Raw genomic sequence first — 108,627 nt, 5'->3', positions numbered from 1 at the left:
GTTGAACACTATTCAAAATATGGACACCATCAGATATGGTTTTTTTTGTAAAGGCAGCAATGTAATACTGGAATGATCCGGCTGTTTTTGGTTGGATTCGGTATTGGTATGCATCAGTGCAAAGGTAAGGGAAATAAGTTGAGATATCATAACTACTGTCATTAATAATAGGATTGAACCATTCATCAATGCGAAATTGCAGATAGTCCGTAAGATTTACTGACACCAGGCTAACGCTCAGGCTTTTCTTTTTTCCACTGGCAGAAGGATCATCCTGTACCGATACGGTATAGAGATCGGCTTTATCGGACGTATAAAGCCAGGAACTTTCCCCTCCTGACTGGCGGCCAACAATCTGTGGTGCACTCCAGCTATTATCATATTTTCTATAGGCTACATATGCAGTGATGGTGGCACTGTATTTGATTTGCTCATTACTGCTGGTTGCCTGATCGCCTGTAATACTCCGCTCCCACCAGCTAAGATATAGACGGTTATTGAACATTACCGGACGAACGGTGCTAATCAACGTTTCATCTGCAAGATTAACATCCACTTTTAACCATTCTGACCAGGCACTGGCGGGGAGAATGCCATTTTCGCGCATACCCATATTTAGCGAACGCCAGTACCATACTGCGGGAGTATCTTTACTGCGGCCAATAAAATAATAAATATCCTGTTCTTCATCAAAGCCATCCAGATAACCGCTGACCACATCCAGATTAGCGATCTGTTCAAATTCATTAAGATAATTCAACACTGCTGCCTGAGCATTATCACTGTTAATTTGATTCTGGTTTAGGGTGGTTTCGAGATTTTTGAAAAAAGTCGTTTTTGAATTGCGTAGTGACGGGTCAATATAATTTTCCGGATAGGTATCCAGCTCCATTGCACCTGCCCAGATACTGTATTGATTCGCCCCTTGCTTCCAGGCGCTAAGTGTATCGGGGTCAATAATATCGCTGTCAAAACCCGGCTCCATATTCAGCGCCAGACTGTTCAGGTATTGCTGAATACTGGTCATGGCTGCCGAGGCTTTGGATGTCGTCACCTGTTCGGTGACTAACGGGTCAATCAACAAATACTCATAAACATCATTCGTATCGCGGATATATTCCTGTAGCGTTCCGGCCTGATAATTTGGCAGGTACTGCCCCATATAATAGGCCAGTAATGCATCACGATAACCTTCATTCAATTTTGCTACGGCTGACGTTGTCATAATAATGATTCCTGTATTTTGCCGATGGGATTATCGCGGACTTATTCTGTCAGCATCGTGGAAATTAAGGATTCCCCGGCCTGCAGCCATTGTTCGTAGGCGCTGCCGGTGTTCAGCATGGCGGTAGACAGTAAAAACGTCACTGACAGCCCGGTTTGCCRACTTAAGCGTTGTAAGTCCATCACCCTTGCTATCTCACTCAGATTGACAGCCCGCCTTGGCGTTGACGCGCTGCAAACATAATCGACGGCGCCCGTCGTTTCACTTGTTTCCCAGCCGAGTAATGCCGCCAGCGCCTGATTTGCGGCTTCCGGTAGTATGGCTTTACCACTGTTCACCCAATTGAGATAAGCAAGGAGCTCATCTTCACTGAGGGGAGTTTGCAGACTCAGGCTGTCATAGCGACTAAACGCATAAAGCTGCGGTAACGTCAGGCTGCTATCCGGTGTACCAAACCAGTCAGGATGGCTGAGATAAGTGCTCACTGCCGCAGCAGATAAATGAAAAATCCGCGTCAGTGCTGCCCGGCGGCCAACATCAAACAGCAGTGCCGTCCACGACGTCACCCCGTTATCATGCGCATCCGTGACATCACGTAATCCCCAACACTGGCTGAGGAAGTTATGACTGCCGGAATTCGCCCATGTCAGCAGGAAAGGAGAGAGAGACTGGTCGATACTTAGCGCTTTGGCAATGGCACTGTTAGCAATACCGTCCTGGGTTAGTTTCGTCTGGTAAATAAGATTAGCGAGTTGTGCGATAATTTGTTGACGGGTCAATGTCCCCTCAATGTCAAGAGTCGCAATATCAACCGTCACCATACGGGTTATGGCATCAAGCTCAGTCTCATCTTGCTGGCAAATAACAGGTAAAATAATGCCGTTGCCATCAATTAAATCATTCAGAAAATAGAGATATGAGGAATAACTTTCAGGATAAATCTTATATTTTGCATCAGTGGCCGGTAGATTCTCCTGTACAATAGTTCTGATTTCCTCAAGAGAAAGCACACGGTCCCATACTGCAATATCACTGTAACCACAATGACTCACGGAAGAAGCAGCAAAAGGAGTTAAGTTTCCATATCGTCCCATTACCACATGATTGCCAGGCGTAAACAGCCCCCCGCTGAGTGTTTCACCATGACTCATATTTAGTGCATCGGCAAAGCTACAGTAAAGTTGTAATTTTTTGGTATTCGCATTGAAAGCATAATTTATATATAACCACTCATCCTCAACATAACCGTTAAAACCAGATGATTGTCTATTTGAAGCACCATCCCTATAGAACAAACTGAAGTTCATCAATTCACTTGAAATAAACTCAATAGTGAACCCCGGACTTAGTTGTGAAGAGCAATTCGTCATTACAACAGTAGTATTAACACCACTATCGCCTGAGGGAATATATAGCCAGAAACCAATACTATAATCTTTATCGCCGTTAAGTCCGGCCATCACTTCATCTGTAAAATAAATATACTCTTTGTCTTCGGTATTTATTAAATAACTGGGCTCGAACTTACTGTCATCCTGGCTCATATAGGTGAATACTGAACCTTTCCCTATAGTTGCGGGCAATAAAAATTCAGACTCTGGCACGCCACTCATTTGTATTACGGCATCCGTCAGCAATGCGGTGCTTAAATGCTGATTAGTATCACTGATTAAGTTCATCTGCCCGGTGGTCGCACTCTCCTGAGGTTGTGCAGCGCCTTCAATATCCAGTAAAACCAGTGAGGTAGCGGCAGAAAGACCCGATGTTTTCAGCCACTGAACCGCAGAAGAGAGCGCCATCAGCACATCCAGAATATCTTCACTGCTGGCATTGACTGCTTTAATCGCAGGAACACCCGCCAGTTTTTCAATCACCCGTTGACCGCCCATTAACTGCATCAGCGACAGCCCTTCGGGCAGGCTCAGGCCAAAGAGCTTCGGCAGGGTCACCAGCCGGTACAATGCAGAGACCACCGGGAGTGAACACGGTAATGTACGATTTACCAGGCTTCCCTGCTGCGCCGCGACAAGCTCAGCCAGAACCGAAAACTGTACTTCGCTGATGCCTAACCCGGCACAAAGCTGCTTAATAATACGGCCACTTTGTTCGCTAAAATAGTCATAGGAAAAATTGGCATTTGTCAGTGTGAACGGTGTTTCAAACAGTGAAGGGGAATTAAATATTTGGTCAAAAAATGGCACTTCAGGGGAAATCGCATAAGGGGTTATTTCGTCGATCAGCGCAGAAAATTGCCAGGCATTGACAGCATAATATTGCTGATAGTGGCGGAACACGCCCAGCATACGCAGCGTATTGTTATTCATGGTAAGCGCAGTGTTGTTTTCGGCATGCATGGTGGCACTTACCAATAAATCCACACGGTCGTAAGGCAATGACAGCCAGCGTTGCAGACGGATTTGGCGATTGATTCGCTCCAGACGATCATGGTTGATATTAAAAATATCAGTTAAAATAAGCTGATCTAAAGGATAATAATGCGCCATATCCGTTCTGCCACCCGCGGGTAAACCCGTAGCAAGCATATGATCAAGATCGCTCCATCCAATAAATTTATTCCAAAGAGCAATATCATCATATTCAATGACCGACCGTCTGGCTGAATAAGAGTTATAATAACGTTCATCTTTGTTACCATTAAAGCCTAAATAACCCGTCCCCCGTATTGTGTCGTTCAAACTATTATAAAGCACCTCATTTGAATATACACACACATTACCGGTGCTAAAACGCAATAATAGTTTCTTACTTTCTGGTTGATATCTGACGACAATATTAGTCCAGTTACCCATTTCCGTAAAAGGAGCCGTTAAAAGCACAGGAGTATTGAAACCATCAGATATACCCAACTCCAGCGCATAAGCGCCATTGGTAATCCGCAAAAATAAAGTAATACCCGCTGCGGAACCTGCATAATTCGATGTTTTATTGGTAAAAATCAAAGCATCATCATGCGCATCAAGATGAATTTTACACCAAAAACTAAGCGTGAAATCAGTAGGTACTCCTCCCGGACTGCCGATTTCAACAGGTGCATAAAAATATTCATTCGCAACTGCATTAATAATGACACCACCGTCAAAAGGGGCATCACTCGTGTATTCCGGTGACCCATTGAAAACTAAATTTGCGGTTCCGGATTGATCTTCCGAGGGGTCAAGGATTGTCCCTTTACTCACCAGATCAATTACTATAGGTTCACCCTGTCCGCCATTAATAAACTTCGCGCCATAGTGTATCGGACTGGCAGAAAGACCTGGCACATTAGCAGAAGCGACCACCGTCGTTCCCCCTGCATTCCCGGCAATCAGCGACTCCAGATGCGTCTCATCCAGCGAGGTCTTGTGCAAAAAGGTGTCTATAACACTCATATCCTTCACAGCATTGGCAGCACTGGCAATGCCGTAATTCGCCTGATACCAGGCATCACTGCTGGCATTAACGGCTTCAGAAACTATTTGTTGCTGTTCAGGTGCCAGGTTACTGCCCAGTGATTTTGCGGTATCGGCGGCAGCACTGCTAAAAGTGTCGTTGGTGAAAAGCGGCCATGATTGATCTGCCTGCTGAAGGATATCCTGCAAAGAGAGCGGCTTATCTTCTAACGCGGTCAGAACCTGTTGATGCGGATAATGGTAGGGCAATGTATTGGGGTAGCGGGTGGTGGATAATGTTTTATCAACCGTTGTCGTCTGCGGAACGGACGGCGCGATGGCGGCTTCCAGCACATCATTGACAATATCCAGTGTCGGTATGACCTGATTAATCGCGTCCTCATCCAGTAAAAGATCCGGTAAATCAGGACGTCTCTGGCTTAAATGAAAGATGTTGTTAACGGCTGAGCCAGCAGCGCTTTCCCAGTCCATCGCCTGCTGATAAAGGAAGTTGAGGTAGGATACCGGTGAATCCAGCGCTTCGGGGGCGTTAGTCAGGCAGTATTGCGTCCAGGTCTCGTTAAATAGCGCAGCATAAGTAGGAATATTTTGCTCCAGGGCACCCAGCTGTGTTGTCTGTAAACCCTGTGTATTTTGCGTGCCTCTTAACAGAGCGGGTGAAGCAGCGGCTTCTGTGGTGTTTGCGAAACTATTTTTTTTAAACAGACGGCTGAGTTGCGTCGCATAACCAACAGCCAGATCATAGACTTTTTCCGTATTCTGGCCAAAATCCAATTGATGACGGGTAATAAAAACATTACGTGGCACACGTATAATATCAAATACGGAATGATAGCCATTTTCTTCAAGTTGGTTATTCATATCCAATATTCCGGATAATTGTGATATGGCGTTATTCTCAGACATATTTCACACCTTATGATTGACCCATCACTTAACGTTAATAAAGGTCTTTCGTCAGTGTGAAGCAAAGATATTTTTTCATTTCTGACTTAAGACACCTGTTGAGATAATTATTCATAAGGACAGGGAATATTCCATCTTTCTTAACATAATAAATATCACATATCCCCCGGCGGGATATAAACACAAACATAATGATATAAAAAACCCATCATTAAATTAAAAAATTATTTTTATATATTGTCAGGGTAGAAATATCGGTCCAGATAGGTATTTTTGAGCAAAACGTCACCTTTAAATCAGTGCCATACCGAATCTTCTTCGCAAAGCTCCACAACGCAGAGCGGGATTATGAGGTATATTAACGGGACAAAATGCCGATCTCTGACTCTCACTGGGGGATACCCTTGGCCCTAAACTGGTTAACCCGACGCTCTGTCCGAATATGCCTTTCACTACTCGCATTCCTTGTTGTTGCTGCTCTCGGCATACTGGCGATCTCGTGGCAAACTTCTCAGGGATTACGCCGTGATACCGCCGCAAACCTGCAACAGTCAGTGAGGCTGGTGGATATGACGCTGGATAATGCCGCCATTGCCACCAGTGCCGTTGAGAATCTGATTGGCGTCCCCTGTGATGCCAACACCGTGCAGGCGCTACGCTGGCAGGTAGCCAAAGTGCCCAATGTCCGCACGGTCAACCTCTACCGCCAGAATACGATTTACTGCGCCTCCTTATTCGGCCCGCGTGCTGACAATATCTCGACCGACAAATATATCGACGGACGGTTAATGCTGATGCGTGGCAACAGCATCACGCCCGATCATCCTCTTATTGCCTATCGTCATGACGTTAACGGCAGCGGCGTGCTGGTTGGTGTGGATGGCTATTTTCTGCACAACATCCTGTCGTTGCTCAGCACTCACGCTTATCTGGTATTGCAGGTAGGCGACCAGTGGATGGACAGCAATGGCAGCATTCACACCGGTGAAGGCTGGCCGGATGGTGAACGTATGGAGCTTGCTTCTCAGAACTACCCCTACGCGATTCGCTTAGTGATCCGGCCCAGTGACCACTGGGGTTATGTTTTTGATTACGCCACCGTCAGCCTGATATTGTTCCCGCTGCTCAGCTTATTTATCGCTTTCATGACCTACAGTCTGCTCGGTCGTGTCGGCAGCCCGACGGCGGCGCTGAGAGAAGCGCTGGAGAAAAAACAGTTCATTCCTTATTTACAGCCGGTGGTGGATGGCACCACGCATGAGGTGACCGGCGCTGAAGTGCTGATGCGCTGGCAGCATCCGCAATCAGGGCTGATCCCGCCTTATCAGTTTATCCCGCTGGCAGAAGAGAGCGGCCTGATTGTGCCCATGACGCGCCTCATCATGACGCAGGTACGTGAACAGTTCGGTCCGCTGGCAGCACAGTTGCCTAAAAATTTCCATTTCGGTTTCAATATCTGCGCCAGCCATTTCAAAGACCTCTCACTGGCTGAAGACTGCAAAGCATTTATTGATGCCTTCAGGGAGAACCCGATCAATCTGGTGCTTGAGCTGACTGAACGTGAATTAATCGAGCCGGGTGAAATCACCTCCAGCCTGTTTCACACACTTCGCCAGATGGGCGTGCTGATCGCGCTGGACGACTTTGGCACCGGGCATTCCAGCCTGGCGTACCTGCAAAAATTCCACATTGATATTCTGAAGATTGACCAGAGTTTCATAGGCCGGATTGGTACAGACGCGCTGGCCGGGCACATTGTTGATAACGTGATTGACCTGGCTAAACGTCTGCAAATGATCATCGTGGCCGAAGGCATTGAAACCCAGACACAGGTAAATTATCTTGCCCCGTACCGGCTGGAATTCCTGCAAGGTTACTTTTTCGGAAAGCCTGTACCGCCCGCCGATTTTATCCGGAAATGGCTCTGATTTTCATGCAGCCTGTGGCGGGCGCTATCTCTTCATACTGCGGGCACATTCGTGACTCAGTGACTAGACTAATAACGTGAGCTGCGTCTTATAAGATGTCTGTGCTTTTTGCTAAAAAACTGCCGGTGTGTAACATCCATACAGGATGAGCCCGATAACTAAGCTAACTTGTTGAAGTTACTTGTATTGGAGTACTCTGGCGGAGAACCCTGCTGACAATCAGAATGATCACTTTGCGAGCAAGATGATGATTAAGTGGCCGTGGAAAGCGAATGAACTGAAAATTGAGAAATCAGACGCCTGGAATGACGCGCTGAATATCCCACTTTTATCTTGCCTCAACGAAGATGAGAAACTGCGTCTGATTCAGGTCGCCAGCCAGTTGCTGCAACAAAAAAGGCTGGTTCCTCTGCAAGGCGTTGAGCTGACTGAACTGATGCAGGCGCGTATCGCGCTGCTTTTTGCGCTGCCGGTGATGGAACTGGGCGCTTCCTGGCTCGATGGCTTTCACGAAATCCTGCTCTACCCTTCCCCGTTCGTGGTTGATGCTCCCTGGCAGGATGAAAACGGGCTGGTGCATGCCGGTTCACAAATTCATGCCGGACAAAGCTGGGATCAGGGCCCGATTGTACTCAACTGGCAGGACATCGAGGACTCATTCGACAATTCTGGTTTTAACCTGATCATCCACGAAGCGGCGCATAAACTGGATATGCGCAACGGCGGCGAAGTCACGGGTATTCCACCTATTCCGCTGCGTGAGGTGGTGTCATGGGAACACGATTTACACGCCGCGATGCAAAATCTGCAGGATGAAATCGACACTGTCGGCGAAGAGGCTGCCAGCATGGACGCCTACGCGGCGACCGATGCGGCCGAATGTTTTGCGGTACTGTCAGAGTATTTCTTTAGTGCACCAGAATTACTTTCAGAGCGTTTTCCGCTGGTATACGGCCATTTCAGCCGTTTTTATCAACAGGACCCGCTGGCAAGGCAACTTCGCGGTCAGCGCTGCGATTGTTAAATTTCGTTTTGACGGACGTTTTTCCGCAGTAAAGTACCCTTTTATGGCGACATTGATTAGTTGCTGAGCAGTCGGACATTTTTGACGAATTTAGCGTTGACACTCCGCAGCCCTCTGGATATTATGCGCCCCGTTCCAACGATTCCTCTGTAGTTCAGTCGGTAGAACGGCGGACTGTTAATCCGTATGTCACTGGTTCGAGTCCAGTCAGAGGAGCCAAATTAGAAAGGCCCGCTTAAGGAAACTTAAGCGGGCCTTTTGCTTTTTATACGCCGGAGCCCCTGCCTGTATGGCGTTGAGGCGATCAGTGAACGTGAAAACCTTCCCGCTGCATTTTCAGTTTCCCCTCCGCATCGGGAGAATTTGGTGGTCAGATTTGGGGTCAGGTGAGTTCGATGACGCAGTGACCCCCAAATATCTCTTAACGATTCAAAAATCCGCAAATTAAACCATCCGCAAAAATCCTTTAAACACGTTGCCCCGGCATCCGTAATTTCTATAAACCAATGAGTGAAAATACGGTTAATAAGCCGCTGAGGCAGATTGAACTCACAAGTGAACCAGTCCGCCATCCACAGCGTACTGGCTTCCGGTTACGTAAGACGCATCATCTGAGAGCAGAAAAAGTGCGACGGCAGCCGCTTCATCAGCTGTACCGGCTCGTCTGAGAGGCACCTGGCTTACTACAAAATCTTCAAACTGTTGCCGAGACTCCTCGGGCATGAAGTGTCTAAAATTAGTCTCGACAGGCCCTGGCACCAGCGTGTTGGCGCGAATGTTGCGTGTAGCCAGCGAGGCGGCCCAGCTTTTTACCATGGCGACAACGGCACCTTTTGTTGCAGCATATAAGCTCGTCATTGGCGCACCTTCATAGACTGAAGACGATGCAGTGACCAACACTGATGCACCTGGGTTCAAAATGTTGGAAAGTGATGCAAGCTGGAGCATAGGCCCGCGAACATTGGCATTCATCATGCGATTAAAGGCGTCGGCCGTAACGGATTCCGGTGCACCAACCTCTGCGTAACCCGCATTCAGCCACAATCCGTCGAGGTGCCCCCAGCCGCAGACTGCCGTTGCGAGCGCATCAATATCTGCCTCACTTGCAGCATCACTTTTCAGGATCAGTGCAGTGTCCGGCAACAGCTTACGGGCCCGGGCCAGACGTTCTTCACTCAGCCCTGTGATGGCAACTTGTCCACCCTCTTTCACAATTCGCAGCGCTCCTGCCAGCCCCATACCGCTGGTGCCCCCCGTTATAAGTACACGTTTACCGTGAAATCTTCCCATAATGACTCCCCTTTAATCGTTATAACCGCCATTTACCTTACGAAAGAACTCCATTACTGCCCATCCCTTCTGAGGGCTTCACAACTACCGGCAGTTAAAGCCGGAGAAGTACTGTTTCCTTTGCTTAATGATCTGAAAGACTGAATTCCAAATACCCGGGCGATCCGCAAACCAGCAACATAACAATAACAGATGCGGACACCCGCAATCTGATTTCAGCTCCGCTCACTGCACTCGCAGAAATGAGCACGACAGGAATGAGGTCGAGGCCTTTCTCGGTCAGCGTGCAGAAATCTTTGCGCCTGTCGTCGGGGCCGGGCACTCTCGCAAGAATGCCCTGCTGCTCAAGAAAAGCCAGCCGGGACGGGAAAAACCACAGACCCTTGCCCTGTGACAAGGATCTGTGGTGAGACTGCACGACAAAAATACGCTTCAGCCATTCGTCCGGGACTGCTTACGCTAATTCCGTCCGTGCGTTCTGCTGCTGTTCATCAGGCCGTATCCTGAACCAGATGGCATACATTGCCGGCAGGAAGACCAGCGTGATGATGGTGCCGCCAAACGTCCCGCCAATCAGCGTATAAGCCAGCGTTCCCCAGAACACCGAGTGGGTCAGCGGGATAAACGCCAGAATGGCCGCCATCGCCGTCAGCAACACCGGTCTGGCCCGCTGCACTGTTGCCTCCACCACCGCATGGAATGGCGGCAGCCCTTCCTGTTCGTTGTGATGGATCTGCCCTATCAGGATCAGGGTGTTACGCATCAGGATGCCCGACAGCGCGATTAGGCCGACCAGCGCATTGATGCCAAATGGCTGGTTAAAGAGCAGCAGCGTGGGCACCACCCCAATCAGCCCCAGTGGCGCGGTGAGGAAGACCATCACCATCGCCGACATCGACCGCACCTGCAGGATAATAATCAACAGCGTCATGGCAATCATGATCGGGAACAGCGGTGCCATCGCCTCGGTGGCTTTTCCGGATTCTTCAATAGAACCCGCCTGCTCGATACGGTATCCGGCCGGGAGCGTATCAATGACCGGCTGTAACGCTTTGATCATTGCCGTGGAGACATCCGGCGGCTGCAGGTTTTCGGCAATGTCCCCCCGCACGGTAATGGTTGGCGTACGATCGCGACGGCGCAGAACAGGATCTTCCATTTGCACCTCAACCTCCCCGATCTGCGACAGCGGAATGCGCTGGCCGGAAGAACCCACTAAGGTAAAACCGGCGATTTTTTCCGGATCAAGCCGGATATCTCCTGCCGCCCGCCCCATCACCTGCACCGAACGGATATCTTCACGCACCGAGGTGATCGGAACCCCTGAAAGCAGGAACTGAAGCTGCTGCGCGACCGCATTCGATGTCAGCCCCACCGCCTGAAGACGGTCCTGATTGAGCGTGAAATGCAGCGCCGGTACACGCGGCCCCCAGTCGGTGTTGACGGTCCTCATCATCGGGCTGGCCTGCATCACCTTTTCGACCTTGTCTGCAATTTCGCGCAGTTTATCAGGATCCGGCCCCATCACCCGGTAGGCCACCGGATAAGGAGAATACGGACCGAACACCAGTTGGGTCACACGCACGCGCGCCTCAGGTGCCAGGCCGCTGGCCGCCGCTTCACGTAGCCTGAACTTGAGCGCCTCGCGCGCTTCCTGACTGTCCGTCAGCACGACAATTTTCGCAAACGACGGGTCAGGCAGCTCAGGTGCCATGGCCAGATAAAAACGCGGTGAACCCTGCCCGATGTAGGACGTGACGATTTTTGCCTCTTTCTGCTTTCTCAGCCAGGCTTCGATTTTCGCCGTGGTGGCGCTGGTCTGCTCAATAGAAGTGCCATAAGGCATCTGCACTTCAACCAGTACTTCCGGGCGGTCAGAGGTCGGGAAAAATTGTTTTTTCACCAGCCCCATGCCAAGTATAGCGACCGTAAAGACGGCAATAACGGTACCGGCGACTATCCACTTGCGCGCGATGACGCGGGTCAGCACCCGGCGAAAACGGTTGTAATGACGGGTGTCGTAAATCGCCGCATGCCCGCCCTCCACCGTTTTGATTTTCGGCAACATTTTCACGCCCAGATAAGGCGTAAACACCACCGCCACAATCCAGGAAGCAATCAGGGCGATACCGACAATCCAGAACATGTTGCTGGTGTATTCACCGGCAGTGGACTGGGCAAAACCGTTGGGCATGAATCCGACGGCGGTGACCAGCGTGCCTGCCAGCATCGGGGCTGCCGTGTGACTCCAGGCATAGGCCGAGGCTTTGATGCGGTCGTAGCCCTCTTCCATTTTCACCACCATCATTTCGATGGCGATGATGGCATCATCGACCAGCAACCCGAGCGCCAGGATCAGCGAGCCCAGGGTAATACGGTCAAAGTTTTTGCCGGAAGCCTCCATCACCACAAAGACAATCGCCAGCGTCAGCGGCACCGCGGCGGCCACCACCACGCCCACGCGCCAGCCCATACTGACGAAGCACACCACCATCACCACCAGCAGCGCGACGAAGAATTTGATCATGAACTCGTCAACGGCGGAGCTGATGTTGACTGACTGATCGGTGACCTTGGTCAGGGTCATGCCCAGCGGCATGCCCTCATTGATTTTGGCCGTTTCCGCATCCAGCGCCTTCCCCAAATCCAGACCGTTCCAGCCGTCGCGCATAACGATGCCCAGCAGCAGCGCCGGTTCACCCTGATTGCGGATCAGGAAGGTCGCAGGATCTTCGTAGCCCCGTTCAACGGTTGCCACGTCAGAAAGCTGCAAGGTTCTGCCCTGTACGACGATGGGCGTTTCGCGGATTTTCTCCAGTTTGTCGAAGGCGCCATCCAGGCGGATAAAGACCTGCGGCCCTTTGGTATCAATCGAACCGGCGGGCGTCAGGACGTTCTGGCTGTTGAGGGCGGAGAAAATATCCTGAGGCGAAATACCCAGCGTGGCCAGCCGGTCATGCGAGAACGACACAAAGATGCGTTCGGCCTGTTCGCCGATGATATTGACCTTCTTGACCCCCGGCACATGCAGAATTTGCTGGCGCAACGATTCCGCATCGCGCACCAGCAGTCGCTGTGGCTCACCTTTGGCCTTCAGCGCAAAAAGCGCAAAGGTCACGTCAGAGAATTCATCATTGACCATTGGCCCGATGACGCCTGCTGGCAGGTTTTTGGTCTCATCCCCCAGCTTCTTACGTGCCTGATAAAACTCTTCCTGCACCTGTGAAGGCGGTGTGCTGTCCTTCAGCGAAAGCATGGTAAAAGCCAGACCGGGACGCGTGTACGTCTCGCTGCGGTCATACCACTTCAGCTCCTGCATACGCTTTTCCAGCGGTTCAGCCACCTGATCCTGCATTTCCTGCGCGGTGGCACCCGGCCAGGCAGAAATAATGGTCATCTGCTTGACCGTAAACGGCGGATCTTCAGCCCGTCCCAGTTCAAAAAACGAAAGAATACCGGCCACGGTAATCAGGATAATCAGGAACAGCGTGATTGAGCGCTCACGCACGGCGAGCGCAGAAAGATTGAATCGCCCCGCGCTCATGGCTGGCTCCCGGCGACGCTGGCATCGCTTTGTTCGGCCAGGCGTACGGCCTCACCGTCATGCAGCAGATGCGCCCCGAGAGCGACCACCTGCTCTCCCGGCTTAAGGGAACCGGTCACCCTCGCCGCATCGTCACCCAATCCCTGCACCTGCACGGGCCGCCATGACACTTTGGCGGGCTTACCTGAAATCTCCCAGACCCCCGGCCCTTTGCCCGGATCATAGATGGCCGCTAAAGGCACCTGCATCACCTGGCCCGGTAATTTATCGTCTGCAATATGCAGCGTCACGGTGGATCCCAGCGGGGCATTCGCCAGTGCTCCCTCAAGTACATATCTCGCCTCGAAGGTGCGGGTTAGCGGATCTGCCGCATCGGAAAGAAGCCGCAGTTTCGCAGGGACAGCCTGTTTACCGGTACCGTACAACGTTGCTTCGGCCTCGCTTCCGGCAACCGGGCGTAACGTCTCAGGCAACTGCACGATGGCCTCGCGTTGCCCTGCTCTGGCCAGCCGGACCACCGGCTGCCCGGCACTGACAACCTGACCGGGTTCAGCCAGCGTATCCATGACCACGCCGTCGGCGTCAGCCAGCAGCACGGCGTAGCCCGTGGCGTTTTGCGCCACATTGGCCTGGGCCTGAGCCGCACTGAGTTCCGCTTTGGCCGTATCTGCGGCGGCCTTTATCTGATCGTAGGCCGATGCCGACACTGCGCCTGCAGCGACCAGACCGCGATAGCGCACCTCGTCATCAGTCGCTTGTCTTGCACGGGCCCGTGCCGCCGCGACGGTCTGTTGCTGAGCCTGTGCCTGCAGACTCAGGTCAACCGGATCCAGACGCATCAATGGCTGACCGCGTTTAACGGTCTGGCCGGTATCGACCAGGCGTTCAAGGATTTTGCCCTGCACTCTGAAACCGAGGTCGCTTTGAATCCGGGCGACAACAACGCCGGTAAATGCGCGGGAGGCATCGGCAGCACTCACCACGGTCGCAGACCTGACCAGAGGAGGCTGAGTACGGGGATCGTCGGTACCGGAAGAGTCGCCGCAGGCCACAAGGGCAAGCGGCAACAGGCAAACAGCAAAGGTGGCAGGATTAAGCCTGAGCATGGGTTCCCTTAATTGAATTAGCAGGACAGTAACCGCATTCTCAGACTAGTGACCAATAATGTCAATAGTCACCACTCAGGGTGACAGACTTCTCAGTATCAGTGAGGAGAGGAGTGCCGCAGCCGCCGGTGCCGTTTCCAGATTGTATTGCAACTGTACCGGACTGATGTAAGGCCGCATGACCAGATATATCGCGTGCGCCGCCTCATCCAGCGGCGTTTTTCGTTCAAACTCGCCCGCCTGCCGCCCTTCAACAATGATTTGTTCAATCAGTGTTCTCAGACGCTCTTCATGAGCCTCTGCCGACGGCCACTTATCCCGCGCCGCCACGGCAGCAATGTCATAAAGCTTGCGATCGTGAAAAAACAAATCACTGCCGGCTTCAGTCAGTGCCCTGAATAAACGCCGCAATTTTTCGGAGGCCGACGGGGCATCTGCAATCGCTGAATTGACAATCGCCATGATCATCGCCAGCCGGTTAGTGCAGATCACCTCGCCGATCGCCTGCTTGGAATCGAAAAATTTATAGATGTAGGATTTTGAAAACCCTATTGATTTAGCCAGTTCTGACACCGTGGTTTTCTCGTAACCAAAATGCCCGAAATGCTCTGTGGCAGCGTCAACGACCTGATCACGCACACTGTGATCTGATGGCCCCCTTGGGGGATGTACATTTATGTGTTTAGTCATTTTTCCAGCTTAGCTCAATGAGCCCTGATTGACAACGAGTGACCATTTGGTAATGTAGTCACACTTCAAAACTGACTCAAGGAATATCAATGTTCCCCCTCCGTACTCTTGCACTGGTGGTGAGCAGCGCCTTACTGGCGGGTTGCGCCGTCGGGCCGGATTATCATCGCCCGGATGCCCCCCTTCCTGAACGCTATCAGGCACAGTCTGCCGTCCAGCAGAGAAGCTCCTCCAGACCCACCAGTTTTGCCGTCTGGTGGGACGGCTTCGGCGATCCCCTGTTAAGTCAGTACGTTACCGACGCCCTCGCGCAGAATCTCGATCTCGCACAGGCCACCGCCCGCATGGCCCAGTCACGCGCCGGACTGGGCGCGGCCACAGCAGCGCTGTTACCTTCAGGGAACGTCAGCGGGCAAGCGGCACGCGCGTATCAGTCGGCCGAAACCCCGCTGGGTCAGGTTCTCAGCGCAACGCCGGATTATAATCGCTACGGCAATAGCTATGAAACCGATCTCAACGCAAGCTGGGAGATTGACGTATTTGGGGGGCTGCGACGCGGGCGTCAGGCTGCACTGGCTGACTATCAGGCTTCCGAAGCGGGCGTCGCCGCAACCCGTCTTGCCGTCGCGGCTCAGACTGCCGATACCTATATCACCCTGCGCGGATTACAGACCCGGCTGTCCATCGCGGAGAAACAGGTCAGTACGCAGCAGGAACTGCTGGAAAAGGTACAACTCCTGAACGCTAAAGGACTGGCTCCGGCGTATCAGGTTCGCCAGACCGAAGGGGAACTGGCGCAGGTTCAGGCAACCGTACCGGTTCTCCGTACCGGGCTTGATGCGGCGATGAATGCATTAGATGTCATGCTCGGCACGCCTCCCGGCACCCATCGCAGTCAGTTAGCGTTGCCGGGTGCCATACCTCAGGCTCCGCAGATAACCTCAACGGGCACACCTGCCGACCTGTTGCGCCGCAGGCCCGATATTATCGTGGCGGAGCGCCATCTCGCGGCGTCGAGTGCACGTATCGGCGTGGCGGTCAGTGAGTATTATCCGAAGTTTTCACTCAGTGCCCTGCTCGGCAGCGCGACGGCTGTGTCGGGCGACAACCTGTTCTCCGGCGGTGCCAGCCAGTCGGCAGCCGTGCTGGGACTGCGCTGGCGGCTCTTCGATTTTGGTCGCATCAACGCCCAGATAGATCAGGCGAAAGGCCAGGAAGCCGAAGCGCTCGCGGCCTATCGCCTGTCGGTATTACGCGCCACCGAAGACGTCGAAAATGCTTTCTCTGCTCTGGTCAATCGTGAAACACAGGCCGCCACGCTGACCCGCGGTGAAACCGCCCTGGCCAGCGCCCGCCAGTCATCTTTTATCGCTTACCGGCAGGGAACGGCCAGCCTGATGGACGTCCTGCACAACGATGAAACCCTGTTACAGGCTTCCGACGCCAGGGCGCAGGCGCAGACAGAATCTGCGCGCGCGGCTGTTGCAACGTTCAGGGCGCTCGGCGGAGGCTGGCAGCCACCGGAAACGGCCACACCATAAGATGCCGCAGATCTTCCCTTACTTGTGTCACAGACGAGACGACCCTTTTAACGTTGATAACACGACAGTGCCGTACTGATAACCGGGGGACTGATGAAAAGGATAGGTATTCTGGAGGTAGACGCGTTAACTGAAAAACTGGTACGAGGATTGTTTCTTGCCGCGCCTGATGCACAGGTATTTCTGGTTTCGGGAAACAACGAACGCGTGCGCAAGCTGGGAAGAGAGTTCCCCTGCTGGACGCTGGACAGTTACCAGGATGTCGTCAATGAGACTGATGTCATTATTACCGGCGTGGATCGCCATGCTCTGAATGAAATGGCAAATCAGGTGCAGTTGCGAAGCGCGCAAACGCTGGTTTCACTGGTGCCGGGGCTGCCATCACAGAGCTTGCGAAAGCTATTCAGACACACTGATTGTGTCAGACTGATGTTTTCCTTCGCCGCTGAAATCAATAAATCGAGCGTGATCCTGACTGGTGCTGATCAAGAGGTTCAGTGTTTATTTTCCCTGCTGGGTCCACTGACCGTCTTGCCCGACGAGCCGGACTTTGACTTAGCCACGGTCAGTCTTTGTATGAGTCATGGCTTTTATTTTCTGGCGGAGGGCTTAGCGTGCTGGCTGACCGGGAAAGGTATGGCGGATGACACTGCCCGCCAGCTTGTCCTTAACGGTCTGAAAGACTGTGCTGAATATGCGGGTTATCACCCGTCCATCAACCTCGGGGAACTGGGGCAGGATATGTCATCTGCTGCACCCGGTATGTCGCAGGGGGTTGAGGTTCTTGCACGAATGGCGGCGCTTACCCCCTGGCATGTGGCTTCTGATACGGTTTTATCGGAAATTCAGGAAAACCCCGCTGCGCAAATAACCCGCTGAAATGAAATACTCTTTTTTCCAATGTCGAATGACACTCCGCACTCAGAGTGTCGTTTTTGACCGCTAAAATCCTCAGGATTAACCAGCGCATCCGCCCGCGCCAAACAGGCGTCAGTGTCAAAGATATCTTATTAGTGTACGGCTCAGGGGATTTACCGTAGCGTTTAAACGTAAATGCTTTCATCATCTTATTCTTCATTTATTTTTTCGCATCAAGCTGAAGACTTTTGCGCACCACCTTATCCAGGAATGACGCAGGGGCGAATCTGAGAATAAAATTCAACTGACCTGCCAGCTTTCCCGCCGTATAGCGAATCTTCGGACGTGAAGTCTGAGCCGCTTTAACCACCACGTCAGCCACCACCTCCGGACTTTCCGCCTCAGCCATTGCCTTGCTCACCACTTTCGTCAGCTTAGCCCGGATCTGGTCATACTCTTCAAGCCTGGCATCCGGCTCGATATTATTGGCTTCAAACTGTGTTTTCATGTAAGCAGGTTCGATGACAGAAACTCTGATGCCCTGCGTGCGCAGTTCATGATCCAGTGCACCCGAATACCCTTCCACCGCATGCTTACTGGCCGCATAAAGTGCCACATACGGCAACGGAACGATGCCGAGTATCGAACCGATATTGATGATGCGCCCGCTGCCCTGACGGCGCATATGAGGGATCACTGCCCGGCTCAACCTGACGATGCCCAGAAAGTTGGTGTCGAAAATGTGTTTGGCCTGATCGACAGAACTTTCTTCCGCCGCCGCCGGAGCGACCCCAAAGCCCGCATTGTTCACCAGAACATCGATCTGCCCCTCCAGACGCAGCAACTCCTCAATGGCGGCTCCGACAGAAGCGTCGTCGGTCACATCCAGCGTCAGTAACGGAAACGGATGTTTTCCCGCCTGTGAACCACGCCGGCTCGTGCCATATACAGTAAATCCAGCGGCTAAAAGTTTACGGGCAGACGCTTCGCCAATACCTGAGGACGCACCGGTAACCAGTGCTACACGTTTTTTTGTCATGCTGAATAAGGCCTTCATGATGTGTTTAAGGTTTCTCATCGCTGATGAGACGACAGGCTGTAAGGGATTTATGTCGGATTTACCGCTGTGCAGAACAGCCGGCAGACCGTTCTGCACAGTGCACCTCATTGATTACCGTGTTTTATATCGTTCAGCGGCTTCATCTTGTTTGATGTCTGAGAGCAGCGCCTGACGTGAAGCATCGAGGGTGTCCCAGCGGGCAGCATTATGTAAAGGCGGGATGGTGACCAGTTCACGGCGGTCAAAGCCCACCAGTGCGGCATCCACTAACTCGCCCACTTCCATGAATTTTGCCGAGTTACTGATGTCGATACCCGCACGGTCCCAGATTTCCGTATAAGTGCCCGCAGGGAGCACCGCCTGGATATAAATGCCTTTAGATGACAGCTCGACATTCATTCCCTGAGACAGGAAAAGCACAAAGGCTTTGGTTGCACCGTAAACCGTCATGGCAAATTCCGGGGCGAGTCCGACGATGGAACTGATGTTGACGATCGATCCTTCCCCCGCTTGCACAAAGCGTGGTGCCACGGCACTGGCCAGTCTGGTCAGGGCGGTGACGTTAAGCGCGATAAGGCTTTCTATCGAATCAGGCGTCTGCTCGGTAAAACTGCCGGACTGCGCGATACCCGCGTTATTGATAAGAATGCCAATCCGTGTGTCTTCACGCAGACGGGCTTCGACCGCGGCTAAATCACGCGTTTGCGTGAGGTCGGCAGGCAGAACGTCGACAGAAATGCCATTTTCCTGTCGCAGACGCGCGGCCAGTGTTTCTAACTTCGCTTTGTCGCGCGCGACCAGAACCAGGTCGTGGCCCCGGCGGGCAAACCGTTCCGCGTAAACAGCACCAATACCCGTGGATGCGCCTGTGATGAGAACTGAAGCTTTAGTCATAAGTTGATCTTCTTTCTTAATGTGTAAACAAAATCCGCAATGTGCGATGTAGGTAGGGCTTTACTTGCTGGTCTCCGTCAGCGACGGGTAATCGGTATATCCCGCTGCGCCACCGCCATAAAGAGTTTCAGGATTGAGCGAGGCCAGAGGCGCGCCCGTCTTCAGCCTTTCAACCAGATCCGGGTTGGAGATGAACGGACGACCGAACGCGAACAGATCGGCTTTGCCTTGCGCAAGCTGAGCGGACGCCAGTTCCAGGTCATAGCCATTGTTACCGATGTAGGTGTTTTTAAAACGGCGGCGCAGGGAGTCGTAATCGAACGGTGATACATCACGCGGGCCGCCCGTCGCGCCTTCAACCACATGGAGGTACACGATGCCCAATGCATCGAGTTGTTCAGCGAGGTAATCATATTGTGGCTGCGGATCACTGCATGAAATCGCATTAGCAGGTGACACTGGTGAAATGCGTACGCCAGTGCGTTCTGCGCCGATCTCATCTTTTACGGCCGCCGTGACTTCCAGCAGCAGGCGCGCACGATTCCCGACAGAGCCGCCGTACTCATCGGTACGCTGGTTTGCGCCGTCTTTCAGGAACTGTTCCAGCAGATAGCCATTCGCGCCGTGGATCTCCACGCCGTCAAATCCGGCGGCAATGGCATTGGCTGCTGCCTTTCTGAAATCGTCGATAATCCCCGGTATTTCCTGCAACGCCAGCGCACGTGGTTCAGAGACATCAGCAAAACCGTTGTTCACAAAGGTCTTGGTCTCAGCACGGATGGCGGACGGCGCAACCGGCGCAGCGCCACCGGGCTGTAAATCGACATGCGAAATTCGTCCCACGTGCCATAACTGTACAAATATGCGCCCGCCTTTGGCATGCACGGCGTCAGTCACTTTGCGCCAGCCATCGATCTGAGCTTGTGTATAGATCCCCGGTGTATCCTGATAACCCTGCGCCTGTGCGGAGATCTGCGTCGCTTCGGTAATCAGCAATCCTGCGGTGGCACGCTGGGCGTAGTAGGTCGCTGCCAGTTCGCCCGGCACCAGCCCCACTCCGGCCCGGTTACGTGTCAGCGGTGCCATCACGATGTGGTTGGCCAGTGTTATTGAGCCAAGATCATAGGGTTGAAATAGTGGTCGGTTGGTCATGTTTATTCGCCTGCTAAGTGGTGGGTCAAAGGTTAATGTAATGATGATGATCATCATCTATAAAGTCAACCGGTTTGATTATGGTCATCATCAATGTATACTTAAACCCTATTTTTGAGAGGGGCAGGAAAGCATGAAAGTGTCAAAAGAGCAGGTTCGGGAAAACCGGATGCGCATTGTAGAAACGGCCTCAGAACTTTTTCGTGAGCGCGGTTACGATGGCGTGGGCGTGGCGGAACTGATGTCTGCGGCAGGCTTAACCCACGGCGGGTTCTACAAACACTTTGGTTCCAAGGCTGATCTGATGTCGGAGGCGATGAGCTGCGGTTTCAGGCGATCCGCAGAAAGCACGGCAGGTGTGGACCGGGAAAAATTTATTGAATACTACCTCTCCCGACAACATCGGGCTGATATGGGAAAAGGTTGTGTGATGTCGGCACTGGGCGCCGATACAGCCCGTCAGTCTGCGTCAATCAGGGCGGCATTTGCCGCCGGAATTGAACGTCAGCTGGCAGTTTTAGGAAACGAAAAAAATGGGGAAGGCAGCACGCGTGCCGACCTGATTGACACGATTGCCCATCTTGTCGGTGCGCTGGTGTTATCCCGCGCCTGCCCTGATGATTCGTCTCTTGCGGATGAGATTCTGGAGGTTTGCCGCAGCCGGATTTTGAGCACCGGGATGTCTGGTGATTCATGAGCCTGAACTGAAACCTATTTCCCGTGGCTTATGCGAAATGTCACCCGCTGGGGATGGTTTACTGACACTAAATATTCAACCGGTTGATTCAAGCGGTCAGTAATCACCCCCCGATACACCAGAGCAGGACTATGGGGTTGTGCATTTAATAACGTCTGTTCTTCTTCATTCATTAGGGTCACGCGGAGCGTGCCTTCGTCTGAAACGCCTAAAACACCGTAGTTTTCTGCCAGAAGACGATACAGCGAACCGCTCTGCTCAAGCATCTCAGCGGTCAGGTCCGGAATAATCGCCCTTGGCAGGTAGCTGGTTTCCAGACAAAAAGGCTCACCGTCAGCGAGACGCAGGCGTTTAATCATCACCAAAGGGTCGCCAGCCTGAATTTTTAGTAATGCGGCAATACGCGGGCTGGCTTGGGCCTCCTGAAAATAAATCAACCGGCTGCCCGCTACCGCACCATTTAACTCCGTGATTTTGCTGATGCCGTGCTCGATTGTCTGCGTCAGTGGCCGCTGTATCGTGGTCTCAGTCAGCCATGTCCCCTGGTTTCCCCGCCTTTCCAGCATTCCGCTGCTCACAAGCTCATCTGTAATTTTTCGTAATGTCATCCTGCTGATACCCAACAGGCCCGACAGATCACGTTCTGCCGGAATTTGATCACCTTCGTTGAATTCCGTGTTTAACAAATTCAGCAGCACCTGCCTGGCCGCCAGATAGGCTTTCCGCGGGCGGCGTTTACTTTCACTTAACTCAGTCATGGTCTGTTTTATAGCCCAATAAAATTAAAAAACAGGGGTTATTCTAGCCAATGAGTCGTTGATCTGTCACCGGAAATATCCTTCACAGAACGGTGATTACCGATAAAAAAACAGACCATGACATCATAACTTATTATTATACCTGATTAAAATCATTAAATTGATTGCGTATTCTTACCTGCTGGCGTATATCTCTCATGGTACATTTTACGGTATATTTAACGGGAGTGAATGATGAAAAAAACGCTTGCCCTATTTTCCCTTGGCCTTGCGATGATCGGGCTTTCCGGTCACGCATCAGCGCAGCAACAAATCCGGTTTGGTACTGACGCGACATTTCCGCCCTTTGAGTTTAAAGCTGCCGATGGCAGCCTGCAGGGGTTTGATATTGATCTGGGTAATGCGATTTGCGCTCAGCTCAAGGCGAAATGTGTTTGGGTTGAAAACGGATTTGATGGTCTGATCCCCGCGCTCCAGGCGCGTAAATTCGATGCCATTATTTCTTCGTTGTCGATTACAGATGAGCGTAAAAAAGCGATCAACTTCTCCGATAAATTATTCAACACACCGGCGTATCTGGTGGCTTCAAAAGACAGCGGCCTCAAACCTCTGGCCGAATCTCTGCGTGGTAAGCGTGTGGGCGTGCAGCAAGGCTCAGTGTTCGAAGCCTACGCGAAGAAACACTGGCAATCACAAGGCGTCGAACTGGTTTCCTATCCCGCAGCAGAGGCAGTTTACGCCGATTTAGTCGTCGGCCGTCTGGACGCGACGCTGGACGATGCGACGGTGGTGACCACCGCGTTGCTGGACAAACCCCAGGGAAAGAATTTCAGCCTGATTGAACCGCAGGTAAAAGACGATGCCATTTTTGGCCCGGGTACCGGTATTGGCATTTCGAAGCAAAATAGCGAACTGCTGGAACAACTCAACGGGGCGATTAAGGCGATACGCAATGACGGTACTTATGACCGGCTGGCTAAAAAATATTTCAATTTCAATGTGTACGGTGACTGATTTATGAATACTTCAGCAATTATCTCCTCTCTTATCGAACAGCGCTTCCTCCCGCAGGGGGGACTGAGCCAGGTGTTTCTTGTGGCCTGCGGTGGGTCGCTGGTGGATATGTATCCGGCAAATTATTTTCTTAACAGTGAGTCGACGGCTTTACACAGTTACATGATGACCGCAAACGAGTTTGTTCATGCCGCGCCAAAGACATTAGGCCCTCAATCCCTGACGATTGTTTGCTCACATGGCGGGAATACCACAGAGTCTGTCGCAGCGGCCAAACTGGCCCAAAGCCGGGGCAGCGTTACGGTGACACTGACGCACAATGAAAATGCAGACCTTATCGGCTTTTCTGACAGTAATTTGCTTTATGCCTGGGGAGATGACAGCCAGGTGATTAATAACCCGATGGCAATCATTTTGAGTCTTTGCGTCGAAGCCTTGCAACAGACCGGGGGTTATGACGGATATGCCGATTTCCAGGCAGGCATGGCGCAAATTGATGGGATTATCTTCCGGGCCAGACAGCAGGTTCAGGCGCGCTGCGCCGCCTTTGCTGAGCGCTACAGCCGGGAATCACTTTTTTACATTCTGTCCAGCGGGGCTTCCTACGGACATGCTTATGGTTTTGCCATATGTTCATTAATGGAGATGCAGTGGCTGAATGCGGCATCAATTCATAGCGGCGAATTCTTCCATGGTCCGTTTGAAGTGACAGATATGAATACCCCCTGGATCCTGATGATGAACGAAGGCCGCACCAGGGCACTTGATGAAAGAGTGCGCGATTTCCTTCGGCAGTACGGAAATAAGGTGGAAATTGTGGATGCAAAAGAGCTGGGGCTTGGCGTCATACCCGCCAGCGTGGTGGAGTATTTTAACCCCGTCCTCTTCTACAGTGTTATGTGCGAATATCGCGCGGCATTAGCGAAGATACGTCAACATCCGCTGGAAACACGACGATACATGGGACAGGTCGCTTATTAGGAGATGACAACATGAGAGTACTTGGCCTGGGCGATAACGTGATTGACCGGTATACCCACACAGGTATCGGTTATCCGGGAGGAAACGCGCTTAACTTCAGTGTGTACGCCCGCTTATTATCCGCAAATGCGGCGTATCTGGGCGTTTTCGGCGACGACAGCGCGGCAGAACATATTCGCCGCGTCCTGGCAGCAAGGGAGATTGATACCTCTCATTGCCGGGTCGTACCGGGTGAAAATGGTTATGCCAGTCTGACCGTTGATCAGGGGGAGCGACGGTTTATTGACTCCAACGCCGGGGGGATCCGGCAGACGACGTCGATGGATTTTGTGTTAACCGATATGCCCTGGCTAGGTCAGTTTTCGCTGATACATACCAGCGCTTATAGCTATGTTGATGCGCTATTGCCCGAATTAAGTATGCTACCCGGCAGCTTATCCTATGATTTTTCTGATGATTTTGATGCCGGAAAGATAGGCCCGTTATGTCGTCAGTTAGACTATGGGTTTTTCTCATGCGCTGAACGCAGCATGGAAGAAACCCGCGAGATACTGGAAACGGCATGGCATGCGGGATGTCGCCTGCCTGTTGCAACGCGCGGGTCTGAGGGGGCGTTACTGTTCAATGGCAGTATCTGGATCAGTCAGCCATCGGAAAATATCACGCCGGCAGACACGCTTGGGGCAGGAGATGCTTTCATCACGGCTTTTTTGCTGGCGCATGTTAAAGGCGATACGCTGTCCCAAAGCTTGCGTCAGGGCACCCTTTTCGCAGCAGAGATTTGTTTAACTGACGGCGCTTTTGGTGAGGGCATCCCCTACTGATCGTCTCAGGTTAACACCGGATCCGCGCGGCGGCAGAAAAGTGGCTGTATTCAGACGCCCCGGCAGATGCCCGTAACTGAGTGTCATTATCCGTCACGGGCAGCGCCGGGCAAGCGGAACTACCACATCAAATCATCAGGCACTTTGAAATCAGCATACGGATCTTCTTCATCCTGCTCTTCCTGACTCAGCGCGCTGTTTAATACAATACTGTTGGCATCGCGCTGGGCAATTTTATCCGCAACGCTTGCGGGAATAATGGCATATTGCGTCTCGCCGCTGTGATCAGCAACCAGACGCGCGATGGCAAGACGACCACTAATCAGCTGAGACTGGGTGGTCTTATCCACCACCATTTTTTTAATCAGATTATTATCGGTGAAGTTAAAATCAATACTGCCTGTTGAAATGACGATCTTGTTCATTTCAATCAGTTGCTTCACCTGCGCTTTATATTCTTTAGATAAGGCAGCTTGTTTTTGTTGTTCGCTCAGTTGCTTATCACGCTCCATCTGCGCTTTTTTATTTTCTTCCACCGCCTCTCTGGCCTCGCGCGCCTGAACGCGTGATTTTTTCGCCGTTCTCTGCACTTTGTCCATTTTTTTGCTGGTGACTAATCCTGCTTTCAGCAGTTGCTCTTGTAAGGAGAGTTTTGTCATTTTCGTTTCTAAATCCGTTGAATAATTTGTGCGATTATAACCGTAATTCCTGAGGCGATACAGGCTACAGAGCCTTTTCCACTTGCGTGCGGAATCGGGAGCGTCTTTAAGCGGCTGCTCCGTCAGCAGTATTTATCGCTACAGTTATTACGGAAACTGCCGATAACCTTTCAGTTTCACGCCCGCATCAGTTCCTTTTATGTTGTACCGAACAGGAGAACAAAATGGATGTTTCGCAAATTGCATCGCTGGCGACCGGCCTTAATAGTCTGGATACCAGCACTCAGGTCAACAATATCCTGCTGAAAAAGTCGCTGGATAGTCAGCAGACGGCAGTGACCAGCATGATTGACTCGATCCCCGCGTTACCTGCTAATCCGGCAATCGGTCGCAATATCAATACCACCGCCTGACAGAGACAAAAAAGCCCGCGTGAGTAAACTCAGCGGGCTTTTTGTTTTTTATGACCGCTTACCCTTTAGCGAAATTCGCCTGAATGCGCTGTTGCAGATAAGCTTCCGCGCTGATGGCCGGATACTTCGCCTGCGGCCCCAGAATTTCGACGTCTTTGTTAGCCTGACAGAAAAACGCCAGGCTATAGCGCGCGCCCTGATATTCGCCGGGCAGCGGACTTCTCACCCGATGGAAATTGGAGGGCAACTGATCGTCGCTCCAGCGCATCAGCATGTCGCCGATATTACAGGTGATCACGTCTTCGCGCGGTTCGATACTGGTCCACTGCTGGCTTTCGCGATCCTTGCCCGGACAAACCTGCAAGCCGCCCTGACCGGGACGCTGGAACAGCAGCGTCAGACAGTCAAAATCCGTGTGCGCACCGGCACGCCACATCCCTTGTTCCGATTGTTCAGTGGCATAGTAGTGCAACATACGCAGCGTACTCTGATAGGTTTGCTGATCAGGATTGTGTGCCTGCTCGAAAAAGTGTTCGGGGAAACCCAGTCTGAGCGCAAAACAGGAAAGCAATTTCATGCCCAGTTGCCAGCATTGCGATTCAAAACTCAGCATGGTGTCTTTAAAGGCTGGCAGTTCCTGTTCGCCCGGCCACAGCGACTCCATCAGCGGACGGGTGATCTGGTAGGACTCTTTCTGATCCGGCGTTCGGGTCGACGGACGTACCTGAGACTTATTTTCCCAACCGGCGTTACGCGCCAGCGGATACTGCGCTTTGACTTCGTCGGGCAGCGAGAAGAAATCTTCTGTCATGCTGAATGCCTGACGGATATCGGCCAGCGCAATGCCGTGATTGCTCACCTGAAAGAAGCCGATTTCCACCGCTGCACGCCAGAGTTCGTCGGCGATCTCACTTTTACGGTTTTCGAAATCTGAAAGATCGATGCAACGCACTTCGCGGGTAAATGTCTCTTCGCCCATCGCGCCCATTCCCGCTTCTTTCTCCAGTTCCTGTAATGCATAGCCTTGTGTTTGAGCTGATGATGTGTGAGTGGATTGTGTCATTTTTTTATCCTTCAGAATCAATTAGGTTGGCCCGCAGCGCGCTGTTGCAGGGTACGAACGGCAGACATTGCCTCATGGCGCATGGCGTCCAGATCGAGACCGGGAATGACGTCGTTTTCGACGATGACGCGGCCATTGATCATCAGCGCCTTCAGTGAGGCGCGGCCGCCGCAGGCCACCGGACCGATTGCCATGTCGTGCAGGCCGAAGTAACGCGGGTCGTCCAGCCGGTAAATGGCGATATCCGCCAGCATGCCCACCTGCACGGTGCCACTCTGTTGCAGGCCGAGGATCTGCGCCCCGCCCGCGCTGCCCCAGCGCACCACGTCTTCGATGGATGCCGCGTCGCCGCCGCCCTCAAAGGTGCCGCCGTCATAGCGCGGCTTCGCCAGCATGCCTTTTCGGGCGCGCTGCAACAGCCAGGCGGCATGCGCTTCACTTTGCATATCCGCGGCTTCGTTGGATGCCGCGCCGTCAACACCCAGCGAAACCGGTACGCCAGCCTGTTCCAGCGCCAGCAAATCAGCGATGCCGCTGCCCAGACGCCCGTTACTTTGCGGGCAGTGCGCGATACCGGTACGGGTTTGCCCCAGCATCGCAATCTCCTGCGGCAGTAACTTAACCAGATGCGCAAACCACACGTCGTCCCCCAGCCAGTCGTGTTCCGCACAAAACTGCACCGGCGTCATGTCGAATTTAGCGCGCGCCGCATCGAGATAATCCACGGTTTCTGACAAATGGCTGTGCAGCCGGATACCTAAACTGCGCGCCAGTTTCGCCATTTCACGCAACTGCGCACCGGGCGCAGAATGCAGCAGCGTCGTCGGTGCCATCACCACCCGGCGCAGAGACGCCGGTTTTGGATCGTGATAGCGGCCAACCAGCCGTTCCATGTCCGCCATATAGTGGTCGAAATTTTCCGGTCGCAGCGCCTGCGGTAAATCCTGCTCAATCGCCCGCCCCTGCGTTGCGCCGCCCCGGCACAACACAATGCGCATGCCCAGCGCCTCCCCTTCACTGAACAGGATTTCCGAGGTATCGAACGGCATATCCGGCCAGTAAAGATAATTGTGATCCGCCACGGTGGCGCAGCCGGAACGCAGCAGTTCGGTCAGGCCGATACGCACCGCGAGGCGAAAGGTGGATTCATCAAACGTGGCGCGAAAGCGGTAAGGCGTCGCGCTTAGCCATGCAGTGAGACTTTTGTTCAATCCCTGCGGTTCGCCTTTGAGCAATGACTGAAACAGATGATGATGCGTATTGACCCAGGCCGGATAGACCACGCAGTCGCGGGCATCCATCAGCCGCTCGCCGGGCAACGCCGTCAGGGGGCCGATCGCCTCGATGACGCCATTACGCACACGGATATCCGGCCCGGCGTGACGCGCGGCTTCTCCCGGCAGACCGGTGAGGATGGCGTGCGCATTTTTAATCAGTAAAGAGTCAGATGACATCGCAACACTCCTCAGGGTTTAACCTGCATGTGCTCAACAAATTCGGTGGTATACGCCTGCTTCCAGTCGGTATCCGCGTTTAGCAGTTTGGCGTTCACCATGAAATCACGGGTTTTCTGCCAGCGGGCTTCGGTCATGGTGCCCCAGCCCTGCGTCGCCGCGTCGCCGCCATCAATCAGGTGGTGCGCCTGGATTTGCTCAACACCCCAGGCCAGCAGGTCGTCGGTCATCTTCGGGTTATCCTTTTTGATCAGCGCATTACCCGCCGCCGGGTTTTGCAGATAACTCACCCAGCCTTCCATCGACGCCTTTACGAACTTCGCCATCGCGTCTTTCCGGCTGCTGATAAGCTCAGGACGGGTGATCAGAATGCCACCGTAAGGCGGATAGCCGTGCTCCGAGAACAGGAAGAAATTGGATTTCACGCCAGCCTTCTGCGCCTGAAACACTTCAGAGCTGACATACGCCTGTTGCGCCACGTTCCCGTCGGCGACGAAAGGCTGAATGTTGAAGGTATACGGACGAACCTGAGAATCACTGAGCTGATAACGCGCCTTAAGCCACGGCCACCAGGTCGATTGCCCGGAGCTGGACACCAGAATGGTTTTGTCTTTCAGGCCGTCGAGCGACGTCACGGACGCATGCGTCAGTAAACCCTGCGGGTCGAACTGGAAAGGGGCGGCGATAGCTTTGGCCTGAAAACCACGCTGCACGGATTCGAGCAACTGGAGGTCATAACCGATGATCACATCCGCGCGTTTTGACAACAGTAACTGCATGCCGTTGATCTGCGGGCCGCCGGACTGAATACTGACATCCAGCCCGTAACGTTTGTAAATGCCCGTCGCCAGCGCCTGATAATAGCCGCCCTGTTCAGCCTGCGCGTACCAGGAAGTCAGCAGCGCGATTTTCTCATCGGCCTGCGCCGACAGTGAGAAAGCACCAGCAATCAGCGTGCTCAGCACGCAGCAAGACAGGGGAATGCGGGAAATTGACTTCATTGCTCCTCTCCTAATCATCGCCGGAGGGAGGATAAGCAAACGCGGCTCAGCCCCCTGACCGGCTCAAAATGAACCGCGAAATGGTTGCTGAGCAATGTCCCGCGCAGTTGCCTGCACTGACCGCTTCTACTCACGTTTAACTATACAAAAACGATGCCAACTTCGCAGACCCGCTTTCCCTGCGCGTTGTCGGGATAAACAGGTCTCACCCCCTGCAACCTTTGATTCATCACAGAGCGCCAGGCACCAAATCAGTGCAAATCAGTGCCGGTTGCGCCCCGGCGTCTGGATCTGGCTGAATAGCATCTCCAGTTGTTTAAGCATCATCGAAGCGGCCAGAGAAAGTTGTCGTGAAGGGGCGACGCACAGGGAGAGCGTGAAGGTTTTTAACTGCGGATCGGTCAGCGGAATAAACTGCAGTTCGTCGCTTTCCACCTCATCCATGATATCGAGCCAGCACAGAATGCCGATGCCCATTTTCTCCTTAATCAGCGAGCGGATCATGTGGATGTTATTCGATACCGCGACCTCATTAATCATGTCGCCGTTGATATTCATCAGCGCCTGCACCGGCTCGGCCAGCATCAGCGGCGCGGCGGGCAGGATAAACGGATATTCCATGCACTGATTAAAACGCACGCCGCTTCTGCCCCCGAGCGGATGCCCTTTGGGCACAACGACACCCAAATCGATTTCGGCAAAAGCCCGCACCTGCAACTCGCGGGAGCTTTGCGGATTCAGCATCAGTCCGAAATCAGCATCGCCCGACATCAGCGCCTGCTGGATGTCCACGTTGTTCATGGTGGTCAGTGTGAATGAAATGTTCGGATACTCGAGATGCACCTTTTTGAGCATCGACGAGAAAAACTGCCGGTTGATGGCATCGATGGTGGCAATGCGCACGTGTCCGCGCCGTAACCCGCGCAGATCGTCGAGCTGTTCGCAGACACGCGAGAAATCCTTTTTCCAGTTATTAGCAGCATGCAGTAACAGCTCGCCCGCCGCCGTCAGCCGCAGCCCGGTGGGATGTCGCTCAAACAGCGGCATGGCTAATTCTTTTTCAACCCGCAATATCTGCCGGTCAATTGACGATGCGGCAACGTGCAGGGTTTCCGACGCCTTACGGAACGATCCCTGGCGGGCGACCTCAGTGAAGTACAGCAGAAACCGGGAGAATGCGAACATAATGAGTGCTCTCTTTTATGCAACGGGATGTGCGAATCAAAGCGCTGGACGCAACAGTTTTATAACAATAACGTAGCTTTCATTGCAACGGGAACAATCGTTTCACCGCTCATCAGGCCGGCTCCGCGCAGTAATGCGCGTTAAGACAGCGGGTTATGCGGCAAACGGACCGACTCCCCTTTTTATGAATGTTTCACCAGAGTCAATACGGTAAATGACGATGAAAGATGCCGGATTAATCCCTGTCACAATTAAAACCGCCAATATCAACGGTGTCGGGAATATTTCCCTGCAGCTTGTTGCGCAGCAAGGAAGTTTATTACCGGCTTATTTACCGGGAGCACACATTGACGTTTTTATTCCCGAACTCGGCCCGCGCCAGTATTCTTTGTGCAGTGAAAACAGCAGCGGTGAATATTATGAAATTTGCGTCAAACTGGCGGAACACTCCACCGGCGGCTCGCACTTCATTCATCATCATTTCCGCCCCGGCGATAACCTGATGATCTCGGCACCGCGCAATCATTTTCCGCTGCCACAGGCCGGGCGATATTTACTGTTTGCCGGGGGGATCGGCATCACGCCGTTGCTGGCGATGGCGGAACACCTGGCTGAGCAACAGATTGAATTTGAACTGCATTACTCTGTTTCAGACAGCGAGCACATTGCGTTTCTGCCGCGTTTAACCGCGCCTGCCTTAGCGAAACACGTCTTTTTTCATGACAGCAGCGCAAACGATTCCCTGCGCCATAACACGCCACTGAGTTTGTTGCAGCCGGATGAAAATACGCGGGTGCTGGCCTGTGGCCCGGACGGATTTATTCAGCGGCTTAAAGACATTATGCAGACCCATCACTGGCAGGAAAATCAATTATCTTTCGAACGGTTCAGTAATGCGAATCTGAATAATGAAACCGACAGCCAGGCATTTCATATTCAGCTTAACTCCACCGGACAACGTTATTTAGTCGGCCCGCACCAGACGATTGCTGAAATTTTATTAAGTGCCAGAGTCGATATTATGCTGTCGTGCGAACAGGGTATTTGCGGCTCCTGTATTACTGACGTGATCGACGGTATTCCCGATCACCGTGACTGCGTGCTGACTGAAGAAGAGAAAGCGGAGAACACGCAGATAACGCTGTGCTGTTCGCGATCCAAAAGTCCCGTTCTGGTCCTCGACCTGTAATGTCCACGCGGAGCCTGACGATGAACATTCCCACCCCCGCTGCAACACTTAATGGCATTGCTAACGTTCGCCTCCCCGCGTGGTTGCTGCCCGACGGATGGCCTTTGCAGGCAGGCGAACCGGTGACGGCAGATGTGCGTTTTGATGCAGGCAAAATTGCGTCCGTGACGCCTTATCAGCCAGAACAAGATGATTTGTGGAACGCACACGGCGCACTGGCGCTGCCGGGGCTGGTTGAACCCCATGCGCATCTCGATAAAACCTTCACCCTTGCCCGCAGCCGCCCGTCAAAACCCGGTCTGCTGGCGGCCATTGAAACCCTGCATCAGGACCGTCAGCACTGGACGGCGGCTGACATTCGCCAGCGTGCCGGCAAGGCACTGAGCTGGGCAGCGGCGAACGGCGTGACCCGTTTGCGCACTCACATTGACTGGTTTGACGTGGAGCCACCGCAGGCCTGGCTTGAGCTGAGCGGGATGGCGCAACCGGGTGTCACGCTGGAGCGGGTGGCGCTGGCACCGCTGAGCTTTTTCGCCGATGCCGAAGCGGCTGACCGCATCGCCCGCGCGGTGGCACAAAACGGAAAAGACTGCCTGCTGGGCGGATTTATCCACTCCTCAAACTGGGATCCGGCGGCGATGACCCACCTGATGCACAGCGCCGCACGCTGGCAACTGAATCTGGATTTGCATATCGACGAGGAGCTTTCGCCGGTGGCACACGGCCTGAGCTGGCTGGCGGATTACCTGTCGGAGAGCACATTCAGCGGCCATATCTGTTGCAGCCACGGCTGTGCGCTGGCTTCCGGCAGTGAACAACAGGCGCAGGAGATTTTGAGTGTGCTGGCGGCGCAGCGCGTCACGCTGATTGCGCTGCCGATGACCAACCTGCTGTTGCAGGACGCCGTCACAAGTCGCACGCCGCGCCAGCGCGGTATCACCCTGCTGAAAGAAGCACAGGCGGCGGGTATTCCGATGCTGCTTGGCTGCGATAACGTACAGGACGCCTTTTGTCCGGCGGGCAGTTATGACCCGCTGGATACGCTGAGCTGCGCCCTGTTCGCGCTTCAGCTTGAAAACGTTTTTGATCAGCAGTCACGGCTTATTTGCGATGTCGGCGCACTGACCGGTGAGGCTCAGAACGCCCTGCCGTTTGCGCCCGGCAGCGACGCCACGCTGGTTCTCTTTCCGGGCAGCGACAGCCTGACCTGGCCTTTACACAGCGCGGCCCGTCTGGTTATTCACCACGGCAGGCTGACGCACCAACGTACCTGGAATCAGGAGTTATCCCATGAGTCTTGAAGCGGGAGCGGGAAAACCGCTCGCCAAATATGCCGCGTGGCGTCGTGCCGGTGATTTCGTTTTTCTCTCCGGCATTATTCCCGTTAACCCGCAGACGGCGACCATCGTGCGCGGTTTTCAGGATATCCCCGTCGAAGCACGCCTGCTGCTGGGCGAAACAGGCGAATTCTCCACTGACGCCAAACAGGGGCCGGTTCTGGCGCAAAGCTGGTATGTGCTCGAAAGCATCCGCCACACCATTGAAGACGCGGGCGGGCAAATGAGCGATGTGATCAAGCTGGTGCAGTATTTTCGCAATCTCGATCACTTCCCGTATTACAGCCGGGTCAGAAAACTCTTTTATCCCGGGCAGCCGCCGGTCTCTACCGTGGTACAGGTCAGCGAAATGCTGCCAGACGCCGGGGTGCTGATTGAGGTGGAAGCCACCGCCTGGTTACCCCAGTCCCGCTAACCCTAAAATGTCCGACCACGAGGCACAGCATGATTAACGGTTATATTCCCGCAGCGCGTTTTCTCCCTTTTCTGAGCTGGACGGCCATTGCCGCCCTGCCCGACAAAGCCAACACCGTGATCGTCTTACCGACCGGTGCGATTGAGCAGCACGGGCCGCATCTGCCATGTTCGGTTGACAGCGTGATCTCCTCCGGCGTGGCGGGCCATGCCCTGGCGCGGCTGCCGGAAGCTATTCCTGCTTACGCTATTCCGCCCATCACCTACGGCAAATCTGACGAACATTTAAATTTCCCCGGCACGCTGACCTTAACCGGCGACACGCTGTTACAGACGATTTTAGAAATTGCCGAATCGCTGTATCGCGCCGGATTCCGCAAGCTGCTGATGATTAACGGTCACGGCGGACAGCCGCAGGTGCTGCAAATGGCTTCGCGGGAAATGCGCCTGCGTCACGGCGACATGATCATGATCCCTCACGACGTGTTCCGCGTGCCCAACGTGGAAAATCAGTTCCTGAGCGCGCAGGAGCAGAAAATGGCGATGCATGCCGGTCACAGCGAAACCGCTGTAATGCTGGCGCTGGCACCGGAATGTGTTCACATCGAACATGCCGTCGCCAATTATCCGCCGGAATTCCCGTGCCCGACGCTGTCATCTGGCCGCCCTGCCGCTGCCTGGGCTTCCTATGATTTTGGCCCGAGCGGCGTCATTGGCGACCCGACCGGCGCAACCGCTGAACAGGGCCACGCGATCCTCGATTCGCTGGCGGCGAGCTGGGCGCAGGCGATCACCGAAATCCATCACATGCAATGGAAAGCCCGCAGCGAGCCAACCTGGGGAAAACACCACTGGAACGGCTTTGTGCAAACCAGCTTCACTCCTCCTTCGTCTTCTCTGGCCTCTGAATAAAGGAATTCTCAAGATGAAAATACAGCGTCCCTTCACTTACAGCCTGCTGGCCGTGCTGCTGGCCGGGGTTTCCACCACCAGCATGGCGGAAGAGAAATTTACCTTCCTGACCAACTGGTACGCGCAGGCGGAGCACGGCGGTTTTTACCAGGCGCAGGCCAAAGGGTTGTACAAAACTGCCGGTCTGGATGTCAGCATCAAAATGGGCGGCCCGCAGGTCAATGTGATGCAACTGATGGCCGCCGGACAGGCTGACTGTACGCTCGGCGACAACGGTCAGGCGCTGGAAACCTGGCAGGCAGGCGTGCATGCGGTGACCGTCGCGACGGTATTCCAGCATTCGCCGACGGTGTTTATCAGCCACGACAAAGTGGAGAAAGGTCAGGAACTGAAAGACAAAACCTTCCTGCTGGCCACCGAGGCATATACCTCTTTCTGGCCGTGGGCGAAAAGTGAACTGGGGCTGGGGAGTGCCAAAATCCGCCCGTACACCTTCAGCGTGCAGYCGTTCCTGGCAGACAATAATCTGGTGCAACAGGGTTATGTCACCTCCGAACCTTTCTCGATCGAAAAAGGCGGCAAACCGTTCTACGTCTACATGCTCAGTGACTGGGGTTATCCGCCGTATGGCAACTCGATTATCTGCATGGCGGATACTGTTAAAAAACGCCCGGCAGCGGTGGCCGCTTTCGTGAAGGCCTCGATGCAGGGCTGGAAGGAATACTTGCAGGATCCGGCCGCGGGCAACCAGCTTATCACCCAGGCCAACCCGCGTATGGGGGCAGACCAGATTGCCTTCGGCATCGCACAGATGAAGAAGTATGAGCTGGTGACCGGCGGCGACGCACAAACCGGCGGTATCGGCATCATCACTGAACCGCGTCTGAAAAAGACCTGGGACATGCTGGTGAAAAACAAGCTGATCGACGCGGATAAAGTGCCGTTTGAGCAGACTTATACCCTCGACATGATCAAAGACGCGAAGGTTATGCCATGAATTCAGCCCCCAAACTGACCGTGATGAGCGATGTCCGCTCAGCCAATCCGCCGCCCGTGCCTGCCATCGAAGTGCTGTCGGCGGAGAAAATTTACAGCAACGGCACCCGCGCCCTTTTGCCGGTCAATCTGACCATCAATCAGGGTGAATTCGTCACCCTGCTCGGCCCGTCGGGCTGTGGCAAAAGTACGCTGTTAAAAATGGTCGCCGGGCTGACGGAACCCAGCGACGGCAAACTGGTGCTGTGGCGGCGCGACAGCCGTGAAAAAGCGCAGGTGCCACTGTCATTCGTGTTTCAGGAAGCCACGCTGATGCCGTGGAGCAACGTGCAGAACAACGTGCGTTTGCCGCTGGATCTGGCGGGCGTGCCGCGAGCCGAAGCCAATACCCGCGTCAGTGAAGCACTGGAACTGGTAGGACTGGGGAAATTTGCCAAAGTCCTGCCGCGCGAACTGTCAGGCGGCATGCAGATGCGCGTCTCCATTGCCCGCGGGCTGGTGACGCGTCCGAAACTGCTGCTGATGGATGAACCTTTTGGTGCGCTGGATGAAATCACCCGCAACAAGCTCGACAGCGATCTGCTGCGCCTGTGGCGGGAACAGGGGCTGACGGTGGTGTTCGTCACGCATTCGATTCACGAAGCGGTATTTCTGTCGCAGCGGGTGATCATGATGGCCGCCCGTCCGGGGCGGGTAGTGGAAGATATCGCCATTAACGAACCCTTCCCGCGCAACGACGATTTCCGCGTCAGTCCGGCATTTTCACGCTATGCGAAGCAGTTGCAGGACAGCCTGCTGCAAGCCAGCCAATCGGGTATGGAGTAACGCTATGCAAACTCAAAAATCCTCTCCGTGGATCAATAACCAAACCTTTCGCAAGGTGCTGTATCCGGCTGTGGTCGCGATTGTGGTGGTCTTACTGTGGCAGGGCTGGGTGAGTTATTTCAAAATCCCCCAGTTTCTGGTGCCTTCGCCGGTAGTGATGCTGGAAAGCCTGTGGACCAACTTCGGTACGCTGACCATGTCACTGCTGTTTACGCTGAAAATCACTTTGATCTCGTTTTTACTCTCTATCGTCATCGGTTCGGTCGTGGCTTTCGTGCTGGTGCAGAACCGCTTTGTTGAAACCGCGTTGTTCCCGTACATCGTGTTTTTACAAGTGACGCCGATTGTCGCTATCGCGCCGCTGATCATCATCTGGGTCAAAGACACCACGTTGTCGCTGGTGGTGTGTTCGACGCTGATGGCGGTGTTCCCGATCATTTCTAACACCACGCAGGGGTTGCGCAGTGTCTCGCCCGGCCTGCTGAGTTATTTCCAGCTCAGCCGCGCCAGCCGTCTGCAAATCCTGATCCGCTTACGCATCCCTTCTGCGCTGCCGTATTTTTTCGGCGCGCTGCGCATTTCCAGTGGCCTGTCGCTGATTGGTGCCGTGGTGGCTGAATTCGTGGCGGGCACCGGCGGCAATAACACCGGTCTGGCCTACCAGATATTGCAGGCGGGCTATCAGCTCGACATCCCGCTGATGTTTGCCGCCCTGCTGTTAATTTCACTCACCGGTATCGCGCTGTTTGGTGTGATGTCGTGGATTTCGAGGCGCGCCCTGAGCGCCTGGCATGAAAGCGAAGCCGTGCAATCTCATTAACCTCATTCATTTTTGGCAGGAAGAATATGGACAGCGAACAACGTCAACAGGTGCTCGCCCTGATTCAGCAGGCGCTGCCTGATCTCGACTGGACTTTACAGGCGCCGAAGGTTAAACGCCTTTCCCGTGATTTTCACTGGTTCAGCCCGGTGCTGAAACGGCAACTGGAAGACAAACAGGCCGATGCTGTGGTCAGGCCGCGCAGCGAAGAAGAGCTGATTTTGCTGGTGAAAGCCTGCGTTCAGCACCAGTTACCGCTGATTTTGCGCGGCGGCGCGACCGGCAACTACGGCCAACTGGTGCCGCTGGAAGGCGGAATTCTGGTGGACATGACCGGGTTTAATCAGGTTTGCGAACTGGCTAACGGTGTGGTGCGGGCACAGGCGGGGATCCGGCTGGCGGAGATTGAAACCCTGACCCGTCCGGCAGGCTGGGAACTGCGCTGCATGCCCTCCACTTACCGGCTCGCCAGCCTCGGTGGCCTTTACGGCGGCGGCTTTGGCGGTATCGGATCCATTAACTACGGCCCGCTCGGCGCACCGGGCAATGTGCTCAGCGTAAAAGTCATGACCATGGAAGCCGAACCGCGCATTCTGCATGTGCCCGCCCCGCAGGCATTGCTGCTGCATCACGCGTATGGCAGCAACGGCATTGTGCTTGAGGTTGAACTGGCGCTGGCACCGGTTCATCAGTGGATTGAACGGCTGGACGTGTTCGACGACTTCACCGACGCACTGGATTATGCCAACGCCGTTGCCCGTTCACCGGGGCTGGTCAAACGCCAGCTCGCGCTGTTTGCCGCGCCGATCCCGTCTTATTTCAGTCATCTGAACGGGCATTATCAGGCCAGCCAGCATGCGGTGATCAGCGTGATTGCGCAGGAAAGCGAAGGTTTCTGCGCCCATCTGCTGGAAAAGTACCACGGGCACAGCGCAGTGCGTCAGTCTGCCGACGCGGCGCGTGAGGCTAATGCGTCGCTGATGGAATATTGCTGGAACCACACCACGCTGCACGCGCTGAAAATTGACAGCACCCTGACCTATTTACAGACGGCGTTTAATTATACGAATTATCGCCAGCAGATCATCGATATGGCGGCTTTGTTCGGCGACGAGGTGATTTCGCATATTGAGTTCCTGCGTGACAATGACGGCAATATCACCGCCAGCGGTTTACAACTTGTGCGTTATTCCACCGAAGAAAGACTGAACGAAATAATGAAAATCTTCCGTGATAATGACGTGAAAATAAATAACCCGCATGTTTATCGCATTGAAGAGGGTAAACAGGGAGAAATTAAACCTGACGTCGTTTCGGTTAAAAAGTGTCTTGATCCCGACGGGTTACTTAACCCCGGCAAGCTCAGGGGCTGGGAGGTACGCGACACCCTGGAATTAGATAACAATCCTCTTTTATTGCGTGACTGAAAAAAAAGCCCGCTTAATAAAATTTAAGCGGGCTTTTGGCTTTCAAACGATCAGTTCAGATCAAAGCTCGAATCTGTCCAGATTCATCACTTTAGTCCAGGCGGCGACAAAGTCTTTCACGAACTTCTCTTTGGCGTCACTGCTGGCGTAAACCTCCGCGTTGGCACGTAATATGGCATTCGAGCCAAACACCAGATCGGCACGCGTGGCGGCGAATCTGACTTCTCCGCTGACGCGATCACGACCTTCAAAACGCTCACCGGAGCCATCAACAGGTTTCCATTCGGTACGCATATCCAGCAGATTCGCGAAGAAATCCGTGTTCAGCTCACCGGTTTTTTCCGAGAACACGCCCAGATTACTGCCGTCGTAGTTAGCCCCCAGCGCACGTAATCCGCCGACCAGCACCGTTAATTCCGGCACGGTCAGGGTCAGTTGCTGAGCCTTGTCGATCAGAAGATTTTCAGTCGATGTATTGGCCGTTTCGCCACGGTAGTTACGGAAACCATCCGCTTTTGGCTTAAGCAGTTCGAACGACTCAATATCCGTCTGATCCTGACGCGCATCCACCCGACCCGGCGTGAAAGGCACTTCGATGTCGATATGAGCCGCTTTCGCCGCCTTTTCAATACCAACCGAACCGGCTAAAACGATCACATCCGCCAGAGACACCTTCTGGAATGACTGCTGGATAGCTTCCAGAGCAGGCAGTGCGCGGGCTGCAATGGCATTCACTTCCCAGTCTCTTTGCGGACGCAGCGCCAGACGCGCACCGTTCGCACCGCCGCGTTTGTCACCGCCACGGAAGGTCGACGCTGACGCCCACGCCACCGAGACCAGTTCACTGACGCTCAGGCCGGAAGCGGCAATTTTCTCTTTCAGTTGCGCGATATCGCCAGCCGTCGGGTGATACACCGGCACCGGCAACGGATCCTGCCAGATTAAGTCTTCCTTTGGCACTTCCGGTCCGATGTAACGGGCTTTCGGCCCCATATCGCGGTGGGTCAGTTTGTACCATGCACGGGCAAAAGCTTCGTTGAAGGCCTGCGGATCACCGTGGAAACGACGGGAAATTTTCTCGAATTCCGGATCAAAACGCAGCGTCAGATCGGTCACCAGCATGGTCGGTTTGCGTTTTTTTGAGGTATCGAACGGATCAGGAATAATGTCCGGCGCATCAGCGGCTTCGAACTGAATCGCCCCTGCCGGGCTGCGGGTCTGCACCCACTCGTATTTGAACAGGTTCTCGAAGAAGTAATTGCTCCACTGCGTCGGGGTTTGCGACCAGATCACTTCCAGGCCGGAGGTGATGGCATCCGCGCCGACACCGGTTCCGTGACTGCTTTTCCAGCCCAGGCCTTGTGATTCAATCGGTGCGGTTTCCGGGTCAACACCCACATTATCGGCCGGACCTGCGCCGTGTGTTTTACCCAGCGTGTGACCACCGGCAATCAACGCGACGATCTCTTCATCATTCATGCCCATATTACCGAACGTGGCACGAATGGCCGGCGCAGCCGACGCCGGATCACCACTGTGATTCGGCCCTTCCGGGTTGACGTAAATCAGCCCCATTTCCGTTGCGCCCAGCGGAGATTTGGCCAGCTCTTCAGGATGGCGGTGTTCCAGCCAGGTGGTTTCATCACCCCAGTTAATGTCCAGATCCGGTTCCCAGACGTCTTCACGCCCGGCACCAAAACCAAAGGTGCGGAAACCGGAGTTTTCCAGTGCGACGTTACCCGCCAGAATATACAGATCGGCCCAGGAAATTTTCTGACCGTATTTTTGTTTCACCGGCCACAACAGACGGCGCGCTTTATCCAGACTGACGTTGTCCGGCCAGGAGTTTAACGGGGCGAAGCGCTGCTGGCCGCGACCGGAACCGCCGCGTCCGTCGACGGAGCGATACGTCCCGGCGCTGTGCCATGCCAGACGGATGAACAGACCGATGTAGCTGCCCCAGTCCGCCGGCCACCAGGGCTGCGACGCAGTGAGCACCCCTTTGAGGTCGGCTTTCAGTGCGGAGTAATCTAATTTGGCAAATTCTTTACGATAATCAAAGGATTCGCCCAACGGGTTTGAGCGATTTGAGTGCTGATTCAGCAGGTCAACCCTGAGCTGGTTAGGCCACCAGTCACGGTTAGTTGTCCCGCCGCCAGAGGCTTTATTTGAGTTTCCTTCATGGAAAGGACATTTACCGGCACCGGCTTCTCTGTCTGCTTCAACAATTGGCTTTGCGTCGTTTGCTTCTTCATCAATAGAACTGCTCATGCTCACACTCCTGTTATGTAGTCTCATTGCTACTCTATACGCGGATTGAAACCAGTCACATCTGAATCACCCTATGTATTTGATAGATTTTGCCTTAGGACTTATACGCGATTTTTGCGGGTTTTATCACCAAAATGCCACCCGCTCTGATTATAGAATAGCCCCTGACTGACAGAGGTTTCTCTGTCAGCGTCTCAAAATGCAAAAAGCCCGCCTGAGTTTCCTCATGCGGGCTTTGGGTTTCTGAAACTTTCTTCAGCGATTATTCACGCCAGCCCATTTCAGGGGCGACATATTTGAGGATTGACTCAATCACATGCACGTTGTAATCGACGCCGAGCTGATTCGGAACGGTCAGCAATAAGGTGTCGGCTTCGGCGATCGCTTCATCCTGCTTCAGCAATTTGATCAATCTGTCCGGTGTCGCCGCATAGCTGCGGCCGAAAATCGCCCGGGTTTTCTCATCGAGGAAGCCGACTTTGTCGCCATCATCGCCGCTGCCGCCAAAATACGCGCGGTCGCGGTCATCCATCAGGGCGAAAATACTGCGGCTGACGGACACACGCGGTGTACGCTCATGCCCCGCCTCAGCCCAGGCCTGACGGTAAGCGCGAATTTGCTGCGCCTGCTGAATATGGAACGCCTCGCCGGTTTCATCATCTTTCAGCGTGGAGCTTTGCAGGTTCATGCCCAGTTTCGCCGCCCAGACGGCGGTAGCATTCGAGCCCGCGCCCCACCAGATACGTTCACGCAGCCCGGCAGAATAGGGTTCAGGGCGTAACAAACCCGGCGGATTCGCAAACATCGGTTGCGGATTAGGTTTCGCAAAACCTTCGCCGCGCAGGACATCAAGCAGTTTCTCTGTATGACGGCGCGCCATATCGGCTTCCGTTTCGCCTTCTTCCGGCTGATAACCAAAATAGCGCCAGCCGTCGATGACCTGCTCAGGCGAACCACGGCTGATACCGAGCTGTAAACGCCCCCCGGAAATCAGATCCGCAGCGCTGGCGCTTTCCGCCATATACAACGGATTTTCATAGCGCATATCGATAACGCCGGTACCGATCTCAATCTTGCGGGTTTTCGCGCCGATGGCTGCCAGCAACGGGAAAGGCGACGCAAGCTGGCGCGCAAAATGATGCACCCGGAAATAAGCACCATCGGCCCCCAGTTCTTCGGCTGCGACAGCCAGATCGATAGATTGCAATAAGGCATCAGCCGCCGAGCGCGTGCCCGACTGGGGGGATGGCGTCCAGTGCCCGAATGATAAAAATCCAATCTTTTTCATAGCGTCTTCATCCTCATAATCCGTAAACCGGTGCCCTGTCTCTGTCATGCGGAACAGGGCTTAGTGATGGGTTTACTTTACGCGACTCAGGATGAGAATAAATATCATTTGTTTAACATACTGATTCAGTTTATTTGATTAACAACGGGGGATTTTGCGGGTTCTGGCAGCAGATGCCTCGCCACGGCGCATTGAAGGTCATCGTCCGCGGGCCGTATCAGGCTTATTTTCTTTCACTAAAATAGAGCGCAGGCGTGCAGCCGACAGACTTCTTAAACATGGTGATGAAAGCATTGACTGACTCATAGCCTAATTCATTCGCCACATTTTGTACGGACTGGCCGCTGGCAAGCCCCCGTAGCGCAATAATCAAATGCAGTTGCTGACGCCAGCGTCCGAATGAAAGTCCTGTTTCGCGCACCATAAGTCGTGCAAGGGAACGTTCACTTAATGCCAGGCGTTTTGCCCACTCACGCAATGTACTGCGGTCTTGCGGATGGCTGACCAGCGCATCGGCCATCTCTCGTATTTTGGGATTTTCTGAGACCGGCAAATTAAAATTCTGCTGCGGCATATTCACCAGTTCATCAAGCGTGACCCGTGCCAGCCGTGCCGCATGGCTGTCCGGCGGGTAATGCGCATCTTCCCCGACCAGACGACTAATCAGTTCGCGAATAAGGGGAGAAACAGCAAATGTGCAGCATTGTTCTGGTAGTGCGGCGGCTCCCGGCTCAACAAATAAATAGCTGAGATGCGCATTCCAGGTGGCTCTCGCACTATGGGGAGTTCCTCCGGGGATCCATACGCCGCAGTGAGGCGGCACAATCCATATGTCATTCTCAGCCCGACAGGTTACCGCACCATACAGGGCAAGGATGAACTGTCCCTTTCGATGGGTGTGAACGGGAACTTCCGCTTCGTACTCGGTGAAATCAATGTGGCGCGCCACAGCCGCACAGCCGGTGGAGTCGGGATCAAAAAGTGAAATAACGTCGCGGGAAAGCGTCATATTGGCCGGATTCAGGTATTTTCTGGCAGTATAGAGTATTTCCACCCCTGAGTAATCTGGCAATAATTGCCGGTATGCGCAAATGACTCTTTTGCCACCATCGCTTGCCAGGGGCCATTACTCTCATGTTCAACTCTTTACGCAGGGCATTCCCCTCCTCCTTGCTTCTTAACGATGCGAATGCGTTGTTATATTCAGCCAAGACGTTTACCGCTGCCATGCTGGCCTATTACATCGCTTTGTCTGTCGGTCTGGACAGGCCTTCCTGGTCAATTATTACTGTCTATATCGTTTCGCAGACATCCGTCGGAGCCTCACTGAGTCGAAGCGTTTATCGCCTGACGGGCACGATAACAGGCGCGGCGATGACGGTGGTGATTGTGCCCAATTTTGTCAACACACCGATAATTTGCAGTCTGGTACTGACCGGCTGGATAACACTTTGCCTTTATTTTTCGCAGCTTGACCGTACCCCCCGCGCCTATGCTTTTGTTCTGGCGGGCTACACGGCAAGTCTTATTGGTTTTCCTGCGGTGTTCGAACCCGGCGCAATTTTTGACATCGCCATCACCCGGGTACAGGAGATCATGATCGGGATCCTGTGTGCCAGCTTTATCCACCGCTATGTCATACCCAAACGCATTACGGGTCTTTTCAACAGCAAGCTCGCGGTAACACAGCGTGATGCCCGCCAGATGGTGATTGACACGTTAAAAAGAGAAGCCGGCGAGAAAGAAAAGCAGCTTCAGCTTGCGCTGACGTTACAGTCCCTTGACGGGTTTGGTCATCATCTGCCCTATGACTTCGCGATATCAAAATCATCACGTAAAGCACGTCAGTTAATACATGACAGATTGTCGCGGCTCTTGGTTGTGAGTAACCAGTTACATGATTATCTGCACGAATTAAACCTCTTACCGGACAGCATTGCGACGCTGGTCAGTGAGGTCACAGACTGGCTCGCCTGTGAGGATTCAACCGCGCGTAAGGCCGGTGCTGAAAGGCTGCGGCGACGTTGTGTGGCGTTGCGACACCGGTCATCCGCTGACGAATTAAATTTTAAAGAAGCGCTGCGCGTTAATTTTGTCAAACGGCTGGAAGAGACAATCATGCTTTTGCAGCAATGCGAACAGCTTTCTCATGCCCTCCTTTTGGCCAAACCTGAGCATATGATTGATGGAGCCGAAGAGGCAAAAGGTTACGTTTATCACCGGGATCATTTTACGGCTGCGCGTGCTGCGCTGGGGGCGTTTGCCATCATCTTCAGTGGCTGTCTGCTGTGGATTTACTCCGCGTGGCCCGATGGCGCCACAGCGGTATCGATTCTCGGCGTCTGCTGCACATTATTTGGCAGTTTCGACACGCCGGTTCCTCATATCGTTAAATATATTGCAGGCTCCGTCTATGGCGTGATTATCAGCCTGATTTATAGCTTCATCCTTCTTCCCCAGGTGACCGAATTTAGTGTGCTGGTTGCGGTACTTGCGCCTGCTTATTTGCTGGCCGGATCTCTGCAGGCCAGACCGCCCACCACGTTCATGGCCATGGGCATCACGCTGACACTGCCCATCTTGTCTGAATTAGGGGCACGCTACAGTGGTGACTTTGCCACTGCCATCAACACGGCGGTCGCGTTATTTGCCGCAACCGGCTATGCCGTGGTCAGTATGGGTTTATTACAGACCGTACAGGCGGATTCTGCTATCCGTCGTCTGCTGCACCGATGTCGCCGTGACATCAGATATCGCGCAAAGGGTCTCTCATCCATGAATGATGTGGCCTGGGTAAATCTGATGATAGATCGAACTGCACTGATCCTGCCCCGGCTCCCGCGCAGTAACCAGACGGCGGACTCGGTGCTTAATAGCCTGCTGCATTATTTAAATATTGGACTTGCAGTGACTTATTTAAAACGCTCACTGAATAAGCTGGAGGGAGAAACCGCATTACAGGTAAATACACTTCTCAACCTGCTGGCCCGCGGTGCGCAGCCCGGTGAATTACAGAAACGTATTAGCCTGATACTCGCCATTAACCCGCCGGTTTCACATCAACAACCGCACGCTCTTATTGAGCATATTATTGATCTGCACTGTGCGTTAAAAAACTGTGCATTAAAAGAGAGGGATAAGGAACAGTCACATGATTACTGACATTAATATCGGTGGCGTCTTTTTGCCTGGCTTATTAGTCATGGCTTTGATGGCATTTTCCGGCACGATTTTAATCACGCCCTTTTTATCTTTTAGCAGATTCTATCGGCGTTTACCCTGCCGGCCGCTCATTGATTTCACGACTTTTATTATTATCTTTGCCTTGTTAATGCAGGGGCTGGACGCGTCAGGATTATCAGTATGAAACCATTTTTTTCGCTGTTAGGCCGCTATATATTTACACTAAGCGCCGTCATGGTGGCAGCCATTATTGCCTTCATGCTGTGGAAACATTATGCACAGACGCCCTGGACGCGTGACGGTCGGGTACGGGCAGATGTGGTGCAAATCACGCCAGATGTTTCCGGGCCGGTAAACCGCGTTGCCGTGATGGATAACCAATGGGTTAATCGCGGAGATATTCTTTATTCAATCGATCCGCAATGGTTGAAACTGGCGGTGCTCAGCGCTCAGGCTGAGGTTGATGCGAAGCGAAATGAAATGCAAATGCGTCAGGATGCTGCCAGACGTCGCAGTCAGATTAGCGGAGTAATCTCTAAAGAAGATATACAAAATACCAGCAGTGCGGCGGGCGTTGCGGCGGCGGAATATCAGGGGGCGCTGGCCGCGCTGGAACTGGCAAAACTCAATCTTTCCCGCGCGACAATTCATTCTCCGGCAGACGGCTATGTCACGCATCTGAGACTGCGTCCCGGCGATTATGCCAACGCGGGGGAGACAAAAGTTGCCATTATTGATGCCAGCAGTTTCTGGGTAGTGGGTTATTTTGAGGAAACGAAAATGCAGCGTATTCATGTCGGTAGCACGGCAAAAATCGTGCTGATGGGATATGCACCAGCGCTGACAGGCCAYGTAGAAAGCATTGGTCGCGGGATAGATGATAGCAATGACGCACCCGGTAGCCAGGGCCTGCCGGATGTAGAGTCCACGTTTAGCTGGGTGCGACTCGCTCAGCGTATTCCGGTACGCATCCATATTGATCATCTGCCCAACGGGGTCGAATTAGTGGCGGGCATGACTGCCAGCATCGCCATTAACGCGTCAAAGAGCGCGGACACTAAAGCAGGGTATGCGGATTTTTTGTCATCTGACCGGTGAATGGCTGAATAACCCATTCGTCAGAAAAGCCGCCGCAGGATGGCATTTATCCTGCGGCGGGCATAACGCATAACCTCTGTTACCGGTGCAGGCGCAGCATACTTGAGACAGAAGATAGCGCAGAGATAAGACAGGCCAGCCCGAAGACATAGACGGCGAACTGTGCCCCCGCCTGCCCCGTCAGTCCGTTCAACAGTGCAATAACCATCGCGACCAGCGCCGCACCAATGGATTGCCCTGCTGTCCTGGCGGTTGACAATACCCCCGAGGCCGTGACCGTTCGGTTCGGTGCCACATTCGAGAACATCTCTTTATTATTCGGCGGCAGGAACAGTCCATAGCCAATCCCGCAAACCGCCACGCGCCAGAGAAAATCATTCACCGTCGCCGCTTGCGGCAACAGAGCCAGAGATCCTAAACCCAGAGAGAAAATCACCACGCCGGCTGTCGATATCTGGGTAGGATTTAAACGATTGGACAGCCTGCCCGCCACCGGAGCGCAGATTGCAACGGCAACCGGCCACGGTGTAAAGATGAACGCCGATTCCAGCACCGAATAGTGATAGGCATGCTGCAGTACAAAGGGCAACCCCACCAGTGCCATCCCCTGTGCCACAAACATTGAGACAGAAGAGATCACCGCAAAGGTATACCGCCTTGAACGGAATATATCGAGCGGCAACAACGGGCTTTTTGAGCGCGTCTGCACGCTGACAAAGATGGCCAGCAGCAGCACCGAGGCGACGCCGCAAAGCATGAGTATGCGGCTATCCCAGCGCCCGATCTGATCCACAGCGATGACCATCAGCCCTAAAGCGACGGCTGAGGTCACCGCACCTCCCCAGTCGAAGCCTTTTTCCTTCTCAGTATCGACGCCCAGGGAGATCAGGGAGAAGACAATGGCAAGTGCACCCAGCGGGAGATTGATATAGAACAACCATGGCCAGTCCAGATAAGAGATGATCAGGCCGCCTAACGCCGGGCCGATGGCCGTCCCCACCGCAAAAGCCAGCGCGTTCAGCCCTAAAATGGTGCCCAACGTATGCGGCGGAAAGATAACCCTGTACAGACCCAGCCCGACGCTGATCATGACCGCATAGCTCACCCCCTGAAGTATACGCATGGCAACCAGCATGCCGAAGGTCGGGGAGAGGCTACAGCCCAGCGATGCCAGCGTAAACAGCACCATGCCAGCGGTGTAGAAGCGCCGCTCCCCTATCCTCGAACCCAGCGATGCACAGATCAACATCGTTGCAGCGCTGGCAACCTGATAGGCGTTGGTCACCCAGATGACAGAGGCTGAATCTACCCGTAAAGCCTCCGCAATAGAGGGCAAGGAAATATTGACGATGGAACTGTCCAGCGCCGCCATAACCACGCCAATCAAAATGGCGGCAGCCGCCAGATAGCGCCTTGGCGCCTCAAATCCTTGTTCTAAGGGACTACTGCTTACCAGCGACATATCCTTATCATCCTATATTGAATTGAAATTACGCACAGAGGCTTTCAGCCTCAGCAACCGGTCCTTCGAGGTAGGCCAGCAGGCCCAGCATCAGCACTTCTTCCGGGCTGGCAACAACGGGAGAGCGCGGCGCTTTCCAGGGCTGTTTACTGCCGTTGATGCGGATACTCCTCAGGAAACAGTAGGTGGTGAGGACATAGAACCGGTTGCGCATACTTTCCCCCATCAGCGGCAGCAGGCCGGAAATACCGCCTAACTCAGGGATCTCGCTAAGAATGCTGCCGTAGTCCGGCTTCGCCAGCACGAACATCAGTGCATCCGCCATCGGGACCATTTTGACTGCATCCTTTACCTCTGCCGCAAGCTCATGCCAGAACGAAAAAGCAAACCGCGAGAAGCCGAAAAGCGGATCCAGCCCGCGGACGGAAAAGTCAGGGTCAATGAAACGTGTCTGAGCATGCTCCTCGTTATAGAGCACATTGCCGAAGTGAAAATTGAAATGGGCTTTTTCTACCGATCTGAACTCTTCAGTCCGGGCCAGCTCCAGCGCTCTTTCATAGACTTCCCGGGCCGTGGTACTGAAACGCACCCCGTTAAGCAGAATAGGTTTATCAAACAGCTCATGAGCGAAGCGCGTGCCTTCCCACTCTTCCTGTAATCTGGCGGGCATCTCGTGGGTTATTGCCGACGAGGTTTCTGATTCCAGGCTGATCGCTTTCTGTACATTTTCCAGTGCGTTTCTGACGATCATCCTGCGCTCAGCCAGCGACCGTTGTTCGTCAAAGACGATCCTGGACAGCGGAAGGGAATCCATCTTCTCGAGAATATAAAATTGCCGCCCGGCTGCCAGCCCGTCGTGCAAGACCGGCACCATCAGTTCCGGATAAATATCGTGCAATGCCCGGATCTGATCGACTTCGGCTTTCAGTTTGCCATTGAACATTTCGGACATGGCCGTCTTCACAACGAAGCCTGAACTCAAAAAATCTACAGTATGTGAGCTTGTCATTTTTCAATCCCCTGGAAAGTTGCCACTGGCAGGCCAAGCGCGAGGCTGCGCGCTACAGCACGTACCACAGCGCTGTAGCCGACGGTGTTGTTAACAAACGACTGGATGATGACCTCACTCAAATTCTGACTGGCCAGATAGGCTGGCCGGAGAATGAGCAAGTGATTCTGATCGGAAAGAATGGTTGAACACCGGCGCTCGAAGGCATATGCACGGCTTCCTAACGGTGACCGCGATGCTTTCACAACATGAGGATGCGTCCCGCTCACCCGCTCAATCGCCGCCTCAATGAGACCGGGGGTTAACGCACCGCCATCCTTAACGATGAAACGGTTAATCTGATAGCCGGGTGCATGCACAGGCGCGCGTAATGAGACGGTATTCACTAACGGTGCCCAGGGCATCACCTTGTCCTGACTCATGGCAATTTGTGAGAAGCTCGGACGGAGATTGTCGCGCGCATCCTGCAGGCGTCCCTCGAATGATCGGGTGCCGAGTACACCGTTAGGCGTATCCGGATGCACGATATCGGTTTCAACCGACACAATATGCGAGGCGTTGCATTGGATAGATCTGAGCGCCTCGGTGAGTACGCGCAGTGAGGCATGCATGCCATTGGTCTGGCAGGAGCCGAGGCAATACATGCCCGAACCGACCACCTGGCGTTGTATCGTGTCGATATCATCGCGGGTCAGATCTTCCAGACAGCCATAGATACTCGGCAGTTCGTTGGCCTCTGCAACGCCCAGCACCACGTCGGCGAGTTCTTGCATGTTGCGGGCGACAGGGCTGTTTTTGTCCATATCCAGCTTGCTGGTTGCGATAAAGCCAATGTCGAAGCGACCTGTCTGCGGAGGAAGATCTTTGGCAAGATCGCCAAAGAAAAAGTGAACCTCACGACCGTCGATCCGCAGGGTGTCATGATCGATAATGTCGGTGTGAGACTGGATGCCGGGATGCGCCATCGCCAGACGGGCTACGATGCCATCTATCGGACGCAGTTCAGGATAATGTTTATCTAAAGAAGGAGGATTCGTGACGACGGTTTGAATAACAAAACCATCCTTCGCCGGATCATTCTGAATCAGCAAATTCGCGCCGATCTCCGCTCCGCAACCCACTAATATGGCTTTTTTCACTTCATCACCTCGCGCTAAATGAATATAGGTAAGTGTGTTAAATGCGGCCTAGTCCCAGGAGAACATTTTCAGCAAATCAGTGACGGACATGGCATCAAGCTTCGATTCCGAAATCAGGGTTTCGGCCAGAATATGGGCGCGGTCACGCAGCGGGCTGTCTGAAAGATTCAGATGGAATTTCGTCAGCAGCGCCCCGAAACACTCTTCACGGCGACGAACATGGCCGAGCGGATATTCAATGGTTTCAGAGATCTCTTCAGTCATGCCATGACACTTCAGATAGAGCGCATTGGGAATGGCGCGCTTGTCAGGGTCGTAGTAGTTCTCTGTAAAGGAAGGGCGTTCAGTGCAGGTGATTTTCAATCGCAGTGCATCCAGTTGAGGATCACTGGCGAGCGGTTCGTGGAAATCTTTAATCGTCAGATTTCCGGTCTGCAGCCCCACGGCAACCATGTACTGGAGACAGTGATCGCGATCGGCGGAGTTATTCAGCGGTCCTGATTTATCAATAATCTGAATCGCCGGTCGGGTTGTTTCTACCCGCACATACTCGATGCTCTCAGGCGTAAACCCGGCTGCCAGTATCCGTTCCCGAAGGTTAATGGCCGCTTCTACAGCAGTCTGGGCGTGGTACTCAGCGGGATTGGGAACCTTGAACAAGATGTTCTTAATGACAAAATCTGACAGGTTGCGCGACAGATTGAAGGGTTTGCCCCGCAAAACAGCATCATTGAATCCCCACCGGCTGACCGTCAGCGCGCTGGGATAACCCATTTCACCGGTTTGCGCGAACAGCGCCAGTTGCAGGCCACGCGCCGTGGCGTCTCCGGCGGCCCATGACTTACGGGTACCGGCATTTGGCGCATGCCGGTAGGTTCGGAGAGAGTGACCGTCGATAATAGCGTTGGACAGTGCACTCAGTGCCTGGTCTTTTGACAAGCCGAGGAGTTGAGCCGAGGCGATGGCAGAAGCCACTTTCACCAACACCACATGGTCAATCCCCAGCGCATTAAAACAGTTCGACAGACACAGCACGCCGTGGATCTCATAAGCACGAATCATCGTATTCAGGACGGCTGTCATATCAGCGGGCGGCTGATTACCGTCAGTCAGGCTATGCCAGGTTGCGGCAGCCAGGATGGCCCCCAGATTATCGGACGGGTGCCCCCACTCCTGCGCAAGCCAGGTGTCATTGAACTCCAGCCAGCGGATCATCGAACCGATATGAAAGGCCGCCTCGATCGGTCCCAGTCTGAGTCCGGTACCGACAACCGGGACACCCGCCTGGCTCTTGCTGAACTGAGCGCTGCCCATTAGTTTCAGACAGTCGTGATCGGCAGAGGCGGCAATTGCGCAACCTATCGAATCCAGCAGACAATAACGCGCCAGGCGTAAAGTCTCATTATCAAAGGTTGTCCGCTCATAGGCGTAGTCAACCAGCTCAACCATTACCTCATCAAACTCTGCATGCGCCATATTTCACCCCATAAACAAAAATGAATTGTCGAAATACACGTAATTGAGATCCGGTAATATATATATCCAGATAATAGAAATAGACAACGCGTTGATTTATATGAGAATACTCTCCATCACTCATAAAATCGTAATGGGCATGGCAATAAAAGACCAGCGAATAAAATCGAGGCATTCATCGAAAGTATTGATGCCCTGACAAAATGCCTGTTGAGGAGGACGGAAAGTTCAGGGAAATGAGCATGAGTTACAGAGCGTGAAAATAAGCACAGTCTGTTGTTGAAATTCGTAATTCAGAATTAATGTCTGCCGGAAAGGTAATAATAATGACACGCACCCTGATGTGGCCACGCAGTGCCCGCAGTGGTAGCCCGGAGCGGAGATTTTAAAACATAGTGACAAACTCACTAATACAGAATATAAATAATTGTTGTGACGGTGAACTAATTTTTAGCATGAGGTCTCAAATGAAGCTAAGTGAACTTCTTGCGTTCGTGACAGTCGTGGAGACAGGGAACATAACCCAGGCAGCCGAGCGTCTGAATCGCGTGCAATCGAGTATTTCCCACCGAATCAGGAGCCTGGAGGATAATCTGGATGTCACCCTGTTAGATCGAAAAACCGATGGGTGCTCACTGACTGCGCAAGGCCAGATACTTTATGACTACGCACTTAAAATATTGAATCTTGCGGATGATTGTAAAAACAACATTTCCCACTCCAAAAATAGCCAGCTGAATATGCGTATTGGCATAATCGAATGTCTACCCCCCTATATTGTCAGTTCACTGATCGATTTAGGTCATGATTTGGGCTGGAATATCGATATTTCGATTGGGAACACCATAAGCTTGCTTAATGCCTTCGACCAAAACGAATTTGATGCGGTAATAATCGGTGCAGGTTTTTCAAACACGCAACATGCGCGCTCCATATTACTCTCCAGCGAACTGGTTATTATTACAGAGAAAAATTACCCCACCATTAAAGACATTTCCAGTCTGGATGGCGAAGTTTTTTTACTCAGCAGCAAAAAATGTGCAACCACTACCCGCAATTATAATGTTCTTTTTAATGAAGGGCATATCACGCCTAAGCGGGTGGTAGAATGTGGTTCCTATCCCGTACTGTTCTCCAGCATCGCTGCCGGCAAAGGCGTGTCGTTAGTTTTACGTTGTTCTATCAGCGGCGAGGTACAAAATAAGATAAAAATTCATGAACTCAGTGGCCAGTTCAATGACTTCAAAATAGAGCTTGTTTATCGTACAGATTCACCTTATCTGGATAGCACTAAATTCAGAGGCATAATGACCTCACTTTTTCAGGATCCCCGGCTGCACAATATCGGTTATTAGGGCATTCGTAACCAACACGTACACTCCCCATGTTAGTGAAATTCCCTCATCTCAAATACAAATGGGAGAGCATACATCTGCCGTATGCCCTCCCATCCCATAAGCCTGCCCTCCCCCGTTCGTCGTATTCTGACGACAAGATGATCAATACTCCGTTATCCGTTATGAAGGTTTACGCAGAGCCACTAAGGCTTTCGCTCTGCACTTCTCCAGTATTAATTTCATCACGGGCACTTCAAAGTACTTATATAAAAAAGAGGCAAATGAGACGGATAAAACCAACGCGACGGCGATAAGCGCAATTCCCTCCGGTAAGCTAAACTTTCTTCCTGCCGTAAGATTCAAAAAATAAAAGAGCACTAAGAAATGAACCATATAGAAGGAATAGGATATTTCTCTTAACCACACCGATGTTTTACTGTTTAACAGAGTGTTTCGGTATTTTAAATCATCACCCGCAATCGAAACGATTAATAAACACACCGGGATGATGAAAACCACGCTCATACTGAACTGGTAAGGGATATACATGGAACCGATGTAAGTTGCTGCAAGCAGGGTAAACGACGCCGTTTTCGTCAGCACGAGCATTCGTCCGTTCATCAGCAGCCGGGCTGCAAACATACCGGCAAGGAATTCAAATATGCGTGATGGGGGAAAAATATACGAAACCCAAAAGTGTTGCTGCGAGATCGGAAACGCCCCCATCATCTTGTCCGGCTCAACCCAGAGGTAAATATATGTTTGAACCAATAAGGATGCCGCCGTTACTATTATTAATCCGGCTAAATCGAATTTTTCAGGTATTGTCTTCATTACTCTGAAAAGAAAGGGGAAAGAAAGATAAAACATCGCTTCTATACAAAGAGACCAACTGGGTCTGTTACCGACGAAAAAATAGTGAACATCATCAACCCAGGTATTCAATAACAGAAGGTTTGATGACCAAAGTTTATATTGATAGATACTCATGGCACCAATAATGAATGCTATAGCCCAGGTCAGACAATGCGTAGGGTAAATCTTTGCAAAACGTCGCAGGTAAAAATCTCCCACGGTGTCATTATCTCTCGCAGACCACACCATAATGAATCCACTGAGTATGAAGAAATATGAAACGCCGAGCCAGCCCGCTTTACCCACAATAACGGTGAAAATGTGCTGTATGGTTGGATCTGAAAAGGGAGCGAGATCGCTGGGTAGCGATGAATGAAATAAAAAAACTAATAAAGCCGCCCAGAATCTGCTTCCGGTAAGCGATGGAAGTTTGATCTGCGGGGGTAATTTCCCGGTTGTTATTGGCTGACTCCCCGCCATTTCAATGGCGTCAGCATGAATAGCATCAATACTTATTTCTCTGTTTATTGCAGGATTCATGGTGTTCCCCCTGAGGATAGTATTTTATACCGGAAGATTTATTCAGTAGCATAGCGACAATGTTACACAGCAAAAATAAATAGCGGCAAAGCAACTTAAGCAGAGCCTGACCGGTTACCAATAATTAACCGTTGCGTTGCCGGTCAGGAAATAAAGTATTTTCAGAGCAGAACTTTCTGATGAAAGTTTTAACTAGTGGATATCGACGGTCACGTATCCGGATTTACGTTTTTCAATATAACCAAATCCTTGTTCGCCAAAATGCATACCACCGACAAGAACGCTGTCCGAGCTCACGCTTTCAAGTATGCGGGAACGTGTCTCTGCCGCCATTTGAGGATCATAGTCAAAGGCGATGGCAACATCCGGTTTTAGCAGTTGAATATGAGGAAAATGAACAATATCACCCCAAATCAACAGGCTATCTCTGTTACCCTCAATCCGGTAACCTGTATGACCCGGCGTGTGACCTTTCAGCGGGATCGCAAAAACACCAGGAAATACCTCGCCTTTATCGATGAGACGAAGATTTTTCTGATACTTTTTGAATATACTTCGCGCCAGCAGGAAATTGCCTTTTACGCGGTCACTGACGGCAGCGAAATTTTCATCATCTTGCAGATAATTAAATTCATCGCTGTTTATGATCAATTCGGCATTAGCAAATACAGCCTCACCTTCTGCGTTTAACAATCCACCAATATGATCAGGATGTGCATGTGTGAGTAATACCGCGTCAATATTGCCAGGTTGTATCCCCAGCAGATCCAGATTAGCAACCAGTTTGCCGCCCCAGCCCTTAACGCCTCCTGCCCCGCTATCGATAAGAATATTTTTACCCTTCTGGCGGACTAAAAAAGTATTAATATGCACCGCATTGAGTTCACTGACTTGTGCACTGCGCTGAATTTCCTTGCACTCGTCCTCATCCACATTTGAAAGCATTCCGAAGTCGACATGCAGATATCCATCACTTACCGCAGTAACCGATATATCGCCGAGATCTCTTGTTGGAAAATTAACATTCATAATCCGTTCCTTAGTTCTTTGCATAAATATTACCCGCTTCAAAAGAGAAACAGCGAATTCTCGCTATGACTCCTGTCTTCTCCTTAATTAATAAATCAACCTGATGCATGAATTCATCCAACACCGACAGGGTTCGGAAAACTTCCTGGCGTAGTCTTGCTTCGAAATAGACCGGTGTGCCAAAACCTATCTCTGCGGTGAGGTAGCTGATGTGAATATTATTTTCTTTCGCTTTCAGGATCTCTATGGCGAGACGGGCTAAAGCCGTTGAAAATTCCGCAAAGGCCTCTGCATCTAACCGGTGGCTTGCAGCGGTATAGAGAGTAATACTGGGCATCTTCGACTCCTTCGAATGGATATTTACGCCGCCAGGTTATTTTATACGGCTCTGACAGACACTAATCGCATGCTTTTTATGACATCGGGATTGACCACCGTGCCAATGTCCGAAGCCCCCCGGCGGAGTTGGTCAATTAACTCGATGCCACTCGTTACTTTCCCAAAAGCAGTGTAATTCTGGTCTAAAAAACCCGCCCTCGCGGAGGTGATGAAAAACTGATGACGGGCGCTGTGCGGATGCCGTGATCTGGCCATGCCGACGGTACCGCGTTCAAAAGGCAATCGGTTAAACTCTGCGGCCAGCGCCGGTAATTTCGTGTAATCCAGCCCTGTATCTTTTATCGGGTCACCCGTTTGTGCCATAAAGCCTTCTATGACCCGGTTAAACGGCATGCCATCATAAAATTTGGCCTGTACCAGCGATTTTATGCGTTCAACATGCCCGGGGGCCAAATCGGGAAATAAGCGGATGCTCACGGTTCCACTCTCCAGTTGCATCTCGATAATATCTCTCTGAGCCATTACCCCTTTGAAGGCAGCCGGAAGCATTGCAACACCCGCGCACAAGCCCAGGCTTCCACCAATAAATAACCGACGATTCATAGAATTTACTCCGTTCGCGCATCAGACTTTTCATCGTCTGCCATGCCAGATTTGCTCATTAACAGCGCCCGTACGTCCTTACAGGCGCTGACTGCCTGCGCTGATTGTTAATGCGTATTCTTGTTATCAATGAACGAGATGATTTCATCAGTGAGCGCTTCGGGTTGCTCATAATTCGGTAAATGGGCGGCGCCGGGTAGGGTATGCAATTGGGCATTGCGCTTGTCGGCCAGACGTTGCGCGTAGTCCGGAGGCGTAAGTTGATCCTCACTTCCTCTGACCACCACAGCCCTTACCCCCGGAATATTCATATCGGTCAGATCGGTGTCGGCGATGGCATAAGAGCAACCCGCGAAGGCTTCAACCGAAGTGCGACGCAACATCTGTTTCATACCCTCCGCGTAGGGCGAGTCGATAAATTTCGGTGTGACCCATTTGCTCAGAATCCCCATTTCGAGATGTTCAACACCGTGGTGAAATACATCTTCAGCCCGGGCGCGCCAGAGCGAAGGCGGAGCGGCATTCACCAGTGCAGTATCAACAATGATCATTCCCTGAACTCGTTTGGGGATCTTGAACCCAATCCATTGCGCTATTGTTCCGCCGATTGAGACCCCGGCAACATAAAACTCGTTGATGTGAAGATGGTCCAGCGCCGCCACCACATCGTCGGCCAAATCTGACATTGAAAACTGCAGGGAATCGACTGCGCTTAATCCATGCCCACGGATGTCCAGGCGAATAACACGATAACGCTCACTCAGACGCGGCATTTGCAAATCCCAAAGGTGCAAATCCGTCCCCAAAGAATGAAGAAGTACCAATGTCGTTGCATTTTCAGAACCCTGCACATCGACGTGCTGAGTTAATTTAAGTGGCCGGATAAACATTTAATACTCCATATTCTTTTTGCTTCTGTTTCGTCGGCTCTCCGTCACGCATTACCTGATCCGACGTCTCGTCCTGCTTATAGAACCATGAATTCTGCTACGCCATAGTCGCAACGTATTCATAACGACATGCTGATATTATTTTTTCAGTTTCATGCAAATAAATTTTTTCGTTATGAGGGTCAGCCTTAAATACGTTGTTAACGCTGTTATTATTAAAACAATTCTTATCGTCGCTCTAATGGATAATTTCGATATCACTATCGAAATTGTAGATACGGGGCAGATCTTAATAGGGGAAAACCTGGCGAAGGAACAGACTGACCGGGGAAATGCTGCGCAGCAGGAATTGCAGGCAATAATTTTTCTGCACGTTGTTCGGTATGCCGCTGATAATAAAAAGCCCGCACAAGAGAACGGGCCTTTTATACATCAGTGTTTGATGAAATTACACATGGGCGATTTTCTTCGCATCCAGCGCTTTATGAATAGCCGCTTCCAGTTCGTTGATTTCAAACTTCGCCACGTAACCGTCGGCGCCCACTTTACGCACGTGATCTTCGTTGGCGCTGCCGGATAATGAAGAGTGAATGATCACCGGAATATTTTTCAGGAACTCATCACGCTTGATATTGAGCGTCAGCGTAAAGCCATCCATTTCCGGCATTTCCAGATCAGTTAAGACAAAGGAGATTTTATCGGAAATGGGCAGCCCCTGGGCTTTGCATTCTTCGGCCATTTTGCGGATTTTATTCCAGGCTTCCAGACCGGTGACATGCATCTGCGCCGGAATCTCCATCATGTTCAGGCCTTTTTCCAGCATCTGACGGGCAACTTTAGAGTCTTCGGCGACAATCGCCACCGTACCCGGCTTGAGTTTAAACGCGCTGGTTTTCTTCTTATCCATGTTGATATTGCTGTTGGGAATAATGTCATGGAGAATTTGTTCAACGTCGAGCACCAGCGCCAGACGGTTACTGGATTTATCGCTGTCCAGACGCGCAATACTGGTGATGTTGCGGCTCTTCACACCGGCTTCGGCGGCCAGCACCTGACTCCATTCAAGACGCACAATGTCGTCTACGGATTCCACCGCAAACGCCTGGGTGCTGCGCGCATATTCGGTGACCAGCAAAATGTTCAGGCCGGTTTTTGGTACGCATCCCACCACGGCAGGCAGGTCGATGACCGGAATAATTTCGCCACGGATGTTCGCCATGCCCATCATCGGCGAGACCATTCCGGCGGCTTTGGTCAGCGTTGGCATCGGCACGATTTCGCGCAATTTAAAAACGTTGATACCAAAAAGTTCAGATTGCTCATCATCCGGAGAGGTCCCCAGACGGAACAGCAAAAGCTCAAACCGGTTTGATGAAGTGAGATTGGTTCTCTCATCAATTTCTTTCTGAAAATTATCCATACTTTCCCCATGCCTGTTGTTATTCGTTTTTGACTATGTTTGCGCTGTACGTCATTCGGAAAATAAGGAATTCCATTCTCTTTTTTCTCAGAGGGACATTCTTTATATCGGCCGCTCAGGAGGAATTCTTTATAGCGGGGAGAAAATTGAAGGGAAAGCACCCGGTATCACGGAAATACCGGGCAAAAAGGGTCAGCGGCCGATTTTCACCAGCGTCCGGCCCTGAATTTTATTGTTCAGGAAATCGGCTGCGACAGCCGGAACTTGGTCCAGGGTAATTTCCGTCGCGGCCTGCTGATAAAAATCATCCGGCAGCGTATTCAGTAAACGCTCCCAGACGGCAGCACGGCGTTCAGCGGGAACCGAAACCGAATCCACCCCCTGCAAACGGACGTTGCGCAGAATAAACGGCATCACGGTCGTCGGCAGGTTGAAGCCCCCGGCCAGACCGCAGGCCGCCACGCAACCGCCGTAGTTGGTTTGCGCCAGCAGTTTAGCCAGCACTTTGTCACCGACGGTATCGACCGCACCGGCCCAGACTTGTTTTTCCAGCGGACGGGTCTCTGCAAAATCATCGCGGGAGAGAATTTCGCTGGCACCCAGTTTACGCAGATAGTCATGCGTAGATTCACGGCCCGTCACCGCAGCCACGGTATAACCGAGTGTATGCAACAAGGCCACCGCCGTACTACCCACGCCGCCGCTGGCACCCGTCACGACCACGGTGCCGCTTTCGGGTGTCACGCCCGCCTCTTCCAGCGCCATGACGCACAGCATGGCAGTGAAACCGGCGGTGCCGATAATCATGGCATTGCGCGCAGCCAGACCTTCCGGCAGCGCGACCAGCCAGTCACCTTTGACGCATGCCTGCTCCGCCAGACCGCCCCAGTGCGTTTCGCCGACGCCCCAGCCGGTGAGAATGACGGATTGCCCGACGGAGAAACGCGGGTCGTTACTGCGGCTGACATGGCCGGCAAAATCAATGCCCGGCACCATCGGAAACTGACGAATGATTTTGCCTTTACCGGTAATGGCCAGGGCATCTTTGTAATTCAGCCCTGACCAGCTGATATCAACCAGTACGTCGCCTGCCGCCATGTCCGGCAGCGCAATCTCTTTCACTTCGGCCAGCGTGGCCTTGTCTTGTTGTTCCAGAACCAATGCTTTCATTTTTTTCCCTTTATGATTTCAGGAGATTAAAGTTTTTGTCATGAGGTATGCGATGACTCACGTAATGATTGCAGGTGCTATTTTTTGAATTTATGGCCGACGAGTTTATGAATGAACAGGTGACTGCAGCGTATGACGGAAATACGCCCAGAACTGGTCCAGTGGTGCGGCCGAGCGGTACAGTTTTGCGCGCATCACCGCGCCTTCCCAGCCAGACCAGAAAATCTGCGCCAGTTGCGCAGGCGGCATGTCTGATGCGATATCTCCGGCCTGACGGGCTTCTTCCAGACAGGTGGCAACACGGTCTTCCCATTCGCCCAAAATCGTTTTGAGTTGCTGCGAAAAATCTTCCGGCAACAGCGGGGATTCCTGCAATAAATTGCCGACCAGACAGCCGCGTCTGAACTCAAACTTCGCCATTCCCTCACCGGCATGGGTCACAAACGCACCGATGCGTTGCAGCGGTGACAACTCAGCCCTGAGCAGAAACTTGTCGAGTTTGTGGGCGAAAAATGAGCCGTAAGCCGTCAGAACGGCCATGCCGAAATCCTGCTTACTTTTGAAATAGTGATAAAACGATCCTTTCGGCACCGCGATGTTTTTAATCACCGCGTCGATGCCTGCTGACAGGTAACCCGTTTCGGTGATCACTTCAAGCCCCGAACGGATCAGCGCTTCACGCGTATCATCAAACTCGCGTGCCGTTCTCGGCGGACGCCCGCGGCGCGGTTTGACTGGCACGTCAGGTTCAGTAGAAAACTCAGCACTCATCATTTAGACCGATCGTTTTTTAATTGCAGAAAGCCTACGCCCAATTTTTTAGACGGGCAAGTCCGTGAATGTTTTTACAGGGTAAAAAGTCCCGGACCTAAAAAACCTGCAAAGCAAAAAGCCCGCCCGGAGTTACCGGAGCGGGCCTGTGATACAGCATGAGTATGTTGTAACTATTTTTCGTTCACTGTCTCGCGGCGGGTTTCCTGCACGCTATAACGGTTGGTTTTGAACGGAATATTCAGGCGCTCACGCAACGTCGTTGCCTGCGAGGGATGCCAGTAGCCACGGGCTTCCAGCACCGGTAACACCAGCCGGGTAATGTCGTCCAGCGCTTCGGTCAGTACCGGTCCGCTGATGATAAATCCGCTGGCACCGCCCTCTTCCACCCAGCGGATCAACTGGTCGGCGACCTGCTCAGGCGTGCCGAAGAATTCGCCGCGCGGCAGCGTGGTCTGATACGCCACTTCACGCAGCGTCAGGTTTTCCTCCCGCGCCAGCTTCTTGATGCTGTCGGTGGTGGAGCGGAAAGTGTTTTGGCCTAAATCGCCCAGTTCAGGGAACGGGCCGTCCGGCGGATACTGGCTGAAATCATGGTGATCGAAAAATCGCCCGAGATAGGCCAGCGCATCGTCAAGTGACAACAGCGACAGAAGATACTGATATTTGGCCTCGGCTTCCTCTTCGGTTTTGCCGACAATCGGGCTGATGCCAGGGAAAATACCCACCGGATGGCGGCCATTTTTGCTGACCTGTGCCTGTAATTTTGCCGAATATTCCTGTGCTTCTTCCAGCGTCCGGGCGTTAGTGAAAACGGCATCGGCAGATTTACCTGCCAGCGCGATACCGGCATCCGACGCGCCAGCCTGGAAAATCACCGGCTGCCCTTGCGGTGAACGCTGGATATTCAGCGGCCCTTCGACCGAGAAAAACTGTCCCTGATGATTCAGTTTATGCAGCTTCGCCGCGTCGAAGAACACACCACTTTCGCGGTCACGCACAAACGCGCCGTCTTCCCACGAATCCCACAGTCCCTGCACCACGCTGATGTATTCTTCGGCAATCTGATAGCGCAGCGCATGTTCAGGATGGTCTTTGCCGAAGTTTTTCGCCGAACCGGCCAGCGGCGAAGTCACCACGTTCCAGCCCGCCCGTCCCTGACTGATGTTATCTATTGACGCCAGCTGACGTGCGACGGTAAAGGGATCGCTGTACGAAGTTGAAATAGTGCCTGCCAGCCCGATGCTGTGGGTGGCCGAAGCCAGCGCAGACAGCAACGCGACAGGTTCGAAACGGTTGAGGAAATGCGGCAGTGATTTTTCGTTGATGTGTAATCCGTCGGCCACAAACAGGAAATCAAAACCAGCCGCTTCGGCGCGCAAGGCTAAATCACGGAAATAGGGGAAATTGACACTGGCATCCGCAGGCGCTTTTTCGTGACGCCACGAATTCATGTGGCCGCCGGCACCGTGCAACATCAGACCCAGCTTGATACTTTTTGAATGGCTCATGAAATCTCCTTAAAGCTGGCCAGCCAGCAATTCGATGGACTTCAGCCGCACACCGGCTTCAGTCAGTGGAGTGTGAATAACAAATTCGTTCACGCACAGGCGGCGCTGAATATCGCGCAGTTGCTCGTGGATATCGCCCGGCGTGCCGTGCAGCACGCTGATTTGCTGCTGTTCGATCTGGTATTGCGTCGCACCTGACTGCCGCACAAAGGCTTCAGCCTGTTCGCGGGAACCCACCGTAACGTGCCGGTCGCCCAGCGTGACGCGAAAATTATGCTGGCCGGTCACCAGTTCAGCGGCCTGCTCGCGGGTTTGTGCCGCCAGGGCCGCCAGACTGACCAGCGCCTGCCCTTGTCCGGCGGAATATTCGTGGAAGGCCAGCACCGATTCGGTCATCACTTGCGCTGAAGCATTGATAAAACCGGCGAAGACAAAGTTCCAGCCCAGTGACGCGGCCAGACGCGCGCTTTCTTTGCTGGCACCGAGTAAAAATCGCTGCGGTGCCACCGGCGGACGCGGCAACGCACGGGCTTCTGTGCCCGCCAGATGGTCATCCAGATGCGTGAGATAATGTGTCAGTTGCTGTAACTGCGCCGGGAAACCAGGCGATGATTCGGCCGGTGCGTGGGCACGCAGCGCTTTGGTTGACAGGGGTAAACCACCGGGCGCTTTGCCGATGCCGATATCCACGCGATCCGGCGCCAGTGCTGACAACAGATGGAAATTCTCTGCCACTTTATACGGGCTGTAATGTTGCAGCATCACACCGCCGGAGCCGATCCGCAGCCGGGAAGTGCGCGCCAGCAGCCAGGCGATCAACACTTCCGGCGAGCTACCGGCCAGCTTTTCAGTATCGTGATGTTCTGACACCCATAAACGGTGATAGCCCAGTTTTTCTGCTGCCAGCGCAAAAGTCAGCGTGGCGTCTAGCGCCTGCGCAGCGGTCTGCCCGTCATTAATCGGGCTTTGATCTAATAAACTCAGTCGGTAATTCACCTGCGCATCCCTTTTTATCCGTTGTGATAAAAAGAGTTCCACGAAATAAGTTCAAAGCTAAATAATAAAAACACGTTTCTATAGTCAGTATTTTGCTATGCAAGGCACTGTGCAAAACGACTATAAATTATAGCGACTGAGTATTTAGTGATTGGCTTCTGTCTGACTAGCATCAAATGAAGCGCTACATTTGGGTAACAATCATTTTCAGACAATAAGGTTATTTCGCCATGAGCATTTCACTTGCCGAAGAAACAAATAGCATTGCCCCCCGACATGAGACAGGACTGGAAGAACAACTCATCGCTTATCGCCGTGAATTACATCAGCATCCTGAATTATCCAATCAGGAATTTGTGACCACGCAAAAGATTACCCAATGGCTGAATGCTGCCGGGATCCGCATTTTATCGCTCGGGCTGAAAACCGGCGTGGTGGCTGAAATTGGCCCGGAACACGGCCCGGTTGTTGCCCTGCGCGGTGACATCGATGCCCTGCCGATTGAAGAAGCCTCCGGTGTGCCGTTCAGTTCGCAACAACCCGGCGTGATGCACGCCTGCGGCCACGATTTTCATACCTCTGTTATTCTCGGCGCGGCCCATCTGCTTAAAGCAAGGGAAGACCAGCTACCGGGCCGCGTACGGTTGTTTTTCCAGCCTGCTGAAGAACGGTTTGGCGGTGCGTCGCAACTGATTAAAGCCGGTGCACTGGAAAACGTTGATGCGATTTTCGGCCTGCATAATGCGCCAGAACTGCCGGTCGGCACCTTTGAGACAAAAGGCGGCGCATTTTATGCCAACGTGGACCGCTTCCAGATAACCGTGACCGGCAAAGGCGCGCACGCCGCACATCCGGAAGAAGGTACCGACAGCATTGTCACCGCCAGCCACATTGTGACCGCGCTGCAAACGGTGGTCAGCCGCAACGTCAGCGCTCAGGAGGCGGCGGTAGTCAGCGTCACCCGTATTGAAGGCGGCAACACCTGGAACGTATTACCCCAAACCGTGGAACTGGAAGGCACGGTGCGCACCTACAGCAACGGGATCCGCGAGCAAATCCCTCAGCGGATCCGCAAGGTGATCACCGGGGTGGCAGATGCGCTGGGGGCGAAGGCTGAACTGCACTGGTTTGGCGGGCCGCCAGCGGTGGTGAATACACCGCGCTGGGCAGACTTTGCCTTACAGGCCGCTGCGGAATTTGGCTATAACGCGCAAGTAGCGCAGGCTCAGATGGGGGGCGAGGATTTTGCATTTTATCTGCATCATGTGCCGGGTGCGTTTGTCAGCATCGGCTCTGCCAGCGATTTCGGCTTGCATCATCCGCAATTTAATCCTGATGAGTCGGCTATTTACCCGGCGGCGAATTATTTCCAGCAACTGGCAGAAAAAGCGCTGAGTGAATTAACCGGAAAATAACCTTTTCATACCTGACTTTATTTCCTCACGCCCGGATATTCCGGGCATTTTTCGTGCAAAATTTCCGGCGCAATGTATTTCCACTTTCTCTCTTTGATTATTTAATTTTGTTGTTTTACATCCCTGTAACACTCGGGAATAGTGAAAGCGTCACCTCACGGTCATCACCACTTAAAATAAGAATGCAGGGTAAAAATAATAATGATGAAACATAGCGTAACCATCACAGCCACCGCCATCGCGGCAATATTAAGTTTTTCATCAGCGGCATACGCCGCGCCAGGTATTGATCTGATTGCCAATGAAACGCCGGTGAATACACCGAAAAGCCCGGAAGCCGTGGCAAAAATCCCGGCCAACTTTAAGTTTGTCGAACCGGGTACGCTGACCGTGGCGCTGGCTGTGCTCGGCAGCGCCCCACCCTTCGGGCTGTACGCCCGTGACAATAAAACCGTGATCGGCAGCGAGGCGGATATCGCCCGTCTGGTCGCCGACGGTTTAGGCCTGAAACTCAAAGTGGTTCCGGCTTCGTGGGAAGACTGGCCGCTGGGCGTGACGTCGGGGAAATACGACGCGGCCATCTACAACATTACCGTCACCAAAGACCGCAAAACTAAATTTGATTTCGCCACCTACCGCGAAGATACCCTCGGTTTCTATGTGAAAAGTGACAGCAAAATCACCTCGATAAAATCCGCACCCGATATCGCCGGTAAACGCATTATTGTCGGCTCCGGCACCAATCAGGAAGCCGTGTTGCTGGCGTGGGACAAAGAAAACCAGGCTAAAGGATTACCGGCGCTGAAACCGCAATATGTCACCGATGACGCTGCCGCGACGCTGGCTATCCAGTCCGGTCGTGCCGATGCCACGTTCGGCCCGAACGTCACCGGCGCGTACAAAGCGTTGCTGACCGGCAAAACCAAATTGGTCGGCACGGTGCCGGGCGGCTGGCCGAAAACCGCCAATATCGCTGTGACGCTGAAAAAAGGGAATGGTCTGGTGGATGCCGTGCAGGCGTCGCTGAACAGCGCCATTGCCAGCGGAGCGTATATCAAAGTGCTGGACCGCTGGGGCGAAAGCGTCGAGAAAATCGATCACTCTGAAATTAACCCGCCGGGACTGGGCGACTGATCAGGAGCAGAAACGATGAGCGAAGATATTTTCATTCAGACCGTGCCGGAAGACCCGCTGATTGCGCCGGTCATCGAAGGATTATTCGGTGAATACCGCGACCGTTACGGCGATTTCTTCTCGAGCCAGCCGCCGGAAGATGACAGCGTGTTTTCCGCGCCCGATGGCACCTTCATTGTTCTGCTGAGAAACGGCGCGCCCATTGCAATGGGCGCGTACAAACGCTACGACGAGCAGACTGCCGAACTCAAACGCATCTGGACTCACCGCGCGCTGCGCCGTCAGGGACTGGCACAAAAAATCCTGCATGAACTGGAACGTCGTGCAGCCGCGTACGGTTACCGGCGGGTATTTCTCACCACCGGATTCCGCCAGCCCGAAGCGGTCGGATTGTATTTGTCCCACGGTTATCAGCCGCAATTCGACACCCGCCTCGATCCGGAGGTCTATTCCCGGCCACCGTATGACGGGCGCCTGCCGTTTACCAAAACGCTGAAAGCGGACGTGCCGGTCACGTCATCTGCAACGTAACAGAAAGAGAAAATGATGAGCGAAAATGCCCCTTCATCTGTGAATCATCCGCCGCTGAAAGTGGTGCCCGCGCGCTATCCGTGGCGTCTTGCCGGTGCGGTTTTTTCGGCGTTTATTCTGCTGGGCATCATCCAGTCGATTGCCACGAATTCCCGCTGGGAATGGGGCGTATTTCGTCAGTGGTTTTTTGATCCGGTGATCCTGTCCGGGCTTGGCAAAACCCTGTTGCTCACGCTGCTGGGCACCCTTTTTGGGGTGATTTTCGGCACGGCACTGGCCCTCGCCCGCCTGTCGAAATCCTATTTACTGAACGCACTGGCCTGGGGGTATATCTGGCTGTTCCGTTCCCTGCCGTTGTTGCTGGTGCTGATCATTCTCTACAACTTTTCCTATCTCTACGACAACCTTTCGCTCGGCATTCCGTTCACCACGATTTCCTTTTTCAGCACCCCGACGGTGGATTTGCTGGATCAGTTTTCCGTCGCCGTGCTCGGTCTGTCGCTGGTGCAGTCGGCCTATACCGCCGAGATCATTCGCGGCGGGATTTTAGGGGTAGAACACGGCCAGCATGAAGCTGCGGCCGCGCTGGGATTACCGGCCTACCGCCGGACCTTCCGCATCATTTTGCCGCAGGCGTTACGTTCAATTCTGCCGACCGGTTTTAACGAAGTGATCAGCCTGGCGAAAGGCACATCGATTGTTTACGTCCTGTCGATGCCGGAACTGTTTTACACCGTGCAGGTGATTTACAACCGCACACAGCAGGTGATCCCGCTGCTGATGGTCGCCACCATCTGGTATCTGCTGATCACCACCGTGCTGTCGGTTTTGCAGTATTACGTCGAACGCTATTTCTCCCGCGGCACCGTGCGTCAGGTCGCGCCGACACCCTTGCAGCGCCTGCGTCAGTGGCGCGTCGCCCGTTCTTAATAAAGGGAAAGCACTATGTCAGAAGCCTTTGATTTATTCGTTAACCGCCCGCAGGAAGCGCCTGTTGAGCAGCTGTTTCCACGCAAACCTCAGGCTGCTACCGTCGGGCGCATCGAAATCAATAATTTGAGCAAATACTACGGCGCGCACAAAGCGCTGGATAACGTGAGTCTGTGCATCGAACCGGGCACCGTGACCGTGATCCTCGGCCCGTCCGGCTCGGGGAAATCGACCCTGCTGCGCACGATTAACCATCTTGAGCGCGTCGACGAAGGTTTTATTCAGATTGACGGCGATTACATCGGCTACCGCCGCAAAGGCGATACGCTGTATGAACTGAAAGAGCGCGCCATCCTCAAACAACGCACACATGTCGGTTACGTTTTTCAGAATTTCAATTTATTCCCGCACATGACGGTGCTGGATAACATCATCGAAGCGCCGGTGGTTCACGGTCTGCTGAGCCGCAAAAACGCCATCGCCCGTGCCTATGAACTGCTCGACACGGTCGGTCTGCGCGAAAAAGCGCACGCATGGCCGCGTCATTTGTCCGGCGGACAGCAGCAGCGCATCGCCATCGCCCGTGCGCTGGCGCTGAATCCTAAAGTCATGCTGTTTGATGAACCGACGTCCGCCCTCGATCCCGAACTGGTTGGCGAAGTGCTGGATGTGATTAAGAAGCTGGCGCAGTCGGGCGTCACGCTGGTGGTCGTCACCCATGAAATCGGCTTCGCGCACCAGGTGGCGGATCAGGTGGTGTTTATGGTGGATGGTCGCGTGGTTGAAAGCGGCGCTGCCGCACAGGTGCTGGAACGGCCGGTTCATGCCAGAACCCAGGCTTTTCTGGAGAAGGTGCTTTAAGACTGGCAAATTTAGTATTTCTTAAGACCGGGAATATTTCGGTTTCTTACCCGCAGTGCTCATTTGACGCGCTGCGCCGAAACCGCCCGGGAGGGAGAAGTGCTTTTCCCTCCCGGATCTCCCTTCGCTTTTTCAACCAGCGATCCGCTCGCTGGCTATGTTTCAGGTATCACCGCGACAGGCTGGAACCTCTCATTCAGCAAGCTTTCTGAATCGCCCGCAACCCACAATCCCTATTTTCCCCGTTTACCAAACGCCATTTTGGAATACACTTCATTCCTAAATTTCATACTCCGTTTTGTGGCGCAGATCACATCTTAATTGTATGATGAATACATTATTCAACTGGGTGATACACCATGAGCACCGCAATCTCTCTGGTATTCCAATATGTTCGGGCGTTTATTCTGATTTATCTCTGTTTATTCGCCGGGAATGCGATTTCATCTCTTTTACCGCTCACCATTCCCGGCAGCATCATCGGCATGCTGATCCTGTTTGGTTTGCTTTCAACCCAAATTCTGCCGTTCAAATGGGTCAAACCGGGCTGTAATGTTCTGATTCGCTATATGGCGTTACTGTTCGTCCCTATCGGCGTCGGGGTCATGAATTATTACGAGCAACTGCGCACGCAGTTCGGGCCGCTGGTGGTGTCGTGTCTGGTCAGTACCCTGATTGTATTGCTGGTTGTCGCCTACTGTTCCCACTATATCCATGGCGAACGCGGTGCGGTGACGGATAAAGCGGAGGATAAAAATGATTGATATATTGTGGTCGCTGCCGCTGACGCTGGTGGTGTTTTTCGCCACCCGTAAGCTCGCTATTAAACTCAAAATGCCGCTGCTCAACCCGCTGCTGATGTCGATGGTGGTGATCATTCCGCTGTTGCTGGTCACCCATATCCCTTACGCGCGCTATTTCGCGGGCAGCAAGATCCTCAATGATCTGCTGCAACCCGCCGTCGTGGCGCTGGCGTTTCCCTTGTACGAGCAACTGCATCAGATCCGCGCCCGCTGGAAATCCATCATCAGTATCTGTTTTATCGGCAGCGTGGTGGCGATGGTGAGCGGCACCGCGATTGCATTATGGATGGGAGCAACGCCGCAAATTGCCGCATCGGTATTACCGAAATCCGTCACCACGCCGATTGCCATGGCCACCGCGCAGTCGATCAATGGTATTCCGGCCATCAGCGCCGTGTGCGTGATTTTCGTCGGCATCCTCGGCGCGGTCTTTGGTCATACGATTTTGAATGTTCTGAAGATCACCACCAAAGCCTCACGCGGGCTGGCGATGGGTACCGCATCACACGCACTGGGTACCGCCCGCTGTGCAGAAATGGATTATCAGGAAGGCGCATTCAGTTCACTGGCGCTTGTGATTTGCGGCATCATCACCTCCCTGCTCGCCCCGTTCCTGTTCCCCGTCCTTCTCGCCCTCTTCGGTCATTAACCCATAACGGGCACAGATTCCTCTAACGGGTTCGGATTGTATCAAGGCGGCAACTGAGCGAATCCCCGGGAGCTTACAATAAGTAAGTGACTGGGGTGAACGAAGGCAGCCAACGCAGAGACAATTTGAAGCAGGACGAGGAAAAAGTGTATGTCACTTAAACCTTAGAAAAAGTGACATACAAAGCTGAAAGTACCCGGTTTAAGTACAGTCAGAAAAGAATCTGCCGGTCTGCCGTAAAAGCAGACAGGCAGCGATAACGAAGAGATGGAGCCTGGCGCGTAAGCTTACGCGCCGGAGAGTATTACGAATTCATCTGGAACAGTGACATACCCTGCATGGCGCTGTAGGTCTTATAGGATGCCTGAAGCGCAACCTGCTGCAAGGTGTAGGTCGAAATTGCTGAGGTCCATTCGGTATCGACCAGATTACTGAGTTTGGTCGAGTTCGATACATCACGGTTGTCGCCCAGTGTATCGAGATTATCCAGTTCGGACATCTGCGTACCCAACTCTGAACGCACGGAAAGCACGTTGTTGAGTGAGTTACTCAGGCCACGGTTAGCTTTATCGATGGCATCGGTGTATTGCGTATCCGTGGTGTTATCCGCCGATGGCGTTCTCAGCGCAGTCAGCGCACCGTCGATGGTTTTGAATAAATCTGATTCGCTCGGAGAACCGTCCGGTTCGGCTTTCGCATCACCGGTTAAGGCATTAAAAATCTGGTTACCGGTATGGTTGATGGTCATGGTACGACTGGTATCAACCTGCTGAGTAATAGACGTCGTGCCCCCGGAATAGGTTACCGCACCCGTTGTGGCGTCCTGCGTATAAGGCGGAGTATCACTTTTGTAACCGGCGAAGATGAAGCGGCCGTTACCGTCGGTGCTGTTCGCCAGGTTCACCAGTTGCGATTTCAGGCTGTCCAGTTTAGTCGCCAGAGAAGAACGGTCGTCATCGCTTAAAGAACCGTCACCGGCCTGAACGATCAACGTCTGTGCATCCTGAATGGTCGAGGTCACGCTGCTTAAAATCGACTCTTCCTGACTCATACTCTGGTTAGCAAAGGTACGGGCCACGGAAAACTGGCTGTTCTCCGATTGCGCCTGCCGTACCAGCACCGCCTGCGACGCCGCCAGCGGGTCATCCGAAGGCTTGCTCACTTTGCTGCCGGTCGACAACTGTAAACCGGTCGCCTGGAAGCGGTTCTGACCATCCAGTACCGCATTCATGTTTTGGTTGTAAATCATATTGGTACTAAGACGCATGGCATCAGTTCCTTATCAGTTCTGGGATCAGCGAATGTTGATGATCGCGTCGAATATCGTCGAAGCCGTCTGCACGACCTGCGCGTTCGCCAGATAATATTGCTGGTAACGTTGCAGATCGCCGTATTCTTCATCGAGGTTAACCCCGGAGATAGACTGCTGTTGAGCGGTGAGCTGCGTGACGATATTCGCCTGTGAGGTGCTGGTGGTGGTCAGCGTGGAAACCTGGTTACCCACGTTACTTACCATGCTGGCGTATGCGCCCGACAGGGTGGATTTACCTTCCACCAGTTTCGCGGTTTGCAGATTCAGCAGTTTCTGCGCGTTGGTGTTGTCACTCACGCCGCTGTCTGCCGCACCCGCTGCGGCGATCAATGAAGAATCACTGATAGCCAGATTCATGCTGCCCGCAACATTGCTGACCGTTTTGATGGTGATGCTGTCATTGGTATTCGGCGTGCCGGTGACGGAAACCGACAAGCCATCGAAATTCATCGTCGGATCACCGTTGCTGTCGGTGCCCGCCGTCGGGGTGATTTTTGCCCCGTCGGAAACGCGGGTTACATCCCAGCTGGTGCCGTTGTAAGCCATGGTGTAATCGCTGGCTTTCACCGCGGCCGTGTCGGTATATGCCACGCTCAGTTGGGCGCTGCCGGTATTTTTGGTGTTGCTGACCGTGGTCGCGCCGGTGAAGGAGAAGAAGTCCGTCCCCGCGTCACCGTTGAGGTCAAAACCGGCTTTGTTGGTGGTATTGAAGCTGTCAGACAGCGCCAGCGCCAGTTGCCCGAGCTGGTTAATGGCCGGTTCCAGGTTGTCTTTACGGAAAGCCAGCGTGCCGCCGAGCGAACCGGTGGTCAGACGGCTTTCCTGAATTTCAGAAACCGAACCGTCCGGTTGGGTCATGCCGACCGTCAGTTTGGAAGGATCGGCACTGGACGGCATCGCAACCACCGTTTTGGCGTTGCCGCCGCTCACCAGCGGCGTGCCGTTGGCGAATGAAATATTGTAAGTATCGCCGTCCTGCTGGGTCACGACCACACCGGTGACGTTGTTCAGCTGACTGACCAGTTGGTCACGCTGATCGAGCAAGGCGTTAGGTTCCTGTCCGGTGCTGCCACGCGTCGCGGTGATCTGACTGTTCAGTTTGGCAATCTGCGACGCATAGGTGTTGATCTGGTCAACATTCTGCGTGACTTGCTGGTTAACGGCGGTATTCATGTCGTTCAGGTATTTGGCTGAACTGTTGAACTGCGCGGTTAAACCCTGTGCCTCACCCAGCACTGCCTGACGAGCCGCACTGTCGCTGGCATTGCTGGTCAGTGTTTGCAGGCCTTTAAAGAAGGTCGACATGGTGGCATCGATACCTGTGGAACTGTCGCCGAGCAGGTCATCGATAGAGCTGGCCTGATCAAGCTGCGTTGACAGCGCGCTGCCGGTTGCGCTGGCACCCAGAAGCTGCTTCACCACGAAAGAGTTGTACTCACGATTCACACCGGTCACCGTCACACCGTTGCCGATATAACCGGCAGGAGTAGAGATGCCATTACTTTGCGTAATAATGGCGGTCTGGCGGTTATAACCGGCCACACTCACGTTAGCGATGTTGTTCCCGGTGGTACTGAGCGCCGCCTGCGCTGCGTTCAGTCCGCTCATTGCGGTATTAATTAAGCTACTGGACATGAGTGACCTTTTGGCTGCCGGTGACTTTTTACCACCGTGTAATTAAGGAAGCTGAGCCGGGGGTTTCCCCTTTTCCCATTCTGATCGTGTTATCGGCCTGTACCGCTAAAACTTGAGAAAAAAAACGAGGATTTGCGGGTCTAGAAGATATCTTTTAAATCATGGCTATAGGCTTTCACCGCCTGCTCGCCCGCGCCTTTGATTTTCTGGATCACACTCACCAGTTTGTCGGCATAATTCGGGTCGGTCGCGTAACCTGCACGTTGCAAGGCATGCGCGGCTTGTTCAGGAGTACTGGCCGAGGCAACCTGCGCATAACGCGGGTTGTTGGTGAGCAATTTGATGTAGTCGCTGATGGCTTCCACATAGGAGCCGTACACGCGGAAACTGGCCTGCACTTTTTTCGCCACGCCGCTGGTATATTCCGTGGTGGTGATTTGGGTGGTCGGACCGTCCCAGCTGCTGCCCGCTTTGATACCGAACAGGTTGAAGCTGCGTTTGCCGTCGGCAGTCGGGATCTCGCGCTGCCCCCAGCCAGATTCCAGCGCGGCCTGCGCCATGATCAGCTGATGCGAAATCCCGCTGTCTTTACTGGCGACCTGTGCCGGAATGGTGAGGCTGGAAACGAACTGTCCGCTGTCGGCTGGCAACGGTGCGCCGCCGGTGGTGCGGTCCGGCGCAGTCGGAATGACTTTGCGCAGATACTGTTCCATCGCCTGCAACGGCATGGTTTTCAGCACTTCGCCGTCCAGCGCCATCGGCACCGTTCCCGCCAGCTCTGACGGTTGCTTGCTGCCACCGGTCAGTTGTTCGACCATCATGTCGGCCATGCCCAGCCCTTTGTCGGACATGTCCTGAGCAATTTGCTGATCGTACATCGATGTATAAAGTTTGGTGGATTCGTTATCCAGAATCCCCCCTTGCGGCAGTGCCTGACGCATGCTTTTCAGCATCATCTGCACGAACACCCCTTCAAACTGCTTCGCGACTTCTTTGATGTGCGCCTGAGGATCCTGCGCCACATCCCGCTTCAGTTTGTTAAGGGATTGCGTGTCATACGCCGCCCCTGACATCGACATCAGATCGCTCATCAGATAATTTCCAAATCAGCACGCAGGCATCCGGCTGTTTTCATCGCCTGCAGAATGGACATCAGATCGATAGGCGTCGCGCCTAACGCGTTCAGGGTACGGACAACGTTGTTCAGGCTGGCACTGGAGCGTACCTGCTGAATCGACCCGCCGGACTGGCGTACGGAAATATTGGTGTTCGGCGTCACTACCGTCTGACCGCCGCCAAATGGCGTATTCGGCTGGCTGACATCGTTCTGGCGATCGACCACCACAGACAGATTGCCCTGTGCAACCGCACAGTTATCCAGGGTCACATCGCGGTTCATGACCACCGAACCGGTACGGGAGTTGATGATGACTTTCGCATCCATCGGCCCGACGTTCACTTCGATATTTTGGATCTGCGCCAGAATGCGCACCTGAGAGGTATTGCCACGCGGCACCACCACCTGAATATTGCGGGAATCCAGCGCTGACGCCACCCCCATTCCCTGACGGTTGATGGCGTCACTGACCTGCTGCGCCAGGTTGAAATCTTCGTCGTTAAGTTGCAGGCTGATCACGCCTTCGGTGCCGAACGTACTCGGCAATTCGCGTTCAATGGTTGCCCCGCCGGTAATACGCCCACCTGAAACCTGGTTAACTGTCACGCTGCTGCCACCGGAGGAAGCGCCTGCACCGCCGACCAGCACGTTACCCTGCGCCAGTGCGTAAACCTGATTATCCACCCCTTTCATCGGGGTCATCAGCAAGGTGCCGCCGCGAATACTTTTGGCATTACCCATGGATGAAACCACCACATCGATGGCCTGACCGGCACGCGAAAACGGCGGCATTTTGGCGGTGACCATCACCGCCGCCACGTTTTTCAACTGCATGTTGGTGCCTGCCGGTACCGTGATACCGAGCTGGGACAACATGTTAGTCAGCGTCTGGGTGGTAAAAGGTGTTTGTGTGGTCTGGTCACCGGTACCGTCAAGACCCACCACCAGCCCGTAGCCGATCAGGGCGTTATCACGCACACCCTGTACCGTCGTCAGATCACGAATACGGTCGGCGGATGCGGGCAGTACCACCAGGGCGGACATCGCCAGACAGAGAATACCGGAAAGGAGTTTTCGCATGATTGCCTCGTTATAACGGCGATAAGTTTAAGAAGAACCGCTGCAACCAGCCCATGTTCTGCGCTTCATTGATGTAGCCATTCCCGACGTACTCGATGCGTGCATCTGCCACCTGCGTGGAGATAACGGCGTTCGAACCGCTGATGGTGCGCGGGTTGACCACACCGGAGAACCGGATAAATTCAGTTCCCTGATTAATTTCGATTTGTTTCTCTCCGACAACTTTCAGGTTGCCGTTTGCCAGCACTTCCCCAACCGTCACGGTCAGGGTGCCGCTGAAGGTGTTATTGGCCGCTGCGCCGCCTTTACCGGCAAAGGTGTTGGCACCGGTCATATCGAGGTCGGCACGGGCATTACCGAACAGACCTTCCAGATAACGTGGCGCTGTCGCTGCGCCAAAGCTGGTCGCGCCGTTGCGGCTGGCGTTCGCTGAGGAGCTTTTGCTTGCACTGACATTTTCCTGCAAGACAATGGTCAGCGTGTCGCCGACATTGCGTGGACGGCGGTCTTCAAACAGAGGCTGATAACCGTAGTTCATCGGCTGAACTGACTGGAAAATCGAACCGTTAGGAACCGGCGGTGCCGCAGGCGCAGGGGTCGCTGTGGTTGCTCCGGGTACCAGCGGGGTATGCGGCATATACGCGCAGCCATTCGCCAGTAACGTGATTAACAGCGGCAGCACCAGCTTGCCTGGTCGGTCTTTAGAAGAAGTCATTACCGACGTGTTTTTTTTGGTCACCACAGTTATCGCCTTTAAAAAATCGACCTGGTAGGGATCTGAACCGGTTCAGGACAGAAGCGTTTCCGCCCCTGCCCTCTTGTTTTCAATCAACCGCCAAACATTACAGCTGGGAAAGTTTCTGTAGCATTTCGTCCGAGGTGGACACGGCTTTACTGTTAATTTCGTAAGCACGCTGGGTCTGGATCATGTTGACCAGTTCTTCCGCCACGTTGACGTTAGAGGTTTCCACATAACCCTGATACAGCAGACCCGCGCCGTTCAGACCGGGGGTGCTTTCGGTTGGTGCGCCGGAGCTTTGGGTTTCCTGGTACAGGTTTTCACCGAGTGATTCCAGGCCGCTGTTGTTGATGAAGGTGCTCAGCGTCAGTTGCCCCACCTGCTGTGCCGCCGTCTGACCTTGCGTGGTCACACTCACGATACCGTCACGCCCGACCGTCATGCTCAGCGCATTCGCCGGAACGGTGATCGCAGGAATAACCTGATAACCACTGGAGGTCACCAGCTGACCGTTCTGGTCAACCTGGAAAGACCCGTCACGGGTATAGGCCGTCGTGCCGTCCGGCAACTGAACCTGGAAGAAACCTTCCCCTTTGACGGCAATGTCTTTGCTGTTGCTGGTCTGCGACAGGTTGCCCTGCGAGAACAAACGCTCAGTAGAAACAGGACGCACACCGGTACCAATCTGTAAACCGGATGGCAGGTTGGTTTGCTCAGAAGACTGCGCACCAGGCTGACGGACTGTCTGGTAAAGCAGGTCTTCAAATACCGCACGCTGGCGTTTAAAACCGTTGGTGCTGACGTTCGCCAGGTTGTTGGCGATTACATCCATATTGGTCTGCTGGGCATCCAGACCGGTTTTCGCAATATACAGCGATGGGATCATGTCATTACTCCTCTGCCATCATCAGCTCATTGACAGCAGATTGTTGGCACTCTGTTCATTTTCATCGACGCTGTGGATGACTTTCATCTGCATCTCAAAGCGGCGGGCGTTGGCGATCATGTCAACCATGGTTGAAACCGGATCCGCGTTACTGCCCTCAAGCGTTCCGGGCATAACGTGAATAGTCGGGTCAGGCTGTAAAGCCGCACCCCGTGCCTGAACGGTCGCCGGCGTTGGCCGGAACATACCATCATCGCCACGGGTGACTTCATTGTTGGCCGCTTTCACCAGCTTGAGCTTACCGAGCTGGCCCATGGTGTTGGGGTCAGCACTGGCTTCAAGCACGGCAATGGTCCCGTCCGCAGAAACCGTGAGCTGAGAATTCGGCGGAACTTCAATCGGGCCGTTATCCCCCATCACCGGATGACCCTGAACGGTCAGCTGGTTAGTCGGTGACACTTGCATGTCACCGTTACGGGTATAGGCTTCAGAGCCATCAGGCATCTGCACCGCAAGGAAACCGTCCTGCTGTAAAGCCACATCCAGCGGACGGCCGGTGTAGTTCAGCTTGCCCTGCGTCATATCTGCGCCCGGCGTGGATGCCGTGACCAGCGTGCGGGTTTGCAGGCTTTCACCGTCTACCGGCACTGCGCGCATCGCTAAAAGCTGCGAGCGGAAGCCCGGTGTATTGGCGTTAGCCAGGTTACTCGACGTCACAGACTGCTGAACCAGCGTCTGGCTGGCCGCGCCGCCTGCGGTGTAGATAGCGTGATCCATAATGCTGCCCTGTTCTCAGGTGATAAAACGCGTATTAACGCAGGTTAACCAGCGTGTTCAGGATGGAGTCCTGAGTTTTGATGGTCTGCGCATTCGACTGGTAGTTACGCTGAGCAACAATCATGTTGACCAGTTCCGCACTCAGATCGACGTTGGAAGATTCCAGCGCGCCGCTGGTCATTGACGCTAAACCGCCCTGACCCGCGATACCGGTTACAGCCTGGCCGGAAGACGCGGTAGCCGTCCACACGTTGTCGCCTTCAGATTTCAAACCTTCCGGGTTAGAGAAGTTACTCAGCACAATCTGGCCCAGTAACTGGGTTTTGTTGTTGGAGTAAGTGCCGGAGATTGTGCCGTCGTCATTGATGGTGTAACCGGTCATCTGACCCGCTGCATAACCATCCTGAGTCTGGGAACCGATGCTGTCGCTGCCGGTGCTCTGCTGGATACTGCCGGTGAAATCCAGGGAAACGGTTTGTGGCGTCACCGTCCCGTTAGTCGCGGTGTTCATTGGCAACGTCAGTGCCAGACCGGCATTGGCGACGCCTGCGGCGTTAGTGGTACTCACCAGCGCACCACTGGTATCAAATTGCATTGCACCAATTTTGCCAGCTGTTGAACCTGTGACGCTGCCGTCTTGCGCGTAAACATCCCAGTTGTTCGCAGAGGTTTTCACGAAGTAGACGTTGTTATCGTGAGCATTACCCTGTGAGTCATAGGTGGTGATGCTGTTGACGTAGTTGTAGCTGGTGTCATCGCTGCTGCTGAACGTTTTGGCGGCCGGGATCGCGGTATCCGTTGAGTTCAGGTTGGCCACCATCGTACCCACCGTGGTGGCTTTTGCGCTCATCAGGGTGGTCGGGATGTTCAGGGCAACCGGCTGTGCGCCTGCGGCGATAGTCGGGGGGGTGCCGGTGGCCGGAAAACCGGTGACACTCAGACCCTGCATGTTCACCAGATTACGGTTGGCATCCAGTGAGAACTGACCATTGCGGGAGTAATAAACCGCGCCACTGGTGTCCGTCAGACGGAAGAAACCGTTGCCGCTCAGGGCCACATCCAGACCGCGGGAGGTGTTGGTGGTCGTACCGTCATTGAAGTTCTGAGTGACAGCGGCGACTTTAACGCCCATACCGGTTTGGGAACCGGCAAACATATCGGCAAAAGAGGCGGTGGCTGTTTTAAAACCGACGGTCGCGGAGTTGGCAATGTTGTTACCAATCACATCGAGGTTAGTCGATGCCGCGCTCAGGCCGCTGACTGCTTGGGAAAAGCTCATGTTAGCTCCATTGTACTGTGTGTAGTGTTTTTAGCTCCTGCCCCGGCGAAGGGGAGGGAGCGGTCTGAGTGACTCACTTACAAAATCTGGCGTACAGAATCGACTTTCGCGGTTCCGCGTACGCCCAGATCCAACGCGGTATTCCCGGCTGAATCTGTCGTTACACCATTGACCAGCGCATAGTTCAGCGGTGTTGCCACCATTTGCTGACCATTGTTCAGGGCATTGATGCTAAAGGTGTAGCTGCCATCCGGTGCTTTGGTGCCATCGTCCTGTGTACCGTCCCAGGTATAGCTGTGCACACCGGCAGTCTGGGAGCCCAGTGTGATGGTTTTCACCACTTTACCGGTGGCGTCGCTGACTGTAGCGGTGGTGGTATCGGAGGCCGTTTCCAGTTCAAATCCGAATGGCGTGGTGCTGACAGTGCCATCAGTGTCACTGCCGACCAGAATTGCGCTGCCGGACACCATCACGCCGTGACCGATCAATGAACTTGCCTGAACAGATGAACCACTGGTGATTTGTCCGGAAATGCTGCCCAGCGTGGTATTGAGTTTTTCAATCCCGCTGACGGTGCTGATCTGCGCCAGCTGACTGGTCAGCTGACTGTTATCCATCGGATTGGTGGGATCCTGGTTTTTCAGCTGGGCGACCAGCAGGGTCAGGAAACTGCTGGATAAATCATCCGCAGAACTGGTTCCGGTTGTGGACGAACCACCGGAACTGGTGCTGGCGATCGTGGTGTTATCAGTGGTGTCATTAATCGACGTGGTAATTGCCATGATTCGCTCCGCTATTGCCCCAGAGTGAGGGTTTTCATCATCAACGACTTGGTGGTGTTAAGCACTTCGACGTTGGCCTGATAACTGCGGGAAGCGGAGATGGTGTTCACCATTTCGCTGACCACATCTACGTTTGGCATCTGCACATAGCCTTTTGCATCCGCCATCGGATTGCCCGGCTCATACACCATGCGCATGGGTGCCGGGTCATCAACGACCTGCGCCACTTTCACGCCGCCGGTTTCCTGACCCGGTGCCGCATCCACCTGGAAAACCACCTGCTTCGCTTTATACGGCTTACCATCCGGGCCGGTGACGCTGTCGGCGTTGGCCATGTTACTGGCGCTGACGTTCAGGCGCTGAGACTGCGCGGCCAGCGCAGAACCGGCGATATCAAAAATACCAAGCATTGACATGGGCTATTATCCTTGCAGCACCGACATCATCCCTTTGATTTGCCCGCCGAGAACGGTCAAATCGGTCTGATAGCGCACGCTGTTATCCGCAAAATTGGTACGTTCACGGTCCATATCGACCGTGTTGCCATCTGCCGATGGCTGGTCAGGGATCCGGTACATCAGATCCATATCTGCAGGCTGTACGTTGGACGCCGGGATATGGCGGTCAGACGTCAGAGACAAGGAGATGCCGCTGCCGCTTGCACGCCCCTGCTCCATCACCTTCTGCAACTGACTGGCAAAATCGATATCGCGCGCCTGATACCCTGGGGTGTCGGCGTTAGCGATATTGGCTGAAAGAATTTCTTGCCGCTGGGCGCGCAGGTTGAGCGCTTCCTGTTGGAACTGTAGTGCGGCGTTCAATTTGTCGAGCATGCGCCCTCCGCAAAGTGAGATTTTGGAGTCGACAGCATAAATGCGAGTGTCAACTGGCTATCGTCTGAATAAGCATGAAATCGGGCGCTATTTGTCCCTTTAGGAATTGCAAAGTGAGCGTAGACTTGTGGCCAGTAGTAGGTTGGCACAAAGGTAAAACGCGAATGAACATGCTGAAAATATGTCGTACAGGCATTACGCTGGGCTGCATCATGACCGGTGCGACGTCTGGTGCTGTGAGCTATGCGCAGTCTTTGCCAGTGCAAGTCAAAAGCGTGCCTGCCTCGTCCAATAGCGATACACTGCTGTCCTCGCAAATTCAGCAGTTCTTCCGCCAGCAATATGCTGAAAGCGGAATGCAGGTGACCGTGGTCGTGAACACCCCGGCGGCGCGTCAGCCCCAATGTTTATCACCACAATTTATGCTTTCACCGAACAGTCGCACCTGGGGCAATGTCTCCGTGGCGGTGAACTGTAACGGCAAGAAAAGTTACATACAGACCAAAGTGCAGGTCAGCGGAACGTACTGGGTGGCGGCGAAGAACGTGCCAGCGGGCGCTCACCTGACACAAACCGATATGCAACAAAAAACCGGGCGACTGGATCTGCTGCCACCGAAAACCATTCTTGACAGTCAACAGGCGGTGAATGGCATCACGCTGCGAAACATCAGCATCGGCCAGCCGTTAACCTTATCCATGCTGCGCCGTCCGTGGATGGTGCATGCGGGGCAGGAAGTTCAGGTTCAGGCAACAGGCAGTGGTTTTAATGTATCGAGTGCCGGTAAGGCGATGAACAATGCTGCAGCGAATGAATCAGTGCGGATCAGAATGCCGTCAGGTGCAATTGTGAACGGAACAGTAGGCTCAGATGGGTCTGTGACAGTGACGATATAATCCTAAAGTGCAGCCGTTGTTCTGCAAAAAGCTGCAATAAAAGCTAAAGTTATTTCGCCACATGTCGATAACACACGTATCAGAGTCGTCCGCGACGGCATTTTTAAGGGTTTTCATGAGATGTTCAAAACCCTGATCCCCATACTGGAGAAGAAATTTATGGCTATCGATCGTACTCAAGGTGTTTCACCTTTAACCTCGATCCAGCAACGCGAACCGTCTGAAGCTTCAGTACAGAACACGCGTAAAGAAGGCACTGTTTCTGGCACCACCACCAGCGGTACGGCGGTGACCCTGAGTTCAGCACAGGCATCTCTGACTCAGTCAAGTGCGCAGGACATTAACACGGCACGTGTCGAAGAACTGAAACAAGCTATCCGCGACGGTAAACTGACGATGGATACCGGCAAAATCGCTGATGCTTTGTTACAGGACACGCAGGATTATCTCAAAGGTCTTTAAGCTGAAGACCTCAGTGTGAAGACAAAAAGTTGGAAGGTAATAAGGCCCGATGAAGAACTTTATCAAGACCATGACTACCTTGGTTGAAACGTTGCAAGCGCTGGATCAGGTGATTAATCACGAACAAACGATACTGTGCTCTGGCCGCGTAAATGGTGCAGCCTTGCAGCATATAACCGAGCAGAAAAGTTCATTGTTAGCCACGGTAGACTATCTTGATAAACAGCGTCGTCAGCATGACGAACGCCTCAGACAAACCGCACCCTACTCAGATCCACAAGGGCAGAGTCAGCCGGAAATCGCCGCGATGTGGCAAGATATTGTGCAAATGACCGCCAGGCTGAGTCAGATAAATCGTCACAACGGCATGTTACTGGGCAAACAAATCGCCTATAACACCGAGGCGCTGGCGATCCTTAACGCCAGTCAGACGCAGAAATTCTACGGACCGAACGGGCAGGAAACCGTATCGGGGCAAACCGTCAGGAAGATCTCCGTTTAACGCCAGACGAGGGGAACGGTTTCCCCTCCGTATTCGTATTTCCCCCGCGATTCACATCCCGACTTCTGCTGATACCTCTGTCAGATTAGCCAGTCTTCTGATTTATTCCGATTTTTTCCACCCGTCTGATGAGCAGAATGGCTTGCCTGCTGGGCTTTGCCCTGCCCCCGGTTCAGATAAGTTGTCAGCGCGGTTTGCCTGGCTCCTCCCCCTGCGAAGGGGGAGGTTGGGAGGGGGTTTTAAGGGCTAACACCTGGTCAGTGCAAACTTCAACATATTGATTTTTATTTAATACCCCACCCCAACCCTCCCCTTCGCAGGGGAGGGAGCCGTTCTCAGTTACAGGTGATCCTGGTGTAGCGACCCGGCCAGATGAGTTCCGGTGATAGCTGAACATCCATACAGATAAAATGGGCAAACATTGAGAATGGGAGACGGCGTCCGGAAGGTTTTCAGGGATTACTAGAGCCGGTGGAGGGCTTACTTATAGTTCACGATCACTTCATTACTGATCACCCGCAGCGGCGTATTCATTGCGCCAGCGCCGGGGACAAAATAAACCAGTCTTAATGGTGAAGTGGCGGACTGGCCGTAAAACGATTTTGTCACCCCGCCTTCGGCGTCCAGATTGATGCAGTGATTCATGGTGTTGCAGAGTCTGACCTGTAAACCGGCGGGTCTTGCGCCGAGCACTTCATATTTCCAGCTTAGGGTTGTGATGGTTGCGGAACCTGAACTGCGCACGGGCGCGGATGCCGGTGGTGCTAACGCGCCCGACGACATCATCACGCCACGGTTTTGCAGCACCACGCCGCGCTGGGTATCGGACCATGAACCGGACGCGGCCAGCGCGGGCAGGCTCAGTGTGGTCAGCAACAACAGTGTGGCGCGGCGCATGTTATTCACCGCCGATGGTGGCGGTCATGCGGATCTGGCGGCTGTCGCTCATTTCCAGATTCGACATCACGACGATATTGGGCAGTGAACGGCGCAGGAAGCGTGACAACAGCGGACGCAGTGCGTGATTCACCAGCAGAACCGGTGGCGCGCTGAGCATATCCTGACGTTGTAATGCCGCCTCGGACTGAGTCAGCAAACGTTCAGCCAGACCCGGTTCCAGACCACCGCCGCTTTGCAGCGCCTGTAACAGCAGACGTTCCAGGGAGGTATCCAGTCCGATAACCTGCACTTCACCGCTGCCCGGGAACCACTGCTGGGTAATCGCCCTGCCGAGCGCAACACGCACCACGGACGTCAGTTCGTTAGGATCCGGCTGGTTCGGGGCATATTCCGCCAGTGTTTCAACAATGGTGCGCATATCGCGGATCGAAACGCGTTCAGATAACAGGTTCTGCAACACTTTGTGCATATTGGTCAGAGAAATGATGCCCGGAATGAAATCTTCCGTCAGCTTCGGCATTTCTTTGGTGACACGTTCCATCAGTTCCTGCGTTTCCTGACGGCCAAACAGCTCTTTGGCGTGCATGCTGATCAGGTGATTCAGATGCGTTGCGACCACGGTACTGGCTTCCACCACGGTATAACCCTGAATTTGCGCCTGCTCACGCATAGCAGGTTCAATCCAGACCGCCGCCAGCCCGAATGCCGGATCAACCGTCGCTTCGCCTGGCAATTCGCCAATCGCGCTGCCCGGGTTGATCGCCATCCAGCGGCCCGGATGCGCCGCACCCGTACCGATTTCCACGCCTTTCATCAGGATACGGTAGCCTGCTGGTGGCAGTTCGAGGTTATCGCGAATATGAATAACCGGCGGCAGATAGCCCATTTCCTGTGCGAATTTTTTACGGATACTGCGGATACGTCCCAGCAGCTCGCCGTTTTGGGCGAAGTCCACCATCGGGATCAGACGGTAGCCCACTTCCATACCCAGCGGGTCTTCAAGCTGAACGTCCTGCCAGCTGGCTTCTACCATTTGTTTACCGTTGTCTGCCACGGCCGGTGCGGCCGCTGCGGTGGCCGGTTTTTTCAGCTCCTGACCGCGAGTCCACCACGCCAGCGCCAGCAGCCCGGCGGTGAACATCAGGAAGACAAAGTTCGGCATGCCCGGCACCATACCGAGTAACCCCAGAACACCGGCACTCAGCATCATGACGCGCGGATTGCGGAACAACTGGGTCACCATCTGCTCGCCGACGTCTTCGTTGGTGCCGACGCGGGTGACGATAACACCGGCTGCAGTAGAGATAACCAGCGCCGGGATCTGCGCAACCAGACCGTCACCGATGGTCAGCAGCGTATAACTTTCAGCCGCATGGCCGAGATCCATACCGTGTTGCAACACACCCACCAGCAGGCCGCCGACGACGTTGATGATCATGATCATCAGACCGGCAACGGCGTCACCCCGCACGAATTTACTTGCACCGTCCATTGAACCGTAGAAGTCCGCTTCCTGCGTCACGTCGCTGCGGCGTTTTTTCGCTTCGTCTTCGCCAATCAGACCGGCGTTCAGATCCGCGTCAATCGCCATCTGTTTGCCGGGCATCCCGTCAAGCACAAAACGCGCGCCCACTTCGGCAATACGCCCGGCACCTTTGGTGATAACCATGAAGTTGATCAGCACCAGGATGATAAACACCACGATACCGATGGCGAAGTTGCCGCCGACCAGGAAGTGACCGAAGGCTTCAATCACCCGCCCCGCGGCCGCGCCGCCGGTATGCCCTTCCAGCAGGATCACACGGGTTGAGGCAACGTTCAGCGACAGGCGTAATAAGGTGGAAAACAGCAGAATGGTCGGGAATGCCGCGAAATCCAGCGTGCGCTGGGTAAACATTGCCACCAGCAACACCATGATGGATAACGCAATGTTAAAGGTGAACAGCAGGTCAAGGATGAACGGTGGTAACGGCAACACCATCATCGACAGGATGATCAGGATAAGAATTGGGCCTGCCAGTACCTGCCATTGTCCGGACTTAAAGTTGGCGGGTAAACGCAGTATCGCGGCCAGATTAGCCATGGGTATCACTCTCTCCTGCTGCAAAATCCAGACCTTCAGGGACTGGTAAATGTTGAGGTTTTTTCGGGATCAGCCCGCCTTCGCGCTTCCAGCGTTTCAGCTGATAAACCCAGGCCAGAACTTCAGCCACGGCGGCATACAGCGTCGCCGGAATTTGCTGACCAATGTCACTGTGCCGGTAAAGCGCACGCGCCAGAGGCGGCGCTTCCAGCATCGGAATTTTGTGCTCGACACCGAGTTCCCTGATACGCAGCGCCACGTCTCCCGCGCCTTTCGCCAGTACTTTCGGTGCACTCATTTTGTTTTCACTGTATTGCAGCGCAACGGCGTAGTGCGTCGGGTTGGTCACGATAACGTCTGCTTTGGGCACATCGGCCATCATGCGACGCCTGGCCATTGCACGTTGCTGCTGGCGGATACGCCCTTTAACGTGCGGGTCACCTTCCTGACTTTTATGTTCGTCGCGGATATCCTGCTTGCTCATACGCAGCTTTTTCAGGTTGCTCCAGATTTGCCAGAACACGTCGAAACCCACCATCGGCGTTAATCCCAGTACCACCATCAGCCCGCAGAATACCACCATGTTCAGTGCTTCACCCAGCGCCGGAATGGTCGGTTGCGCCATGAGGCGCATCATGTCCGGCCATTTATGCCACAAATACAACCCGGCGACGGTGCCGACCAGCAAGGCTTTAAGAACGGCTTTCAGCAGCTCCGCCAGCACCTGACCGGAAAATAAACGTTTCAAACCGGCAATCGGATCCATACGGCTGAACTTGAACTCAAAGGATTTACCGCTGAACATCAGGCCGCCGAGTAACAGCGGCGCGGCGAGTGCGATCAAAATCAGGCCGCCGATCACCGGCAATAATGCCCAGACTGCGCGGCCCAGCAGCGTCGCCATCTGCTGCAAAACCTGCCGGTCATCGCTGACCATGCCGTGATCAAACTTAAGACCTTGCGAAATCATCACGCCAAGCTGCCGCGCCATAGATTCGCCCGACATCCACAGCAGCGTTAAGCCGCCTCCCAGCATCAGAATTGAGGTCAGTTCGCGCGAGCGCGGTATCTGCCCTTCCTCACGCGCTTTTTCAAGCCGGTGTGCGGTGGGGGCCTCACTTTTTTCGAGATCGCTTTCTTCAGCCACCGGCGGTTCCTGTCAGGGTTTACCCGGCATGTAAAACACGACGGGCACAATTTCATGCAAACTCCCAACGTCACTGGAGTTGTAGCAAGGCAGCAAGCGAGAGGATCCCGATGAGCTGATATGAGTCAGTGATTCGGGTGAACGAACGACGCTACAGATTCAATGACGCAGGGATAGCATGACAAAAGCGGCGAAGTCTTATTGGTGAATTAGAGAGGAAAAATGGCGGCTATTCAGCAGATGAATTTATTTGTAAAAATTCCAGATAAGGAAAACACCCCTCAGTGCGAGACGGAGAGGTGTTTATTGCTGACGTGCTGGCACATCAAAAACCTAATGAATCCAGCAGATCGTCTACCTGTTCTTGTGAGGCCACAACACCGACACCGTTGGAATCGAGTTGCGGGCCGTTCAGCAGGCTGTCATTTTCACGCTTCGCTTTAGCCTGTTGTTCAGGAATATTTTCCATCAGCACCATTAACAGCTGATTTTCGATTTCCTGTACCACGGTCATCATGCGTTTAATGACCTGACCGGTCAGATCCTGGAAGTCCTGTGCCATCATGATTTCCATCAACTGAGCATTGGTAAAACTGGTGTGCTCAGGGATTTCTTTCAGGTAGCTGCGGGTGTCCGTGACCAGCTCGCGGGCATCCGATAATTCAATCGGATTTTCAAACCATTCATCCCAACGCTTATCAAGTTTCTTCGCGGCAGATTCAAGTTTGTTCTGACGAGGCTGCGCAGCCTCAACACAGTTCAGGGCGCGTTCAGCCGCCTGAGCCGTCATGGTGACAACATAATCAAGACGATCGCGGGCATCCGGAATTGCTTCGGCTGCCTGAGCAATGGCCTGATCCAGACCAAGTTCACGCATGCTGTCACGCAACATACGGGTCAGTTGCCCAATGCGGGCGATAATTTCGCCCGCGGTTGCTGCATCATTTGCAGGCATTGGTATCTCTGCCATATACGGACTCCTACATGCCCAGTTTTTCGAAGATTTTGCCCAGTTTTTCTTCCAGCGTGGCGGCGGTAAAGGGTTTAACCACATAACCACTGGCCCCGGCCTGTGCGGCGGCGACGATGTTTTCTTTCTTCGCTTCTGCGGTTACCATCAGCACCGGCAACTTGCCCAGCGCAGCGTCAGCACGGATGGTTTTCAGCAGATCCAGACCGTCCATGTTGGGCATGTTCCAGTCGGATACCACGAAGTCAAAACCCCCGGCGCGCAGTTTGTTCAGCGCATCAACACCGTCTTCTGCTTCTTCAACGTTGTTGAAGCCCAGCTCTTTCAGCAGGTTGCGCACGATACGACGCATGGTAGAGAAATCGTCTACTACCAGAAATCTCAGATTTGGATCGGCCATGTTTTATCTACTCCTAAGGTTTGCTACCCAGCACAAGGCTGAAAAATTAAATACGTAATGCCTGACCGGCTGATATTTGCGCCAGCATCCGCTGGCTGATTTGGCTGAGATCCACCACTTCGTTTACGCCACCGGTGGCGATAGCCTCACGGGGCATACCGAACACCACACAACTGGCTTCGTTTTGTGCAAGGGTGTAAGCCCCTGCCCGGTGCATCTCAAGCATGCCGGCGGCGCCGTCATTGCCCATTCCCGTCAGGATCACCCCAACGGCATTGCGTCCGGCAAACTGCGCCACCGAACGGAATAAAACGTCGACCGACGGACGATGGCGGTTCACCGCCGGACCGTCGTTCAACTTAACCTGGTAGTTGGCGCCACTGCGCGTGAGTTCCATATGTCTGTCACCCGGTGCGATATACGCATGGCCCGGCAAAACACGCTCTCCGTCTTCCGCTTCTTTCACCGTGATCTGACATAACTTGTTCAGACGGTCGGCGAAAGAACGGGTGAAACCCGGTGGCATATGCTGGGTAATCATCAGCGCCGGACAGGTCGGCGGCAGCGGTTGCAGCACGTGGCGGATAGCCTCTGTGCCGCCCGTTGATGAGCCGATGGCAATCAGTTTTTCACTGCTCAGCAGCGGCGTATGGCTGAGAATACGCGGCTGATCAATGTTGACGCTTTTGTTCAGACGCGCTTTTGAGGCCGTGCGGATTTTATCGGCAATCATCTCGCTGTAGGCCAGCATACCTTCACGGATACCCAGTTGCGGTTTGGTCACAAAGTCAATCGCGCCAAGCTCCAGTGCACGCAGGGTAATTTCCGAGCCTTTGCCGGTCAGTGAGGAGACCATCACCACCGGCATCGGACGCAGACGCATCAGCTTTTCGAGAAAATCCAGGCCGTCCATACGCGGCATTTCAACATCCAGCGTCAGCACGTCCGGGTTAAATTTCTTGATGAGATCACGCGCCACCAGCGGATCGGGGGCGGTCGCGACCATTTCCATATCCGGATGGCTGTTGATGATTTCCGTCATCAGCTGACGCATTAACGCCGAGTCATCGACGCTCAACACTCTGATTTTATTCATTACCTCTCCTTGGCGAGGCCATAGACAGTCTGACCGCGCAAATAAAATTCCCGGCTGATTTGGCTGAAGTTTTCGGAGTGTCCGGCAAACATCAGACCACCCGGTTTAAGTAACGGAACAAATCGGCGTAAAATTTTCTCCTGCGTTTCTTTATCGAAATAAATCATCACATTACGGCAGAAAATTGCATCAAACGGACCGTTCAGCTGCCACTGGTTCGCCAGCAGATTCAGTTGCTGGAAAGCCACCATCTGCGCCAGTTCGGGACGCACACGCACCAGGCCACTGTGCGGGCCTGTGCCTTTGAGGAAAAATTTCTGTAACTGCTGCGGGCTGAGCGTGCGCAGTTCTTCGAGGCGGTAAACCCCGGCGGTGGCTTTCTCAAGCACCTGCGTATCGATATCACTGGCCTGAATGCGGCAGCTTGCCATCCGCGGCCCCAGCGCTTCACTCAGCGTCATGGCGATGGAATAGGGTTCTTCGCCGGTCGACGCCGCCGTGCTCCAGACGCTGTAACTGTTCGGACGCGAACGGGCATGTTCTGCCAGGATCGGGAAGTGATGCGCTTCGCGGAAAAACGCCGTCAGGTTGGTGGTCAGCGCATTAATAAACGCCTGCCATTCCGGACTGTTGCTGTCGTTTTCCAGCAGCGCCATATAACTGGTGAAATCATTAAGCCCGAGTATCCGCAACCGCCGGACCAGGCGGTTGTAGACCATTTCGCGTTTGTGATCCGCCAGCACAATACCCGCGCGCTGATAGATAAGCTCACTTATCCGGCGGAAATGGGTATCGGACAGCGGTAAACGCTGGATCATCTGTGCCATGATCGAAGTGTTATCAGCACTCATTGGCGAGCCTGGTTGATTCATGGTGCAGCTCCATTAGAGGGACAGGTGGTGTAACGGGTACCCAATTCACTCTTCATCTGGTATCAGAATGTTTCCCAGTTATCTGCCGATACCGCGCCTGCGGTTGCCGGAAGTAATGCGGGTTGGGCCACCTGGCGGGATGTCAGGCCCTGAGCCAGTCCGCTGCGGCGTTGACCTGCGCCGTCAGTGGTGGCAAGGCGAAACACCGATACCGCACGGGTCAGATTTTCAGACTCGATTTCCAGCGCATGCGTGGAAGAAGCGGCCTGCTGAACCAGCGTGGCGTTTTGCTGTGTAACCTGATCCATTTGGGTCACGGCAATCGATACCTGTTCGATGCCACGACTTTGTTCGTCAGACGCCGAGGCGATTTCGCCCATGATGTCAGTTACGCGGGTGACAGCACGAACGATGTCATCCATGGTATTTCCGGCGGATTCAACCAGTTGGGAACCCTGACTGACGCGGCTGACAGATTCATCTATCAGTGCTTTGATTTCTTTCGCGGCCTGTGCGCTGCGTTGTGCCAGGGTTCGTACTTCACCGGCCACGACCGCAAATCCACGGCCCTGCTCACCGGCACGTGCCGCTTCAACCGCCGCGTTCAGTGCCAGAATGTTGGTCTGGAACGCAATGCCATCAATGACGCTGGTGATTGCGCTGATTTTCTTCGAGCTGCCTGCAATATCATTCATGGTTTTCACCACGTTGCCGGTCAGTTCACCGCCTTTTTCTGCGGTATTCGACGCATCACGTGCCAGTTGCGTGGCCTGACGGGCATTCTCGGCATTCTGTTTCACGGTGGCGGTCAGTTGTTCCATGCTCGCTGCGGTTTCTTCCAGCGCCGACGCCTGCTGTTCAGTCCGTGAAGACAAATCAGTGTTGCCCGCCGCGATCCCTTTCAGGCCGGAGAACATGGTGTCAGCGCCGTGACGCACGGTGCGGACGGTGTCTGCCAGCGACGTTTGCATCTGCTGCAGGCTTTCCAGCATGACTTTAATTTCGTAGCGCCCTTCTGCAACGATGGGCGAAGAGATATCACCGGCCCCGATGCGGTCAAAATGTCCGCGCATAATGGTCAGCGGAGTAAACAGAATGCGGCGGGTCACCACCAGCGCCAGTACCGTCAGGGCAATCAGCAGAACAAGGGCGACGGAGGTGTTGATCATGACATTCTGGTAAGACGCTGCGGTTTGCGTTTGCGCTTCCCCGAAGCGGGCACTGACGTAGGCAGTGTAATCACCGACATCTTTCTGGAACTGATCCTGATACTTTTGCGCCGGACCGTTCAGAAAACCGTTCATGTCGCCGCTGGACAGCAGCTCAGTCAGCGTCTGCAACATATCGTGCAGTTGCTGATAACTCGCCTTGTTCACAGCAGTCAGTGCCACCGCTTTTTCTGTTCTGCGGGGCAGAGCCAGAAATGCAGCGTAAGCGTCTTCGGCCTTTTTCAGGCTGGCTTTGGCATCCGACATCAGCTGAGTGATGTTTTCCTGGGGCTGTTTCAGCGCCAGACGCGTTGCCGCGCGGTTAAGGGTATTACGGGTCTGCAACAGATAAGACCAGGACTGGCTGAGCGCATCACGCTGTTCAGCGGTGTTGGATATCTGCTCAAAATTCAATTTATCCGTGTGGGCGGCCTGCAGCGATAACCCGCTGTTAACCAGTTGCATAACAAAGAACACTATCAATAACAAAAACATGCAGGTGGACACACGGATGTGCTTAAACATGGATAACCTCATTAGGTGCCAGCCCAGACCGGCACCTTTATTCTTATACCCTACATACTCGGGACTGCCTTTGCGTTAACGGCAAACCTGACTCTTTCGGGTCGCGATGTTATGTACGTGCTTAGAAGGTTTCCCAGTTTTCGGTTAAATCTGTTCCCTGCGCTCCACCCTTACCGGCTTTAGAACCAGAAAGGTTCGGAGTCAACAGAGACAGCCTCGCCGAAGATGCCGGATTCTGGCGCACGTTGTTATTTGCGGTCTGGCTCAGCGTAAACACGGCCACTGATTGCGTCAGCAGGCTCGCCTGCTCTTCCAGCGCCGCAGAAGCGGACGCGGATTCTTCAACCAGTGAGGCGTTCTGCTGCGTCACCCGATCCATTTCAGTGATGGCTTGTGCGACCTGCTCAATCCCGCGGCTTTGTTCATCCGATGCCGAGGTGATTTCGCCCATAATGTCAGTCACACGCGTAACGGCATTCACCATGTCATGCATGGTTTCACCGGCACTTTCCGCCAGCACTGAACCGGTATTAATGCGGCTGACAGAATCATCAATCAGCCCTTTAATTTCTTTTGCTGCCTGCGCGCTGCGTTGCGCCAGGGTACGGACTTCACCGGCCACGACCGCAAATCCACGGCCCTGCTCACCTGCACGCGCCGCTTCAACGGCGGCGTTCAGCGCCAGAATGTTGGTCTGGAAAGCAATCCCGTCGATCACACCGGTAATGTCGGTGATCTTTTTCGAGCTGCTGGCGATGTCATTCATGGTATCGACCACGTTTGCTACCACTTTCCCGCCCTTCTGTGCGGTTTCGGACGCGCTCAGTGCCAGCTGGCTGGCCTGACGGGCGTTTTCGGCGTTCTGTTTCACGGTCGCGGTCAGCTGTTCCATACTGGCGGCGGTTTCTTCCAGCGCAGACGCCTGCTGTTCAGTACGTGAAGATAAATCACTGTTGCCTGCGGAGATCTCGCTCGCACCGCTGTAAATTGCATCAGCGCCATGACGTACACCAGAGACCGTGCGGATCAGTTCGTCCTGCATGTACTTGAGACTATCGGCAAGCTGGCCGATTTCATTACGGCTTTTCACGACTATTTCGTGCGTCAGATCACCGGTTGCAATTTTACGGATGGTATCGACGATATTTTTCAGCGGATGGATCAGGATGCGTTGCACGCCAGTCCAGGCCAGCAGGATGAAAATCGCCAGCACAATCAACACGGTACCCAGCATCCATATGGCATGCGTGAAGGAATTCTCGCTCACTTTCACCGCCTCGTTATACAGACGGTCGTTCTGATCGATATAGGTGACGAAAGCTTTTTCGAAGTTGTCCTGATACTGCTGAGTCGGTTGTTCGAAGAAGTCATTGATACGCCCCAGACCAATCAGCTCAATCAGTTCCGAAAGCGCGTCATGCAGCACCTGATATTGCTTTTTGGCGTCGGCGGCAAATTGCGGGTTCTGGCTGGCATCAGCGGGGATTTTTTGATAACTGGCAAAGTGCTGATCGGCGATTTGCAGATCTTTGGTGGCGGTATCAATCAGTTCTTTGACCGTTGCGCCGCTGCCCATCTGGTTGGCGTCGAGCATGAAACGGATACCCGCACGGTTCAGGGTGTTGCGGGTTTGCAGCAGATAAATCCAGCTGGCGTTAAATTCTGCCTGTTGTAAACGGATTTGCTGAGACGTGGTGAAATTATCTTTGTCTGTCTTTAACGATTTAAAGAACAGGCCACCGGATACCAACTGTAAAGCACCGAAGACCACCAGTAAGATCACGATGCCCGTGACCACTTTCATACGGTTAAACATGTTGTTCCTTTTCAAATGAGAATTATCTGGAACAGTTATCGGCAGGAAGAACAGGAACTTTATGTGATGGGGGTCAAATTTTTTCGGGGGAAATGATCAGGCAACGGTGGCGACAAAACTCTTTAAAACTGCGATGCGATGGGCATCCGGATTGACCAGAAGGTCGTGATGAATCATCAGCACCACGCCTTTAAGTAACTCTGTGGTGTTGTCGATCTGGGACAGGGATTTGAGTTTTTTGATATCATTACCGATCTCGCGCCCTTTCAGGGAAAGGCGCTTATTGGCCAGACCGGTCGCCAGTTCGGACGTCAGCAAGGTCACCAGGCGCAGGGCCGCTTCAGGGTTTGATGCCAGCTGATGAATATAATATTTGAGCAGTAACGGTACGAAATCAGGGGTTGCCCCCAATTCCGCACTCGCCATGTTCAGCAGATCAATCATGTGCGCAGGCACACGGGTTTCCACGGCTTTGCGTTGTATCTGCAACTGCTTTTTGATGGCAGGCACAGACTGAAAAGGGATCACCGCAACGCTGTCGCAGGTTTTACATACGCCCGCAATGATATTTTTCACCATACCGCTGCCGTCATCAAACGGCACATCGCGCAGCTGATAGCTGACAATGCGAAAAGCCTCACAGACACCACACATCGCCTTTTTCTCGTCCCCGACTTTATAAATAATCATATTCTTCCTTAATGATGAACGCTGATAAAAACACTGGTGGGCTCTGTAAAATACCACTTGATGTACCAGGGTACTCCGGCACTACTGACGGTGATGATGTGGACATCAATACTGCTGTCAAAATGGCAGGGGCGAACCTGATAATGATCTCCGGATGCCCTGCCGATTAAGGCAGCCACTTCAAAGGGCGAGATGTCACCCGTACTTAACAAATTCTTAAGCTGAATCCCGCGTCTTGCCTCAAATTCAATATTTCCATTCTTCAAACATTCGATCACCTTCCATTTGATCTCTCTGAAACTCATGAGCCCTCAATGTACGCCAGTTGTCGTACTTAATCAAATTATCATTTTGCATCACGACTATTTCCGTGAAGCCCGGTCCCGCAGGGCTATCACGCCATATTCAGTAAAAAGATGCGCAGGGAAAATGATTATTTTTCAGACAAATGGAAGACATTACGCAAAAACGCGCTGCACGATATGCAACGCGGATTTGTAAACTCAGGACGGCTCGCAAGACACCGTTTTACGCCGCCCCCTGCCGTTAAAAAGCAAATAACTGAGAAGTGCCAGTACCCATACGCCTGCCGCGCCATAGAGCAGAATGCCTGCAAAGCCATCAGTCAGTGCCTGCGCAATCTGTCCGCTTTGCAGGGGTTCAATGGCTGAGCCGCCTGCAATACGTTCTGCCAGCGAAGATAATTCCCCTGCTGCGGGCATGACTTTTTTCAGGCTCGCGGCAATTCCCGCCACCAGCAGGTTTCCCATGAGCGCAATGTTGATCGCCAGGGTAATCAGGCGCGCACTGATATCAATCCCCGACGCCATTCCCGCGCGGTTGGCCGCAACAGAGCCGGTTGTGGTGTTGGTGACCGGTGTATTGGTCAGCCCCAGCGCAATGCCTGCCAGCAGCGCACCCGGCAATAGGCTAAGGTGATGAACGACGGCGATTTGCATCAGCATAAAACCTGCGCCTATTGTGAATAATCCCAGCGGGATCAGACGTGACGCGCCAAAACGTGTTGTCAGTTTTTCACCGAGCGGTGGCATCAGCAACGTGGGTAACGTATAAGCCAGCAGTGCCATACCGGTAGCGACACTGCCATAACCCAGCCCGCCCTGATAATACACCGGCAGATAAATCATCAGCGGCCAGAAGCTGAAATTCATCCCTACCGACCCCATCAGCGCACCAGAAAATGCCCGGACGCGGAAGACCGAAAAATCAAACATCGGGTGCGGATGGCGTTTTTCAATGCGGATGAACATCACCGCGCTGACGGCGGTAGCCAGCAGAACGGCGCCTGCTGTGACACTGTTCCAGCCCAGACTGCTGCCCTGAGTAATGAGGAACGTCGCGCCCAAGACCGTGACCGAAAGGGTAATCAATCCCCCCAGATCCAGTTTTTTAGCCTGTCCGTCACGGGATTCCACCACGTTTTTCAGCGCCAGAATCAGGGTCAGTACGGCGATAACAACGTGGATCAGAAACACCCATCGCCAGCTCAGCCAGGCGACCAGCGTGCCGCCGATGATCGGGCCGAACCCTAACCCGAAACCAAACGTAATCCCCCATGCGGCAAACGCCTGACTGCGCGCTTTCCCTTGCGGAAACTGCGACGAAAGGATCGCAATCAGGCAGGTCAGCATTGCGCCGCCGCTCAGTCCCTGAAGAAAACGTCCTGCGATAAGCCATTGCGCGCTACCGGCGAGACCGCACATCAGCGAGGTCAGCCCGAACGCTGTAATGCTGATGATAAAAACACGTTTCCGTCCATAGCGGTCTGCCAGCGTACCGGTCGCCATCAGTACCGTGGTGCAGGCGAGCGTGTAAGCGTTCATGATCCACTGAAGCTCGCGGAAACTGGCATGCAGTTCCTGTTCGAGTACCGGTGATAATACGGGGACGCTGGAAATTTCCAGCCCCGACATCAGGGCGGCCAGACAAACCGCCATCAGTGCGAGTGTGTTTTTCATGATTAAATCCTGCGGGGATAAGAGACGCATAGCATGGAAGATTGGCGTCAGAGTAGAAATCTGCCGGTATGCCATGTATCGTCAAGATCGTGCCAACCTGAGGGTTATCCTTTCATGCAAAAAGTTGATCTGCCGCCGATATCTTCCTCCCGCCATCCCGCTGCGCCCAACCGGCGACTGGTGCTGCTGGCTTATGAATGTCTGTGTACCTTCGAGTTTGGCATCGCCGTCGAAGCCTTTGGCCGTGCCGATGAACTCACGGGCGAACCGCTGTACGAGTTAGCCGTCGCGTCGGTAGAAGAAGGGACTTTCGGCGCGCAAGGCGGCGTGCGGCTGGTGGTGGATGGCGGGCTGGAACTGCTGAAAGACGCCGGTACGATTGTGATCCCCGGCTGGCGAAGCATTCACGAACCGGCGTCTGAGCGGCTGATTGCTGCGCTGCAAAAAGCCCATCACAACGGGACAAGAATTGTGTCGATCTGCGCGGGAAGTTTCGTGTTGGCCGCTGCGGGTTTGCTGGACGGTAAACGCGCGACGGCGCACTGGAACAGCACCGATGTCCTGGCGCAAAAATTCCCTGACGTGCAGGTTGAGCACGGCATGATTTATGTCGATGAAGGCAGCATCATCACCTCTGCCGGTGGTGCGGCGGGCGTCGATTTGTGTCTGCATCTGATCCGCCGTGATTATGGTATCGAAGTCGCTAACCGTACAGCGCGCCGCATGGTGACGCCGCCGCTGCGCGAAGGGAATCAGGCTCAGTTGATCCAGCAACCGGTACCACGGCATCAGACAAAAACGCTGGCGCCCTTGCTCGATGACTTACGCGGCCATCTCAATACACCGCTGGTGATTGATCAGCTCGCCAGACAAGCCGGTATGAGCCGCCGCACCTTCCTGCGCCGCTTCCATGATGCTACCGGCACCACACCGGGAGAATGGATGCTGACCGTGCGGCTGGAAAAAGCCTGCGCCCTGCTGGAAAACGGCACACTGAGTATTGACCGCGTTGCCGAACAGGCCGGTTTCGGTTCGCCGGAAACTTTACGTCATCATTTCCGCCAGCGGCTGGGTACGTCGCCGACACAATGGCGCAAAGGGTTTGTTGAACGGGATTTGGTGGGATGAGTTTTGGGGGGCTGGCGGCAGTGGACTTCCGCCGCCCTGGTGATGCATTTCTAAGCTGCCTGTGCGGCAGTGAACTGTTGGGTTTTCAGCTTTACGCTTTGAACGGCAAGAGATTATCCCTGTTTTAGCAGAAATACCCTCTTTTTTTGTGTGTTCGCGTGCACTCATTAAATCAATGAGTTAGGAGCAGTGCAAAAAAGAGGGTCAGTTCAGAGATGCCATTAATACCCCATCCCGGCCTTCCCCTTCGCCGGGGAACGAGCAAGAAAAAAACTTCTGCCCTTATTTTTAACAGGAAGAATCAGAACGAGGGTTTTATTCGATCGAGACTGGCGTGATCAAAAATCTTGCTGAACGGAGCGGCCTGAAGACCGGGGGCTTCAGGACCGGGAGAAGGCATCGCGGAGCGACAAGATTTTGCGCCACACGCTGCGGTGACAGAACATGTCCGTCGTGCCTGCGACAGCGCGCAGTGAAAAGAGCGTGGAGTCCAGAGGCCCGCGCGATTGCGGGTCTCTGGGCCAGTGTGGGCGGCGAGCCCACGACCTTGACCTTAAAAACGAAAATCAAATTTTCGTCACACTATCAACGAGTGCCATTTCTTCACTGCTCAGCAGCTTCTCAATATCCACCAGGATCAACATACGGTCACCCAGCGAACCCAACCCCGTCAGATACTCCGTCGACATGGTCACGGCGAATTCCGGTGCCGGGCGGATCTGATCCTGGCTCAGCGACAGCACGTCTGATACGCCGTCAACCACGATCCCGACAACGCGGTTTTCGAAGTTAAGTACAATCACCACCGTGTTTTCGTTGTAAATCACATCTTCCTGAGCGAATTTCACCCTCAGGTCGAGGATCGGCACGATGACGCCGCGCAGGTTGGTGACACCTTTAATAAAGGCCGGGGTGTTAGCAATACGGGTTACCTGATCGTATCCACGGATTTCCTGCACTTTGAGGATATCGATGCCGTATTCTTCATCGCCTAAAGTAAAGATCAGAAATTCCTGACCTACTGTTTCGCCCGCAATTTTCGCCACGGTTGCAAGTCCTGCCATGTTGTTCACCTTTGCTTTTATCTTTAAATCGGCCTGAGTTTTTCACACCCGGCAACCTTGCGGTCACCGGCAGCTTTGCTTGTTATGCGGCGGTGGAGCCTGTTGCTAATTTATCGCGGTTCAGTGACTGCAGTGCAGACACGTCCACGATCAGCGCCACACTGCCGTCGCCCAAAATAGTGGCGGCGGAAATGCCCGGTACTTTGCGATAGTTGCTTTCCAGGTTTTTCACCACAACCTGATGCTGACCAATCAACTGATCAACCAGCAACGCGTAGCGACGCCCTGCACTCTGCAAAATCACCACAATGCCCTGCGTGGCTTCGGTTTTGGCGTCTTCAACATCAAAGACGTTGTACAACTCAACCAGCGGCAGATATTCACCGCGCACCTGCAGAACACGTTCGCCACCGGCCATCGGATGCAAATCCTCTGACAGCGGTTGCAGAGATTCCATCACCGCGTTCAGTGGCAGAATGAAGACTTCTTTACCGACTTTCACTGACATCCCGTCGAGGATCGCCAGCGTCAGTGGCAGCAGGATACGGATGGTGGTGCCTTTGCCCTGCTGGGAATGGATTTCAACGTGCCCACCCATTTCCTGAATGTTTCGTTTCACCACGTCCATGCCGACACCACGGCCTGAAACGTCAGTGACTTTTTCTGCGGTCGAGAAGCCAGCGGCAAAGATCAGCATGCCGACTTCTTCATCGCTCATGTTGTCATGGACGTTCATGCCCTGCGATGCGGCTTTCGCCAGAATACGTTCGCGGTTCAGACCGGCACCATCGTCGATCACTTCGATGCAGATATTGCCACCCTGATGTTCCGCAGAAAGCGTCAGGTTACCGGTGGGTTCTTTACCATTGGCAATACGCACATCCGGCGTTTCCACACCGTGATCCAGACTGTTACGCACCAGGTGCGTTAACGGATCGATGATACGTTCGATCAGGCTCTTATCCAGTTCGGTCGAGCTGCCGAGCAGTGTCAGTTCGATTTGCTTATTCAGTTTGCTGGCCAGATCTCGCACCAGACGCGGGAAGCGGCTGAACACGAATTCCATCGGCATCATACGAATCGACATCACCGATTCCTGCAAATCACGGGCATTACGTTCGAGCTGGCCCATGCTGTTGAGCAGGTCACTGTGGACAACCGGATCCAGCAGATCTGAACGCTGCGCCAGCATGGACTGGGTGATCACCAGTTCGCCCACGAGGTTGATCAACTGGTCAACCTTTTCAACAGCAACACGGATGCTGGTGGATTCAGGGGCTTTAGGTGCACGGGCTTTCGCCGGTTCGCTGTTCGGCACTGCCGTCAGTACCGGAGCCTGACGGGCGACGACCGCCGGTGCTGCAGCCACTTCCGCCACAACAGGCGCGGATGCGGCAACCGCAACGGCCTCAGAAGCAACCGCTGCCGGGGCGTGAGTGAAGCTGATTTGTTCCGGCTCCAGCACAAAACACAGCACGGCAATAATGTCGTCTTCGCTAACCGTGGTGACCAGGGTGGCTTCCACGCTGTCATCAGTCTGAACCGGATCTTTTATCTCGCCGAGATTGCCGAGTTCCTCCAGCATCACAGGAATTTCCTGTGTTTTCAGGCCGGAGAGACGAACGCGCAAATCGCCCTTACCGGCAGCGGGTGCAACCGGCGCTGTCGCGAAAGATTGTGCCGCTGTCTGGTCTTCAACCACGTGAAGATCAGGCACAGGTTCACGCGCCTGTTGCGCTTCGAGGGCCAGTTGTCTCAGGGCCGCACAGATATATTCAAAGCTTTCTGCGTCAGGATCCCGGGAAGATTTATAGGCGTCGAGTTGCTCCTGCATAATGTCTTTTGTTTCCAGAAACAGGTTGATGATGTCGGTGCTCAGGCTCATTTCAGCGCGACGAGCACCGTCGAGCAGGTTTTCCAGTAAGTGAGTCGTTTCCTGTAAAACCGTAAATCCAAACGTGGCTGCACCGCCTTTGATTGAGTGCGCTGCGCGGAAAATCGCATTCAGTTGCTCAATGTCAGGCGCCTGCGGATCAAGTAACAACAGATGTTGTTCCATGTCCGCCAGCAACTCGTCTGCTTCATCAAAAAATGTCTGATAAAAATCAGTAATATCCATGCTCACGTGATCACCTCTGCTGTGAATCGCGGCTTGTTAATGTGTCGCAGGTGCCGTGCCCGCCGCGGCAGCCGGAGCTGCCGTCGCAGGTTGAGCGCCTGCCGAGGGTGTCACTGGCGTCTGCGTCTCAATCCCGGGTATTGATGGTGCTTTCTCTGGTGTGGCCGGTGCCGGGTTTGCCTGTGGCGCTAACGCCGGAGCTGCCGGAGCCGAACTCATTTTTGGTGCTAATGCCGGCACTTTTTGTGTGCCTTGTACTTGTCTTTGCAGCTCGCCAGCGTCACTGATCGTGATCGCCTCGCCCTCGCTGTTTTCCCGTTCAATCGCTTCTTCCGCGTGTTTGTTCAGGACCAAAATACTGATACGACGGTTGATGGCGTCACCTGCCGGATGGTTTTTCAGTTGCATGGAAGACCCCATGCCCATCACCCGCAGGACTTTCCCTTCGCTGAGGCCGCCGCTCATCATCTCGCGACGTGAAGCATTCGCGCGCTCAGTCGACAGTTCCCAGTTGCTGTAGCCACGTTCACCTGTGGCATACGGCATGTCATCGGTATGCCCCGCCAGACTGATCTTGTTCGGAAAACCATCCAGTACCGGGGCAATCGCCCTGAGGATATCGCGCATGTACGGCTCAACAATCGCGCTGCCAAGCTGGAACATCGGGCGGTTTTTGCTATCGATAATCTGAATGCGCAAACCCTGCTCGGTCAGGTTAATCATCAGGTGTGGACGTAAATCTTTCAGCCGCGGATCCGACGCCAGCATGTCTTCCAGCTTTTGCTGCAACCGCTGTAAATCGTCCGACTCACGCTTACTCGCCCCCTGCGACTGCTCCATTTTATGGACTTCCCCGTCCTGTACGGTCGGGTCTTCGCCACCGCCAGGGATCGGGCTGGTAGCATCGCTGCTGCGCGGCCCGCCTGTGATCGCCACCGCAAGGGGTGTACGGAAGTATTCGGCAATTTGCACCAGTTCTTTAGGGCTGGAGATCGAAATCAGCCACATCACCAGAAAGAAAGCCATCATCGCTGTCATAAAGTCAGCGTAAGCAATTTTCCACGAACCGCCGTGATGCCCTCCGCCGTGCTTATTCTTTTTCTTGCGTACAACAACGATTGGATGGCTCTGATGCTTCATACTTTTTCTTCTTCAGTTTGTTTCTGACCCGGCGACTTGACCTGGCGAACGTGTTCCTCCAGTTCAATAAAGGAAGGCCGCTCCGAGGTGTACAACGTTTTACGGCCAAATTCGACGGCAATTTGTGGCGCATAACCGTTAATGCTCGATAGCAAAGTCACCTTGATGCACTGCATCATTTTGGCGTTTTCAGCACTCTTCTGGCGTAACACGCTGGCCAGCGGAGAAACAAAACCGTACGCCAGCAGGATACCGAGGAAGGTCCCGACCATCGCGTGGGCAATCAGTGCCCCGAGTTCTGCGGCAGGTCGGTCAGCAGCGGCCAGGGTATGTACGATCCCCATTACCGCAGCGACGATACCGAATGCCGGGAGTGAGTCACCCACCAGCGCCAGGCTGTTCGCCGGCACTTCACTCTCGTGCTCGTAAGTTTCGATTTCCTCGTCCATCAGCGCTTCAATTTCAAAGGCATTCATGTTGCCGCTGACCATGAGGCGCAGATAGTCAGTCAGATATTCGACTAACTGTTTATCGGCAAGGATGCGCGGATAATTAGCAAAAATGTCGCTTTCGGCCGGATTGTCGATGTCATTTTCCAGCGACAGCATCCCCTGTTGGCGTGATTTGGCTAATACCCGGTAAAGCAGCGCCATCAGATCCATATACAACGCTTTATTGTATTTTGATGCGCGGAACAACTGCGGCAACGCGCGCATGGTGGATTTGATCGCTTTGCCGTTGTTACCAACGAAGAAGGCACCGATGCCGGCACCGGCAATAATGAGCAATTCTGCGGGTTGGTATAACGCGCCCAGCTCACCGCCGACGAGCATGAAACCGCCGAACACAGAGCCCAACACCACGATGTAACCTATTATCACTAGCACGATGAATCCTTAATTCGATGTGGTTTTAGGGCGAGGTTAAGCGCGCGCCATGTGCCTGACCGATTTGTGCCGTAGAAACGTGCATAAAAAGTGTCAGAGAATGGCTGAGATGTTAGGGGGGAATTGATGAGCGGTGGTAGCCACCGCTCAGAACGACTTACTGCTACCCAACTATCTCAAACTGCGTGCTTGACCTGTTCGTCCAGCTCTTGAGATGTTATATCGGCAACCTGCGGGGAAAGTTTACGTTTTTTTACTGCTCGGGACGGGGGCTGGCAAAGACTGCAAACAAACCCGTGGCGGGGTTGGTGTGCATGGGTAATAAATGAGCCATCACAGCAGTTACACGCTGAAAGCTGCAACATGCCGCTGTCGACAAAACGTACTAACGTCCAGGCACGGGTCAGCGCAAGGATCGGCGCTTCCCCCGGCTGCTCAGGACACTGTTCCAGATATAAACGATAAGCCTTGATCACCGCCTCCACGCCATTACAGTGGCCGCTCTTTAGCAGGAAAGAGTAAGCGTTGTAAAACATGGAGGAATGGATGTTCTGTTCCCAGGTCATGAACCAGTCAGTAGAGAACGGCAACATGCCTTTCGGGGGAGGACTTCCTCGCAACTCTTTGTACAATTTAATCAGTCGGCCACGACTTAATTGCGTTTCGCTTTCCAGCATCTGCAATCTGGCACCCAGCGTAATCAGTTCCATAGCCAGCTGAATGTCCCGTGCTTCCTGAACAATACTTTTTTCTGCTGGCTTGGTTGACGCATCTTTACCAGACATAGCTACGCCCTTTTCTTCATCGCGCCGCTTTCTTTCGCGGCCAGGCCTTTCAGCAGATGGCTGGACAACAAGATACCGGTATGGATTTGTTGTAAGTCATCCACCCGCGATTCCTGGGTCAAGCGTTCAATTGTCTTGCTGTCATCAAAGCGGAACTGACACAAAAGCTGGTTCGTTTCAGCTAACTTCACCATCTGAGGCAGCGTCAGCTGTCTCAGGGTATCTGCCATAACGTCATCGATCCCCAGGCGAAACATCGCTGAGGCCTTTTCGTCGTTAATCAAACGCTGTGCCAACAGTAAATATGACAGGTTGATATCATATATGTGCTTAAGCAATTCGGACATTCTGTTCTACCCCATTACCGATGCCGTTTTTTTAAGACGGCGGATTGATAGACATATTCCATGCAGCAAGAGTTTTACCCGGCGTGACAGGAGTATTTTTTACTATCAAAACAATTGGATCATTGGCTGATTAATAAATCTCACGATGATTATTAGATTTATCCCGCGGTATTTACTTCACCGCCAATACAAAGTTGTTCCTGATGTAAACTAAATTAATTGTGACAATTGCACTGCTAAGTAATCGAAAAACACTTTAGTTTTGGTGTACTGGCAGAGTCCGTTGCTGTGATGGCGCCTCATTCAGTGAAACGCTTTTACATACATTATTAGGAATAATCTTACTACGCTGCAACTCTAACCCCGTTTCCTTTATACATACAATCTTACCGTTGACGAATTTTGAATAAAGTGTGATGGAGATCACACTTTATAACTTTATTTTGCTTCTGAAAGTGCAATTTATCGTAAAAATCTGCGCATTTTTAAGCCAAAAGTAAAAAAGCGTCTAAAAAGCTCTCTTCAGACAGCCTTTTTTAGCCTTTTTTAGATCAATTTGTACAAAGGCCAACCAAAGCCAAATGAACAGCACAGATAATAATTAATAACTTCTCATGCAGCTATTTATGCTGGAAATTTCAAATAGCATGATCATTGTGCTAAATACACCCAACCCAGTCAGCACAAGGGTTTTCGGGGAGTTGTCCTAATGGTTTGTGAGGAAATTAAGCGCGAATTGTTCTTAAACCGTGAGCAGGCACGCGGTTTAAGAAATAAAAAGACAATTATTGTAATAATTTATGACCGGACACGCGGAAACATCCAGCAACAAGGCCGGATTGATAAGAAGAAGTGATGGAATGGCATAGTGGTGCCGAACTTAACCTATCGGCAACTGTTCAGGAAAACTTTAATCATTGTGCTTAAAAAAGTGCTTTATACCGCGCAATAGCAAATTAAAAACGCGCGACTAGGAATTTTATTACCAAACCAGCATCTGTCGCCAGTTTCACCTGCAGATTGGCGATTAAAACGCATTTTTAACTACGCTGTCAGAAGAATATTAGACAACAAGCCTAAAAAATGTACCGCCATTAAACCGGCTAATTAAACGGAAGGATAAAATAGGCGTTGCAGGATAAATGAATAATTTCCTGCACATGAGAAAGGGGTTTTCCGAACGTTAATGCAGCAGACACTTAACAACCTGCCGAAATTTCCGGCAGGTCATAACGTGAAATTATCTACACCGCGTTTGGTGATTAAAAAGGCATGGTTCGCGGATCAGGATGCTGATATTCAAAGCCAAGTTCTTTGCAGATTCGCTCACCATCGACGATTTTGCCCTTCTGTGCTGAAGCTTGTTCAGCAAAAGTCGGCGGCTCCAGCCCCATCTGTCTGGCCAGCGCCGGATAAAACTCCGCTTTAGCAGGATGAGCAGGTGCGCACAGGTTATATGTATGGCCGCCTTTCGGCAGACTGAGTAACAACGCAATCGCGGCAATCACATCATCCTGATGCACCAGGTTGACACCATGCTGACCGCCTTTCACCTGCGTCTTTCCGGCCATAAAACGTCCCGGATGGCGATCGCCGCCGACCAGACCGGCCAGACGCAGTACATCGACAGACGTATTGGGTAAACCATGGAGCCAGTTTTCGAGTTCTTTGAGCACCTTTCCGCTGGTCGTGACCGGTTCAAGCGGCGACCCCTCACGCACCACACCCTCTCCTTCACCGTAAACAGATGTCGAGCTGGTGAAAATAATGCGTTTGACGTTATGCGCCAGCGCGCTGTCGGTTAACAGCTGTACCGCCTGGAAGTACAGTTCGCTGCCGTCCACCGTCCGGCGCGCAGGCAGGGTAATAATCAGCGCATCGACATTCAGCAACTGATCGAGATCTTCCGCCACACATTCCATCTGCGGCGTAAACACCAGCGGGAAACACTCGATCCCCACGGCTCTGGCGGCATCTACCCCATCCGGCGTGGTTTTACTGCCGACCACCTGATAACCTTTTGAAGCCAGCGCCATCGCCAGTGGCATTCCCAGCCAGCCCAGTCCGATAATCGAAACCTTCTTCATACTTCGCTCCGTTGTTTCATTGGCATGTGGCATCACATCACCCACTGCTGATACTGCTTCCTTTATACTAGCAAATGTCACCTTTTCCCGGTTCAGCCTGCGTAAGGTTTTCTCTGCCTCTGTTAACAGATCATTCATTTATTCGATGAAAACCCTGCTGCAGATAAGAAAAACTCATCATCGGAAAAAAAGGTTGCGCTGTTACCGCCCGATAGTTTAGTTTTATTGGCAGCGAATTTGATATGTGTGGCGAATGATTCAAATCTGAATCACGCGGCATATAAATGAACATACTGAGAAACTGACATGACAAACGTTCTGATTAACCACCGTCATCACCATCACCCTGACTAGTCTTTCAGGCGATTGGTGCTGGGAGACTGTTTAGATCTTCCAGTGGCGCAGAACGCAGAGATAGCCCCCGGAAGATTTCTTCCGGGGGCTTTTTTTTTGGCCTGACGGATTGAAGTTAACGCCTTTAAACAAACGATTTTTACGATAAATAATTAAGAAACTGAGGTCATCATGCTGGATAAAACACGTTTACGGATAGCAATGCAAAAGTCGGGTCGCCTGAGCGATGAATCACGCGAACTGCTGGCCCGCTGCGGGATCAAAATCAACCTGCAGGAACAGCGTCTGATCGCCTTCGCAGAAAACATGCCGATCGACATTTTGCGCGTGCGTGATGACGATATCCCGGGGCTGGTGATGGACGGTGTGGTGGATCTGGGCATCATCGGTGAAAACGTGCTGGAAGAAGAGTTGCTGAGCCGCCGCGCCCAGGGCGAAGACCCGCGTTATTTCACCCTGCGTCGTCTGGATTTTGGCGGTTGCCGTCTGTCACTGGCGACGCCACTGGACACGGAGTATACCGGTCCGCAAAGCCTGCAAAACGCCCGCATCGCCACCTCGTATCCGCACCTGCTCAAGCAATATCTCGATAAAAAAGGCGTCGATTTCAAATCCTGCCTGCTGAACGGTTCTGTGGAAGTCGCCCCGCGCGCCGGTTTGTCGGATGCGATTTGTGACCTGGTCTCTACCGGCGCCACGCTCGAAGCCAACGGCCTGCGTGAAGTGGAAGTGATTTATCGCTCCAAAGCCTGTCTTATCCAGCGCGACGGCGAAATGCCACAAGAGAAACAACTGCTGATCGACAAAATGATGACCCGTATTCAGGGCGTTATTCAGGCACGCGAATCCAAGTACATTATGTTGCACGCGCCAAGTGAGCGTCTTGATGAGATCGTTGCCCTGCTGCCGGGCGCTGAGCGTCCGACCATTCTGCCGCTGGCAGGCGATCAGCAACGTGTGGCCATGCACATGGTCAGCAGCGAAACCCTGTTCTGGGAAACGATGGAGAAACTGAAAGCGCTCGGCGCCAGCTCCATTCTGGTTCTGCCAATCGAAAAAATGATGGAGTAAGCCATGAAGCCTGACGCGTTCACTACCCCGATTGACTGGCAGCAATGCGACGAACAACAGCGTCGCGAGCTGCTGACACGCCCGGCAATTTCGGCGTCTGACCGTATTACCGAATCTGTCAGTGAAATCCTGCGCCGCGTGCGCAGTGAAGGTGACAGTGCGCTGCGCGAGTTTTGCGCCCGCTTTGATAAAACTGAAGTCCGGGAATTGCGCGTCACTGCACAGCAAATCGGGGCAGCGGCCGCGCGTTTAGGTGAGGACGTTAAACAGGCGATGGCACATGCCGTGCGCAATATCGATACCTTTCATCAGGCACAAAAACTGGCTGTGGTGGATATCGAAACCCAGCCCGGCGTACGTTGCCAGCAACTGACCCGCCCTATTCAGTCCGTGGGTCTGTATATTCCGGGCGGTTCTGCGCCGCTGGTGTCCACCGTATTAATGTTAGCGACCCCGGCGCGTATTGCCGGATGCCAGAAAGTGGTGCTGTGTTCTCCGCCGCCGATTGCCGATGAAATTCTGTATGCCGCTCAACTGTGTGGCGTGGAAGAGGTGTATCAGCTTGGCGGTGCGCAGGCAATTGCCGCGCTGGCCTTTGGCACCGAAACCGTGCCGCGTGTGGCGAAAATCTTCGGGCCGGGCAATGCCTACGTCACCGAAGCCAAGCGTCAGGTTAGTCAGAGCCTGGACGGCGCGGCAATCGATATGCCAGCCGGGCCTTCAGAAGTGCTGGTGATTGCCGACAGTGGCGCAACACCTGACTTTGTTGCCTCTGATTTGCTTTCTCAGGCAGAACACGGCCCCGATTCTCAGGTGATTTTGCTGACGCCGGATTTGAAAATAGCGCAGGCGGTTGGTGAAGCCGTTGAACGCCAGTTGCAGACATTATCCCGCAGCGAGATTGCCCGTCAGGCACTGGCAAGCAGCCGTCTGATTGTGGCGAAAGACATCGCGCAGTGTATCGAAATCAGCAATGCGTACGGTCCGGAGCACCTGATCCTGCAAACCCGTGAGCCGGAGCAACTGGTCGACAGTATCACCAGCGCCGGTTCAGTATTTCTCGGTGACTGGTCACCGGAATCCGCAGGCGATTACGCTTCCGGCACCAACCACGTCTTGCCGACTTACGGTTACACGGCCACCTGTTCCAGCCTCGGTCTGGCAGATTTCCAGAAACGCATGACCGTTCAGCAGTTAACGCCTGAAGGTTTGCTCGGTCTGGCAAATACCATCGAAACCCTGGCGCAGGCTGAACAACTGACCGCACACAAAAATGCCGTGACTTTGCGCGTTAACGCTTTAAAGGAGCAACGCTGATGAGCAATGAAAACACCCTCAGCGTTCAGGCGCTGGCACGTAAGAATGTGCAGGAACTGACCCCGTATCAGTCCGCACGTCGTCTCGGCGGCAACGGTGATGTGTGGCTTAACGCTAACGAATACGCCATCGCGCCACAGTTTGAACTGACGCAGCAGACCTTTAACCGTTATCCGGAATGTCAGCCTGCGCTGGTCATCAACCGTTACGCAGCTTATGCGGGTGTTGACCCGGAACAGGTGCTGGTCAGCCGTGGCGCAGACGAAGGCATTGAACTGTTGATCCGCGCATTCTGTGAACCGGGCAAAGACGCTATTCTTTATTGCCCGCCGACTTACGGCATGTACAGCGTCAGCGCCGAGACAATTGGCGTGGAAGGCCGCACCGTGGCCGCAAAAGCCGACTGGTCTTTGGATCTCCCGGCCATTGAAGCCGCGCTGGATGGCGTGAAACTGGTTTATGTGTGCAGCCCGAATAATCCGACCGGCAATATCATCGATCCGCAAGAGATACGTGCTGTGCTGGAAATGACCCGCGGACGCGCCATTGTAGCGGTCGATGAGGCCTATATTGAATTTTGCCCGCAGGCGACAGTGTCGGGTTGGTTGCAGGAATATCCGCACCTGGCGATTTTGCGCACGCTGTCCAAAGCGTTTGCCCTCGCCGGTTTGCGCTGCGGCTTCACGCTCGCCAACAGCGACCTGATTGGTTTATTAATGAAAGTGATCGCGCCTTATCCTTTATCTACGCCTGTAGCCGATATCGCTGCACAGGCGCTGAGCCCGGAAGGGCTGGCGATAATGCGTCAGCGGGTGACTGAAGTGACGGAAAACCGCGCGTGGTTGCGGGAAGAACTGGAAAAATGCGCCTGTGTTGAAGAGGTTTTTGCCAGCGACACTAACTACGTCCTCGTCCGCTTCTACGCTTCAAGTGCCGTCTTTAAAAACCTCTGGGATCAGGGCATTATCCTGCGTGACCAGAACAAGCAACCGGGACTTTCCGGCTGCCTGCGGATCACAATCGGTACCCGGGAAG

General features: G+C 53.4%; 97 protein-coding genes, 1 tRNA gene and 1 other annotated feature. Of the genes, 36 read left to right on the top strand and 62 right to left on the bottom strand.

The window, feature by feature from the left end; genetic code table 11:
* Both AC1DUO_RS10360 and AC1DUO_RS10355 read right to left on the bottom strand, forming a co-directional pair.
* On the bottom strand, positions 1 to 1,225 hold a 1,225-nt coding region (locus AC1DUO_RS10360), incomplete at its 3' end, for a neuraminidase-like domain-containing protein (RefSeq protein WP_477987241.1).
* A 41-nt stretch (positions 1,226 to 1,266) separates the two neighbouring features.
* Positions 1,267 to 5,541, bottom strand: a complete 4,275-nt coding sequence (locus AC1DUO_RS10355) for a Tc toxin subunit A (RefSeq protein ID WP_477987239.1) — start codon at positions 5,539 to 5,541, stop codon at positions 1,267 to 1,269.
* Between the two features lie 404 nt (positions 5,542 to 5,945).
* Between AC1DUO_RS10355 and AC1DUO_RS10350 the strand changes: the two genes are divergently transcribed.
* The 3 genes from AC1DUO_RS10350 (at position 5,946) to AC1DUO_RS10340 (ending at position 8,712) form a co-directional block, all read left to right on the top strand.
* Positions 5,946 to 7,469, top strand: coding sequence for an EAL domain-containing protein (locus AC1DUO_RS10350; RefSeq protein ID WP_013575232.1), 1,524 nt, complete (start codon positions 5,946 to 5,948; stop codon positions 7,467 to 7,469).
* A 247-nt stretch (positions 7,470 to 7,716) separates the two neighbouring features.
* Positions 7,717 to 8,493, top strand: a complete 777-nt coding sequence (gene mtfA, locus AC1DUO_RS10345) for a DgsA anti-repressor MtfA (RefSeq protein ID WP_013575231.1) — start codon at positions 7,717 to 7,719, stop codon at positions 8,491 to 8,493.
* 143 nt (positions 8,494 to 8,636) lie between these two features.
* Positions 8,637 to 8,712 (top strand) — tRNA-Asn (locus AC1DUO_RS10340).
* 330 nt (positions 8,713 to 9,042) lie between these two features.
* Here the strand turns inward: AC1DUO_RS10340 and AC1DUO_RS10335 are convergent.
* The 4 genes from AC1DUO_RS10335 to AC1DUO_RS10320 all read right to left on the bottom strand — a co-directional run bounded on the left by AC1DUO_RS10335 (position 9,043) and on the right by AC1DUO_RS10320 (position 15,123).
* Positions 9,043 to 9,783, bottom strand: coding sequence for an SDR family oxidoreductase (locus AC1DUO_RS10335; protein WP_223509380.1), 741 nt, complete (start codon positions 9,781 to 9,783; stop codon positions 9,043 to 9,045).
* Positions 9,784 to 10,237: 454 nt separating this feature from the next.
* Positions 10,238 to 13,327, bottom strand: a complete 3,090-nt coding sequence (locus AC1DUO_RS10330; protein ID WP_013575229.1) for an efflux RND transporter permease subunit — start codon at positions 13,325 to 13,327, stop codon at positions 10,238 to 10,240.
* Positions 13,324 to 14,433 carry an efflux RND transporter periplasmic adaptor subunit gene (locus AC1DUO_RS10325; RefSeq protein ID WP_013575228.1) on the bottom strand — a complete coding sequence of 370 codons (1,110 nt, stop codon included), beginning with the start codon at positions 14,431 to 14,433 and terminating at the stop codon, positions 13,324 to 13,326. Before AC1DUO_RS10325 ends, AC1DUO_RS10330 begins: the two co-directional genes overlap by 4 nt.
* A 75-nt stretch (positions 14,434 to 14,508) precedes the next feature.
* Positions 14,509 to 15,123 carry a TetR/AcrR family transcriptional regulator gene (locus AC1DUO_RS10320; protein ID WP_013575227.1) on the bottom strand — a complete coding sequence of 205 codons (615 nt, stop codon included), beginning with the start codon at positions 15,121 to 15,123 and terminating at the stop codon, positions 14,509 to 14,511.
* A gap of 89 nt (positions 15,124 to 15,212) precedes the next feature.
* On the opposite strand from AC1DUO_RS10320, the gene AC1DUO_RS10315 reads away from it, so the two are divergent.
* Both AC1DUO_RS10315 and AC1DUO_RS10310 read left to right on the top strand, forming a co-directional pair.
* The gene (locus AC1DUO_RS10315; RefSeq protein ID WP_477987236.1) at positions 15,213 to 16,664 is read left to right on the top strand and encodes an efflux transporter outer membrane subunit; all 1,452 of its coding nucleotides are present in this window, start codon (positions 15,213 to 15,215) and stop codon (positions 16,662 to 16,664) included.
* A gap of 93 nt (positions 16,665 to 16,757) precedes the next feature.
* The gene (locus tag AC1DUO_RS10310) at positions 16,758 to 17,543 is read left to right on the top strand and encodes an NAD(P)-binding domain-containing protein (protein ID WP_477987234.1); all 786 of its coding nucleotides are present in this window, start codon (positions 16,758 to 16,760) and stop codon (positions 17,541 to 17,543) included.
* A gap of 199 nt (positions 17,544 to 17,742) precedes the next feature.
* On the opposite strand, the gene AC1DUO_RS10305 is transcribed toward AC1DUO_RS10310, so the two are convergent.
* From AC1DUO_RS10305 to AC1DUO_RS10295, 3 genes are all read right to left on the bottom strand, one after another.
* Positions 17,743 to 18,561, bottom strand: coding sequence for an oxidoreductase (locus AC1DUO_RS10305; RefSeq protein WP_041689081.1), 819 nt, complete (start codon positions 18,559 to 18,561; stop codon positions 17,743 to 17,745).
* Between the two features lie 132 nt (positions 18,562 to 18,693).
* Complete coding sequence (locus AC1DUO_RS10300; RefSeq protein ID WP_250980927.1) at positions 18,694 to 19,476, bottom strand: SDR family NAD(P)-dependent oxidoreductase; 783 nt, start codon at positions 19,474 to 19,476, stop codon at positions 18,694 to 18,696.
* 60 nt (positions 19,477 to 19,536) lie between these two features.
* Complete coding sequence (locus tag AC1DUO_RS10295) at positions 19,537 to 20,628, bottom strand: alkene reductase (RefSeq protein ID WP_477987231.1); 1,092 nt, start codon at positions 20,626 to 20,628, stop codon at positions 19,537 to 19,539.
* Positions 20,629 to 20,761: 133 nt separating this feature from the next.
* Here AC1DUO_RS10295 and AC1DUO_RS10290 point away from each other — a divergent pair, with 133 nt between their 5' ends.
* Entirely contained in the window at positions 20,762 to 21,325 is a 564-nt protein-coding gene (locus AC1DUO_RS10290) for a TetR/AcrR family transcriptional regulator (RefSeq protein ID WP_013575221.1), read from the top strand.
* Positions 21,326 to 21,339: 14 nt separating this feature from the next.
* Here AC1DUO_RS10290 and AC1DUO_RS10285 read toward each other — a convergent pair whose 3' ends face one another.
* Positions 21,340 to 22,083, bottom strand: a complete 744-nt coding sequence (locus tag AC1DUO_RS10285) for a GntR family transcriptional regulator (RefSeq protein ID WP_013575220.1) — start codon at positions 22,081 to 22,083, stop codon at positions 21,340 to 21,342.
* 234 nt (positions 22,084 to 22,317) lie between these two features.
* Here AC1DUO_RS10285 and AC1DUO_RS10280 point away from each other — a divergent pair, with 234 nt between their 5' ends.
* The 3 genes from AC1DUO_RS10280 to AC1DUO_RS10270 are packed head-to-tail and all read left to right on the top strand — an operon-like array spanning position 22,318 to position 24,902.
* Positions 22,318 to 23,097, top strand: coding sequence for an ABC transporter substrate-binding protein (locus AC1DUO_RS10280; RefSeq protein WP_112151855.1), 780 nt, complete (start codon positions 22,318 to 22,320; stop codon positions 23,095 to 23,097).
* A 3-nt stretch (positions 23,098 to 23,100) separates the two neighbouring features.
* The gene (locus tag AC1DUO_RS10275) at positions 23,101 to 24,078 is read left to right on the top strand and encodes an SIS domain-containing protein (protein ID WP_112151854.1); all 978 of its coding nucleotides are present in this window, start codon (positions 23,101 to 23,103) and stop codon (positions 24,076 to 24,078) included.
* 11 nt (positions 24,079 to 24,089) lie between these two features.
* Positions 24,090 to 24,902, top strand: coding sequence for a PfkB family carbohydrate kinase (locus AC1DUO_RS10270; RefSeq protein WP_121019410.1), 813 nt, complete (start codon positions 24,090 to 24,092; stop codon positions 24,900 to 24,902).
* 119 nt (positions 24,903 to 25,021) lie between these two features.
* Here the strand turns inward: AC1DUO_RS10270 and AC1DUO_RS10265 are convergent, their stop codons facing one another.
* On the bottom strand, positions 25,022 to 25,561 hold the full coding sequence (locus AC1DUO_RS10265; protein ID WP_131638838.1) for a DUF2058 domain-containing protein: 540 nt from the start codon (positions 25,559 to 25,561) through the stop codon (positions 25,022 to 25,024).
* Between the two features lie 224 nt (positions 25,562 to 25,785).
* On the opposite strand from AC1DUO_RS10265, the gene AC1DUO_RS10260 reads away from it, so the two are divergent.
* Positions 25,786 to 25,974, top strand: coding sequence for a YjfB family protein (locus AC1DUO_RS10260; RefSeq protein ID WP_037034781.1), 189 nt, complete (start codon positions 25,786 to 25,788; stop codon positions 25,972 to 25,974).
* Between the two features lie 58 nt (positions 25,975 to 26,032).
* Here AC1DUO_RS10260 and AC1DUO_RS10255 read toward each other — a convergent pair whose 3' ends face one another.
* The 4 genes from AC1DUO_RS10255 to AC1DUO_RS10240 form a co-directional block, all read right to left on the bottom strand.
* Positions 26,033 to 27,037 (bottom strand): isopenicillin N synthase family dioxygenase, encoded by a 1,005-nt coding sequence (locus AC1DUO_RS10255; RefSeq protein WP_112198360.1) that lies wholly within the window; start codon positions 27,035 to 27,037, stop codon positions 26,033 to 26,035.
* Between the two features lie 17 nt (positions 27,038 to 27,054).
* Positions 27,055 to 28,491, bottom strand: coding sequence for an amidohydrolase family protein (locus tag AC1DUO_RS10250; protein ID WP_477987226.1), 1,437 nt, complete (start codon positions 28,489 to 28,491; stop codon positions 27,055 to 27,057).
* 11 nt (positions 28,492 to 28,502) lie between these two features.
* A complete protein-coding gene (locus AC1DUO_RS10245) occupies positions 28,503 to 29,492 on the bottom strand; it encodes an ABC transporter substrate-binding protein (RefSeq protein ID WP_112151852.1) in 990 nt (329 codons plus the stop codon).
* A gap of 261 nt (positions 29,493 to 29,753) precedes the next feature.
* Entirely contained in the window at positions 29,754 to 30,677 is a 924-nt protein-coding gene (locus AC1DUO_RS10240) for a LysR family transcriptional regulator (protein ID WP_477987223.1), read from the bottom strand.
* 214 nt (positions 30,678 to 30,891) lie between these two features.
* Here AC1DUO_RS10240 and AC1DUO_RS10235 point away from each other — a divergent pair, with 214 nt between their 5' ends.
* The 8 genes from AC1DUO_RS10235 to AC1DUO_RS10200 all read left to right on the top strand — a co-directional run bounded on the left by AC1DUO_RS10235 (position 30,892) and on the right by AC1DUO_RS10200 (position 38,597).
* The gene (locus tag AC1DUO_RS10235) at positions 30,892 to 31,866 is read left to right on the top strand and encodes a PDR/VanB family oxidoreductase (RefSeq protein WP_223509387.1); all 975 of its coding nucleotides are present in this window, start codon (positions 30,892 to 30,894) and stop codon (positions 31,864 to 31,866) included.
* A 20-nt stretch (positions 31,867 to 31,886) separates the two neighbouring features.
* Positions 31,887 to 33,167 (top strand): amidohydrolase family protein, encoded by a 1,281-nt coding sequence (locus AC1DUO_RS10230; protein WP_443566500.1) that lies wholly within the window; start codon positions 31,887 to 31,889, stop codon positions 33,165 to 33,167.
* Complete coding sequence (locus tag AC1DUO_RS10225) at positions 33,157 to 33,618, top strand: RidA family protein (RefSeq protein WP_443566502.1); 462 nt, start codon at positions 33,157 to 33,159, stop codon at positions 33,616 to 33,618. Before AC1DUO_RS10230 ends, AC1DUO_RS10225 begins: the two co-directional genes overlap by 11 nt.
* A gap of 29 nt (positions 33,619 to 33,647) precedes the next feature.
* Positions 33,648 to 34,529 carry a creatininase family protein gene (locus tag AC1DUO_RS10220; RefSeq protein WP_013575207.1) on the top strand — a complete coding sequence of 294 codons (882 nt, stop codon included), beginning with the start codon at positions 33,648 to 33,650 and terminating at the stop codon, positions 34,527 to 34,529.
* A gap of 82 nt (positions 34,530 to 34,611) precedes the next feature.
* Complete coding sequence (locus AC1DUO_RS10215) at positions 34,612 to 35,526, top strand: ABC transporter substrate-binding protein (protein ID WP_477987245.1); 915 nt, start codon at positions 34,612 to 34,614, stop codon at positions 35,524 to 35,526.
* Positions 35,523 to 36,350 carry an ABC transporter ATP-binding protein gene (locus AC1DUO_RS10210; protein WP_013575205.1) on the top strand — a complete coding sequence of 276 codons (828 nt, stop codon included), beginning with the start codon at positions 35,523 to 35,525 and terminating at the stop codon, positions 36,348 to 36,350. Before AC1DUO_RS10215 ends, AC1DUO_RS10210 begins: the two co-directional genes overlap by 4 nt.
* A 4-nt stretch (positions 36,351 to 36,354) precedes the next feature.
* Positions 36,355 to 37,170, top strand: a complete 816-nt coding sequence (locus tag AC1DUO_RS10205) for an ABC transporter permease (RefSeq protein ID WP_013575204.1) — start codon at positions 36,355 to 36,357, stop codon at positions 37,168 to 37,170.
* A 26-nt stretch (positions 37,171 to 37,196) separates the two neighbouring features.
* Positions 37,197 to 38,597 (top strand): FAD-binding oxidoreductase, encoded by a 1,401-nt coding sequence (locus tag AC1DUO_RS10200; protein ID WP_013575203.1) that lies wholly within the window; start codon positions 37,197 to 37,199, stop codon positions 38,595 to 38,597.
* A gap of 60 nt (positions 38,598 to 38,657) precedes the next feature.
* On the opposite strand, the gene katG is transcribed toward AC1DUO_RS10200, so the two are convergent.
* The 3 genes from katG to AC1DUO_RS10185 form a co-directional block, all read right to left on the bottom strand.
* Positions 38,658 to 40,868 (bottom strand): catalase/peroxidase HPI, encoded by a 2,211-nt coding sequence (katG, locus tag AC1DUO_RS10195; protein WP_254305169.1) that lies wholly within the window; start codon positions 40,866 to 40,868, stop codon positions 38,658 to 38,660.
* Between the two features lie 262 nt (positions 40,869 to 41,130).
* The gene (locus tag AC1DUO_RS10190) at positions 41,131 to 42,156 is read right to left on the bottom strand and encodes an LLM class flavin-dependent oxidoreductase (protein WP_013575201.1); all 1,026 of its coding nucleotides are present in this window, start codon (positions 42,154 to 42,156) and stop codon (positions 41,131 to 41,133) included.
* A gap of 223 nt (positions 42,157 to 42,379) precedes the next feature.
* Positions 42,380 to 43,165 carry an AraC family transcriptional regulator gene (locus AC1DUO_RS10185; RefSeq protein ID WP_013575200.1) on the bottom strand — a complete coding sequence of 262 codons (786 nt, stop codon included), beginning with the start codon at positions 43,163 to 43,165 and terminating at the stop codon, positions 42,380 to 42,382.
* A gap of 125 nt (positions 43,166 to 43,290) precedes the next feature.
* Between AC1DUO_RS10185 and AC1DUO_RS10180 the strand changes: the two genes are divergently transcribed.
* From AC1DUO_RS10180 to AC1DUO_RS10170, 3 genes are read left to right on the top strand one after another with little or no spacing between them, the layout of a single operon-like run.
* The gene (locus AC1DUO_RS10180) at positions 43,291 to 45,318 is read left to right on the top strand and encodes an FUSC family protein (RefSeq protein WP_166860178.1); all 2,028 of its coding nucleotides are present in this window, start codon (positions 43,291 to 43,293) and stop codon (positions 45,316 to 45,318) included.
* Positions 45,308 to 45,523, top strand: coding sequence for a DUF1656 domain-containing protein (locus AC1DUO_RS10175; RefSeq protein ID WP_013575198.1), 216 nt, complete (start codon positions 45,308 to 45,310; stop codon positions 45,521 to 45,523). Before AC1DUO_RS10180 ends, AC1DUO_RS10175 begins: the two co-directional genes overlap by 11 nt.
* A complete protein-coding gene (locus tag AC1DUO_RS10170; protein ID WP_013575197.1) occupies positions 45,520 to 46,437 on the top strand; it encodes an HlyD family secretion protein in 918 nt (305 codons plus the stop codon). Before AC1DUO_RS10175 ends, AC1DUO_RS10170 begins: the two co-directional genes overlap by 4 nt.
* 79 nt (positions 46,438 to 46,516) lie before the next feature.
* Here the strand turns inward: AC1DUO_RS10170 and AC1DUO_RS10165 are convergent, their stop codons facing one another.
* From AC1DUO_RS10165 to AC1DUO_RS10150, 4 genes are read right to left on the bottom strand one after another with little or no spacing between them, the layout of a single operon-like run.
* A complete protein-coding gene (locus AC1DUO_RS10165; protein ID WP_013575196.1) occupies positions 46,517 to 47,899 on the bottom strand; it encodes a DHA2 family efflux MFS transporter permease subunit in 1,383 nt (460 codons plus the stop codon).
* A gap of 28 nt (positions 47,900 to 47,927) precedes the next feature.
* Positions 47,928 to 48,851 carry an aminoglycoside phosphotransferase family protein gene (locus AC1DUO_RS10160; protein ID WP_223509396.1) on the bottom strand — a complete coding sequence of 308 codons (924 nt, stop codon included), beginning with the start codon at positions 48,849 to 48,851 and terminating at the stop codon, positions 47,928 to 47,930.
* Between the two features lie 53 nt (positions 48,852 to 48,904).
* The gene (locus AC1DUO_RS10155; RefSeq protein ID WP_477987216.1) at positions 48,905 to 50,047 is read right to left on the bottom strand and encodes a hypothetical protein; all 1,143 of its coding nucleotides are present in this window, start codon (positions 50,045 to 50,047) and stop codon (positions 48,905 to 48,907) included.
* 48 nt (positions 50,048 to 50,095) lie between these two features.
* Positions 50,096 to 51,523 (bottom strand): bifunctional 2-methylcitrate dehydratase/aconitate hydratase, encoded by a 1,428-nt coding sequence (locus AC1DUO_RS10150; protein ID WP_121019418.1) that lies wholly within the window; start codon positions 51,521 to 51,523, stop codon positions 50,096 to 50,098.
* Between the two features lie 467 nt (positions 51,524 to 51,990).
* Between AC1DUO_RS10150 and AC1DUO_RS10145 the strand changes: the two genes are divergently transcribed.
* Positions 51,991 to 52,878 carry a LysR family transcriptional regulator gene (locus AC1DUO_RS10145; protein ID WP_037034802.1) on the top strand — a complete coding sequence of 296 codons (888 nt, stop codon included), beginning with the start codon at positions 51,991 to 51,993 and terminating at the stop codon, positions 52,876 to 52,878.
* Positions 52,879 to 53,040: 162 nt separating this feature from the next.
* On the opposite strand, the gene AC1DUO_RS10140 is transcribed toward AC1DUO_RS10145, so the two are convergent.
* From AC1DUO_RS10140 to AC1DUO_RS10095, 10 genes are all read right to left on the bottom strand, one after another.
* Positions 53,041 to 54,255, bottom strand: a complete 1,215-nt coding sequence (locus tag AC1DUO_RS10140; protein WP_477987213.1) for an acyltransferase family protein — start codon at positions 54,253 to 54,255, stop codon at positions 53,041 to 53,043.
* 192 nt (positions 54,256 to 54,447) lie between these two features.
* Positions 54,448 to 55,284 carry an MBL fold metallo-hydrolase gene (locus AC1DUO_RS10135; RefSeq protein ID WP_037034806.1) on the bottom strand — a complete coding sequence of 279 codons (837 nt, stop codon included), beginning with the start codon at positions 55,282 to 55,284 and terminating at the stop codon, positions 54,448 to 54,450.
* 10 nt (positions 55,285 to 55,294) lie between these two features.
* Positions 55,295 to 55,621, bottom strand: coding sequence for a hypothetical protein (locus tag AC1DUO_RS10130; protein WP_013575189.1), 327 nt, complete (start codon positions 55,619 to 55,621; stop codon positions 55,295 to 55,297).
* Positions 55,622 to 55,662: 41 nt separating this feature from the next.
* Complete coding sequence (locus AC1DUO_RS10125) at positions 55,663 to 56,226, bottom strand: peptidylprolyl isomerase (RefSeq protein WP_013575188.1); 564 nt, start codon at positions 56,224 to 56,226, stop codon at positions 55,663 to 55,665.
* 107 nt (positions 56,227 to 56,333) lie between these two features.
* Positions 56,334 to 57,116, bottom strand: coding sequence for an alpha/beta fold hydrolase (locus tag AC1DUO_RS10120; protein ID WP_112198312.1), 783 nt, complete (start codon positions 57,114 to 57,116; stop codon positions 56,334 to 56,336).
* Between the two features lie 448 nt (positions 57,117 to 57,564).
* Positions 57,565 to 58,536: a chemotaxis protein gene (locus tag AC1DUO_RS10115; RefSeq protein ID WP_013575185.1), complete on the bottom strand. Its 972-nt coding sequence runs from the start codon at positions 58,534 to 58,536 to the stop codon at positions 57,565 to 57,567.
* Between the two features lie 192 nt (positions 58,537 to 58,728).
* A complete protein-coding gene (acuI, locus tag AC1DUO_RS10110) occupies positions 58,729 to 59,706 on the bottom strand; it encodes an acrylyl-CoA reductase (NADPH) (RefSeq protein WP_447868381.1) in 978 nt (325 codons plus the stop codon).
* A 105-nt stretch (positions 59,707 to 59,811) separates the two neighbouring features.
* On the bottom strand, positions 59,812 to 60,480 hold the full coding sequence (gene acuR, locus AC1DUO_RS10105) for an acrylate utilization transcriptional regulator AcuR (RefSeq protein ID WP_449632501.1): 669 nt from the start codon (positions 60,478 to 60,480) through the stop codon (positions 59,812 to 59,814).
* A gap of 170 nt (positions 60,481 to 60,650) precedes the next feature.
* Entirely contained in the window at positions 60,651 to 61,988 is a 1,338-nt protein-coding gene (locus tag AC1DUO_RS10100; protein ID WP_121019420.1) for an LLM class flavin-dependent oxidoreductase, read from the bottom strand.
* 9 nt (positions 61,989 to 61,997) lie between these two features.
* Positions 61,998 to 62,984 carry an MsnO8 family LLM class oxidoreductase gene (locus AC1DUO_RS10095; RefSeq protein ID WP_449632502.1) on the bottom strand — a complete coding sequence of 329 codons (987 nt, stop codon included), beginning with the start codon at positions 62,982 to 62,984 and terminating at the stop codon, positions 61,998 to 62,000.
* A 230-nt stretch (positions 62,985 to 63,214) separates the two neighbouring features.
* On the opposite strand from AC1DUO_RS10095, the gene AC1DUO_RS10090 reads away from it, so the two are divergent.
* From AC1DUO_RS10090 to AC1DUO_RS10060, 7 genes are all read left to right on the top strand, one after another.
* On the top strand, positions 63,215 to 64,399 hold the full coding sequence (locus tag AC1DUO_RS10090) for an amidohydrolase (protein ID WP_013575180.1): 1,185 nt from the start codon (positions 63,215 to 63,217) through the stop codon (positions 64,397 to 64,399).
* A 201-nt stretch (positions 64,400 to 64,600) separates the two neighbouring features.
* Positions 64,601 to 65,533: an ABC transporter substrate-binding protein gene (locus AC1DUO_RS10085; protein ID WP_037034824.1), complete on the top strand. Its 933-nt coding sequence runs from the start codon at positions 64,601 to 64,603 to the stop codon at positions 65,531 to 65,533.
* 15 nt (positions 65,534 to 65,548) lie between these two features.
* Complete coding sequence (locus tag AC1DUO_RS10080) at positions 65,549 to 66,064, top strand: GNAT family N-acetyltransferase (protein WP_013575178.1); 516 nt, start codon at positions 65,549 to 65,551, stop codon at positions 66,062 to 66,064.
* Between the two features lie 15 nt (positions 66,065 to 66,079).
* On the top strand, positions 66,080 to 66,994 hold the full coding sequence (locus AC1DUO_RS10075) for an amino acid ABC transporter permease (protein WP_013575177.1): 915 nt from the start codon (positions 66,080 to 66,082) through the stop codon (positions 66,992 to 66,994).
* A 15-nt stretch (positions 66,995 to 67,009) separates the two neighbouring features.
* A complete protein-coding gene (locus AC1DUO_RS10070) occupies positions 67,010 to 67,855 on the top strand; it encodes an amino acid ABC transporter ATP-binding protein (protein ID WP_477987205.1) in 846 nt (281 codons plus the stop codon).
* A 359-nt stretch (positions 67,856 to 68,214) separates the two neighbouring features.
* Positions 68,215 to 68,619, top strand: a complete 405-nt coding sequence (locus AC1DUO_RS10065) for a CidA/LrgA family protein (RefSeq protein ID WP_013575175.1) — start codon at positions 68,215 to 68,217, stop codon at positions 68,617 to 68,619.
* Positions 68,612 to 69,307: a CidB/LrgB family autolysis modulator gene (locus tag AC1DUO_RS10060; protein ID WP_013575174.1), complete on the top strand. Its 696-nt coding sequence runs from the start codon at positions 68,612 to 68,614 to the stop codon at positions 69,305 to 69,307. The genes AC1DUO_RS10065 and AC1DUO_RS10060 overlap by 8 nt, the downstream gene beginning before the upstream one ends.
* A gap of 304 nt (positions 69,308 to 69,611) precedes the next feature.
* Here AC1DUO_RS10060 and flgL read toward each other — a convergent pair whose 3' ends face one another.
* From flgL to flgB, 11 genes are all read right to left on the bottom strand, one after another.
* Positions 69,612 to 70,574 (bottom strand): flagellar hook-associated protein FlgL, encoded by a 963-nt coding sequence (flgL, locus tag AC1DUO_RS10055; RefSeq protein ID WP_013575173.1) that lies wholly within the window; start codon positions 70,572 to 70,574, stop codon positions 69,612 to 69,614.
* Between the two features lie 27 nt (positions 70,575 to 70,601).
* Positions 70,602 to 72,254 carry a flagellar hook-associated protein FlgK gene (gene flgK / locus AC1DUO_RS10050; protein WP_013575172.1) on the bottom strand — a complete coding sequence of 551 codons (1,653 nt, stop codon included), beginning with the start codon at positions 72,252 to 72,254 and terminating at the stop codon, positions 70,602 to 70,604.
* Between the two features lie 140 nt (positions 72,255 to 72,394).
* Complete coding sequence (gene flgJ, locus AC1DUO_RS10045) at positions 72,395 to 73,345, bottom strand: flagellar assembly peptidoglycan hydrolase FlgJ (protein WP_013575171.1); 951 nt, start codon at positions 73,343 to 73,345, stop codon at positions 72,395 to 72,397.
* Entirely contained in the window at positions 73,345 to 74,451 is a 1,107-nt protein-coding gene (locus tag AC1DUO_RS10040) for a flagellar basal body P-ring protein FlgI (RefSeq protein WP_013575170.1), read from the bottom strand. The genes flgJ and AC1DUO_RS10040 overlap by 1 nt, the downstream gene beginning before the upstream one ends.
* 10 nt (positions 74,452 to 74,461) lie before the next feature.
* On the bottom strand, positions 74,462 to 75,166 hold the full coding sequence (locus AC1DUO_RS10035) for a flagellar basal body L-ring protein FlgH (protein WP_071823641.1): 705 nt from the start codon (positions 75,164 to 75,166) through the stop codon (positions 74,462 to 74,464).
* A gap of 127 nt (positions 75,167 to 75,293) precedes the next feature.
* Positions 75,294 to 76,076: a flagellar basal-body rod protein FlgG gene (gene flgG / locus AC1DUO_RS10030; protein ID WP_013575168.1), complete on the bottom strand. Its 783-nt coding sequence runs from the start codon at positions 76,074 to 76,076 to the stop codon at positions 75,294 to 75,296.
* Positions 76,077 to 76,097: 21 nt separating this feature from the next.
* The gene (locus AC1DUO_RS10025) at positions 76,098 to 76,853 is read right to left on the bottom strand and encodes a flagellar basal body rod protein FlgF (RefSeq protein WP_477987200.1); all 756 of its coding nucleotides are present in this window, start codon (positions 76,851 to 76,853) and stop codon (positions 76,098 to 76,100) included.
* 34 nt (positions 76,854 to 76,887) lie between these two features.
* Positions 76,888 to 78,132, bottom strand: a complete 1,245-nt coding sequence (gene flgE / locus AC1DUO_RS10020; RefSeq protein ID WP_013575166.1) for a flagellar hook protein FlgE — start codon at positions 78,130 to 78,132, stop codon at positions 76,888 to 76,890.
* A gap of 77 nt (positions 78,133 to 78,209) precedes the next feature.
* A complete protein-coding gene (gene flgD / locus AC1DUO_RS10015) occupies positions 78,210 to 78,914 on the bottom strand; it encodes a flagellar hook assembly protein FlgD (protein WP_013575165.1) in 705 nt (234 codons plus the stop codon).
* 11 nt (positions 78,915 to 78,925) lie between these two features.
* Positions 78,926 to 79,330 carry a flagellar basal body rod protein FlgC gene (gene flgC, locus AC1DUO_RS10010; RefSeq protein WP_013575164.1) on the bottom strand — a complete coding sequence of 135 codons (405 nt, stop codon included), beginning with the start codon at positions 79,328 to 79,330 and terminating at the stop codon, positions 78,926 to 78,928.
* Between the two features lie 6 nt (positions 79,331 to 79,336).
* Positions 79,337 to 79,747: a flagellar basal body rod protein FlgB gene (gene flgB / locus AC1DUO_RS10005; protein WP_013575163.1), complete on the bottom strand. Its 411-nt coding sequence runs from the start codon at positions 79,745 to 79,747 to the stop codon at positions 79,337 to 79,339.
* A gap of 164 nt (positions 79,748 to 79,911) precedes the next feature.
* Here flgB and flgA point away from each other — a divergent pair, with 164 nt between their 5' ends.
* From flgA to AC1DUO_RS09990, 3 genes are all read left to right on the top strand, one after another.
* A complete protein-coding gene (flgA, locus tag AC1DUO_RS10000; RefSeq protein WP_198670097.1) occupies positions 79,912 to 80,643 on the top strand; it encodes a flagellar basal body P-ring formation chaperone FlgA in 732 nt (243 codons plus the stop codon).
* Between the two features lie 159 nt (positions 80,644 to 80,802).
* Positions 80,803 to 81,105, top strand: coding sequence for a flagellar biosynthesis anti-sigma factor FlgM (flgM, locus tag AC1DUO_RS09995; RefSeq protein ID WP_013575161.1), 303 nt, complete (start codon positions 80,803 to 80,805; stop codon positions 81,103 to 81,105).
* A gap of 49 nt (positions 81,106 to 81,154) precedes the next feature.
* Positions 81,155 to 81,607, top strand: a complete 453-nt coding sequence (locus AC1DUO_RS09990) for a flagella synthesis protein FlgN (protein ID WP_013575160.1) — start codon at positions 81,155 to 81,157, stop codon at positions 81,605 to 81,607.
* Positions 81,608 to 82,087: 480 nt separating this feature from the next.
* On the opposite strand, the gene AC1DUO_RS09985 is transcribed toward AC1DUO_RS09990, so the two are convergent.
* From AC1DUO_RS09985 to AC1DUO_RS09930, 12 genes are all read right to left on the bottom strand, one after another.
* Positions 82,088 to 82,504, bottom strand: coding sequence for a flagellar protein FlhE (locus AC1DUO_RS09985; protein WP_015689761.1), 417 nt, complete (start codon positions 82,502 to 82,504; stop codon positions 82,088 to 82,090).
* A gap of 1 nt (position 82,505) precedes the next feature.
* Positions 82,506 to 84,590 (bottom strand): flagellar biosynthesis protein FlhA, encoded by a 2,085-nt coding sequence (gene flhA, locus AC1DUO_RS09980; protein ID WP_015689760.1) that lies wholly within the window; start codon positions 84,588 to 84,590, stop codon positions 82,506 to 82,508.
* Positions 84,583 to 85,737: a flagellar biosynthesis protein FlhB gene (flhB, locus tag AC1DUO_RS09975; protein ID WP_013575156.1), complete on the bottom strand. Its 1,155-nt coding sequence runs from the start codon at positions 85,735 to 85,737 to the stop codon at positions 84,583 to 84,585. The genes flhA and flhB overlap by 8 nt, the downstream gene beginning before the upstream one ends.
* Positions 85,738 to 86,062: 325 nt before the next feature.
* Entirely contained in the window at positions 86,063 to 86,707 is a 645-nt protein-coding gene (gene cheZ, locus AC1DUO_RS09970; protein WP_013575155.1) for a protein phosphatase CheZ, read from the bottom strand.
* Positions 86,708 to 86,717: 10 nt separating this feature from the next.
* On the bottom strand, positions 86,718 to 87,107 hold the full coding sequence (gene cheY / locus AC1DUO_RS09965) for a chemotaxis response regulator CheY (RefSeq protein WP_013575154.1): 390 nt from the start codon (positions 87,105 to 87,107) through the stop codon (positions 86,718 to 86,720).
* A 46-nt stretch (positions 87,108 to 87,153) separates the two neighbouring features.
* Positions 87,154 to 88,203 carry a protein-glutamate methylesterase/protein-glutamine glutaminase gene (locus AC1DUO_RS09960; RefSeq protein ID WP_013575153.1) on the bottom strand — a complete coding sequence of 350 codons (1,050 nt, stop codon included), beginning with the start codon at positions 88,201 to 88,203 and terminating at the stop codon, positions 87,154 to 87,156.
* Positions 88,203 to 89,075: a protein-glutamate O-methyltransferase CheR gene (cheR, locus tag AC1DUO_RS09955; protein WP_013575152.1), complete on the bottom strand. Its 873-nt coding sequence runs from the start codon at positions 89,073 to 89,075 to the stop codon at positions 88,203 to 88,205. The genes AC1DUO_RS09960 and cheR overlap by 1 nt, the downstream gene beginning before the upstream one ends.
* Before the next feature lie 62 nt (positions 89,076 to 89,137).
* The gene (locus AC1DUO_RS09950; RefSeq protein WP_112151837.1) at positions 89,138 to 90,808 is read right to left on the bottom strand and encodes a methyl-accepting chemotaxis protein; all 1,671 of its coding nucleotides are present in this window, start codon (positions 90,806 to 90,808) and stop codon (positions 89,138 to 89,140) included.
* A 121-nt stretch (positions 90,809 to 90,929) separates the two neighbouring features.
* On the bottom strand, positions 90,930 to 92,624 hold the full coding sequence (locus AC1DUO_RS09945; RefSeq protein ID WP_013575150.1) for a methyl-accepting chemotaxis protein: 1,695 nt from the start codon (positions 92,622 to 92,624) through the stop codon (positions 90,930 to 90,932).
* 96 nt (positions 92,625 to 92,720) lie between these two features.
* Positions 92,721 to 93,314, bottom strand: coding sequence for a hypothetical protein (locus AC1DUO_RS09940; protein WP_477987191.1), 594 nt, complete (start codon positions 93,312 to 93,314; stop codon positions 92,721 to 92,723).
* An 8-nt stretch (positions 93,315 to 93,322) separates the two neighbouring features.
* Entirely contained in the window at positions 93,323 to 93,619 is a 297-nt protein-coding gene (locus AC1DUO_RS09935) for a hypothetical protein (protein WP_217244288.1), read from the bottom strand.
* Positions 93,620 to 93,817: 198 nt separating this feature from the next.
* Positions 93,818 to 95,293, bottom strand: a complete 1,476-nt coding sequence (locus AC1DUO_RS09930) for an MFS transporter (RefSeq protein WP_477987188.1) — start codon at positions 95,291 to 95,293, stop codon at positions 93,818 to 93,820.
* Positions 95,294 to 95,407: 114 nt separating this feature from the next.
* Between AC1DUO_RS09930 and ftrA the strand changes: the two genes are divergently transcribed.
* Positions 95,408 to 96,421, top strand: a complete 1,014-nt coding sequence (gene ftrA, locus AC1DUO_RS09925) for a transcriptional regulator FtrA (protein ID WP_477987186.1) — start codon at positions 95,408 to 95,410, stop codon at positions 96,419 to 96,421.
* A 566-nt stretch (positions 96,422 to 96,987) separates the two neighbouring features.
* Here ftrA and cheW read toward each other — a convergent pair.
* The 7 genes from cheW to AC1DUO_RS09890 form a co-directional block, all read right to left on the bottom strand.
* Positions 96,988 to 97,485, bottom strand: coding sequence for a chemotaxis protein CheW (gene cheW, locus AC1DUO_RS09920; RefSeq protein WP_013575095.1), 498 nt, complete (start codon positions 97,483 to 97,485; stop codon positions 96,988 to 96,990).
* An 82-nt stretch (positions 97,486 to 97,567) separates the two neighbouring features.
* Positions 97,568 to 99,604: a chemotaxis protein CheA gene (gene cheA, locus AC1DUO_RS09915; RefSeq protein WP_443529867.1), complete on the bottom strand. Its 2,037-nt coding sequence runs from the start codon at positions 99,602 to 99,604 to the stop codon at positions 97,568 to 97,570.
* Between the two features lie 36 nt (positions 99,605 to 99,640).
* Positions 99,641 to 100,744, bottom strand: a complete 1,104-nt coding sequence (gene motB, locus AC1DUO_RS09910; protein ID WP_013575093.1) for a flagellar motor protein MotB — start codon at positions 100,742 to 100,744, stop codon at positions 99,641 to 99,643.
* Entirely contained in the window at positions 100,741 to 101,631 is an 891-nt protein-coding gene (gene motA, locus AC1DUO_RS09905) for a flagellar motor stator protein MotA (protein WP_112151826.1), read from the bottom strand. The genes motB and motA overlap by 4 nt, the downstream gene beginning before the upstream one ends.
* Before the next feature lie 176 nt (positions 101,632 to 101,807).
* A complete protein-coding gene (gene flhC / locus AC1DUO_RS09900; RefSeq protein ID WP_013575091.1) occupies positions 101,808 to 102,416 on the bottom strand; it encodes a flagellar transcriptional regulator FlhC in 609 nt (202 codons plus the stop codon).
* 2 nt (positions 102,417 to 102,418) lie between these two features.
* Positions 102,419 to 102,763, bottom strand: coding sequence for a flagellar transcriptional regulator FlhD (gene flhD, locus AC1DUO_RS09895; RefSeq protein ID WP_013575090.1), 345 nt, complete (start codon positions 102,761 to 102,763; stop codon positions 102,419 to 102,421).
* A 1,262-nt stretch (positions 102,764 to 104,025) separates the two neighbouring features.
* Positions 104,026 to 104,850 (bottom strand): SDR family oxidoreductase, encoded by an 825-nt coding sequence (locus tag AC1DUO_RS09890; protein WP_112198259.1) that lies wholly within the window; start codon positions 104,848 to 104,850, stop codon positions 104,026 to 104,028.
* Positions 104,851 to 105,179: 329 nt separating this feature from the next.
* Positions 105,180 to 105,301, top strand: a sequence feature (His leader region).
* A 74-nt stretch (positions 105,302 to 105,375) separates the two neighbouring features.
* Here AC1DUO_RS09890 and hisG point away from each other — a divergent pair.
* From hisG to hisC, 3 genes are all read left to right on the top strand, one after another.
* Positions 105,376 to 106,275 carry an ATP phosphoribosyltransferase gene (hisG, locus tag AC1DUO_RS09885; protein ID WP_013575087.1) on the top strand — a complete coding sequence of 300 codons (900 nt, stop codon included), beginning with the start codon at positions 105,376 to 105,378 and terminating at the stop codon, positions 106,273 to 106,275.
* 3 nt (positions 106,276 to 106,278) lie between these two features.
* A complete protein-coding gene (hisD, locus tag AC1DUO_RS09880; protein WP_121019427.1) occupies positions 106,279 to 107,592 on the top strand; it encodes a histidinol dehydrogenase in 1,314 nt (437 codons plus the stop codon).
* Positions 107,592 to 108,627: histidinol-phosphate transaminase (hisC, locus tag AC1DUO_RS09875; protein WP_477987181.1), on the top strand; the 1,036-nt coding region annotated here is incomplete at its 3' end. The genes hisD and hisC, both read left to right, overlap by 1 nt.

The organism is Rahnella sp. P4_A8 (genome assembly GCF_056402435.1).
This window is presented reverse-complemented; position numbering and strand designations above follow the sequence as displayed.

Excerpts from the sequence above, each read along its gene's own strand:
- mtfA (WP_013575231.1), top strand. The coding sequence starts at position 7,717 with ATGATTAAGTGGCCGTGGAAAGCGAATGAACTGAAAATTGAGAAATCA.
- AC1DUO_RS10335 (WP_223509380.1), bottom strand. The coding sequence starts at position 9,783 with ATGGGAAGATTTCACGGTAAACGTGTACTTATAACGGGGGGCACCAGC.
- AC1DUO_RS10330 (WP_013575229.1), bottom strand. The coding sequence starts at position 13,327 with ATGAGCGCGGGGCGATTCAATCTTTCTGCGCTCGCCGTGCGTGAGCGC.
- AC1DUO_RS10325 (WP_013575228.1), bottom strand. The coding sequence starts at position 14,433 with ATGCTCAGGCTTAATCCTGCCACCTTTGCTGTTTGCCTGTTGCCGCTT.
- AC1DUO_RS10320 (WP_013575227.1), bottom strand. The coding sequence starts at position 15,123 with ATGACTAAACACATAAATGTACATCCCCCAAGGGGGCCATCAGATCAC.
- AC1DUO_RS10315 (WP_477987236.1), top strand. The coding sequence starts at position 15,213 with ATGTTCCCCCTCCGTACTCTTGCACTGGTGGTGAGCAGCGCCTTACTG.
- AC1DUO_RS10310 (WP_477987234.1), top strand. The coding sequence starts at position 16,758 with ATGAAAAGGATAGGTATTCTGGAGGTAGACGCGTTAACTGAAAAACTG.
- AC1DUO_RS10305 (WP_041689081.1), bottom strand. The coding sequence starts at position 18,561 with ATGACAAAAAAACGTGTAGCACTGGTTACCGGTGCGTCCTCAGGTATT.
- AC1DUO_RS10300 (WP_250980927.1), bottom strand. The coding sequence starts at position 19,476 with ATGACTAAAGCTTCAGTTCTCATCACAGGCGCATCCACGGGTATTGGT.
- AC1DUO_RS10295 (WP_477987231.1), bottom strand. The coding sequence starts at position 20,628 with ATGACCAACCGACCACTATTTCAACCCTATGATCTTGGCTCAATAACA.
- AC1DUO_RS10290 (WP_013575221.1), top strand. The coding sequence starts at position 20,762 with ATGAAAGTGTCAAAAGAGCAGGTTCGGGAAAACCGGATGCGCATTGTA.
- AC1DUO_RS10285 (WP_013575220.1), bottom strand. The coding sequence starts at position 22,083 with ATGACTGAGTTAAGTGAAAGTAAACGCCGCCCGCGGAAAGCCTATCTG.
- AC1DUO_RS10280 (WP_112151855.1), top strand. The coding sequence starts at position 22,318 with ATGAAAAAAACGCTTGCCCTATTTTCCCTTGGCCTTGCGATGATCGGG.
- AC1DUO_RS10275 (WP_112151854.1), top strand. The coding sequence starts at position 23,101 with ATGAATACTTCAGCAATTATCTCCTCTCTTATCGAACAGCGCTTCCTC.
- AC1DUO_RS10270 (WP_121019410.1), top strand. The coding sequence starts at position 24,090 with ATGAGAGTACTTGGCCTGGGCGATAACGTGATTGACCGGTATACCCAC.
- AC1DUO_RS10265 (WP_131638838.1), bottom strand. The coding sequence starts at position 25,561 with ATGACAAAACTCTCCTTACAAGAGCAACTGCTGAAAGCAGGATTAGTC.
- AC1DUO_RS10260 (WP_037034781.1), top strand. The coding sequence starts at position 25,786 with ATGGATGTTTCGCAAATTGCATCGCTGGCGACCGGCCTTAATAGTCTG.
- AC1DUO_RS10255 (WP_112198360.1), bottom strand. The coding sequence starts at position 27,037 with ATGACACAATCCACTCACACATCATCAGCTCAAACACAAGGCTATGCA.
- AC1DUO_RS10250 (WP_477987226.1), bottom strand. The coding sequence starts at position 28,491 with ATGTCATCTGACTCTTTACTGATTAAAAATGCGCACGCCATCCTCACC.
- AC1DUO_RS10245 (WP_112151852.1), bottom strand. The coding sequence starts at position 29,492 with ATGAAGTCAATTTCCCGCATTCCCCTGTCTTGCTGCGTGCTGAGCACG.
- AC1DUO_RS10240 (WP_477987223.1), bottom strand. The coding sequence starts at position 30,677 with ATGTTCGCATTCTCCCGGTTTCTGCTGTACTTCACTGAGGTCGCCCGC.
- AC1DUO_RS10235 (WP_223509387.1), top strand. The coding sequence starts at position 30,892 with ATGACGATGAAAGATGCCGGATTAATCCCTGTCACAATTAAAACCGCC.
- AC1DUO_RS10230 (WP_443566500.1), top strand. The coding sequence starts at position 31,887 with ATGAACATTCCCACCCCCGCTGCAACACTTAATGGCATTGCTAACGTT.
- AC1DUO_RS10225 (WP_443566502.1), top strand. The coding sequence starts at position 33,157 with ATGAGTCTTGAAGCGGGAGCGGGAAAACCGCTCGCCAAATATGCCGCG.
- AC1DUO_RS10220 (WP_013575207.1), top strand. The coding sequence starts at position 33,648 with ATGATTAACGGTTATATTCCCGCAGCGCGTTTTCTCCCTTTTCTGAGC.
- AC1DUO_RS10210 (WP_013575205.1), top strand. The coding sequence starts at position 35,523 with ATGAATTCAGCCCCCAAACTGACCGTGATGAGCGATGTCCGCTCAGCC.
- AC1DUO_RS10205 (WP_013575204.1), top strand. The coding sequence starts at position 36,355 with ATGCAAACTCAAAAATCCTCTCCGTGGATCAATAACCAAACCTTTCGC.
- AC1DUO_RS10200 (WP_013575203.1), top strand. The coding sequence starts at position 37,197 with ATGGACAGCGAACAACGTCAACAGGTGCTCGCCCTGATTCAGCAGGCG.
- katG (WP_254305169.1), bottom strand. The coding sequence starts at position 40,868 with ATGAGCAGTTCTATTGATGAAGAAGCAAACGACGCAAAGCCAATTGTT.
- AC1DUO_RS10190 (WP_013575201.1), bottom strand. The coding sequence starts at position 42,156 with ATGAAAAAGATTGGATTTTTATCATTCGGGCACTGGACGCCATCCCCC.
- AC1DUO_RS10185 (WP_013575200.1), bottom strand. The coding sequence starts at position 43,165 with ATGACGCTTTCCCGCGACGTTATTTCACTTTTTGATCCCGACTCCACC.
- AC1DUO_RS10180 (WP_166860178.1), top strand. The coding sequence starts at position 43,291 with ATGTTCAACTCTTTACGCAGGGCATTCCCCTCCTCCTTGCTTCTTAAC.
- AC1DUO_RS10175 (WP_013575198.1), top strand. The coding sequence starts at position 45,308 with ATGATTACTGACATTAATATCGGTGGCGTCTTTTTGCCTGGCTTATTA.
- AC1DUO_RS10165 (WP_013575196.1), bottom strand. The coding sequence starts at position 47,899 with ATGTCGCTGGTAAGCAGTAGTCCCTTAGAACAAGGATTTGAGGCGCCA.
- AC1DUO_RS10160 (WP_223509396.1), bottom strand. The coding sequence starts at position 48,851 with ATGTCCGAAATGTTCAATGGCAAACTGAAAGCCGAAGTCGATCAGATC.
- AC1DUO_RS10150 (WP_121019418.1), bottom strand. The coding sequence starts at position 51,523 with ATGGCGCATGCAGAGTTTGATGAGGTAATGGTTGAGCTGGTTGACTAC.
- AC1DUO_RS10145 (WP_037034802.1), top strand. The coding sequence starts at position 51,991 with ATGAAGCTAAGTGAACTTCTTGCGTTCGTGACAGTCGTGGAGACAGGG.
- AC1DUO_RS10140 (WP_477987213.1), bottom strand. The coding sequence starts at position 54,255 with ATGAATCCTGCAATAAACAGAGAAATAAGTATTGATGCTATTCATGCT.
- AC1DUO_RS10135 (WP_037034806.1), bottom strand. The coding sequence starts at position 55,284 with ATGAATGTTAATTTTCCAACAAGAGATCTCGGCGATATATCGGTTACT.
- AC1DUO_RS10130 (WP_013575189.1), bottom strand. The coding sequence starts at position 55,621 with ATGCCCAGTATTACTCTCTATACCGCTGCAAGCCACCGGTTAGATGCA.
- AC1DUO_RS10125 (WP_013575188.1), bottom strand. The coding sequence starts at position 56,226 with ATGAATCGTCGGTTATTTATTGGTGGAAGCCTGGGCTTGTGCGCGGGT.
- AC1DUO_RS10120 (WP_112198312.1), bottom strand. The coding sequence starts at position 57,116 with ATGTTTATCCGGCCACTTAAATTAACTCAGCACGTCGATGTGCAGGGT.
- AC1DUO_RS10115 (WP_013575185.1), bottom strand. The coding sequence starts at position 58,536 with ATGGATAATTTTCAGAAAGAAATTGATGAGAGAACCAATCTCACTTCA.
- acuI (WP_447868381.1), bottom strand. The coding sequence starts at position 59,706 with ATGAAAGCATTGGTTCTGGAACAACAAGACAAGGCCACGCTGGCCGAA.
- acuR (WP_449632501.1), bottom strand. The coding sequence starts at position 60,480 with ATGATGAGTGCTGAGTTTTCTACTGAACCTGACGTGCCAGTCAAACCG.
- AC1DUO_RS10100 (WP_121019420.1), bottom strand. The coding sequence starts at position 61,988 with ATGAGCCATTCAAAAAGTATCAAGCTGGGTCTGATGTTGCACGGTGCC.
- AC1DUO_RS10090 (WP_013575180.1), top strand. The coding sequence starts at position 63,215 with ATGAGCATTTCACTTGCCGAAGAAACAAATAGCATTGCCCCCCGACAT.
- AC1DUO_RS10085 (WP_037034824.1), top strand. The coding sequence starts at position 64,601 with ATGATGAAACATAGCGTAACCATCACAGCCACCGCCATCGCGGCAATA.
- AC1DUO_RS10080 (WP_013575178.1), top strand. The coding sequence starts at position 65,549 with ATGAGCGAAGATATTTTCATTCAGACCGTGCCGGAAGACCCGCTGATT.
- AC1DUO_RS10075 (WP_013575177.1), top strand. The coding sequence starts at position 66,080 with ATGAGCGAAAATGCCCCTTCATCTGTGAATCATCCGCCGCTGAAAGTG.
- AC1DUO_RS10070 (WP_477987205.1), top strand. The coding sequence starts at position 67,010 with ATGTCAGAAGCCTTTGATTTATTCGTTAACCGCCCGCAGGAAGCGCCT.
- AC1DUO_RS10065 (WP_013575175.1), top strand. The coding sequence starts at position 68,215 with ATGAGCACCGCAATCTCTCTGGTATTCCAATATGTTCGGGCGTTTATT.
- AC1DUO_RS10060 (WP_013575174.1), top strand. The coding sequence starts at position 68,612 with ATGATTGATATATTGTGGTCGCTGCCGCTGACGCTGGTGGTGTTTTTC.
- flgL (WP_013575173.1), bottom strand. The coding sequence starts at position 70,574 with ATGCGTCTTAGTACCAATATGATTTACAACCAAAACATGAATGCGGTA.
- flgK (WP_013575172.1), bottom strand. The coding sequence starts at position 72,254 with ATGTCCAGTAGCTTAATTAATACCGCAATGAGCGGACTGAACGCAGCG.
- flgJ (WP_013575171.1), bottom strand. The coding sequence starts at position 73,345 with ATGAGCGATCTGATGTCGATGTCAGGGGCGGCGTATGACACGCAATCC.
- AC1DUO_RS10040 (WP_013575170.1), bottom strand. The coding sequence starts at position 74,451 with ATGCGAAAACTCCTTTCCGGTATTCTCTGTCTGGCGATGTCCGCCCTG.
- AC1DUO_RS10035 (WP_071823641.1), bottom strand. The coding sequence starts at position 75,166 with ATGACTTCTTCTAAAGACCGACCAGGCAAGCTGGTGCTGCCGCTGTTA.
- flgG (WP_013575168.1), bottom strand. The coding sequence starts at position 76,076 with ATGATCCCATCGCTGTATATTGCGAAAACCGGTCTGGATGCCCAGCAG.
- AC1DUO_RS10025 (WP_477987200.1), bottom strand. The coding sequence starts at position 76,853 with ATGGATCACGCTATCTACACCGCAGGCGGCGCGGCCAGCCAGACGCTG.
- flgE (WP_013575166.1), bottom strand. The coding sequence starts at position 78,132 with ATGAGCTTTTCCCAAGCAGTCAGCGGCCTGAGCGCGGCATCGACTAAC.
- flgD (WP_013575165.1), bottom strand. The coding sequence starts at position 78,914 with ATGGCAATTACCACGTCGATTAATGACACCACTGATAACACCACGATC.
- flgC (WP_013575164.1), bottom strand. The coding sequence starts at position 79,330 with ATGTCAATGCTTGGTATTTTTGATATCGCCGGTTCTGCGCTGGCCGCG.
- flgB (WP_013575163.1), bottom strand. The coding sequence starts at position 79,747 with ATGCTCGACAAATTGAACGCCGCACTACAGTTCCAACAGGAAGCGCTC.
- flgA (WP_198670097.1), top strand. The coding sequence starts at position 79,912 with ATGAACATGCTGAAAATATGTCGTACAGGCATTACGCTGGGCTGCATC.
- flgM (WP_013575161.1), top strand. The coding sequence starts at position 80,803 with ATGGCTATCGATCGTACTCAAGGTGTTTCACCTTTAACCTCGATCCAG.
- AC1DUO_RS09990 (WP_013575160.1), top strand. The coding sequence starts at position 81,155 with ATGAAGAACTTTATCAAGACCATGACTACCTTGGTTGAAACGTTGCAA.
- AC1DUO_RS09985 (WP_015689761.1), bottom strand. The coding sequence starts at position 82,504 with ATGCGCCGCGCCACACTGTTGTTGCTGACCACACTGAGCCTGCCCGCG.
- flhA (WP_015689760.1), bottom strand. The coding sequence starts at position 84,590 with ATGGCTAATCTGGCCGCGATACTGCGTTTACCCGCCAACTTTAAGTCC.
- cheZ (WP_013575155.1), bottom strand. The coding sequence starts at position 86,707 with ATGGCAGAGATACCAATGCCTGCAAATGATGCAGCAACCGCGGGCGAA.
- cheY (WP_013575154.1), bottom strand. The coding sequence starts at position 87,107 with ATGGCCGATCCAAATCTGAGATTTCTGGTAGTAGACGATTTCTCTACC.
- AC1DUO_RS09960 (WP_013575153.1), bottom strand. The coding sequence starts at position 88,203 with ATGAATAAAATCAGAGTGTTGAGCGTCGATGACTCGGCGTTAATGCGT.
- cheR (WP_013575152.1), bottom strand. The coding sequence starts at position 89,075 with ATGAATCAACCAGGCTCGCCAATGAGTGCTGATAACACTTCGATCATG.
- AC1DUO_RS09950 (WP_112151837.1), bottom strand. The coding sequence starts at position 90,808 with ATGTTTAAGCACATCCGTGTGTCCACCTGCATGTTTTTGTTATTGATA.
- AC1DUO_RS09945 (WP_013575150.1), bottom strand. The coding sequence starts at position 92,624 with ATGTTTAACCGTATGAAAGTGGTCACGGGCATCGTGATCTTACTGGTG.
- AC1DUO_RS09940 (WP_477987191.1), bottom strand. The coding sequence starts at position 93,314 with ATGATTATTTATAAAGTCGGGGACGAGAAAAAGGCGATGTGTGGTGTC.
- AC1DUO_RS09935 (WP_217244288.1), bottom strand. The coding sequence starts at position 93,619 with ATGAGTTTCAGAGAGATCAAATGGAAGGTGATCGAATGTTTGAAGAAT.
- AC1DUO_RS09930 (WP_477987188.1), bottom strand. The coding sequence starts at position 95,293 with ATGAAAAACACACTCGCACTGATGGCGGTTTGTCTGGCCGCCCTGATG.
- ftrA (WP_477987186.1), top strand. The coding sequence starts at position 95,408 with ATGCAAAAAGTTGATCTGCCGCCGATATCTTCCTCCCGCCATCCCGCT.
- cheW (WP_013575095.1), bottom strand. The coding sequence starts at position 97,485 with ATGGCAGGACTTGCAACCGTGGCGAAAATTGCGGGCGAAACAGTAGGT.
- cheA (WP_443529867.1), bottom strand. The coding sequence starts at position 99,604 with ATGGATATTACTGATTTTTATCAGACATTTTTTGATGAAGCAGACGAG.
- motB (WP_013575093.1), bottom strand. The coding sequence starts at position 100,744 with ATGAAGCATCAGAGCCATCCAATCGTTGTTGTACGCAAGAAAAAGAAT.
- flhC (WP_013575091.1), bottom strand. The coding sequence starts at position 102,416 with ATGTCTGGTAAAGATGCGTCAACCAAGCCAGCAGAAAAAAGTATTGTT.
- flhD (WP_013575090.1), bottom strand. The coding sequence starts at position 102,763 with ATGTCCGAATTGCTTAAGCACATATATGATATCAACCTGTCATATTTA.
- AC1DUO_RS09890 (WP_112198259.1), bottom strand. The coding sequence starts at position 104,850 with ATGAAGAAGGTTTCGATTATCGGACTGGGCTGGCTGGGAATGCCACTG.
- hisG (WP_013575087.1), top strand. The coding sequence starts at position 105,376 with ATGCTGGATAAAACACGTTTACGGATAGCAATGCAAAAGTCGGGTCGC.
- hisD (WP_121019427.1), top strand. The coding sequence starts at position 106,279 with ATGAAGCCTGACGCGTTCACTACCCCGATTGACTGGCAGCAATGCGAC.